This window comes from Inhella crocodyli (assembly GCF_004004565.1).
GTDB lineage: Bacteria > Pseudomonadota > Gammaproteobacteria > Burkholderiales > Burkholderiaceae_C > Inhella > Inhella crocodyli.
The window spans coordinates 167,911-281,091 of record NZ_SACM01000001.1; the positions used below are offsets into that span (position 1 = coordinate 167,911).

General features: G+C 68.7%; 95 protein-coding genes, 2 tRNA genes and 2 pseudogenes (2 of these 99 cut by a window edge). 52 read left to right on the top strand and 47 right to left on the bottom strand.

Translation table 11 applies throughout. The features are described from left to right. On the bottom strand, positions 1 to 995 hold the 5' portion of the coding sequence (gene ocd, locus EOD73_RS00780; protein ID WP_127679919.1) for an ornithine cyclodeaminase. It extends 115 nt beyond the left edge of the window; only the first 995 of its 1,110 coding nucleotides appear in the window; its start codon is at positions 993 to 995; its stop codon lies off the left edge, out of view. A 196-nt stretch (positions 996 to 1,191) separates the two neighbouring features. On the opposite strand from ocd, the gene apbC reads away from it, so the two are divergent. Continuing rightward, positions 1,192 to 2,289: an iron-sulfur cluster carrier protein ApbC gene (apbC, locus tag EOD73_RS00785; RefSeq protein WP_127679921.1), complete on the top strand. Its 1,098-nt coding sequence runs from the start codon at positions 1,192 to 1,194 to the stop codon at positions 2,287 to 2,289. Between the two features lie 10 nt (positions 2,290 to 2,299). On the opposite strand, the gene EOD73_RS00790 is transcribed toward apbC, so the two are convergent. Further along, on the bottom strand, positions 2,300 to 2,647 hold the full coding sequence (locus EOD73_RS00790) for an Mpo1-like protein (RefSeq protein WP_127679923.1): 348 nt from the start codon (positions 2,645 to 2,647) through the stop codon (positions 2,300 to 2,302). 81 nt (positions 2,648 to 2,728) lie between these two features. Here EOD73_RS00790 and EOD73_RS00795 point away from each other — a divergent pair, with 81 nt between their 5' ends. The 3 genes from EOD73_RS00795 (at position 2,729) to clpB (ending at position 6,220) form a co-directional block, all read left to right on the top strand. Further along, on the top strand, positions 2,729 to 3,199 hold the full coding sequence (locus EOD73_RS00795) for a molybdenum cofactor biosynthesis protein MoaE (protein WP_127679925.1): 471 nt from the start codon (positions 2,729 to 2,731) through the stop codon (positions 3,197 to 3,199). Continuing rightward, on the top strand, positions 3,196 to 3,558 hold the full coding sequence (gene crcB, locus EOD73_RS00800) for a fluoride efflux transporter CrcB (protein WP_127679927.1): 363 nt from the start codon (positions 3,196 to 3,198) through the stop codon (positions 3,556 to 3,558). Before EOD73_RS00795 ends, crcB begins: the two co-directional genes overlap by 4 nt. Positions 3,559 to 3,631: 73 nt before the next feature. Continuing rightward, positions 3,632 to 6,220, top strand: a complete 2,589-nt coding sequence (gene clpB / locus EOD73_RS00805; protein WP_127679929.1) for an ATP-dependent chaperone ClpB — start codon at positions 3,632 to 3,634, stop codon at positions 6,218 to 6,220. 72 nt (positions 6,221 to 6,292) lie between these two features. Here clpB and EOD73_RS00810 read toward each other — a convergent pair whose 3' ends face one another. The 9 genes from EOD73_RS00810 to mltB form a co-directional block, all read right to left on the bottom strand. Beyond that, the gene (locus EOD73_RS00810; protein WP_127679931.1) at positions 6,293 to 7,681 is read right to left on the bottom strand and encodes a YfcC family protein; all 1,389 of its coding nucleotides are present in this window, start codon (positions 7,679 to 7,681) and stop codon (positions 6,293 to 6,295) included. Positions 7,682 to 7,848: 167 nt separating this feature from the next. Further along, complete coding sequence (locus tag EOD73_RS00815) at positions 7,849 to 8,541, bottom strand: ABC transporter permease (RefSeq protein WP_127679933.1); 693 nt, start codon at positions 8,539 to 8,541, stop codon at positions 7,849 to 7,851. After that, the gene (locus tag EOD73_RS00820; RefSeq protein WP_127679935.1) at positions 8,538 to 9,227 is read right to left on the bottom strand and encodes an ABC transporter permease; all 690 of its coding nucleotides are present in this window, start codon (positions 9,225 to 9,227) and stop codon (positions 8,538 to 8,540) included. Before EOD73_RS00820 ends, EOD73_RS00815 begins: the two co-directional genes overlap by 4 nt. A 21-nt stretch (positions 9,228 to 9,248) precedes the next feature. Then, positions 9,249 to 10,031: a lysine/arginine/ornithine ABC transporter substrate-binding protein gene (locus tag EOD73_RS00825; RefSeq protein WP_127679937.1), complete on the bottom strand. Its 783-nt coding sequence runs from the start codon at positions 10,029 to 10,031 to the stop codon at positions 9,249 to 9,251. Between the two features lie 74 nt (positions 10,032 to 10,105). Continuing rightward, complete coding sequence (locus EOD73_RS00830; protein WP_127679939.1) at positions 10,106 to 10,888, bottom strand: transporter substrate-binding domain-containing protein; 783 nt, start codon at positions 10,886 to 10,888, stop codon at positions 10,106 to 10,108. Beyond that, complete coding sequence (locus EOD73_RS00835) at positions 10,885 to 11,643, bottom strand: sulfurtransferase (protein ID WP_127679941.1); 759 nt, start codon at positions 11,641 to 11,643, stop codon at positions 10,885 to 10,887. Before EOD73_RS00835 ends, EOD73_RS00830 begins: the two co-directional genes overlap by 4 nt. 10 nt (positions 11,644 to 11,653) lie before the next feature. After that, on the bottom strand, positions 11,654 to 12,664 hold the full coding sequence (locus tag EOD73_RS00840; protein WP_127679943.1) for an alpha/beta fold hydrolase: 1,011 nt from the start codon (positions 12,662 to 12,664) through the stop codon (positions 11,654 to 11,656). After that, positions 12,661 to 13,842: a peptidylprolyl isomerase gene (locus tag EOD73_RS00845; RefSeq protein ID WP_205702391.1), complete on the bottom strand. Its 1,182-nt coding sequence runs from the start codon at positions 13,840 to 13,842 to the stop codon at positions 12,661 to 12,663. The genes EOD73_RS00840 and EOD73_RS00845 overlap by 4 nt, the downstream gene beginning before the upstream one ends. A 63-nt stretch (positions 13,843 to 13,905) precedes the next feature. Then, positions 13,906 to 15,060: a lytic murein transglycosylase B gene (gene mltB, locus EOD73_RS00850; RefSeq protein ID WP_127679946.1), complete on the bottom strand. Its 1,155-nt coding sequence runs from the start codon at positions 15,058 to 15,060 to the stop codon at positions 13,906 to 13,908. 89 nt (positions 15,061 to 15,149) lie between these two features. On the opposite strand from mltB, the gene ppk2 reads away from it, so the two are divergent. Further along, the gene (ppk2, locus tag EOD73_RS00855) at positions 15,150 to 16,307 is read left to right on the top strand and encodes a polyphosphate kinase 2 (RefSeq protein WP_127679948.1); all 1,158 of its coding nucleotides are present in this window, start codon (positions 15,150 to 15,152) and stop codon (positions 16,305 to 16,307) included. After that, positions 16,304 to 16,663 carry a hypothetical protein gene (locus EOD73_RS00860; protein WP_127679950.1) on the top strand — a complete coding sequence of 120 codons (360 nt, stop codon included), beginning with the start codon at positions 16,304 to 16,306 and terminating at the stop codon, positions 16,661 to 16,663. Before ppk2 ends, EOD73_RS00860 begins: the two co-directional genes overlap by 4 nt. Here the strand turns inward: EOD73_RS00860 and EOD73_RS00865 are convergent. Genes EOD73_RS00865 through EOD73_RS00875 form a run of 3 tightly spaced genes read right to left on the bottom strand, consistent with a single transcriptional unit; the run spans position 16,660 to position 20,625 of the window. Continuing rightward, complete coding sequence (locus tag EOD73_RS00865) at positions 16,660 to 18,672, bottom strand: transglutaminase TgpA family protein (protein WP_127679952.1); 2,013 nt, start codon at positions 18,670 to 18,672, stop codon at positions 16,660 to 16,662. The genes EOD73_RS00860 and EOD73_RS00865 overlap by 4 nt on opposite strands. Beyond that, complete coding sequence (locus tag EOD73_RS00870; RefSeq protein ID WP_127679954.1) at positions 18,669 to 19,658, bottom strand: DUF58 domain-containing protein; 990 nt, start codon at positions 19,656 to 19,658, stop codon at positions 18,669 to 18,671. The genes EOD73_RS00865 and EOD73_RS00870 overlap by 4 nt, the downstream gene beginning before the upstream one ends. Positions 19,659 to 19,671: 13 nt before the next feature. Next, a complete protein-coding gene (locus tag EOD73_RS00875; protein ID WP_127679955.1) occupies positions 19,672 to 20,625 on the bottom strand; it encodes an AAA family ATPase in 954 nt (317 codons plus the stop codon). 33 nt (positions 20,626 to 20,658) lie between these two features. Between EOD73_RS00875 and EOD73_RS00880 the strand changes: the two genes are divergently transcribed. From EOD73_RS00880 to EOD73_RS00890, 3 genes are all read left to right on the top strand, one after another. Beyond that, a complete protein-coding gene (locus tag EOD73_RS00880) occupies positions 20,659 to 21,585 on the top strand; it encodes a histone deacetylase family protein (RefSeq protein WP_127679957.1) in 927 nt (308 codons plus the stop codon). 217 nt (positions 21,586 to 21,802) lie between these two features. Next, entirely contained in the window at positions 21,803 to 23,413 is a 1,611-nt protein-coding gene (locus EOD73_RS00885; RefSeq protein ID WP_127679959.1) for a methyl-accepting chemotaxis protein, read from the top strand. Between the two features lie 40 nt (positions 23,414 to 23,453). Further along, on the top strand, positions 23,454 to 24,710 hold the full coding sequence (locus EOD73_RS00890) for a mechanosensitive ion channel family protein (protein ID WP_127679961.1): 1,257 nt from the start codon (positions 23,454 to 23,456) through the stop codon (positions 24,708 to 24,710). Between the two features lie 67 nt (positions 24,711 to 24,777). Here EOD73_RS00890 and EOD73_RS00895 read toward each other — a convergent pair whose 3' ends face one another. Genes EOD73_RS00895 through EOD73_RS00915 form a run of 5 tightly spaced genes read right to left on the bottom strand, consistent with a single transcriptional unit; the run spans position 24,778 to position 32,215 of the window. Continuing rightward, a complete protein-coding gene (locus EOD73_RS00895) occupies positions 24,778 to 26,304 on the bottom strand; it encodes a fumarate hydratase (protein WP_127679963.1) in 1,527 nt (508 codons plus the stop codon). A 32-nt stretch (positions 26,305 to 26,336) separates the two neighbouring features. After that, the gene (locus EOD73_RS00900) at positions 26,337 to 27,917 is read right to left on the bottom strand and encodes a sensor histidine kinase (RefSeq protein WP_127679965.1); all 1,581 of its coding nucleotides are present in this window, start codon (positions 27,915 to 27,917) and stop codon (positions 26,337 to 26,339) included. 4 nt (positions 27,918 to 27,921) lie between these two features. Then, on the bottom strand, positions 27,922 to 28,842 hold the full coding sequence (locus EOD73_RS00905) for a DMT family transporter (RefSeq protein WP_127679968.1): 921 nt from the start codon (positions 28,840 to 28,842) through the stop codon (positions 27,922 to 27,924). A gap of 35 nt (positions 28,843 to 28,877) precedes the next feature. Further along, complete coding sequence (locus tag EOD73_RS00910; RefSeq protein WP_127679970.1) at positions 28,878 to 30,518, bottom strand: alpha-amylase family glycosyl hydrolase; 1,641 nt, start codon at positions 30,516 to 30,518, stop codon at positions 28,878 to 28,880. After that, positions 30,515 to 32,215: an alpha-amylase family glycosyl hydrolase gene (locus tag EOD73_RS00915; RefSeq protein ID WP_164845909.1), complete on the bottom strand. Its 1,701-nt coding sequence runs from the start codon at positions 32,213 to 32,215 to the stop codon at positions 30,515 to 30,517. The genes EOD73_RS00910 and EOD73_RS00915 overlap by 4 nt, the downstream gene beginning before the upstream one ends. A gap of 142 nt (positions 32,216 to 32,357) precedes the next feature. Here EOD73_RS00915 and EOD73_RS00925 point away from each other — a divergent pair, with 142 nt between their 5' ends. Continuing rightward, positions 32,358 to 35,051 (top strand): alpha-1,6-glucosidase domain-containing protein, encoded by a 2,694-nt coding sequence (locus EOD73_RS00925; RefSeq protein ID WP_127679976.1) that lies wholly within the window; start codon positions 32,358 to 32,360, stop codon positions 35,049 to 35,051. 27 nt (positions 35,052 to 35,078) lie between these two features. Here EOD73_RS00925 and EOD73_RS00930 read toward each other — a convergent pair whose 3' ends face one another. Both EOD73_RS00930 and EOD73_RS00935 read right to left on the bottom strand, forming a co-directional pair. Further along, positions 35,079 to 35,273 (bottom strand): hypothetical protein, encoded by a 195-nt coding sequence (locus EOD73_RS00930; protein ID WP_127679978.1) that lies wholly within the window; start codon positions 35,271 to 35,273, stop codon positions 35,079 to 35,081. Between the two features lie 157 nt (positions 35,274 to 35,430). Then, positions 35,431 to 36,624, bottom strand: a complete 1,194-nt coding sequence (locus EOD73_RS00935) for a BaiN/RdsA family NAD(P)/FAD-dependent oxidoreductase (protein ID WP_127679980.1) — start codon at positions 36,622 to 36,624, stop codon at positions 35,431 to 35,433. Positions 36,625 to 36,722: 98 nt separating this feature from the next. Between EOD73_RS00935 and EOD73_RS00940 the strand changes: the two genes are divergently transcribed. Beyond that, positions 36,723 to 37,874, top strand: a complete 1,152-nt coding sequence (locus EOD73_RS00940) for a tetratricopeptide repeat protein (RefSeq protein WP_127679982.1) — start codon at positions 36,723 to 36,725, stop codon at positions 37,872 to 37,874. Between the two features lie 12 nt (positions 37,875 to 37,886). Here the strand turns inward: EOD73_RS00940 and EOD73_RS00945 are convergent, their stop codons facing one another. The 5 genes from EOD73_RS00945 to EOD73_RS00965 form a co-directional block, all read right to left on the bottom strand. Continuing rightward, positions 37,887 to 38,957 (bottom strand): HD domain-containing phosphohydrolase, encoded by a 1,071-nt coding sequence (locus EOD73_RS00945; RefSeq protein WP_127679984.1) that lies wholly within the window; start codon positions 38,955 to 38,957, stop codon positions 37,887 to 37,889. A 5-nt stretch (positions 38,958 to 38,962) separates the two neighbouring features. Then, entirely contained in the window at positions 38,963 to 42,478 is a 3,516-nt protein-coding gene (locus EOD73_RS00950) for a response regulator (protein ID WP_127679986.1), read from the bottom strand. A gap of 29 nt (positions 42,479 to 42,507) precedes the next feature. Further along, positions 42,508 to 43,656 (bottom strand): FIST signal transduction protein, encoded by a 1,149-nt coding sequence (locus tag EOD73_RS00955; RefSeq protein WP_127679988.1) that lies wholly within the window; start codon positions 43,654 to 43,656, stop codon positions 42,508 to 42,510. Positions 43,657 to 43,819: 163 nt separating this feature from the next. Beyond that, a complete protein-coding gene (gene argF / locus EOD73_RS00960) occupies positions 43,820 to 44,773 on the bottom strand; it encodes an ornithine carbamoyltransferase (RefSeq protein ID WP_127679990.1) in 954 nt (317 codons plus the stop codon). Continuing rightward, the gene (locus EOD73_RS00965; RefSeq protein WP_240660544.1) at positions 44,770 to 45,966 is read right to left on the bottom strand and encodes an aspartate aminotransferase family protein; all 1,197 of its coding nucleotides are present in this window, start codon (positions 45,964 to 45,966) and stop codon (positions 44,770 to 44,772) included. The genes argF and EOD73_RS00965 overlap by 4 nt, the downstream gene beginning before the upstream one ends. A gap of 97 nt (positions 45,967 to 46,063) precedes the next feature. Between EOD73_RS00965 and EOD73_RS00970 the strand changes: the two genes are divergently transcribed. Further along, entirely contained in the window at positions 46,064 to 46,393 is a 330-nt protein-coding gene (locus EOD73_RS00970) for a DUF3579 domain-containing protein (RefSeq protein WP_127679992.1), read from the top strand. Continuing rightward, complete coding sequence (locus EOD73_RS00975; RefSeq protein ID WP_127679994.1) at positions 46,393 to 47,160, top strand: alpha/beta fold hydrolase; 768 nt, start codon at positions 46,393 to 46,395, stop codon at positions 47,158 to 47,160. The genes EOD73_RS00970 and EOD73_RS00975 overlap by 1 nt, the downstream gene beginning before the upstream one ends. A gap of 79 nt (positions 47,161 to 47,239) precedes the next feature. On the opposite strand, the gene rpsT is transcribed toward EOD73_RS00975, so the two are convergent. Next, entirely contained in the window at positions 47,240 to 47,542 is a 303-nt protein-coding gene (gene rpsT, locus EOD73_RS00980; RefSeq protein WP_127679996.1) for a 30S ribosomal protein S20, read from the bottom strand. A 127-nt stretch (positions 47,543 to 47,669) separates the two neighbouring features. On the opposite strand from rpsT, the gene murJ reads away from it, so the two are divergent. Genes murJ through folK form a run of 6 tightly spaced genes read left to right on the top strand, consistent with a single transcriptional unit; the run spans position 47,670 to position 53,671 of the window. Then, positions 47,670 to 49,211: a murein biosynthesis integral membrane protein MurJ gene (gene murJ, locus EOD73_RS00985; RefSeq protein WP_127679998.1), complete on the top strand. Its 1,542-nt coding sequence runs from the start codon at positions 47,670 to 47,672 to the stop codon at positions 49,209 to 49,211. A gap of 16 nt (positions 49,212 to 49,227) precedes the next feature. Beyond that, positions 49,228 to 50,286 carry an AI-2E family transporter gene (locus EOD73_RS00990; RefSeq protein WP_127680000.1) on the top strand — a complete coding sequence of 353 codons (1,059 nt, stop codon included), beginning with the start codon at positions 49,228 to 49,230 and terminating at the stop codon, positions 50,284 to 50,286. A 5-nt stretch (positions 50,287 to 50,291) separates the two neighbouring features. Continuing rightward, positions 50,292 to 50,969, top strand: a complete 678-nt coding sequence (locus tag EOD73_RS00995) for an HdaA/DnaA family protein (RefSeq protein ID WP_127680002.1) — start codon at positions 50,292 to 50,294, stop codon at positions 50,967 to 50,969. Continuing rightward, positions 50,950 to 51,618 carry an HAD family hydrolase gene (locus EOD73_RS01000; protein ID WP_127680004.1) on the top strand — a complete coding sequence of 223 codons (669 nt, stop codon included), beginning with the start codon at positions 50,950 to 50,952 and terminating at the stop codon, positions 51,616 to 51,618. Before EOD73_RS00995 ends, EOD73_RS01000 begins: the two co-directional genes overlap by 20 nt. Then, positions 51,615 to 53,162: a polynucleotide adenylyltransferase PcnB gene (gene pcnB, locus EOD73_RS01005; RefSeq protein ID WP_127680006.1), complete on the top strand. Its 1,548-nt coding sequence runs from the start codon at positions 51,615 to 51,617 to the stop codon at positions 53,160 to 53,162. Before EOD73_RS01000 ends, pcnB begins: the two co-directional genes overlap by 4 nt. Further along, positions 53,159 to 53,671: a 2-amino-4-hydroxy-6-hydroxymethyldihydropteridine diphosphokinase gene (folK, locus tag EOD73_RS01010; RefSeq protein WP_127680008.1), complete on the top strand. Its 513-nt coding sequence runs from the start codon at positions 53,159 to 53,161 to the stop codon at positions 53,669 to 53,671. The genes pcnB and folK overlap by 4 nt, the downstream gene beginning before the upstream one ends. Here the strand turns inward: folK and EOD73_RS01015 are convergent. After that, positions 53,655 to 54,071: a hypothetical protein gene (locus EOD73_RS01015; RefSeq protein WP_127680010.1), complete on the bottom strand. Its 417-nt coding sequence runs from the start codon at positions 54,069 to 54,071 to the stop codon at positions 53,655 to 53,657. The genes folK and EOD73_RS01015 overlap by 17 nt on opposite strands. Then, the gene (locus tag EOD73_RS01020) at positions 54,068 to 54,628 is read right to left on the bottom strand and encodes a GNAT family N-acetyltransferase (RefSeq protein ID WP_127680012.1); all 561 of its coding nucleotides are present in this window, start codon (positions 54,626 to 54,628) and stop codon (positions 54,068 to 54,070) included. The genes EOD73_RS01015 and EOD73_RS01020 overlap by 4 nt, the downstream gene beginning before the upstream one ends. Before the next feature lie 178 nt (positions 54,629 to 54,806). On the opposite strand from EOD73_RS01020, the gene rpsP reads away from it, so the two are divergent. The 6 genes from rpsP to EOD73_RS01050 all read left to right on the top strand — a co-directional run bounded on the left by rpsP (position 54,807) and on the right by EOD73_RS01050 (position 58,616). After that, a complete protein-coding gene (rpsP, locus tag EOD73_RS01025) occupies positions 54,807 to 55,058 on the top strand; it encodes a 30S ribosomal protein S16 (RefSeq protein WP_127680014.1) in 252 nt (83 codons plus the stop codon). 10 nt (positions 55,059 to 55,068) lie between these two features. Beyond that, entirely contained in the window at positions 55,069 to 55,632 is a 564-nt protein-coding gene (gene rimM / locus EOD73_RS01030) for a ribosome maturation factor RimM (protein ID WP_127680016.1), read from the top strand. A 4-nt stretch (positions 55,633 to 55,636) separates the two neighbouring features. Next, positions 55,637 to 56,380: a tRNA (guanosine(37)-N1)-methyltransferase TrmD gene (gene trmD / locus EOD73_RS01035; protein ID WP_127680018.1), complete on the top strand. Its 744-nt coding sequence runs from the start codon at positions 55,637 to 55,639 to the stop codon at positions 56,378 to 56,380. 78 nt (positions 56,381 to 56,458) lie between these two features. Beyond that, positions 56,459 to 56,812 carry a 50S ribosomal protein L19 gene (rplS, locus tag EOD73_RS01040; protein WP_127680020.1) on the top strand — a complete coding sequence of 118 codons (354 nt, stop codon included), beginning with the start codon at positions 56,459 to 56,461 and terminating at the stop codon, positions 56,810 to 56,812. Positions 56,813 to 56,910: 98 nt separating this feature from the next. Beyond that, positions 56,911 to 57,630: a CoA pyrophosphatase gene (locus EOD73_RS01045; RefSeq protein WP_240660545.1), complete on the top strand. Its 720-nt coding sequence runs from the start codon at positions 56,911 to 56,913 to the stop codon at positions 57,628 to 57,630. After that, on the top strand, positions 57,627 to 58,616 hold the full coding sequence (locus tag EOD73_RS01050) for a CobD/CbiB family protein (protein ID WP_127680024.1): 990 nt from the start codon (positions 57,627 to 57,629) through the stop codon (positions 58,614 to 58,616). Before EOD73_RS01045 ends, EOD73_RS01050 begins: the two co-directional genes overlap by 4 nt. A gap of 66 nt (positions 58,617 to 58,682) precedes the next feature. Here EOD73_RS01050 and EOD73_RS01055 read toward each other — a convergent pair whose 3' ends face one another. The 3 genes from EOD73_RS01055 to EOD73_RS01065 all read right to left on the bottom strand — a co-directional run bounded on the left by EOD73_RS01055 (position 58,683) and on the right by EOD73_RS01065 (position 61,841). Next, entirely contained in the window at positions 58,683 to 60,695 is a 2,013-nt protein-coding gene (locus EOD73_RS01055; protein ID WP_127680026.1) for a S9 family peptidase, read from the bottom strand. A 65-nt stretch (positions 60,696 to 60,760) separates the two neighbouring features. Then, positions 60,761 to 61,375, bottom strand: a complete 615-nt coding sequence (locus EOD73_RS01060) for an RluA family pseudouridine synthase (protein ID WP_127680028.1) — start codon at positions 61,373 to 61,375, stop codon at positions 60,761 to 60,763. Next, a complete protein-coding gene (locus tag EOD73_RS01065) occupies positions 61,365 to 61,841 on the bottom strand; it encodes a protein-tyrosine phosphatase family protein (protein WP_127680030.1) in 477 nt (158 codons plus the stop codon). Before EOD73_RS01065 ends, EOD73_RS01060 begins: the two co-directional genes overlap by 11 nt. A 33-nt stretch (positions 61,842 to 61,874) precedes the next feature. Between EOD73_RS01065 and EOD73_RS01070 the strand changes: the two genes are divergently transcribed. From EOD73_RS01070 to EOD73_RS01085, 4 genes are read left to right on the top strand one after another with little or no spacing between them, the layout of a single operon-like run. Continuing rightward, on the top strand, positions 61,875 to 62,372 hold the full coding sequence (locus tag EOD73_RS01070; protein ID WP_127680032.1) for a YbaK/EbsC family protein: 498 nt from the start codon (positions 61,875 to 61,877) through the stop codon (positions 62,370 to 62,372). After that, positions 62,359 to 62,577, top strand: a complete 219-nt coding sequence (locus EOD73_RS01075; protein ID WP_127680034.1) for a DUF1289 domain-containing protein — start codon at positions 62,359 to 62,361, stop codon at positions 62,575 to 62,577. The genes EOD73_RS01070 and EOD73_RS01075 overlap by 14 nt, the downstream gene beginning before the upstream one ends. Continuing rightward, positions 62,574 to 63,230 carry a 2-hydroxychromene-2-carboxylate isomerase gene (locus EOD73_RS01080; RefSeq protein ID WP_127680036.1) on the top strand — a complete coding sequence of 219 codons (657 nt, stop codon included), beginning with the start codon at positions 62,574 to 62,576 and terminating at the stop codon, positions 63,228 to 63,230. The genes EOD73_RS01075 and EOD73_RS01080 overlap by 4 nt, the downstream gene beginning before the upstream one ends. After that, positions 63,227 to 65,239, top strand: coding sequence for a S9 family peptidase (locus EOD73_RS01085; protein WP_127680038.1), 2,013 nt, complete (start codon positions 63,227 to 63,229; stop codon positions 65,237 to 65,239). The genes EOD73_RS01080 and EOD73_RS01085 overlap by 4 nt, the downstream gene beginning before the upstream one ends. Before the next feature lie 61 nt (positions 65,240 to 65,300). Here EOD73_RS01085 and EOD73_RS01090 read toward each other — a convergent pair whose 3' ends face one another. Both EOD73_RS01090 and EOD73_RS01095 read right to left on the bottom strand, forming a co-directional pair. Continuing rightward, positions 65,301 to 67,031: a cation acetate symporter gene (locus EOD73_RS01090; protein ID WP_127680040.1), complete on the bottom strand. Its 1,731-nt coding sequence runs from the start codon at positions 67,029 to 67,031 to the stop codon at positions 65,301 to 65,303. Beyond that, complete coding sequence (locus tag EOD73_RS01095; RefSeq protein ID WP_127680056.1) at positions 67,028 to 67,336, bottom strand: DUF485 domain-containing protein; 309 nt, start codon at positions 67,334 to 67,336, stop codon at positions 67,028 to 67,030. The genes EOD73_RS01090 and EOD73_RS01095 overlap by 4 nt, the downstream gene beginning before the upstream one ends. A 252-nt stretch (positions 67,337 to 67,588) precedes the next feature. On the opposite strand from EOD73_RS01095, the gene EOD73_RS01100 reads away from it, so the two are divergent. Beyond that, positions 67,589 to 69,145: a HAMP domain-containing methyl-accepting chemotaxis protein gene (locus EOD73_RS01100; protein WP_164845910.1), complete on the top strand. Its 1,557-nt coding sequence runs from the start codon at positions 67,589 to 67,591 to the stop codon at positions 69,143 to 69,145. Here EOD73_RS01100 and EOD73_RS01105 read toward each other — a convergent pair whose 3' ends face one another. After that, entirely contained in the window at positions 69,146 to 69,751 is a 606-nt protein-coding gene (locus EOD73_RS01105) for a TIGR00645 family protein (RefSeq protein WP_127680060.1), read from the bottom strand. 141 nt (positions 69,752 to 69,892) lie between these two features. Here EOD73_RS01105 and acs point away from each other — a divergent pair, with 141 nt between their 5' ends. Then, positions 69,893 to 71,839 carry an acetate--CoA ligase gene (acs, locus tag EOD73_RS01110; protein ID WP_127680062.1) on the top strand — a complete coding sequence of 649 codons (1,947 nt, stop codon included), beginning with the start codon at positions 69,893 to 69,895 and terminating at the stop codon, positions 71,837 to 71,839. 81 nt (positions 71,840 to 71,920) lie between these two features. Here the strand turns inward: acs and EOD73_RS01115 are convergent, their stop codons facing one another. After that, the gene (locus EOD73_RS01115) at positions 71,921 to 72,235 is read right to left on the bottom strand and encodes a c-type cytochrome (protein ID WP_127680064.1); all 315 of its coding nucleotides are present in this window, start codon (positions 72,233 to 72,235) and stop codon (positions 71,921 to 71,923) included. 95 nt (positions 72,236 to 72,330) lie between these two features. Between EOD73_RS01115 and EOD73_RS01120 the strand changes: the two genes are divergently transcribed. After that, complete coding sequence (locus EOD73_RS01120; protein WP_164845911.1) at positions 72,331 to 72,570, top strand: TIGR04438 family Trp-rich protein; 240 nt, start codon at positions 72,331 to 72,333, stop codon at positions 72,568 to 72,570. Between the two features lie 13 nt (positions 72,571 to 72,583). Here the strand turns inward: EOD73_RS01120 and ilvD are convergent, their stop codons facing one another. After that, positions 72,584 to 74,263 carry a dihydroxy-acid dehydratase gene (gene ilvD / locus EOD73_RS01125; protein ID WP_127680068.1) on the bottom strand — a complete coding sequence of 560 codons (1,680 nt, stop codon included), beginning with the start codon at positions 74,261 to 74,263 and terminating at the stop codon, positions 72,584 to 72,586. A gap of 102 nt (positions 74,264 to 74,365) precedes the next feature. Here ilvD and EOD73_RS01130 point away from each other — a divergent pair, with 102 nt between their 5' ends. The 6 genes from EOD73_RS01130 to EOD73_RS01155 all read left to right on the top strand — a co-directional run bounded on the left by EOD73_RS01130 (position 74,366) and on the right by EOD73_RS01155 (position 78,076). Beyond that, a complete protein-coding gene (locus EOD73_RS01130; RefSeq protein ID WP_127680070.1) occupies positions 74,366 to 75,256 on the top strand; it encodes a LysR family transcriptional regulator in 891 nt (296 codons plus the stop codon). A gap of 26 nt (positions 75,257 to 75,282) precedes the next feature. Then, positions 75,283 to 76,263, top strand: coding sequence for a tetratricopeptide repeat protein (locus EOD73_RS01135; RefSeq protein ID WP_164845912.1), 981 nt, complete (start codon positions 75,283 to 75,285; stop codon positions 76,261 to 76,263). A gap of 65 nt (positions 76,264 to 76,328) precedes the next feature. After that, a complete protein-coding gene (gene lgt, locus EOD73_RS01140) occupies positions 76,329 to 77,135 on the top strand; it encodes a prolipoprotein diacylglyceryl transferase (RefSeq protein ID WP_164845913.1) in 807 nt (268 codons plus the stop codon). Beyond that, positions 77,132 to 77,860 (top strand): DNA polymerase III subunit epsilon, encoded by a 729-nt coding sequence (gene dnaQ, locus EOD73_RS01145; protein ID WP_127680076.1) that lies wholly within the window; start codon positions 77,132 to 77,134, stop codon positions 77,858 to 77,860. Before lgt ends, dnaQ begins: the two co-directional genes overlap by 4 nt. A gap of 25 nt (positions 77,861 to 77,885) precedes the next feature. Then, positions 77,886 to 77,960 (top strand) — tRNA-Val (locus EOD73_RS01150). A 41-nt stretch (positions 77,961 to 78,001) separates the two neighbouring features. Beyond that, positions 78,002 to 78,076, top strand: a tRNA-Val gene (locus tag EOD73_RS01155). Positions 78,077 to 78,128: 52 nt separating this feature from the next. Here EOD73_RS01155 and EOD73_RS01160 read toward each other — a convergent pair. The 3 genes from EOD73_RS01160 to aat are packed head-to-tail and all read right to left on the bottom strand — an operon-like array spanning position 78,129 to position 81,651. After that, positions 78,129 to 78,848 carry an arginyltransferase gene (locus EOD73_RS01160; RefSeq protein ID WP_127682356.1) on the bottom strand — a complete coding sequence of 240 codons (720 nt, stop codon included), beginning with the start codon at positions 78,846 to 78,848 and terminating at the stop codon, positions 78,129 to 78,131. A gap of 32 nt (positions 78,849 to 78,880) precedes the next feature. Beyond that, the gene (gene glgX, locus EOD73_RS01165; RefSeq protein WP_127680078.1) at positions 78,881 to 80,917 is read right to left on the bottom strand and encodes a glycogen debranching protein GlgX; all 2,037 of its coding nucleotides are present in this window, start codon (positions 80,915 to 80,917) and stop codon (positions 78,881 to 78,883) included. Next, positions 80,914 to 81,651 (bottom strand): leucyl/phenylalanyl-tRNA--protein transferase, encoded by a 738-nt coding sequence (gene aat / locus EOD73_RS01170; RefSeq protein WP_127680080.1) that lies wholly within the window; start codon positions 81,649 to 81,651, stop codon positions 80,914 to 80,916. Before aat ends, glgX begins: the two co-directional genes overlap by 4 nt. A 32-nt stretch (positions 81,652 to 81,683) precedes the next feature. On the opposite strand from aat, the gene EOD73_RS01175 reads away from it, so the two are divergent. Genes EOD73_RS01175 through EOD73_RS01185 form a run of 3 tightly spaced genes read left to right on the top strand, consistent with a single transcriptional unit; the run spans position 81,684 to position 84,235 of the window. Next, complete coding sequence (locus EOD73_RS01175; RefSeq protein ID WP_127680082.1) at positions 81,684 to 82,052, top strand: Spx/MgsR family RNA polymerase-binding regulatory protein; 369 nt, start codon at positions 81,684 to 81,686, stop codon at positions 82,050 to 82,052. Further along, on the top strand, positions 82,052 to 82,750 hold the full coding sequence (locus EOD73_RS01180; protein WP_127680083.1) for a riboflavin synthase subunit alpha: 699 nt from the start codon (positions 82,052 to 82,054) through the stop codon (positions 82,748 to 82,750). Before EOD73_RS01175 ends, EOD73_RS01180 begins: the two co-directional genes overlap by 1 nt. 42 nt (positions 82,751 to 82,792) lie before the next feature. Continuing rightward, positions 82,793 to 84,235: a glycoside hydrolase family 30 protein gene (locus EOD73_RS01185; RefSeq protein ID WP_240660546.1), complete on the top strand. Its 1,443-nt coding sequence runs from the start codon at positions 82,793 to 82,795 to the stop codon at positions 84,233 to 84,235. A 33-nt stretch (positions 84,236 to 84,268) separates the two neighbouring features. On the opposite strand, the gene EOD73_RS01190 is transcribed toward EOD73_RS01185, so the two are convergent. After that, complete coding sequence (locus EOD73_RS01190) at positions 84,269 to 85,744, bottom strand: NADP-dependent isocitrate dehydrogenase (RefSeq protein ID WP_127680085.1); 1,476 nt, start codon at positions 85,742 to 85,744, stop codon at positions 84,269 to 84,271. Between the two features lie 100 nt (positions 85,745 to 85,844). Between EOD73_RS01190 and EOD73_RS01195 the strand changes: the two genes are divergently transcribed. Further along, positions 85,845 to 86,741 carry a LysR family transcriptional regulator gene (locus tag EOD73_RS01195; RefSeq protein ID WP_127680087.1) on the top strand — a complete coding sequence of 299 codons (897 nt, stop codon included), beginning with the start codon at positions 85,845 to 85,847 and terminating at the stop codon, positions 86,739 to 86,741. Positions 86,742 to 86,754: 13 nt separating this feature from the next. Here EOD73_RS01195 and EOD73_RS01200 read toward each other — a convergent pair whose 3' ends face one another. The 6 genes from EOD73_RS01200 to EOD73_RS01225 all read right to left on the bottom strand — a co-directional run bounded on the left by EOD73_RS01200 (position 86,755) and on the right by EOD73_RS01225 (position 95,954). Next, positions 86,755 to 88,746 (bottom strand): hypothetical protein, encoded by a 1,992-nt coding sequence (locus EOD73_RS01200; RefSeq protein WP_127680089.1) that lies wholly within the window; start codon positions 88,744 to 88,746, stop codon positions 86,755 to 86,757. A gap of 123 nt (positions 88,747 to 88,869) precedes the next feature. Beyond that, positions 88,870 to 89,859 (bottom strand): CBASS cGAMP-activated phospholipase, encoded by a 990-nt coding sequence (locus tag EOD73_RS01205; protein WP_127680091.1) that lies wholly within the window; start codon positions 89,857 to 89,859, stop codon positions 88,870 to 88,872. 4 nt (positions 89,860 to 89,863) lie between these two features. Next, positions 89,864 to 92,602 (bottom strand): aconitate hydratase AcnA, encoded by a 2,739-nt coding sequence (gene acnA, locus EOD73_RS01210; RefSeq protein ID WP_205702392.1) that lies wholly within the window; start codon positions 92,600 to 92,602, stop codon positions 89,864 to 89,866. A 70-nt stretch (positions 92,603 to 92,672) separates the two neighbouring features. Then, complete coding sequence (gene acnB, locus EOD73_RS01215) at positions 92,673 to 95,264, bottom strand: bifunctional aconitate hydratase 2/2-methylisocitrate dehydratase (RefSeq protein ID WP_127680095.1); 2,592 nt, start codon at positions 95,262 to 95,264, stop codon at positions 92,673 to 92,675. Between the two features lie 34 nt (positions 95,265 to 95,298). Continuing rightward, positions 95,299 to 95,703, bottom strand: coding sequence for a type II toxin-antitoxin system VapC family toxin (locus EOD73_RS01220; protein ID WP_127680097.1), 405 nt, complete (start codon positions 95,701 to 95,703; stop codon positions 95,299 to 95,301). Next, on the bottom strand, positions 95,700 to 95,954 hold the full coding sequence (locus EOD73_RS01225; protein WP_127680099.1) for an AbrB/MazE/SpoVT family DNA-binding domain-containing protein: 255 nt from the start codon (positions 95,952 to 95,954) through the stop codon (positions 95,700 to 95,702). The genes EOD73_RS01220 and EOD73_RS01225 overlap by 4 nt, the downstream gene beginning before the upstream one ends. A 249-nt stretch (positions 95,955 to 96,203) precedes the next feature. Here EOD73_RS01225 and EOD73_RS01230 point away from each other — a divergent pair, with 249 nt between their 5' ends. The 10 genes and pseudogenes from EOD73_RS01230 to EOD73_RS01270 all read left to right on the top strand — a co-directional run. Further along, entirely contained in the window at positions 96,204 to 96,956 is a 753-nt protein-coding gene (locus EOD73_RS01230; RefSeq protein WP_240660547.1) for an ABC transporter substrate-binding protein, read from the top strand. A 7-nt stretch (positions 96,957 to 96,963) separates the two neighbouring features. Next, entirely contained in the window at positions 96,964 to 99,081 is a 2,118-nt protein-coding gene (locus EOD73_RS01235; protein WP_127680103.1) for an ATP-binding protein, read from the top strand. Further along, positions 99,074 to 104,434 (top strand): PAS-domain containing protein, encoded by a 5,361-nt coding sequence (locus EOD73_RS01240; protein ID WP_127680104.1) that lies wholly within the window; start codon positions 99,074 to 99,076, stop codon positions 104,432 to 104,434. The genes EOD73_RS01235 and EOD73_RS01240 overlap by 8 nt, the downstream gene beginning before the upstream one ends. Before the next feature lie 220 nt (positions 104,435 to 104,654). After that, positions 104,655 to 105,125, top strand: coding sequence for a hypothetical protein (locus EOD73_RS01245; protein WP_127680106.1), 471 nt, complete (start codon positions 104,655 to 104,657; stop codon positions 105,123 to 105,125). Between the two features lie 52 nt (positions 105,126 to 105,177). Continuing rightward, on the top strand, positions 105,178 to 105,543 hold the full coding sequence (locus EOD73_RS01250) for a response regulator (protein ID WP_127680108.1): 366 nt from the start codon (positions 105,178 to 105,180) through the stop codon (positions 105,541 to 105,543). Between the two features lie 11 nt (positions 105,544 to 105,554). Further along, complete coding sequence (locus tag EOD73_RS01255) at positions 105,555 to 105,842, top strand: STAS domain-containing protein (protein ID WP_127680111.1); 288 nt, start codon at positions 105,555 to 105,557, stop codon at positions 105,840 to 105,842. Continuing rightward, a complete protein-coding gene (locus tag EOD73_RS01260; RefSeq protein WP_127680113.1) occupies positions 105,839 to 108,079 on the top strand; it encodes a chemotaxis protein CheA in 2,241 nt (746 codons plus the stop codon). The genes EOD73_RS01255 and EOD73_RS01260 overlap by 4 nt, the downstream gene beginning before the upstream one ends. A 1,015-nt stretch (positions 108,080 to 109,094) precedes the next feature. Beyond that, positions 109,095 to 109,280, top strand: a pseudogene (locus tag EOD73_RS18025) (HAMP domain-containing protein); the annotation flags it as partial. Between the two features lie 423 nt (positions 109,281 to 109,703). After that, positions 109,704 to 110,927: pseudogene (locus EOD73_RS18030) on the top strand (methyl-accepting chemotaxis protein); the annotation flags it as partial. Positions 110,928 to 111,006: 79 nt separating this feature from the next. Continuing rightward, on the top strand, positions 111,007 to 113,181 hold the 5' portion of the coding sequence (locus EOD73_RS01270) for a methyl-accepting chemotaxis protein (protein WP_441316916.1). Its footprint extends 423 nt past the window's final position; only the first 2,175 of its 2,598 coding nucleotides appear in the window; its start codon is at positions 111,007 to 111,009; its stop codon lies off the right edge, out of view.

Consider the following 113,181-nt stretch of genomic DNA (forward strand, 5'->3'; position numbering starts at 1 on the left):
ATGCCCAGTTCGCGGGCGGCGTCCTGCATGAAGGCCAGGGCGGCGAAGTCTTCCAGCGCAAAGCCCACCGAGTCGAACACCGTCACCTGGGTGTCGCTCACGCGGCCAGCGGCTTGGCCGGCCAGCACGCGCCAGAACTCGGTCACGGGGAAGTCGGCCGGCATTTGCTGCATGTCGCCTTCGATGCGCGACTGCGGCTCGAACTCGCAGAACACGGCGCCCAGTTCCAGCACGCCACGGTGCAACTCGGTCTTGCCGGGGCAGTCGCCGCCCACGCCGTTGACGTGCATGCCGGGCTCGATCATCTCGGGCGTGATGATGGTGGCGTTGGTTTTGTCGGCCGTCACCGTGGTGATGATGTCCACGCCCTTCACCGCTTCGGCGGTGCTGGCGAAGACCTTCAGCGTCAGGCCTTGGCCTTGCAGGTTGCTCACCAATTTGGCGGTGGCGGCGGGGTCCACGTCGAACAGGTGCAAGGTGTCGATGCCGACGATGTCGCGGAAGGCCAGGGCCTGAAACTCGCTTTGCGCGCCATTGCCGATCAAGGCCATGGTGCGGCTGGCCGGGCGGGCCAACTTCTTGGCGGCCAGGGCCGACATGGCGGCGGTGCGGATGGCGGTGGTCAGCGTCAGTTCGCTCAGGAAGCGGGGCGCGCCGGTGTCCACGTCGGCGATCAGGCCGAAGGCCATCACCGTGGGCAGGCCGAAGCGGGTGTTCTTCGGGTGGCCGTTGACGTACTTGAAGCTGAACTGGCGGTCGTCGGCGATGGGCATCAGTTCCACCACGCCGTCGGTCGAATGGAAGGCCAGGCGGGCGCTCTTGTCGAAAGCCTCCCAGCGCAAGAACTCTTGCTCGATGCGATCGGCCACGCCCACCAAGCACGCCGTCAGGCCCTTGCGTTGAACGATCTGGACCATGTCGTCGACGTTGACGAAGGTCGTGGTCAGGGCGTTTTGAACGGTTTGGGCGGCGGTGGTGGGGGTGCGGTTCGTCATGGGCAACTCAAGGCTTGCTGCGATGGAAGGCAGTGTCGCGAGGCGTCGTGTCAATCGGAAGCGCAACAAATGAAGCAAAGGGCGATGCCAATGAATCAAAACGGCAGAACAAAATGACTAAATGATCAAAATAGGGGTTTGCACTGGGGCCTGGGCTCGGCTTCTACACTGCCGCCCCTTGCCGAAAGTGACCCCCATGAGCAGCGCCCGCCTCGACGCCATCCACCACGCCCTGACGGGCTTGCAAGACCCCATCGCGGCCCAAAGCTGGTCCGCCAGCAAGCAGGTCAAGGCCGTGACCTTGGCCGCCGACGGCGCCGTGGAACTGGCCATCGAGTTGAGCTACCCCGCGCTGAGCCAGCATGGCGCTTTGGCGGCCGGATTGACCGAAGCGCTGAACGCCCAAGGCCTGGGGCCGGTGCGCGTGACCGTGACCCAGAAGATCGTGGCGCACGCCGTGCAGCGCGGCCTGCAGCCCCTGCCGGGCGTGAAGAACCTGATCGCCGTGGCTTCGGGCAAGGGCGGCGTTGGCAAGAGCACCACCGCCGCCAACCTGGCCCTGGCCCTGCAGGCCGAAGGCGCCCGTGTGGGCCTGCTGGACGCCGACATCTACGGCCCCAGTGTGCCCCTGATGATGGGCGTGCCCGGCCAGCGGCCCGAGAGCGCCGATGGCAAGACCATGGAGCCCCTGATCGCCCACGGCGTGCAGGTGATGAGCATCGGCTTCTTGGTGCCGGAGGACCAGGCCATGATCTGGCGCGGCCCCATGGCCACCGGCGCGCTGGAGCAGTTGCTGCGCCAAACCCACTGGCAGGACCTGGACTACCTCGTGGTGGACCTGCCGCCGGGCACCGGCGACATCCAATTGACCCTGGCCCAGCGCGTGCCGGTGACGGGCGCGCTCATCGTCACCACGCCGCAAGACATTGCGCTGATCGACGCCAAGAAGGCCATCAAGATGTTCGAGAAGGTGGGCGTGCCCATCCTCGGCTTGGTGGAAAACATGGCCATCTACTGCTGCCCGAACTGCGGCCACAGCGAGGCCATCTTCGGCGCCGACGGGGGCAAAACCATGGCCGCCGAGTTGGGCCTGGCTTACCTGGGCGCGCTGCCCCTGCAGCGCGTCATCCGCGAGCAAAGCGACGCCGGCACGCCGCCCGTGGTGGCCGAGCCCGAGGGCACGGCGGCGCTGCTGTACAAAGCCCTGGCGCGCCAAAGCGCCGTGGCCGTGGGCCGCTTGGCCAAGGACTACGCGGCCAAGTTCCCGACGATCACGATTTCCAAAGCGACCTGAGCGCGCGCGCTCACAGCGCCAGGTCGCGCATGCGGCGCGGGCCCGCTTGCAACTCCAGCGCGGCCCAGCGGCCGTGGCCCCAGCCCAGCCCGTTGAGGCCTTGCAGGCCCACGAACAGGGGCGCCATCAGCCAGCCGGCCAGGCCTTGCGTGGGCCGGCGGCCTTCGTACACGTGGCCCAAGGCCTGCAGCAGGCTGCCGGTGAGCAGCAGCGCCCAGGGCATGGGGTTCATGCGTTCGACCAAGATCCAGGCCAGGCCCATCCAGACCATGGGCACGCCCCAGCAGTGCAGCGCGATGTTGCGCGGGTCGCGGTGTTCGCGGGCGTACTGGATGAGGGCGGGGGAGGGCTGAGACATCTTGGTTTCCTTCACAGGGACTTCCGAAGGGTTCGGTCCATTTTGCGCTTGCCGCGCGAGGGCGGGTGCCACAATTTCTGCATGACCCCCCCCAATGTCGTGATTCAGGCCACGCCGCTGGACCTGCGTGCAGCCTTCGGCCTCGATGCCGGGCCGGCCGTGGGCGCTGTCGCCAGCTTTTTGGGGATCGTTCGCGACGCGCCTGGCGGCGGCCTGCAGGCGCTGGAGTTGGAGCACTACCCCGGCATGACCGAGGCTGCGATCGAGGCCATGGTGGCCGAGGCTTGCGCCCGCTTCGGCCTGGCCCAAGCCCGGGTGTGGCACCGCGTGGGCCGCCTGGCCGTGGGAGAGCCCATCGTGCTGGTGCTGACGCACAGCGCCCACCGCCAAGCCGCCTTGGACGGCTGCGCCTTCCTGATCGACTACCTGAAGACCCAAGCCCCGTTCTGGAAGAAGGAGCACGGCCTGGACGGCGCCCAGTGGGTGGACGCCCGCGAGGCCGACGACGCGGCCTTGGCCCGCTGGGGCGTTGCGGCCAGGAACGCCGCATGAACGCGCTGGCCGTGGCCGTCGGCGCCGCCGCGGGCGCCCTGGTGCGTTGGCAGGTGGGCCTGCTGTGGAACGCACGCTGGAGCGGCTTTCCGCTGGGCACGTTGGCGGTGAACCTGATTGGTGGCTTCTTGATCGGACTGGCCCTGGTGGGCTTGGCGCGGCCCGACCAGTCCCTGTGGCGCCTGTTGCTGGTGACCGGCTTCTTGGGCGGCCTCACCACCTTCTCGGCCTTTTCGGCCGAAAGCCTGCAACTGCTGCAGCGCGGGGCCTGGGGCCTGGCCCTGGCGCACAGCCTCGTGCACGTGCTGGGGGCGCTGGGGGCCGCCGGCCTGGGCGTTTGGGTGGCGCGCAGCCTTTGACGCGGGTCAAGACCCCGGGCGCTTGAAATGCCAAGCTGGAGGCCCATGTACGAGGGCATCCAAGGAGGCACCCATGCGCCCTGACAAGTTCACGACCCGTTTGCAAGAAGCCCTGGCCGACGGCCAGAGCCTGGCCGTCACCCGCGGCAACCCCTACCTGGAGCCGGCCCACCTGCTGGCGGCCATGCTCGCCCAGCCCGATGGGCCCAAGGCCTTGCTGGAGCGCGCCGGCGTGCGCACCGGCCCGCTGAAGTCGGCGGTGGAGGCGCAGGTGGACGCCCTGCCCGAGGTGCAGGGCAGCGACCAAACCGTGCAGCCGGGGCGCGACTTCATCGCCCTGCTGCAGGCGGCCGAGCGCGAGGCCGCCAAGCAAGGCGACCAGTACATAGCCAGCGAGATGGTGCTGCTGGCCCTGGCCGACGCCAAGACCGACCTGGCCGGCGTGGCCCGCCAGCACGGTCTGAAGCGCCCGGCGCTGGAGGCCGCGCTCAAGGCCGTGCGCGGCAGCGACAAGGTCGACAACCCCGAGGCCGAAGGCCAGCGCGAGGCGCTGAAGAAGTACACCCTGGACCTGACCGAACGCGCCGCCGAAGGCAAGCTCGACCCGGTGATCGGCCGCGACGACGAGATCCGCCGCACGATCCAGGTGCTGCAGCGCCGCAGCAAGAACAACCCGGTGCTGATCGGCGAGCCCGGCGTGGGCAAGACGGCCATCGTCGAAGGCCTGGCCCAGCGCATCGTCGCCGGCGAGGTGCCCGACAGCCTGAAGGACAAGCGCGTGCTGGTGCTGGACATGGCCGGCCTGCTGGCCGGGGCCAAATTCCGCGGCGACTTCGAAGAGCGGCTCAAGGGCGTGCTCAAGGAAGTGACGGCCGAGGCCGGCCGCGTGATCCTCTTCATCGACGAGCTGCACACCATGGTGGGCGCCGGCAAGGCCGAGGGCTCGATCGACGCCGGCAACATGCTCAAACCGGCGCTGGCGCGCGGCGAGTTGCACTGCATCGGCGCCACCACGCTGGACGAGTACCGCAAGTACGTCGAGAAAGACGCCGCGCTCGAGCGCCGCTTCCAAAAAGTGCTGGTGGACGAGCCGACGGTGGAGGCCACCGTGGCCATCCTGCGCGGCTTGCAAGAGAAGTACGAGGTGCACCACGGCGTGGAGATCACCGACCCGGCCATCGTGGCCGCGGCCGAGCTGAGCCACCGCTACATCACCGACCGCTTTCTGCCCGACAAGGCCATCGACCTCATCGACGAGGCGGCGGCCAAGATCAAGATCGAGATCGACTCCAAGCCGGAGGCGATGGACAAGCTCGACCGCCGGCTCATCCAGCTCAAGATCGAGCGCGAGGCCGTCAAGAAGGAGAAAGACGAGGCCTCCATCAAGCGCCTGGGCCTGATCGAGGAAGAGATCGCCAAGCTCGAGCGCGAAGCCGCCGACCTGGACGAACTGTGGAAGTCAGAAAAAGCCCAGGCCCAGGGCTCGGCCCATGTCAAGGAAGAGATCGACCGCGTTCGCACGCAGATCGAAGAACTCAAGCGCAAGGGCGACCTGGCGAAGGTCGCTGAGCTGCAGTACGGCAAGCTGCCTGAATTGGAAAAGCGCCTGACCGAGGCCCAGGCCAAGGAGGCCAACAAGACCGGCGGCAAGCCCCGCTTGCTGCGCACCATGGTGGGTGCCGAAGAGATCGCCGAGGTCGTGGCGCGTGCCACCGGCATCCCTGTCGCCAAGCTCATGCAGGGCGAGCGCGACAAGCTGCTGGCCATGGAGGGCAAGTTGCACGAGGCCGTGGTGGGCCAGGACGAGGCCATCGTGGCGGTGGCCGACGCCATCCGCCGCAGCCGCGCCGGTCTGAGCGACCCGAACCGCCCCTTGGGCTCCTTCCTGTTCCTCGGCCCCACGGGCGTGGGCAAGACCGAGCTGTGCAAGGCCCTGGCCGAATTCCTGTTCGACAGCCGCGACCACCTCGTGCGCATCGACATGAGCGAGTTCATGGAGAAGCACTCGGTCAGCCGCCTCATCGGCGCCCCCCCGGGCTACGTGGGCTACGAAGAAGGCGGCACGCTCACCGAGGCCGTGCGACGCAAGCCCTACAGCGTGCTGCTCTTGGACGAGGTGGAGAAGGCCCACCCCGACGTGTTCAACGTGCTCTTGCAGGTGCTGGACGACGGCCGCCTGACCGACGGCCAAGGCCGCACCGTGGACTTCAAGAACACCGTCATCGTGATGACCAGCAACCTGGGCTCCCAGCACATCATGGGGCTGGCCGGCGAGCCCGAGGAGGTCATCCGCGACGCCGTGATGAAGGAGGTCAAGGGCCATTTCCGCCCCGAGTTCCTGAACCGCATCGACGAAACCGTGGTGTTCCACGCGCTGGGCCGCGATCACATCCGCGCCATCGCCCGCATTCAACTGCGGGGCCTGGAGCAACGCCTGGCGGCGCAGGAGATGCTGCTCACCGTCAGCGAGGCCGCGTTGGACGAGCTGGCCAAGGTCGGCTTCGACCCGGTATTCGGCGCCCGTCCGCTCAAGCGCGCCATCCAGCAGCGCATCGAGAACCCGGTGGCCAAGCTGATCCTGCAAGGCCAGTTCGGCCCGAAGGACACGGTGCCCGTGGAAGTGGAGGACGGCGAGTTCCGCTTCGCGCGCACGGTGCACTGACCCGCGCCGCACCATGAAAAAGGCCCCAGCGCGCGAGCGCTGGGGCCTGTTCTTTTCAAGCCGTCACGGCGCTCAGGCCCAGCCGATCGAGGCCCCCACGCCCAGCAGGATCAAGGCGATGACGAAGTAGGCCAGCTGCATCTTGAGCATGGCCCGCACCCAGGTCGTGTAGGGGATGCCGGCCAGGGCCAGCACGCCGACGGTGATGCCCGAGGTGGGGATGATCGGCGTGCTCAGCTCGCCGAACTGGAAGGCCAAGATGGCCAGCTGGCGGGTGACGCCCACCAAGTCCGCCAGCGGCGCCATGATGGGCATGGTCAGCGCGGCCTGGCCGGTGCCGCTGTGGATGAAGAAGTTGATCACCGACTGGATGACGAACATCTTCTGCGCCGAGAAGATGGCGCTGCTGGACTCGACCCAGGGGGCCAGGTGGTGCAACAGGGTGTCGATGATGTGCCCGTCGCGCAGCAGCACGACCGTGGCCTTGGCCAGGGCGATGACCAGCGCGGTGCTGACCATGTCCTTGGCGCCGCCCACAAAGGCGGCCACCCAATCGTCGGCCTTGAGGCGGGTCACCAGGCCCACGGCGATGGCCATGACCAGGAAGAGCGCGCCGATCTCGTGGATGTACCACTCGTACTTCACCACGCCGACGATCATGCCGCCCAGCGTGGCGGCAAACAGCCACAGCACGAGCTTGTGCCGCAGGGTCATGCCGGTGAAGCGCTCGAAGGCGCTCAGGTCCAGGGACTTGCGCTTTTCCTCGTCCAGCGCAAAGGTGTAGCTGCGGCGGGGGTCGGCCTTGATGCGCGCGGCGTAGACCATCAAGAACGCGATGGTCACGGCCGTGAACACCAGCCAGCAAACGAAGCGAAAACCCAGGCCCGAGAACATGGGCACGCCGGCGATTTGCTGCGCGATGCCCACGTTGAAGGGGTTCAGGAAGGCGGTGGCGAAGCCGATTTGCGAGCCCACGAAGGGGATGGCCACGCCCACCACCGAGTCGTAGCGCAAGGCCAGCGCCAGCGGGATGAAGATCAGCACGAAGGGGATGGCCTCCTCGGCCATGCCGAAGGTGGCGCCGCCGATGGAGAACAGGGTCACGAACAGCGGGATCAGGCCCACGCGCACCAGTTGGGAGCGGCTGTGCGCCTTGGCCACCGACTTGATCATGGCGTCGATGGCCTCGGTCTTGTGCAGCACGTTGAAGGCGCCGCCCACCAAGAGCACGAAGCCGATGATCAGCGCCGCCTCGACGAAGCCCTTGATCGGGGCCGTGAGCAGGGCCACCAGGCCCTGGGGATTGGCGGGCACGTGGCGGAAGGTGTCGGGGTCGACGACCTTTTTGCCGTTGACCAGCACCGTGTCGTACTGGCCGCCGGGCACGAACCAGGTGGACAGCGCGATCAGTGCCAGCAGCGCGAACAGCAGCACGAAGGTGTTGGGGAGCTTGAACTTCATGGGAGACCGACCGGTAGCAAGGTCGGGCCAGTCTGCCCAGGCCCCCCGGGGCCGCCCATCGGGTTTCGGAGGGGGTCCTGCCCCCAAGCGGCGGCAGCGCAAAAGCGCGTCGCATTGGCGCAAGGCCTGCGGCGCCGCGGCAACGGGGGAAGGGGCTGGGACGCCGCTCAGCGCGGCATCAAGGGCTTGAGAAAGCGGTTCTCGGCCCAGCGGAACACGGCCACCATGGCCAGGGTCAGCGTCAGGTAGAACACCCCGGCCGTGATGTAGGCCTCGAAAGGGATGTAGTGCACGGCGTACACGCGCTTGGCAGCGCCCGTGATGTCCACGATGGTGACCAGCATGGCCAGCGAGGTGCCGTGCAGCATGAAGATGGCCTCGTTGCCGTAGGCCGGCAGCGCGCGGCGCAGGGCCGAGGGCAGCACGATGCGGCGCATCAGGGTCAGGCGGTCCATGCCGTAGGCCTTGGCCGCCTCGATCTCGCCGTGGGGCAGCGCGCGGATGGCACCGGCCACGATCTCGGTGGTGTAGGCCGCGGTGTTGAGCACGAAGGCCAGGCAGGCGCAGAACCAGGCGTTCTGCAGCCACTCCCACGCGAAGCTGTTGCGCACCCACTCGAACTGGCCCAGCCCGTAGTAAATGAGGAAGAGCTGCACCAGCATGGGCGTGCCGCGGAACACGTAGGTGTAGGCCCAGATGGGGCGCCACACCCAGGGGTTGGGCAGGGCGCGCAGCACGCCCAGTGGGATGGCGATGAGCAGGCCCAGGGCGAGCGAAATGGCCAGCAGCTGCAGCGTGACGCCCACGCCGCTCAGGTACAGCGGCAGGTTGTTGGCGATGGTTTGCCAGTTTTCCGTCACAGCACGCCCTGGCGCACGCCGATGGCGAGCTTCTTCTGTGCCCAGGCGAAGAAAAGCTCGCTCAGGCTGGTGAACACGAGGTAAATCAGGCCCACCGCCAGGAAGAACACGAAGGGCTCTTTGGTGGCGCCGGCGGCGTCACCGCCCCGCTTCATGAGGTCGTCCAGGCCGATGACCGAGACGATGGCCGTGCTCTTGATCAGCACCAGCCAGTTGTTGCTGACGCCGGGCAAGGCGTGGCGCAGCATCTGCGGCAGTTGCACCCGCCACGCGGCCTGCCAGGGGCTCATGCCGTAGGCCAACGCGGCCTCGCGCTGCCCCGGCGGCACGGCCAAGTAGGCGCCCCGGAAGGCCTCGGCCAGGTAGGCGCCGAAGATGAAGCCGATGGTGAGCACGCCGGCCACGTAGGGGTCGACGTCGATGTAGTCCTCGTGGCCCAAGGCCAGCGCGAGGTCGTTGACCAGCACCTGCCCGCCGTAGAACACCAGCAGCACCAGCACGAGGTCGGGGATGCCGCGCACCACCGTCGTGTACCACTGGGCCGGCCAGCGGGCCAGGCGGTTGCGGCTGATCTTGGCGAAGCAGGCCACCAGCCCCAGGACCATGGCCACGCCCAGCGACGCCAGGGCCAAGCTCAGGGTGAGCAGGGCGCCTTGCAGCAGGCTGGGCAGGAAGCCATGGAGCATGGGGCGTGGGGCCTTGGGGCCTTACTTCTTCTTCGGGGCGACGTCGTAGGCGAAGTACTTGCTCGAGAGCTTCTTGTACTCGCCACTGGCGTTGACGGCGTCGATCGCGGCGTTCAGCGCGGCGCCCAGGGTCTTCTCGTCGGCCTTGCGCAAGCCGACGCCGATGCCGATGCCGAAGTACTTCTCGTCGTCGATGTCCGGGCCCACGAAGGCCATGCCCTTGCCGGCGTCGCTCTTGAGGAAGCTGTCGACGGCGTACTTGTCCACCAGGGTGTAGTCGACGCGGCCGGCCTTCAGCTCCAGGTAGATCTGGTCCTGGGTTTGGTAGCGCACGATGTTGGCGTCTTTGTAGATGGCGGCGGCGTAGGTCTCGAAGGTGGTGGCCGACTGCACGCCGATCTTCTTGCCCTTGAGCGCGGCGGGCGAGATGTCGCCCTTGGTGCCCGACTTGGCCACGAAGATGGCCGGCGAGGCCAGGTAAGCCTTGCTGAAGGCGATGGCCTTCTTGCGCTCGTCGGTGATGGACATCGAGGCCACGATGGCGTCGATCTTGCGGGCTTGCAGCGCGGGGATCAGGCCGTCGAAGTCGGTCTTGACCAACTCGCACTCGCGCTTCATCTGCGCGCACCAGGCGCGGGCCAGGTCGATCTCAAAGCCCTTGAGTTCGCCCTTGGCGTCCACCTCGCTGAAGGGAGGGTAGGCGCCTTCGACGCCGATGCGGAGCTTCTTGCCTTGGGCCAGGGCGGGGGTGACGGACACGGCCAGGGCGGCGGCGGCCAGGGCCACCAGGGTGCGACGGATCATGAAAACTCCTCGAAATGGGTTGCTGGGAGGGGCAAGGGCCGAACCTTAACGCCTGGGGGCGGGCTCGGGCCGACTCAGGGGGGCGCGATGTCGTAGGGAAAGTACTTGCGCGACAGGCGCTCGAAGCTGCCATCGGCCCGCCCGGCCGCGATGGCGGCGTTGAAGGCGGCGCCCAAGGCGGCGGCGTCGGCCTTGCGCAGCCCCACGCCCACGCCCTGGCCGAAGTACTTGGGGTCGCGCAGCGCCGGGCCCACCGTGGCCACGCCCTGGCCGCTGGGCGATTGCACGAAGGTCTCGGCGGCCACCTTGTCCACCAAGGTGTAGTCGATGCGGCCGCTCTTGAGGTCGAGGTAGACCTGGTCCTGCGTGGCGTAACGGGTGATTTGGCTCTGGCCGTAAAGCGCTGTCACATACGCCTCGTTGATGGTGGCCGACTGCACGCCGATGCGCTTGCCCGCCAGGGCCTTGGGGCTGATGTCGGGGCCGGTGCCGGCGCGGGCCATGAAGGTTTGCGGCGTCGAGTAGTAGGGCCGGCTGAAGGCGATGGCCTTCAGGCGGGCCTCGGTGATGGACAGCGAGGCCACGATGGCGTCGATCTTGCGCGCCTGCAGCGCGGGGATCAGGCCGTCGAAATCCAGCTTGACCAGTTCGCACTCGCGCTTCATGCGGGCGCACCAGGCGCGGGCCAGGTCGATCTCGAAGCCCTTGAGCTCGCCCTTGGCGTCCACCTCGCTGAAGGGCGGGTAGGCGCCCTCGACGCCGATGCGCAACTTGGCCCCTTGGGCCTGGGTGAGCGTCGAGGCCGCGAGGGCCAGCGCCAACAACAAGGGGGTGAATGCGCGGCGGTCGAGGGTCATGGCAGCGGCTCGGGGTGGGGCTGACGGAGGGGATGCAAGTCGGGGTCCAGGGTCTCGCGCTCGTCGAACACGAAGCAGGTGCCGTGGTAGTGCGCGCCGCCCACTTCTTCGAAGTACTTCAAGATGCCGCCTTCGAGTTGGTAGACGGGCGTGCCTGGCGGCAGGGTTTGCTGCATCAGCAGGGCGGCCTTTTCGCAGCGGATGCCCCCGGTGCAGTAGCTGACGACGGTGTGCCCTTCGAACTCGGCCGCGTGCGCGCGCAGCGCCGGCGGGAAGTCGGTGAATTTCCGCAGGCGCCAGTCGACGGCGTGGTCGAAGGCGCCGGCGTCCACCTCGAAGCCATTGCGGGTGTCGAGCATCGTCACCGGCCGGCCGGCGTCGTCGTGGCCTTGGTCCAGCCAGCGCTTGAGCGTCGCGGGCGGCAGCGCCGGCGCGCGGCCCTGGGCGGGCTGGATGGTCGGGTGGTCCATGCGGATGATTTCGCGCTTGGCCTTGACCTTCAGGCGTTGGAAGGGCTGGGTGTCGCTCCAGCTTTCCTTGGCCGGCAGGCCGGCAAAGCGCGGGTCTTGGCGCAGCGCGTCCAACCAGGCGTTGACGGCCTCGGCGGGGCCGGCCAGGAACAGGTTGATGCCTTCTTCGGCCAGCAGCACGGTGCCTTTGAGGTCCAGCGCCAGCGCGCGTGCCTTCAGCGGCGCCACCAGGTCGGCGGCGTCGGGCAGGGGCACGAAGCGGTAGGTGCTGACGTTGAGGATCACGGGCGGGGGCTCACTTCAAGCCGTCCAAGAAGGGGCGCACCGCGGCCAGGGAGGCGGCCGGGTCCTCCAACTGGGGCACGTGGCCCAGGCCGGGCAGCACGCGCAGTTCGGCCGGCGGGGCCTGGGGCGCGCGGGCCTTCAGGTAGGACTCGGCCGTGCGCGGGGGAATCAGGCGGTCCTTCTCCCCCCAGACCAGCAGCGTGGGCGCTAGCACCTTGGGCCATTCCGGCACCTGCAGGCCTTGGGCCCGCTCGGCCATCAGGGCTTGCAGGCGCAGGTGCAGGGCCTCGCGGTTGCCGGCGCGCACGGCCATCTCGAAGAAGCGGTCTACTTCAGCCTGGGGCACCCGCTCGGGGCGGCCGAACACGGCCTCCACGCTGTTGCGCACCATGGGGCGGGGCAGCAGGTAGCGCCCCATCCAGCTTCCCACCGAGGTGGCGCTCATCTGGAAGCCCAGGGGCAGGGCCTCGGGCTCGAAGGGCAGGCCCGCCGGGTCGAGCAGCACGAGGCCGGCCACCCGCTCGGGGTGGGCGGCGGCCGTCATCCAGGCCACCTCGCCGCCCAAAGAGTTGCCCGCGATGACCACGCGCCCCAGCTGCTGCTGCTCGAGCAGGGCGTGCACGAACTCGACGTAGCGGCGGATGCCGTAGTCGCCGTGGGCCGCCGGCCCGGTGAGCCCGAAGCCCGGCAGGTCGACGCGCAACACGCGGCGGGTTTTGCTCAGTTCGCGCACCCAGCCGTCCCAGGTGTGCAGGCTGTCGGAGGTGCCGTGCAGCAGGAGGATGGGCAGGGGATCGGTGCGCGGGCCCTCGTCGCGCAGGTGGGTCAGCTGCGGCCCACCGGGCACGGGCAGTTCGATGAACTGCGAGGGCGGTGGCGCCCAGCGGGCGACCAGGCTTTCCAGCGGGCGGTCGGGGGCCTTGAAGGCCGCCACGCTGACGGCCATGGCCAGGATCAGCACGCCCAGGGCGCGCAGCGCCCAATTGCCCCAGCTGGCGCCCGCGCGGCGCTCCCCGCTCATGGGTTGACAGGGGCGGTGGGGGGCGTCACGCGCACCGGCACCGTGCTGCTGCACAGGTCCACGCGGCCGCTGCTGGCGACGTACCAGCCGCCGCGGTAGCGGCGGGTGTGCAGCAGGTTGGCCCAGGTCAGGGTGTCGGTGCGCAGCACCTGCACCTTCGGGCGCTCGGCGGCCGGCAGGTCGGCCAGCAGCTTGGCGCTCATCAAGGGCGGGCGCGCTTCCTCGGGCTTGTAGAAGCCCATGTTGCCGCCGCCGCGGGGCAGGGCGGCCAGGTGCTCAATGCCCTTGAGGATGCGGCCCACGACGGTGATGTTCAGGTCCAGCGGCCGGGGGCTGTGGCCGATGACGGCGTACAGGGAGGCGCCGTTGCTGCTGTCGATCTCGTTGCCGCGGCCGGCGCCCACCACGCCGTAGCAGTGCGCCAGCCAGGCGCGGCCCTGCGGCGTCTTGGCCGGATCGGCGGCCACCGGGAAGCCGTCGACGAAACCGTTCAACGGCGCCCAGCCGTCGGTTTCCACCAGCGCGTGCAGCGGCAGACCGGCCAGCGCGGTGTCGAACTCGGCCGGCAGCTTGGGCTTGGCGGCCTCGGGCAGCGGGCGGGTCTTGGCGTTGTCGGCGCCGACGGGGTCGCCCGGGTCGCCCCACTGCGTGACGAAGTTGTCCTGCACGCGCAGCACGGCCAGGCCGTCGAAGTAGCCGCCGCGCACCAGCGCGCGGATGTTGGCCGCGTGCTCGGGCGCGAAGCGTGGCGCCAACTCCATCCACACCTGCTGCGGCGCGGCGGTGGCGCTGGGGCGGATCTCCATCAGCACGACGTTCTGCGGGTCGGGCTCGCGCCAGTCGTCCGGCGTGGTGGCGTTCATGACCTCGCCGGTGTTCAAGGCGGGCGAGCCGGCGGCCTTGCGCGCGGCGGCGGCCTGCACGGCCTGGGCGTCCAGGGCCTGGGCCTGGGCCAGCGCGGCGTCGCCGGCCAGCATGCCTGGGCTGTTGGCGCTGCCGGCGGCCTTGGCCGTTCCCTTGGCACTGGGCGCGGGCTTGCGCGCGGCCGGCTTGGCCTTGGCCTTGCTGGTCTTGGCCGTCTTCTTGGTCTGGGCCTGCGCCTCGTGCACGGGCAGGGTGGCCAACACGGCGCCGCCCAGGCTGAGGGCGATCAGGGAGGATAGGAGGGACTTGACCATGGCAGCAGGGGCGGCGTCGGTTTCGAAGGGGCGGCGAGCATAAATCGCGCCGCCGGCGGGGGCTCAGGGGGCGTTGCGCAGCGCGGCCAGGCGCTCGCCCAGGCTGATGACGGCCAGGGCGTAGTACGAGGAGCGGTTGTAGCGGGTCACGACCCAAAAGTTGCGGCTGGCCAGGAAGTGCGTGCGCGGGGCGTCGGCCCCGTTCTCCAGGGCTTGCAGCGCCCAGGGGACGTCGGGCAGGCCCTCGGTGGCCAAACCCGCGGCCTGCAAGTCGGCCAAGCGCCAGGCGCCGTCCAGGTCGGGCGCCAGCAGGCGATCGCGCTGCGCGGGGTCGCTCGGCGCGTCCACCATGCGGTGGGTGGGCAGGCCCGGCTGCCAGCCGTGCTGGACCAGGAAGTGGGCCACCGAGCCGATGGCGTCGGTCGGGTTGCCGATGAGGTCGATGTGACCGTCGCCGTCGAAATCCACCGCGTGGGCGCGCCAACTGCCGGGCATGAACTGGCCGAAGCCCATGGCACCGGCGAAGCTGCCCTTGAACTCGGTCGGGTCGCGCCCTTCGGCCTGGGCTAGTTGCAGGAACTCGCCCAGTTGCTCGCGGAAGAAGGGGCTGCGGTCGCTGCGCTGACCGGGGAAGTCGAAAGCCAGCGTGGCCAGGGCGTCCAGCACGCGGTAGTTGCCCATGATTTGGCCGTAGTTCGTTTCCACGCCCAGGATGCCCATGATCAGCGGAGCCGGCACGCCGTACTGCGCCTCCGCCCGCGCGAGGGTATCGGCGTACTGGGCCCAAAACCGCAGGCCGGCTTGCAGGCGCACCGGCTCGACGAAGCGGTCGCGGTAGGCGCCCCAATCCTTCGCCGCCCCCGCGGGCGCCGGCATCATCAGCTGGGCCGCCCGCTTTTGGTAGCGCGCCTGGGCCAGCACGGCCATCACCGATTCGGCCGGAGCGCCTTGGGCGCTGGCCCACTCGCGCGCCCAGGCGGCCACGTCCTCGCGCTGGGCGTAATCGCCCGGGCTTCGGCCGTGGGCGGGGTCGCCGAAGCCGGGGGTTTGGGCGGGGGTGCGCAGCGACGGGCGCGGCTTCTTGGCCTTGGCGTTCTTCTTCTTGGCGCTGACGGCCGCTGTGGCGGCTTGGGCTGGCGGGGCGGGCCAAGAACTGGCCGTCAGGGCGAGGGCGGCCGCCAGGGCCCAGGGGTGCAGGCGGAGAGAAAACAGGGGCATCGGGAAGGGGACAACAGGGAGCGGGGGCGATTTGATCGCGCGCAAGGGCCCCGAAGGGCACCGGTGACATCATCGACGAAGGAGGCCCCATGACCCGACGCAGCACCCGCACCCCCACCGACATCGCCCCCGCGGCCACCGCCCCCACCCCGCCCGAGGCCAAGCCCCGCCGCCCCCGCACGCCCAGCCCGCAGGCCGACCGGGTCGCGCGCGGCACCGCGCGCACCCAGACCCGCCAGCACGAGGCGGTGCGCGAGGTGCTGCACCAGGGTCGGCAGGGCTTGCTCAGCGACCACGAGGCCGTGCAGCAACTGCGGGCCTTGATCGCCGGGGCCTCGCCCGACGAGGCCAAGGCCCTGCGCAAGGCCTTGTTCCAGCGCGAGACCGACAACCCGCCCACGCCCGGCGTCGACCCCGACACCGAGCTGCACCCCAAGTGGCGCGACGGCCGCTACCCCTACAAGAACCTGCTGAGCCGCAAGCGCTACGAGCGCGAGAAGTACCGGCTGCAGGTGGAGCTGCTGAAGCTGCAGGCCTGGGTGAAGGAAACCGGCCAACGCGTCGTCATCCTCTTTGAAGGCCGCGACGCGGCCGGCAAGGGCGGCACCATCAAACGCATGATGGAGCACCTCAACCCGCGCGGCGCGCGGGTCGTGGCCCTGGAGAAGCCCAGCGACGTCGAACGCGGCCAGTGGTACTTCCAGCGCTACATCCAGCACCTGCCCACGAAGGGCGAAATCGTGCTCTTCGACCGCAGTTGGTACAACCGCGCTGGCGTTGAACGCGTGATGGGCTTTTGCAGCGACGCCGAGTACGACGAGTTCATGCGCCAAGCGCCCGAGTTCGAGCGCCACCTGGTGCGCAGCGGCGTGCACCTGGTGAAGTTCTGGTTTTCGGTGAGCCGCGCGGAACAGCGTCGCCGCTTCAAGGAGCGCGAGGCGCACCCCCTCAAGCAGTGGAAGCTCAGCCCGGTGGACGTGGCCTCGCTCGACAAGTGGGACGACTACACCCGCGCCAAAGAGGCCATGTTCTTGCACTGCGACACCTCCGACGCCCCGTGGACGGTGGTCAAAAGCGACTGCAAAAAGCGCGCGCGCCTGAACGCCATGCGTTACCTGCTCCACCGCCTGCCCTACGCCAACAAGGACCTGCCCACCGTCGGGGCCGTGGACCCCCTGGTGGTGGGCCGCCCGGCCCTGGTGTCGGTGCACGGCGACGACCTGCTGGCCTCGGCCGGCGCCGGATGAGCCGACCCGACACGGCCCCGCCAGGCCGGGAGCGCTGGTTGTGGCGCCGCCTGCCCCGCGCCTGGGCCTGGGCCTGCGGGCTGCCCTGGCTGGCGGTGCTGCTGCGGCACTGGGCGGCCTCGGCCGGTTTTTGGCCGGGCGATGAAGCAGTCTTGGGCCTGTGGACCTACACCAGCGCCGGTTGGTCGGTGCTCATGACCGTGCTGGCCGTCACCGTGGGCGTGGGCTGCATGGTGGTGCGCGTGATGAAGGGGCCGGCCTACGACGCCGACAGCTACCCGCCGGCACCGCGCAGCAGCCCGCTGCGACAGGCCCAAGACACGCCCCCGCGCCACGACGACGCGGAACGGATTTAGGCGCTGCCCTTCAAGGCCTGGCGCCAGCGGCGCCACCAGGCGCGCCAGCGCGCCGCCTCGCGCCGCCGCTCGCGCCAGCCTTCGGCCGGTGTGGCTTCGGGGCCGTAGCGCCAGGCCTCGAGCTCGACCAGCGCCTGGGCCGCCGCCGGTGGCCCCCCGGCCTCGCGCACCGCCTGGGCCCAGCGCAGCGGCGCTTCGTTCGGCCGGGCGGGCCAGCCGCGCTCAAGAAGGCTGGCATGCACGCGGGCCAGGCGCTGCGGCCAGGCGTCGCGGCGGCGCGCCTGCCAGCGCTGCCAGGCCAGGGTCATCGTCGCCAGCAGCGCGATCGTCCCGGCCGCGACCTGGCCCAGGGCGGTCCAGTCGGGCGCGTCGAAGCCGAGGTCGTCGAGCAGCTTGAACTGCTGGTCGCGCTTGTAGTCCAAGACCCAGGCTTGCCAGCGCAGGTCCAGGCCTTCCGCCAGCCGCCGCACGCCGGCCCAGAGCGTGGGGTTGACCGCGTCGATGGCGCCGCGCAGCACGCCGGTGGGCGCGATCAGGGCCAGACCGCGCTCCACGCGCTCGGGAGCGACCGCGCCCGTCGGGTCGGCCCGGAGCCAGCCTTGGCCCGGCAGCCAGTACTCGGCCCAGGCGTGGGCGTTGGCATTGCGCACCACCGTCCAGCCGTCTTGGGGCTCGGGGTCGTGCCCCTGGTAACCAGTGACCACCCGTGCCGGCACCCCGGCATTGCGCAAGGCCACGACGAAGGCGCTGGCGTAGTGCTCGCAAAAGCCCAGGCGCCGGTCGAACCAGAACTCGTCGATGCCGTGCGGCGTGAACTCGCCGTAGACGCCGGGGTTCAGCGTGTACGCGAAGGGGGATTGGCGGATGTGCGAGAGCACGGCCTGGACGAAGGCGGCGTCGCTGCCGGCGCGCGCGCGCAAGGCCTGCGACCAGTCGCGCATCCGCGGGTTCAGACCCGGCGGCAGGACGCGGGCGGCGCGCAGGCTGGGGTGCTCGTCGAAGGGGCCCCGCTGCACGCCGCTGGGCGGCACGGCCACGGCCTCGACCCGCAAGGTTTCGGTCATGGGGCGGGGCGCCACCCAGCTGAGGTCGGGGCTGCGTTGCAGGGTCAGGCCCTCGAGCTGCCAGGTCTCGCCCGGCTGGCCAGGGCTGTGCTCCAGCACGGGCAGCACGCTGGCGCGCAGCGGCTCCAGCATCATTTCGTAGCGCAGCACGCCGCCACTGAGCACCAGCGCTTCGGGCGGCGCGGCAACGGCGTTGGCTGGCTTCCAGGCCTGGCCGTCGAACACGGTCAGCACCCGACCGCGCAGGTAAAACTGGCCGGGCGGCGGCAGGCGGCCCTCGATGGGGCGCAGGCGCAGCGCGATGCGCTCGTCCAGGGCCAAGGTGGAGACGTCGCCGAAGCTCATCTCGTCCGACAGGCCCGCGCTGCCGGTGTGGCTGGGCACGCCCCACAGGGGGCCGATGCGCGGGAACAGCAGGAACAGCAGCACCATCACGGGCAGGCCATAGGCGGTCGTGCGGGCCGCCTCGCGCGCGGCGATCTTCAGGCTGGGCTGCCCCAGGGGCATCTGGGCCAGCACCAGCGCGGTCAGCAGGCCCCAGACGCTGAGCAGGGTCCACGCCGCCACCCACAGCGCCTGGCTGTACAGGAACTGCGTGAGCACCAAGAAGAAGCCGAGGAAGAACACGACGAAGGCGTCCCGGCGGCCGTGCATCTCCAAGAGCTTCAGCGCCAGCAGGATGCTGACCAGGGTCAGCCCGCTGGCCCGGCCCACCAGCACCCCGTGGCTCAGCTTGGCCCCGACGGCGGCGGCGACGGCGATGAGCAGCAGGACCCAGCGCGCCGGCAGCGCCTTCGTGCGCCAAGCCAGGGCCGCTCGCCAGGCCAGCAGCGCCAGCGCCAGGGCTGCCGCCCACAGGGGCACGCGCCACAGGTGCGGCCCGATGGCCAGGGCCACCACGCCGATGAGGAAGCCGGTGTCGCGCTGCTCGCGGCTCAGGGTCATGGCGCCATCCCCACCAAGGCAAGTCGCTCCAGCGCTTGCCGCTTTTGCTTCGGTCCCTGGCCCAGGGGCAGTTCCTGGCCGGGCAGGCGCAGGCCCCAGTCCAGGGCGCGGCGGTCGGCGGCCAACACCCAGGCCGTCAAGCGCTGCCAGCGCTGCTCGTCGGGCAAGCCCAGGGTGTCGTCCGCGTCCAGCCAGCAGTCTTGTCCCTGTGGCGGCGCGCTCCATTCCCGCACCCACAGCGGCGCGTTGGGATCGGACTGCTGGGCGGCCTTGTTCCACAGCACGTGGCGCAGTCCGTCGCCCTCGCGCCAGGGGCGCACCCCGTGCAGCTCATCGCCCCCACCGGCGCGCATCGCGTGGGGCTGGGGCGGCGCCTCGTGGCCCACGGCCCGGCCCGGGGGCAGGGGCGGGCAGGGCTGCTCGGCCGCGGGGTAGACCCACTGGCGGCTGGCGGCGCGCCAGTAGCTCCAGGCGACGAACAACCCCAGCGGGTAGCGCGTTTCCACCCGCAGCACGGGCAGCTCGTGCAGGCCTCGGCCCGGGGCCTTCCAGTGCAGGGTCAACTCGGCCAGGCTTTGGGCGGGCACGTCCACCCAGGCCAGGCTGCCAGCCGGGGCATCGGCCAGGCGCAGGCCGATGCCAAAGCGCGCCCGCCCGGGGTTGTGCAGGCGCACGGTGATGGCTTGGTCGGCGTCGGCATGGCCGGCGGGGGGAGGCAACAGGCTGAGCGTGAGGCCACGCAGGTTGCCGTGCGTGGTGTGCATGGAGGCCAGGCCGGCCCCGCACAGCAGGAAGGTCAGCGCGTAGCCCAGGCTGAGCTGGTCGTTGATGGAGGCGACCAGCAGCAAGAGCTGGGTCAGCACGAAGGCCGCCCCGACGGCCGTGGGCACGATGTACAGGTTGCGCTGGGTCAGGGTTTGCGTGTCGCGTGCCGGGTGGCGCGACTTCCACCAGGCCTGCCAGCGTCGCCGGGCGGCGTTCCACATGGCCGGCAACCGCTCAGGGCAGGGGAACGCCGTCGATCAGGGCCCGCACCTGCTCCACGCTGCCGCGGCCGCTGCCCGCGCGGGCGTGCAGCCGGTGCGCCAGCACCTGCACCGCCACGGCCTGCACGTCGTCGGGCGACACGTGCGCGCGCCCGGCCAGCAAGGCCTTGGCGCGGGCGGCCCGCAGCCAGGCCAGGCCGGCGCGCGGGCTCAGGCCCTCGGTGAACCACTGGCCCCCGCGCGTGGCCTCGAGCAGCGCTTGCAGGTAATCGAGCAGTGCCGGGCTCGCGGCGATCTGCCGCGCCGCGGCCTGGGCCTGTTGCAGCTGGGCCGGGCTCATCACCGGGCGCAGGGCGGCCAACTGCTCGCGGCTGTCGCCCCCCGCCAGCAACTCGCGCTCGGCGGCGCGGTCGGGGTAGCCCAGGCGGATGGTCATCAAAAAGCGGTCGAGCTGCGACTCCGGCAGCGGGTAGGTGCCCAGCTGCTCGGTGGGGTTCTGCGTGGCGATGACGAAGAAGGGCTGGGGCAGGGCGTGGCTGAGGCCCTCCACCGTGACCTGGCGCTCTTCCATGGCCTCGAGCAGGGCCGACTGGGTTTTGGGGCCCGCCCGGTTGATTTCGTCGGCCAGCAGCACCTGCGCGAACACCGGGCCGGGCTTGAACACGAACTGGCCGGCCTGCCGGTCGAAAACGTTGACCCCCGTGAGGTCGCTGGGCAGCAGGTCGGCGGTGAACTGGGTGCGGGAGAACTGCAGGCCCAGGGTCAGGGCCAGGGCCTGGGCCAGCGTGGTCTTGCCCACGCCCGGCAGGTCCTCGATCAGCAGGTGCCCCCCGGCGACCAAGCAGGCCAAGCAGTCGGCCACTTGCGTGGCCTTGCCCTTGATCACCGTGCTAATCTGGTTTTGCACCTGGGCCAAGAGGGCCGGCAGGGCGTCGCCACCGGGCGAGTGCAAGGGGTCTGGTTTCATGGGCCGACCTTAGCGCAAAGCCAACAACCTTCGATGCGGACCGCGTTTTTCACCCACCCCAGCTTCTGGCAACACGCCATGGGGGCCGGGCACCCCGAGTGCCCCGAGCGCCTGGACGCCATCGACGAGGCCCTGTGCAGCACCGGCCTGATCGAGCACCTGGACGTGGTGCAGGCCCGGGCCGCCACCTGGGAAGAACTGCGCTTGGCGCACAGCCCCGGCTACTTGAGCGCCCTGCGCCAGCGCCTGGGCGCGGTGACCCAGGTGGTGCAGCTCGACCCCGACACCGCCGCCAACCCGCACACCCTGACCGCGGCTCTGCATGCCGCCGGTGCGGCCTTGCAGGCCACCGAGCAGGTCTTGGCGGGGCGGGTGCGCAACGCTTTCTGTGCCGTGCGCCCGCCGGGCCACCATGCCACGCGCGACAAGGCGATGGGCTTTTGCTTCCTCAACAACGTGGCCCTGGCCGCGCGCTACGCCTTGGTGCACGGGGGCCTGCAGCGGGTGGCGGTGGTGGACTTTGACGTGCACCACGGCAATGGCACCGAGGACATCCTGGCGGGCGACCCGCGGGCGCTGATGGTGGGCCTGTTCGAGCACCCGCTCTACCCCTTCAGCGGCGTGCCGCCCAAGGGCGACAACATGCTGAACCTGCCCCTGCCCGCGCACACGGGCAGCCAAGAGATCCGCGAGCACATCCGCGCCCAATGGATCCCGGCGCTGGAGGCCTTTCGCCCGCAAATGCTCTTCGTCAGTGCGGGCTTCGACGCCCACCAACTCGACCCCCTGGGCCTGCTGCGCTTGACCGAGGTGGACTACGCCTGGATCACCCAGCAACTGGCCGACGTGGCCGCCAAGCACGCCCAAGGGCGCATCGTCAGCTGCCTCGAAGGCGGCTACCACGTGTGGGCCCTGGCCCGCAGCGTGTGCGCGCACCTGCGGGTGTTGGCGGCGGTGTGAGCCGCGTCGGCGTGTGATGCAAGTCATGGGCATCACCAGTTGGATCCGTTTGACAAGCCCAGGATTGCGCTGAGTCAAGGGGCCGACTGCGGCGTCGATGTCCCAATAGGATGGTCCGATGTAACAAGTGTGCAACTCCTCATGCAACGGCAGTGCAACTAGGCCGCTTGAGGGGGGGCTGAGTCGGTGAACGTGGTGAGTCAACCAGGGGGAGTTCATGAGACAAAGCGGTCCCGTTACCCAACGTGAGTTCACGTTTCCGCCCGAGGTCACGCTCGTGTCGGTCACGGACCCCAAGGGGCGCATCACCTACTGCAACGACGCCTTCGTGGCCGTCAGCGGCTACGGCAGAGAGGAACTGCTGGGCCAGCCTCACAACCTGGTGCGGCACCTGGACATGCCCGAGGAGGCCTTTCGCGACCTCTGGGCCACGATCGAGCTGGGCCTGCCTTGGACGGGCATGGTCAAGAATCGGCGCAAGGACGGCGACCACTATTGGGTGGAGGCCAACGTGACGCCGCTGCGCGCGGGCGATCGCACGATGGGCTACGTGTCGGTGCGAACCTCCCCCAGCCGGAGCCAGGTGCAGCAGGCAGAGACCTTGTACGCCCAGATGCGCGACGAAGTGCGCGGCGGTGCTTTGCGCACGGTGCTGTCGGCGGGGCAGATTTCTTTGCGCGACCCGGTGAGTCGCGCCCGCAGCTTCTTGCGCGGGTGGGGTCACCGCATTGGGTCCGTGGGGGCCACGGCCGGCGTCGGCGCCGTGCTCACGGGCTGGTCGGCCCCGTGGGGTCCTTTGGTGTGGCTGCCCGTGGCCGCGGCCACCCTGGCCGCCACGGCCTGGGCCAAGCACGTGTCGGTCGAGAAGCGCTTGGAACGCGTGACGCGCCATGCGCTGCAGGTGGCCGCGGGCGACCTGTGTGCCGAGCCCCTGGAGGTCTCGCGGGGCCCGTGGATGAACCTGGAGCGCAGCCTCAACCAGGTGGCGGTCAACCTGCGCACCGTGGTGCTGGACTGCCGCAACGCCATCGAGGGCCTGCGCACGGCGGTGCAAGAGATCGCCGCGGGCAACCAAGACCTGTCGTCGCGCACCGAGTCCCAGGCCTCGAGCCTGGAGCAGACCGCGGCGACGATGGACCAGATCAACGGCACCGTGCAGCAAAGCGCGGGCTCGGCGCAGCAGGGCGCTTCCATGTCGGCCGAGGCGGCCAGCCTGGCCGCCGAGACCAACGCCAGCGTGCGCGACGCGGCCCAGGCCATGGTCCAGATCCAGTCGGCCTCGGACCGGATTGCCGACTTCATCCAAGTCATCGAAGGCGTGGCCTTCCAGACCAACATCCTGGCGCTGAACGCGGCCGTGGAGGCGGCGCGGGCGGGCGACAGCGGGCGCGGTTTTGCCGTGGTGGCCGCCGAGGTGCGCGCCCTGGCGCAGCGCACCACCGAGGCCGCCAAGGAGGTGCGCAAGCTGATCACCGATGCCTCCGAGCGGGTGCGCACGGGCAACGCCCACACGCAAACGGCGCAGTCGCAAATGGACGCGGCCGTGGCCTCCGTGGCGCGGGTGTCGCAGGTGCTGCAAGAAATCAGCCACGCCACCGCCGAGCAACAGTCGGGCATCGCGCAGATCAACGAGGCGGTGACGCACATCGACGGCATCACCCAGCAAAACGCCGCGATGGTGGAAGAACTGGCCTCGGCGGCGATGAGTGTGTCCAGCCAGGTGGAGGCCGTGGCCGACACCATGAGCCTGTTCCGCCTCAAGGCCAGCGACCGCAGCATCGCCGAGGTCGACGCCGTGGAACTGCGCCGCCAAGCCCGCAGCGCCTGAGCGGCCGGCCGGGACCGCGCCGGCCCTGGACAATGGCCGGATGAACACTTGGACGCAATGGGAGGGCCTGCTGGCCCAGCCCGGCATCGCCTGGGAGGGCGTGCTGCTTCTCGCCGTGCTGGGCGCTGCCGCGGCATTGGCCTGGTTTCTCGCCCGCCGACGCGAGCGCGATGCGGCCGAGGTGGCCGCCTCGGTCATGCTGGGCGACCACGGCATCGACGGGGCCCTGTTCCCGGCCCTGGCCTTGGCCCTGGCCTGGGGCCTGAAGTGGCTGCTGCCGCTGTGGGGCCTGCAGCCCGGCTTGGTGCGCCTCGCCCTGCCGCTGCTGGTGTCGCTGCTGTTGATCCGGGTGGTGGCGCGCGTGCTGCGCGCGGCCTGGCCCGATTCGCGCTGGGCGGCGATGGTCGAGCGCTCGGTGTCCTGGTTGGCCTGGGGGGGCTCGGTGCTTTGGGTCACGGGCCTGTGGCCCTTGGTCTGGGGCGAGTTGGAGTCGCACCAGTGGAAGCTGGGCGGCAAGTACATCAGCTTGGCCACGATGCTCGAGGCGAGCTTCTCGGTGGTGCTGGTCATGGTGGTGGCCCTGTGGCTGTCGGCCGCCATCGAGAGCCGACTGCTGCGCGGCGCCACGGGCGACGACATCTCCTCGCGCAAGATCGTGGCCAACCTGGCCAAGGCCCTGCTGCTCTTCGTGGGCTTGCTCGTGGCCCTGACCAGCGCCGGCATCGACCTCACGGCCCTTTCGGTGCTGGGTGGCGCCCTGGGCGTGGGCATCGGCTTTGGCCTGCAGAAGCTGGCCAGCAACTACGTCAGCGGCTTCGTCATCCTGGCCGAGCGCTCGCTGCGCATCGGCGACATGGTGCGGGTCGACGGTTTTGAAGGCCGCATCACCGACATCAAGACGCGCTACACGGTGATCCGCGCGCTCAACGGCCGCGAGAGCATCGTGCCCAACGAGCTGCTGATCACGCAGCGCGTGGAAAACAGCAGCCTGGCCGACCCGAAGGTGGCCTTGAGTGCCACCGTCAGCGTGCCCTACGACGCCGACTTGGCCACCCTGATGCCCGCCTTGCAGGCGGCCGTTCAGGCCGTGCCGCGCATCCAGACCGACCCGCCGCCGAGCGTGCAACTCAGCCAGTTCGGGGCCGATGGGCTGGAGCTGACGGTCGTCTATTGGATCGCCGACCCCGAGAACGGGGCTGGCAGCGTGCGCAGCGACGTCAACCTGGCCGTGCTGGCCCTGCTGCGCGAGCGGGGCGTGGACATCCCTTACCCGCAGCGGGTGCTGCACCAGCGCTGAGCGCCGCCGCCCCGGGCGCGAAAAAAAAAGGCCGCTTGCGCGGCCTGGTGAACGGGCTGGGCCGGGTTCAGGCCACGGCCACCGGGATCTTGCCGATCTTGGCCGACCACTCGGCCGGGCCAGTGTTGTGGGCGCTCGTGCCGCCCGCGTCCACGGCCACGGTGACGGGCATGTCGACGACGTCGAATTCGTAGATCGCCTCCATGCCGAGGTCTTCGAAACCGACCACCTTGGCGGCCTTGATGGCCTTGGACACGAGGTAGGCGGCGCCGCCCACGGCCATCAGGTAGGCGCTCTTGTGCTGCTTGATGGCTTCGATGGCAAGCGGGCCGCGCTCGGCCTTGCCCACCATCGAGATCAGGCCGGTTTGCGACAGCATCATTTCGGTGAACTTGTCCATGCGCGTGGCGGTGGTCGGGCCGGCGGGGCCCACCACCTCGTCGCGCACCGGGTCCACCGGGCCCACGTAGTAAATGACGCGGTTGGTGAAGTCCACGGGCAGCTTCTCGCCCTTGGCCAGCATGTCCTGGATGCGCTTGTGCGCGGCGTCGCGCCCCGTCAGCATCTTGCCGTTGAGCAGCAGGGTTTGGCCCGGCTTCCAGCTGGCGACTTGCTCTTTGGTCAGGGTGTTCAGGTCGACGCGGGTGCTCTTGTTGTAGTCGGGGGCCCAGTGCACGTCGGGCCACAGGCTCAAGGATGGCGGCTCGATGTAGCTCGGGCCGCTGCCGTCGAGCACGAAGTGCGCGTGGCGGGTGGCCGCGCAGTTGGGGATCATGGCGATGGGCTTGCTGGCCGCGTGCGTTGGGTAGGTCTTGATCTTGACGTCCAGGACGGTGGTCAGGCCGCCCAAGCCCTGGGCCCCAATGCCCAAGGCGTTGACCTTTTCGTACAGCTCGATGCGCAGCTCTTCCAGCTTGTTCTGCGGACCGCGCTGCAGCAACTCGTACATGTCGATGTCGTCCATCAGGGCCTCTTTGGCCAGCAGCGCCGCCTTCTCGGCCGTGCCGCCCACGCCGATGCCCAACATGCCCGGCGGGCACCAGCCGGCGCCCATGGTGGGCACGGTCTTGAGCACCCAGTCGACGATGTTGTCGCTGGGGTTGAGCATGTAGACCTTGCTCTTGTTTTCGGAGCCACCGCCCTTGGCGGCGACGATCACGTCGACGGTGTTGCCGGGCACCACCTCCATGAAGACCACGGCCGGCGTGTTGTCCTTGGTGTTCTTGCGCTCGAAGATGGGGTCGGCCAGCACCGAGGCGCGCAATTTGTTGTCCGGGTGGTTGTAGGCGCGGCGCACGCCCTCGTTCACGGCGTCTTGGATGGAGCCCGGGAAGCCGGCCCAGCTCACGTCCATGCCGATCTTCAGGAACACGTTGACGATGCCGGTGTCCTGGCAGATCGGACGCTTGCCTTCGGCGCACATGCGGCTGTTCGTCAGGATCTGCGCGATGGCGTCCTTGGCCGCGGGGCTTTGCTCGCGCTCGTAGGCGCGGGCCAGGTGCTGGATGTAGTCGGCCGGGTGGTAGTAGCTGATGTACTGCAGCGCGGCGGCGACGGATTCCACGAGGTCGTCGTGGCGGATCACGGTGGGCATGAAAACTCCGGGACGGGGGCGATCCCCGGAGTTTAGGAGTCCAGGCTGTCGTCTTCCTTGCGCTCGGGCGCCAGGCAGGGCAGGCGCAGGGTCATCGTCGAGCCTTTGCCTGGCACGCTGCTGACGTCGATTTGGCCGCCCAGCATCTGCGTGACGATGTTGTGCACGATGTGCATGCCCAGGCCCGTGCCGCCGCGGCCGAGCTTGGTGGTGAAGAAGGGGTCGAAGATGCGCTTGCGCACGGCCTCGTCCATGCCCCAGCCGTCGTCGCGCACGCTGAGTTCCACCCAGCCCGGCGTTTCAGGCAGCTCGCGGGCGCTGACGGCCACGCTGCCGCTGGGGCGGTCGTGCAGGCCGTGCACCAGGGCGTTGATGAGCAGGTTGGTCAGCACCTGGCCCAGCGAACCCGGGAAGCTGTTCATCTTCAGGTTGGGCGCCAGGTCGGTGACGATTTGGTAGGGCGTGTTCTTGTAGCGCGGCTCGACCATCACCAGCACGTCGGTGACCACCTGCGCGAGGTCGAAATCGCGGCGCGCGTCGCTGGTTTGGTCGACGGCCACCTGCTTGAAGTCGCGCACCAACTCGGCCGCGCGGCCGACGTTGCGCTGCAGGATGTCCAGGCCGCGGCGGGTGTCCACCAAGAGGGCGTCCAGCACGCTGCGGCGCAGCCCTTGGCCGGCGCTGAGCATCTGCGACAACTCCGCCCAGCGGTCTTCGAGCGAAGTGACCACGGTCATGGCATTGCCCAGGGGCGTGTTCAGTTCGTGGGCCACGCCGGCCACCAGGCGACCCAGGGAGGCCAGCTTCTCACTCTCGACCAGCTCGCGCTGCGCGGCCTGCAGCTGCACCAGGGCCTGCTTGAGCTCGCCGTTGGCGCTGGTGAGTTCGACGGTGCGCTGGGCCACCGTGTCTTCCAGCGTGCTGGCGTGCAGGCGCAAGCGGTCGAAGGCTTCGAGCAGGGCCTGCCGCATCTGCTCCATGGCCTGGCTGACCTTGCTGATCTCGTCCTCGCCCTCGGTGTTCAGCGGGCGGTTGAGGTGCCCCGCCCCCAGGGCCGCCGCGGCGCTGGCCAGGCGCTCCATGGGCGACAGCACCCGGCGGCGCAGCACCCACAGGATCAGGCCCATGGACACGGCCGCCAACAGGGCCGTGCGCAGGGCCTGGAACAGCAAGGCGCGTTGGGCCGCGGCCAGCTGTTTCTCGGCGCTCATCCACAGGTGCAGCTTGCCGATGACGCGGCCCTCGCGCTTGATCTCGCGCTGCGTGTCCAGGGTCAGGTCCGGGTCGGGGCCGGCGGCATCGGCCTTCTTCTCCGGGTAGTCGACCATCGGTCCGTTGCTGCTGACGTCGTTGACGATCACGCGCACGAAGCGGCTGTCTTCGAACTGGGCGCTGATCAGCGGCAGGGCCAGTTCCGGGGACACCTGCCACAGCGGTTCGACCATCGACAGCGACATCACCGTGGCGCTTCGGTCGAGCTCTTCTTTCAGCTCGGCCAGCACCCGCGCGCGGGTGGTTTGCTGTTCGATCAGCAGCAAACCCATGCCCGGCGCCAGCAGGCCGAGGATCAGCGTCAAGCTGACGGCCCAGCGCAGGGAGGTGGTGATTTGCATGGGGTCAAGGTTTACCAGCCGCCGGCCTGCGCGCTGACAAGGAAATACCCGCAGCGATCAGCCCAAAGGCCAGGGCGTGGTGCGCCTGTGGCGCCTCGCCCAGCAGTGCGGACGACATGAGGGCGGCGAACAGCGGGGTCAGGTTGGCGAAAAAGGCGGCCAAGGCCGGGCCGCCCTGCGCCACGCCCAAGCCCCAGCAGCGGTAGGCCAACAAACTCGGGCCCAGGGCGATGAACAGCACCCCGGCGCCCAAGGCCCAGCTCGGTTGCAGGGCCACCCCCGTCCAACCCTGCTCGGCGGCGCTCAAGGGCCAGGCGAACAGCAGGCCGACAATGGCCTGCAAGGCCAGGGTGTTGGTCCAGGGCCAGTCGGGGCCCAGCGTGGCCGGGGGGCGGGTCAGCAACCAGCTGTAGCCGGCCCAGGCGAGGGTGGCCGCCAACATCAAGGCGTCGCCCTGCACCCAGTGCACCTGGGCCAGACGCTGCCAGCTGCCTTGGCTCACCACCACCAGCACGCCAGCCATGCACAGCAGTGCGCCTTGGGCCTGGCCGGCCGTCGGGTGGTGGTGAAAAAACAGGGCACCAACGACGAGCATGGCCACCGGCAAGCTCGCGGCGATGAGGGTGACGTTGACCGGGCTGGAGGTGTGCAGCGCTTGGTAGAGCAGGGCGTTGTAGGCCGCCATGCCCAGCACCCCGCTGAGCAGCCACCAGCGCCAGCCCTGCCACCAGGTGCACCGCCGCGCCCACAGGCCTTGGGTCAGCGGCAGCAGCAAGGCCAGCACCACGGTCCAGCGCAAGGCGTTCAGCAGGATGGGCGGCACGCTGTCGCTCAGCGCCCGCCCCAAGACCGCGTTGCTGGCCCAGGCCAGGGGCGGCAGGGTCAGCAGCAGGACGAGGCGAGGGGTCAGGCGGGCGGCGGGCATGGGCCCGCCGACTGTAGGTCAGGGCCGTTCCGCGCTCAGCGTGCCAGTTGCTCCACGCGCACGCCCCAGGCGGGCAGCCATTGGGCGCTGGCCGGGGCCGTGCGCGGGGCCGCCCACAGCGCCTCGCCCTGGGTCGACCAGGGCAGGGCCTGCCCGCTGTAGTTCAGGGATATGCGAAGGGCCTGGCCCTCGGCCCGGCGCACGAAGCTCAGCACGGGGCCGCTGACCGTCACCTGCTCGTAGCTGCCGCGCTTCAGGGCCGGGTGGGCCTTGCGCAGGGCGATGAGTTGGCGGTAGTGGTGGAACAGCGAATTCGGGTCGGCGCGCTGGGCGGCGGCGTTGTTGGTGCTGGCATTGGGGCTGCGGCCGCGCACCAGGGCCTGGCCCGTGCTGCTGAAGCCCGCCAGCGGGGCCGAGGCGTCCCAGCTCATGGGGCCGCGAATGGGGCCGTCGCCGGGCAGCTCGAGCTGCCCGCCCATGCCGATCTCTTCGCCGTAGTAGACGAAGGGCACGCCGGGCTGCAGCAGGTAGCTGGCCGCGGCCAACTTGTATTTGGCCTCGTCGCCCTTCAGTTGGTCCCAGATGCGCTGGCCGGCAAAGATGTCGTGGTTGGCCAGCATGGTGGCCATGCGGTGGGGGCGGGTCTTGAAGAAGTCGGCAATCTTTTGCACGTTCTGTTGCACCGCGTCGGGCTTTTCGCCCTTGAGCGCGTCCATGATGGCCCGCTCCAGCCCGAAGGCGAAGGCACTGCCGCAGACCGACTCGCTGCTGTAGGCCGCCGGCTCCGCCGTGGCCTCGCACACGGTGTAGCGCTGGGGGTAGCTGCTGATCAGGTCGTAGAAGCGCTTCGTCAGCTGCCGGCTCTCGGGCTGGTCGTTCCAATCCTTGGCGTTGTGCTCCACCAAGTGCGGCACGGCGTCCAGGCGGAAGCCGTCGAGCCCTCGGTTGAGCCAGAAGCGCAGGTTGTCCGCGTGCCAGCGCACCACGGCCGGGTTCTTCAGGTTGAAGTCCGGCATGTGCGGCCCGAAGGTGCCGAAGTAAAACTCGCGCGACCCGGCCGGGGCCAGGGGCATGTCTTTGACCTCGCCCGTCCAGGTCCAGGGCTGCTGGCCCGTCCAGTACCAGGGGAACTTGCCCCAAATGTCCCAGCCGGCTGGAGCGGTGTCGGCCCACACGAACCAGTCGCGGTAGGCATTGCCGGGGCCGGACTTGGCCTGCTGGAACAGCGGGTGCGCGTGGCTGCCGTGGTTCACCACGTAGTCAATGATCACGCCGATGCCGCGCTGGTGGGCCTCGCGCAGCAGTTCGTCGAAGTCGGCCAGGCTGCCGTAGTCCCGCTCGATGGCGCGGAAGTCGGTGGTGGCGTAGCCGTGGTCGCGGTCGGCGCTTTGCGTGACCGGCATCAGCCACAGGCCGGTCACGCCCAGCGCCTGCAGGTGGTCCAGGCGCTGGATGAGGCCGCGCAGGTCGCCCTGGCCGTCGCCGTCGCTGTCTTGGTAGCTGCGAACGAAGACCTCCATGAACACGCCCTGGTGCCAGTCGGCCGGCAGCGTGCTGGCGCTCGGTCGGGCGGGCACGGCGCCCAGGTCTTGCGGCGTGGGCAGCGCGGGGGACTGGGGCGCGCTGCCACAGGCCACCAAGGCGGCGGCGGCCAGCAGGGCGAGGGCGGTCTTCATGGTTGGACCTTGTAAACCAGGGTGCTTTGCGCGGCCAGGCTGAGGCTCAGCTGGCCGCTGGCGTTGGCCGTCAGGGCGGAGCCTGCGCCAAACAGAGGCTGCAGGTTGGCGTTGGCCGGGGCGCCGGTCACGGTCAGGGCGCCGCTGGCGCCTCGGCCGGTGTTCACCACCACCAGCACGCGCTCGCTGCCCAGCACCCGCCAGTACGCGAGCGTGCTGCCCAACACCTGGCCGTTCTCCAGCGTGCCCTTGGCCAACGCCGGTTGGGCGTTGCGCAGGGCCAGCACGGCCTTGTAGTGGTTCAGCAGCGAGTTCGGGTCGGCCTCTTGTGCGGCCACGTTGTTCGTGGTGCTGTTGCTGGCCAGCGCGCGGTAGGGCGTCCCAGTCGTGAAGCCGGCGTTGCTGGCGTTGGCCGTCCAGCTCATCGGGGAGCGCAGGCGGGGGTCGCCACTCAGGCCTGCGCCGCCGGCCATGCCCACTTCCTCCCCGTAGTAAATGAAGGGCGTGCCGGGGCGCAGCAGCGACAGGCTGGCGGCCACCTTCAAGGCCGCGGTGTCGCCGCCCAGTTGGTTGAAAGGCCGCTGGCCGGCGAACTCATCGTGGTTGGAGAGGAAGGGGCTCAAGCCCGCCGCCGGCGCCTGCGCCAAGCGACCCAGCGCCGCGGAGTTGGACGAGCCGGCCGCGGCGATCAAATCGCTTTGCGTGCCGAAGGCAAAGGCGCGCCCGCAGGCTGGGGCGTAGGTGGTGGCGGCGCTGGGCGCCTCGCAAACCGTGAAGCGCTTGCTGTAGGTGGCGATCAGGCTGGCGATGTCGCGCATCAGCGCCACGCTCTCGGGCTGGTTCTCGAAGGCGCTGGCGCCGTTCTCGATCAGCACGCCCACGGCGTCGAAGCGGAAGCCGTCCACGCCCCGGTTGAGCCAAAAGCGCAGGTTGTTCTGGTGGAAGGCCAGCACGTCGGCGTTGCGCAGGTTCCAGTCGGGCATCTGGTCCCAGAACGGCGCGTAGTAGGCGCCATTGCTGCTGGTGCGCCAGGGGTTGCCACCGAACACGTTCCAGCCGGCGGGGGCGCTGGCCTGCCAGACGTACCAGTTTCGGAAGCTGTTGGTGGTGTCGGCCTTCGACGCGCCGAACAGCGGGTGCTGCGCCGCGCTGTGGTTGAGCACGTAGTCCATCACCACGCCGATGCCGCGGGCGTGTGCCTGGCGCAGCAGTTCGTCCATGTCGGCCAGGCTGCCGTAGGCGGCTTCGATGCCCCGGTAGTCGGTGACCGCGTAGCCGTGGTCGCCGTCTTGGCTGCGGTTCACGGGCATCAGCCACAGGCCGCGCACGCCCAGGTTCTTCAGGTAGTCCAGCTGCTGGGTCAGGCCGCGCAGGTCGCCCACGCCGTCGCCGTCGCTGTCCTTGTAGCTGCGCACGAAGATCTGGGCGAAGGCCCCGTGCTGCCAGTCGGCATCCAAGGGGCTTCCCGGGTCGGCGGCGGGCACCGTGCTCAGATCGACCCCCGCCGGTGTGGGCGTGGGGGCCGGTGCGGGCGGGGGAGGGGGCGGCGGCGAAGGCGGCGGGGGCGCGGGCGTGGGGGGCACGGGCGCCGGCGGCGGGGCCGAACCGCCGCCACCGCCGCAGGCTTGCAGCAACGACAAGCCCAAGAGGGCCAACAGGGTGTACGCCACCCGCGCGCGCAGTCGCCAAGTCGTCATAGGGAAATGTAGGAAAGTTACGTCGAACGTTGGGCAGTATCCCTAGGGTTGTCCCGCAACGCGATGCGTGTTTGCCAGGGGTTATTCGCTGTAACCCTGAGGCATCATGTAGTTTTATTTCACTATCTTTTGTGGGGTTGTCATGAAGGCCAAGGCACGTTGGGCGTGGGCGACTTGGGGCGCTTTGTGGGTGCTGCCGGCGTGGGCCCAGGGGGACCTCGCGGCGTGCGACGAGGCCCGCACCCCCTTCGCGCAGTCGCTGCCCCACGCGGGCGCGGCCGTGCTGCCCGCGCAAGCCCATTGGTTCGGTGCCGAACAACTGCGCTGGCCCGGCCAGCCTGCCGACGGCCGCTACCGGTTGCTGCACAGCGCGCAGGGCGGCCTCCAAGTTGCCGTGGGCGAGCCCGCCAGCGGCTTCGCGCAAGCCCTGCCGTTGAGCGCCAGCAGCGCGCCGGTGCCCGCGGCCTTTGCCTGGGTCGGGGCGGGTGCCACGCTGCAGTTCGCGCAGCCCCTGGACCGCGCGGCCCGCCTGGCCTTGCTGCAAGGCCAATCCGTCTTGGTCCGCGAGGACGAGCAAGGCCGCGTGCTGGCCGCCACCCGCCTGCAAGCCGCGGGCGCCTTGGATGCGCTGTTTGCCGATGCCGCCGAGCCCTTGGCCTTCGGCATCGCCCGCCGCCCTGGCGCCACCGAGGGCCGCCTGTGGGCGCCCACCGCCCGCGCGGTGGAGGTGTGCGTCTACCCGGGCGCCCAGGCCGCGCCCAGCCAGCGCTTCGCCGCCCGCTGGGACGCCGCCAGCGGCAGTTGGCACTGGCAGCAACCGGTGGACCTGCAGGGCCAGTTCGTCAACTACCTCGTGGAGGTGTGGGTGGACGGCCAAGGCTGGGTGCGCCAGCGCGTGACCGACCCCTACGCCGTCTCGCTCAATGCCAACTCGCGCCGCACCGCGGTGCTGGACCTGGCCGACCCCCGCACCCAGCCGCCGGGCTGGCGCGCGCCCGCCGGCGTGCGCGAAATCAAGCGCTTGAACGAGATGGTGGTGTACGAGCTGCACGTGCGCGACTTCTCGCGCGACGACCCCAGCGTGCGTGCCGCTTGGCGTGGCAAGTACCCCGCCTTCATGGAAGCCCGCAGCCAAGGCATGCGCCACCTGCGCGACCTGGCCCGCGTGGGCGTGACCGACGTGCACCTGCTGCCCGTGTTCGACCTGGCCACGGTGCCCGAGAAGGGCTGCATCGAACCCCAGCTGCCCAAGGCCCCGCCCAACAGCCCGCTGCCGCAGGCGGCCGTCATGGCCGTGGCCGGCCAAGACTGCTTCAACTGGGGTTACGACCCCTTCCACTTCAACGCCCCCGAGGGCAGCTACGCCACCGACGCCGACGACCCCGCGGTGCGCGTGCGCGAGTTCCGCCAGATGGTGCTGGCCCTGCACCGCGCCGGCCTGCGCGTGGGCATGGACATGGTCTACAACCACACGACGGCCGCCGGCCAGAGCGAGCGCTCGGTGCTGGACCGCGTGGTGCCTGGCTATTACCAGCGCCTGAACGCCAACGGCGAGGTGGAAAAGAGCACCTGCTGCGACAACACCGCCACCGAGCACCGCATGATGGCCAAGCTCATGAGCGACAGCCTGCTGCTGTGGAGCCGTGAGTACAAGCTCGACAGCTACCGCTTCGACCTCATGGGCCACCAGCCCCGCGCCGCCATGCTGGCCATGCGCGAACGCCTGCGACGCGAGCTGGGCCGCGAAATCCTGTTCATCGGCGAGGGCTGGAACTTCGGCGAGGTCGCCAACGGCGCGCGCTTCGTGCAGGCCAGCCAGCTCAGCCTGAAGGGCGACGGCATCGGCACCTTCAGCGACCGCGGCCGCGACGCCGCGCGCGGCGGCAGCTTCGGCAGCGTCAAAGAGCTGATGGGCTCCAAAGGCTGGCTCAACGGCCTGCTGGACGACCCCGCCAAGCGCGCCGACGCGCTCAAAGCCGCCGACCTGCTGCGCCTTCAACTGGCCGGCACCTTGGCCGAGTTCCGCTTCACCACGCACACCGGCGCGACCCAACGCGGCGCCGAGATCGACTACGCCGGGCAGCCCGCCGGCTACGCGGCCCAGCCGGGTGAGGCGGTGCACTACGTCGAAAACCACGACAACCACACCCTGTTCGACGCCAACGTGCTCAAGCTGCCGGCCACGGCCAGCATGGCCGAGCGCCTGCACCGCCAAACCCTGGGCAACGCCTTGGTGGCTTGGAGCCAAGGCACCGTCTACGTCCACGCCGGCCAAGAGCTGCTGCGCAGCAAGAGCCTGGACCGCAACAGCTACGACAGCGGCGATGCCTTCAACCGCCTCGACTACGGCCTGCGCGACAACGGCTTCGGCCACGGCCTGCCGCCCGCGCCCGACAACGGCCGCGACTGGGACACCATCGCCCCGCTGCTGGGCGACCCCAAGCTGCAACCCACGCCCGCGCAACTGCGCCAAGCCGTGGCCGCCTTCCACGACGTGATGCGCATCCGCGCCAGCTCCAGCCTGTTCTCGCTGCCTTCGGCCGACGAGGTGCAAAAGCGCCTGCGCTTCCACGCCGCCGGCCCGGGCCAAGACCCGGCGCTGATCGTGGCCGAACTCGACGGCGCCGGCTGGCCCGGCGCGCGCTTCGGCGGCCTGCTGCTGGTGTTCAACGGGGCGTCGCAGGCGCGGGAGTTCAGCGTGCCGGGCGCGTGGCGCCTGCACCCGGTGCATACCGCCCCGCAAGCGGCCGACCGACGCGTGCGCTTGGAGGCCCAAAACGCCCACGCCGGCGCGCTGCGCGTGCCGGCGTGGGGGGCCGTGGCCTTCGTGCGTTGAGCTCACGGGGCCCAGGGCCCCGGTCGTTCACTGGCAGCTGAAGCTCTTGGCGCTGACCTCTTTGACCTTGCCTTCGCCACAGGTTTTCACGGCTTGCTCGCTCATGCGGGCCAACTCGGCGGCTTGGGAGGCCGGGCTCTTGACCTCGGGGCTGATGGAGATGCAAGCGGTGCAGAAGAAGGCAGCGGCGAGGGCGGTGGTCCAGGCGAGGGGGCGGGTCATGAAAAGGCTCCAGAGGAAAAGGCGCGCAGCCTAAGGGCGTCGATGGCTGCCGCCCAGCGGCGGCCGACCAAGTGCCGTTTCCGGGGCTTGTTCTGCGATTCGCACGGACCGACGCGAAGCCCGCGGGGCGACCTGGGGCGGTGCTGAGCCCCTGGGCTCAGAGGCCCTGGGCGCAGGCGGCCGCGCTGGCCCAGGCCCAGTGGAAGTTGTAGCCCCCCAGCCAGCCGGTGACGTCCACCACCTCGCCGATGAAGTGCAAGCCGGGCACCAACTTGCTGCCCATGCTTTGCGAATCCAGGTCTCGCGTGTCCACGCCACCGGCCATCACTTCGGCCTTGCGCCAGCCCTCGGTGCCGGTGGGCACCAGGGCCCAGCGGGCGAGGCTGTCGACGAGCTTGGCGATGTCCTTGTCCCGCACGTCGGGCATGGGCTTGGAGGCGGGCAGGTCCTGCAAGGCCAGCCAGGTCTGGGCCAGGCGCTCGGGCAGGTGCAGGGCCAGCTCGTTGCCCAGCTGGCGCTGGGTGCGGCCCTTGGCTTGGCGCAGGGTGTCGGCCAGGTTGGCATGGGCCAAGGCGACGCGGATCTCGGTGCCCGGCTGCCAGTAGCTGGAGATTTGCAGCACGCCCGGGCCACTGAGGCCGCGGTGGGTGAACAGCAGGTCTTCGACGAAGCGGGTGGTGTTCTTTTTGCCCTCGCCGGTTTCGATGGCCACTTCCAGCGACAGGCCCGCCAGGGCGGCGAAAGGCGCCCAGGCCTGGGGGTCGAAGGTCAGGGGCACGAGGGCAGGGCGGGGCGCCACCACGCGGTGGCCGAACTGCTGGGCCAGGCGCAGGCCCCAGTCGGTGGCACCGATCTTGGGCACGGGCAGGCCGCCGGTGGCCACCACCACGCGCGCGGCCTGCACGGGGCCGCGGGAGGTGTCCAGCTCGAAGCCGCTGCCGGCCTGGCGCACGGCGGCCACGCTGCAGGGCTGCCAGCGCTCCACGCCGCCCGCGCCGCACTCGGCCAGCAGCATGCGGATGATCTGTTCGGCCGAGTCGTCGCAAAACAGCTGGCCCCGGTGCTTTTCGTGGAAGGCGATGCCGTGGCGCTGCACCAACTCGATGAAGTGCGCCGGCATGTAGCGCGCCAGGGCCGAGCGGCAGTAGTGCGGGTTGCCGGAGATGAAGTTGGCTGGCGTGACCTCGCGGTTGGTGAAGTTGCAGCGCCCACCCCCGGAGATGCGGATCTTCTCGGCCAGCTTGTCGGCGTGATCGATCAGCAAGACCTTGAGGCCCCGCTGGCCGGCGATGCCTGCGCAAAACAAGCCGGCGGCGCCGGCCCCCACCACCACCACGTCGAAGGAATGCATCGGCCGGATTATCGGCAGCGGGCGACGGCGGTGGACCGCGCGAGCTGTTGCGTCTAACCTGGGCGGTGGCCGGGTCTTCGCCCGGCGAGGAGCGCGGCATGGACACGCGATGGGGCTGGCGCCTGGCGGGCGCTTGGGGATTGGCGCTGGGCCTGCTGCTGACCGGCTGCAGCAGCACGCCGCAGGTCGATGCCGGTGTGTGGGACGACGGGCGCTTTGCGCCGTCCGCGGCCGACACGCGACCCGAGCAGGTCTGGTCCCTGAGCCCGGCGATGCAGCACTTCGTCGACACGCAGGTGCGTCCCCTGCAGCGCCGGCACGGCACGCGAGACGGCCTGTACCTGGCCTTGCGCGACCACGCCGCCTTGCGCTTGGAGTACGACGCCGAACGCACCCGCAACGCGGCCGAGGCCTTCGAGGCGCGCGCGGGCAACTGCCTGTCGCTGGTGGCGATGACGGCGGCCATCGCCCGCCACCTGGGCGTGCCCTACGAGGTGAACGAGGTGCACATCGCCCCCATTTGGAGCCGCAGCGAGCACCTGGTGCTGCTCAACGGGCACGTGAACGTGAGCCTGGGCGGCGGGCGCGAGACCCTGCGCCGCGACCGACTGACGCTGGATTTCGTGCCGATCGAACCCGGGGTGAGCTTTCGCAGCGCACCGATCGACGACGCCCGGGTGGCGGCGCTGTTTCTGAACAACCGTGCCGTGGAGGCCATGGAGCAGTGGCAGTGGGACGACGCCTATGCCTACTTGCGCAGCGCGGCGCGGGCCGACCCCGGCTACCTCAACGTGCTGAACACGCTGGGTGTGCTCTACCGGCGGCAGGGGGCGCCGGTGCTGGCCGAGCGGGCATGGCAGCGCTTGATCGACCTGGACCCGAGCCACGTGCATGCCATGGCCAACCTGGAGCGCCTGCTGCGCGAGAGCGGTCGGGTGGGCGAGGCCAGTGCTTTGGCGCTGAAGCGCGAGCAGCGTCACGACCGCACGCCCTTTGCCGCCTACGCCCTGGGGCTGGCCGCCGCCGAACGGGGCGACTGGGCCGCGGCGCGCCGTCACTTCGAGCGCGAACTGGCCCTGGCGCCGCAGTTTCACGAGCTGCGCTGGTGGTTGGCCCGCACCTACTTGGCCCTGGGCGAGCGCCAGCGCGCCGACGCCGAACTGGCCAAGGCCCAGGCCTTGGCGCCCACGGTGGAGGGGCGGCGGCGCTACCAAGCCAAGCTGGACGCGCTGCGCGCGCTCAGCTCCTGAGGCGCGCCCGGCTCAGCCGCCCAGCATGGAGGGCCATTGGCCCTCCTCGTCGCGGAAGCGCTGGCGAATGGCCAGCACTTCGTCCCAGTGCTGGAAGAAGGTGTCCACGCAGCGGGGGTCGAAGTGTTGACCGGCCTCTTGGTGGATGAACTTGGCGGCATCGTCCAAGGACCATGCCTTTTTGTAGGGACGCTCGGAGGTGAGCGCGTCGAACACGTCGGCCACGGCCACGATGCGGCTGAAGGTGGGGATGTCCTCACCGGCCAGGCCATGCGGGTAGCCCTTGCCGTTGAACTTCTCGTGGTGGCCCAGGGCGATGGTGGCCCCGGCCTGGAGGATGTCCGAGCTGCTGTCCTTGAGGATCTCGTAGCCGTACACGGCGTGCATCTTCATGAGCTCGAACTCCTCTACCGTGAGCTTGCCAGGCTTGAGCAGAATGGCATCGGCGATCCCCACCTTGCCGATGTCGTGCAGCGGGGCGGCCCGCAAGATCAGTTCTTGGTCGGTCTCGCTCAGGCCCAAACCGCGCGCGATGAGTTTGGAGTAGTGCGCCATGCGCAGGATGTGGGCGCCGGTTTCGGGGTCGCGGTACTCGGCGGCACGCGACAGGCGCACGACGGTTTCCACCTCGCGTTGCACCACCTTCTCCGTGGCCTTGGCCACCTCCTCGGCCAGCCACTCGGCGCGCCGCGAGAGCTGGCGCTGGGCGTCGCCTAAGGCCAGGAGGTTGGCCACGCGGACCGAGAACTCGACCTGGTCCACCGGCTTGGTCAGGAAGTCCGAGGCGCCGGCCTGCAGGGCGCGGTAGCGAATTTCCTTCTGGTCGTTGGCCGTGATCATCAAGATCGGCACCATCTCGCGGCCCGGCGTGGCCCGCAGCCGCTCGATGAACTCCAGGCCGTTGAGCGTGGGCATCATGTAGTCGACGATGACGAGGTCGGCCTCGTTCGCCTGGGCCCAGGCCAGGCCCTCGGGGGCATCGCTGAAGCTGTGCGACTCCGCGTTGCCTTGCTTCTTCACAAGGGCGTTGAACAGCACCAGGTTGATGGCGTTGTCGTCGACGATCAGGACTTGGTGGGCCATGGGGCTCAAGCCTTCCGGCGCTTGAGCGCCTCAATCAAGTGGGAGACGCCCTCGCACAGGGTGTCGATGGCCGAGGACTGACCCGCCGCGCGGCCGGTCTCGGCCTGCGCTTCGATGCGAGCGGCCAGTTCGGCCAGGGGCTCGGCCCCGAACATGCGCAGGGTGGACTTGGCCGAGTGCGCCACGTGCAGCACCGAGGCCCAATCGCCCTGCGCCAGCGCCGTCTGCAGCTTGGCCTCGTCGAGCGGCCATTGCTCAAGGAACACGCCGGTGATGATGTCCACCACCTGCTGGTCCACCGAGCCCAGGCCCCGCTCGGCCTCGGCCTGGTCCCAGCGCGAGGCGCTGGGAACGGCGGGCGCATCGCCCGCCGGCGGTGGCAAGGCGCTGGCCTGCGGCACGTAGCGCTGCACCAGGCGTTGAAACTCGGCGATGTCGATCGGCTTGGAGATGTAGTCGTCCATGCCGGCGGCCAGGCACTGCTCGCGGTCTTCCTGCATGGCCTTGGCGGTCATCGCAATGACCGGCGTGCGGGGCCCCTGCTCCATGGCCCGAAAGCGCTGCGTGGCCTGCAGGCCGCCCATGACGGGCATCATGATGTCCATCAGCACCAGGTCGAAGCGGCGCTGGGCCAGCAGGTCGAGCGCCACCTGGCCGTTGTCGGCCACGGTCACCTGGTGGCCCCAGCGCGTGAGCAGCTTGGTGGCCAACTGCTGGTTGACTGGGTGGTCTTCGACCAGCAGCACCTGCAGGGACATCGACTCGTCGTGCACCAGGTGGCGGGTCACCAACTCTTGGCGCTCCGACTCGCCCGGTTGCAGCACGCGCAGCAGCACCTTGTGCAAGTCGTCGCGGGTGAAGGGCTTGGTCAGGTAGGCGTGGATGCCGCTTTGTTGCGAGCGCGCGCCTTCGCCCCGGATGGCCGCCGACGACAGCATGACCACCGGCGTTTGCCCGTGCTCGGTGACGGTGGCGATGGCTTCCGCGGTGCTGAAACCGTCGAGCCCCGGCATCTGCGCGTCCAGCAGGATGAGGGCGAAGGACTGCGAATGCAGGCGCTCCAGCGCCGCCAGGCCCGAGTCGACCGCGGTGACGGTGGCGCCAAAGCCTTCCAGCATGCCCACCAGCACCTGCCGGTTGACGGGATGGTCGTCGGCCAAGAGCACGGGCAGCCCCTCCAGGCTGCGCAGGCTGGGCGCCGCTGGGGCCGGCCGGTCGTCCAGGACCAAGGGCAGGTCGAAATAGAAGGTGCTGCCGCGCCCGGGTTCGCTCCGAACCCCGATGTGGCCGCCCATGGCATCGACCAATCGGGCCGAGATGGTCAGGCCCAAGCCGGTGCCGCCGTAGCGCCGCGTGATCGAGCCGTCTTCTTGCGAGAAGGCTTCGAAGATCGTGTCTAGCTTGTGGGCCGGGATGCCGATGCCGGTGTCGATCACGCAGAAGCGAAGCCGATCGCCCTCGGCCCGCACCTGCAGTTGCACCTGGCCCTTTTGCGTGAACTTGATGGCATTGCCCACCAGGTTGATCAGGATCTGGCGCAGACGGCCCGGGTCGCCCTTGACCAGCATGGGCACCTCGGCGTCGATGTCGACGATCAGTTCGAGCCCTTGCTCAGTGGCCCGCGGCGCCAGGGGCTTCAGGGCCTCGCCCACGGTGCGGCCCAGGTGGTAGGGGATGCGCTCGATGAGAAGCTTGCCCGCCTCGATCTTCGAGAAGTCCAGGATGTCGTTGATGATCCGCAGCAGCGACTCCGACGAGGACTTGACGATGCCCAGGTGTTCGCGCTGTTCCTCGTTGAGCTCGCCCTGCAGGGCCAACTCGGTCATGCCGATGATGCCGTTCATGGGCGTGCGGATCTCGTGGCTCATGTTGGCCAGGAAGTCCGACTTGGCCCGGCTGGCGGCCTCGGCGCCTTCTTTGGCGCGCATCAACTCTTCGGACACGGCGCGCGATTCGGTGATGTCGGCCAGGTAGCCGTTCCACAGCAGGCCGCCCTCGTCGGCCCGCTTGATGCGCGCTTCCCCATGCACCCAGACCACGGCCTGCGTCTCGCGGTGCAGCAGGCGGAAGTCGTGGACCCAGCCTTGCAGGCCATCGACCGAGTCGCGCAGGGAGTCCCGCAGGCCGGGCAGGTCCTGCGGGTGGACTTGGGCCAGCAGCACCTCGAAATCACCCAAGACCTCGTCGGGCAACAGGCCGGTCATGCGGCGCAAGGCGGCGCTGCTGAATCGCAACGACTGGCGGTGGCCCGAATCGCTGTGCAGTTGGAAGACCACCACGGGGAGGCTTTCGGTGATCTCGTGCAAGCGCGCACTGGCCTCCTTCAACGCGGTCACGTCCTGCCACAGCCCGGTGTAAACCACGGCGCCTTCGGGCGCCAACTCGGGCGAGGGCCGGGCCTCGCCGCGCAGCCAGCGCAGGGCCCCGTCAGGCCGCTCGATTTGGAACTCGTCTTGCCAAGGGCCGCGTTGGCGAGCGGCCAACAGCACGCCTTGGACGCACCGGTCGCGGTCCTCGGGCACGATCTGCTGGCCCGACAGGCTGCCGTCGGCCATCAAGGCGGTGGGGTCGAGGCCACGCACCTCGCGCAAGCGCTCGCTGACGAAGGTGTAGCGGGCTTGGGCGGTGTGCGGGTTGACCTCGCACTCGAATAGCACCCCCGGTACCGTGTTCGTGATATGGCGCATGCGCACTTCGGCGGCTTTCATCGCCGCCTCCATCAGCTTGCGCTCGGTGATTTCGGTGCGGATGGCGATGAACTGCTCGATCTCGCCGGACGCGCTCTTCAAGGGCACGATGGTGGCCTGAACCCAGTACAGGTTGCCACCTCGGGCGCGGTTGCAGATTTCACCGTGCCAGACCCGGCCCTCGCCGATGGTGCGCCACAGGTGGGTGAAGAACTCGGGCGGGTGCACGCCGGAGTTGATCATCCGGTGGTTCTGGCCGAGCAGTTCGTCCTGCGTGTAGCCGCTGATTTGAACGAACTTGTCGTTGACGTACTGGATGCTGCCGTCCAGGTCGGTGATGCTGACGATGCCGTGCTGGTCGAGCGCAAACTTTTGGTTGGCCAGGTCGGCCAGGGCCACTTGCAGGTGGCGCTGGCTCTCTTGGCGCTGCCGAACCAAATCGGACATCAGTTGGGACAGGGACTCCAGGTTGTCGTTCGCGAGCTTGGGCAGGCCGCTGTCCATCGACTGCATCAAGGCCTGCGCCGTTTCGCGCAAGGAATCGATCGCCCGCGTGCGGCTGGCCAGCTCGGTGCGGATGCGTTCGTTGCTGGCGCTCAACTCCGAGGAGCTGAGCTCCAGGCTGCGGGTCTTGAGGTCGAGGTCGCGCTCGCTTTGCTCGTAGGCCTCGCCAACGCGGTTGAAGAACTCGCCCAGGCCGCGCAGGGCGGCCGCCGCGGCCGGCGACAGGCCGTTTGACTGGGCCGCGGCGTCCAGTTCGGCCAGCACGGCCGGCAACTGTGCCGCCTCCACCCCCAGTAGACGTTTGATTTGGCGCGCAAGCAGCTTGTGCATGGCGAGGTGGGCGCGAGGGGGTGCGGGGCTCAGGCCTCGGTCAGGTAGGTGATGGTCATGGTCTGGTTGTGCAGCTTGCACGCCAGGTTGCCGGTGAATGGACTGATCTCGCCGTTGGAGTAGAAGCCGGTGATCACCGCGCCCTGGCCGAACACGTCGGCCACGGCCTCGACCTCTTCGTCCACGCGGCCACCCATCACGAGCTTGCGGCCCACGCAACTGACCAGCAGGGCCAAGCCTGTTTGGCTGCCGGCGCCGCCTTGGCGGTGCATTTCCAGCGCCGCCTGCGCGGCCGCCTCGGCCCCGCTGACCAGGGCGTTGGTGTTGGCGTGCATGAGTTTGAGGTAGCCGTCGGGGTCGATTTCACCGGCCAAGGTCAGGCTGCCGGCGGCCTCGTCCACGCCCAGGATGGTGCGGATCAACCCGATGTCGTTGTGGTCGCTGCCCAGCATCGCGAACGGGAAGAGCAAGCCCGAGGCGGGCAGGTCCTTGGCGTGCTCGCCCAGGTAGCGCTTGTAGACCTCCAGCGCCGGCTCGCCGTCCAGTTCGAACAGCACGTTGTTCTCGCTGCGTGTCACCCGGCGGGCGGGGCCGAAGGGCGACCAGCCGCCGAACGAGCCGTGCGAGAAGCGCAGCGACTCCCCGTAGAGGCCGACGCAGACGAGGCGGTCGTTGTGCACACCTTCGCTGCTCAGCACCCAGGTCTCGGAAAAGGCCGCAGCGTCTCCGGCCAGGCCTCCGGTGATGGGCACCTCAGGGCCCAAGGATTCGGCCATCCCCTGGATCAAGGCGCTGCCATTGACCGCAACCCCTTGGCCCAGCACCCAGACGGCGCGCAGGCCCTCGCGGGGCAACTGGGCGCCCAGGCGCACGCCGGCCGCGTGGGAATCGTCCATGCCCTGCAGCACGGTGGAGGCTTCGACGGCGCGCGTGCCTTCCCAGCGGATGGCAGTCACCACGCAACTGCCGTCGCTGACGCCGTCGTTGGAGATTTCACCGGCCGTGGAGCAGCCCGTGCGCAACGCGTTGGGGAAGGCCTCCTTCAGCGGACCGTCCAGGGCTCGCAGGGGCGCGATGGCGCCGAACACCAGCACCCAATCGGCCGGCCGCTGGGCCAGGGCCTGCAGGGCCGAGGCCGCCGAGGCGGTATCGCGCAAAACCACTTGTTCGACGTGCATGGCGTCTCCCACTCGAGTTGCAGGGGCGGCCCAGCGCTGGGCCGTGCTGCTGCTCATTCTGTGGGGCCGTCCCGTGCTACGGCGAGGCCGGCTGGCGGGGTATTCCCTGAAAGCTGCGCAGGTTTTCCCGCTTCCGCGGTTTCCGTGACGGCGGGGTCAGCGCTCAGCCTATGCGGCCGAGCAGGAGCCACTCCATGAGGGCCTTTTGCACGTGCATGCGGTTCTCGGCCTCGTCCCAGACCACGGATTGCGGTCCGTCGATCACGTCGGCGTCCACCTCTTCACCGCGGTGGGCGGGCAAGCAGTGCATGAACAGGGCGTCGGGCTGGGCCACGGCCATCATCTCGGCGCTGACGCGCCAGCGCGCGAACGCGGCACGGCGGGCGTCGTTCTCGGCCTCGAAGCCCATGCTGGTCCAGACGTCGGTGGTCACCAGGTCGGCACCGCGGCAGGCTTCGAGCGGGTCGGCGAAGACCTTGTAGCAGCCGGAGCCCTTCAGCCCCGCCACGCTGGGGTTCACCTCGTAGCCGCTGGGGGTGCTCAGGTGCACCGTGAAGCCCAAAAGCTCTGCGGCTTGCAGCCAGGTGTTGGCCATGTTGTTGCCGTCGCCCACCCAAGCCACGACACGACCTTGGAGCGCGGCCATGTCGATGCGGTCGTGCCCGTCCATGGCCCGGGCTTCGAGCCACGTGAACAGGTCGGCCATGATCTGGCAGGGGTGGAACTCGTTGGTCAGGCCGTTGATGACGGGCACCCGCGAGTGCGCCGCGAAGCGCTCGATCTTGCTTTGCTCGAAGGTGCGAATCATGACCAAGTCGGTCATGCGGCTGATGACGCGCGCGCTGTCTTCGATGGGCTCGGCCCGTCCGAGTTGGCTGTCGCCGGTGGTGAGGTGCACCACCGAGCCGCCCATTTGGTACATGCCGGCTTCGAAGCTCACGCGCGTGCGCGTGCTGGCCTTTTCGAAGATCAGCGCCAGCGTGCGATCGACCAGGGGCTGGTAGCGCTCGTAGTTCTTGAAGCGGCGCTTGATCAGCGCGGTGCGCTGGAACAGGTAGCCGTAGTCGTCGGCCGTCAGGTCCTTGAACTGCAGGTAGTGACGCAGCGGGGCCTTCATGCCTGAGGCTCCGCCAAGAAGGCCATGATGAGCGGCAGCAAGCGGGCGGCGATCTCGTCGACCTCGGCCTCGGTCGCCACGAGCGCGGGCAAGAGGCGGACCACGCGGTCGGCGGTCACGCTGAACAGCAGGCCGGCGTCCACGCCGCGCTGGAGCAACACGCCACACGGCCGCGCGAGTTCGATGCCGATCATCAGGCCCTGACCGCGGACTTCCACGAAGCCGGGCACGCCTTGCAAGCCAGCGCGCAGGGCGGCCATCAGGCGGTCGCCCATGCGGCCGGCGTGGGCGACCAGGCCGTCGGCCTCCATCGTGGCGAGGGTTTCCACCCCAGCCCGCATCGCCAGTGGGTTGCCGCCGAAGGTCGTGCCGTGGTTGCCCGCGGTGAGCACCCCGGATGCCTTGGGGCCGCAAACGATGGCGCCCACCGGCACGCCCGAGCCGAGGCCCTTGGCCAGGGGCATGACGTCGGGCTGAATGCCCGCCCACTGGTGCGCAAACCACTTGCCCGTGCGGCCGATGCCGCACTGCACCTCGTCCAGCATCAGCAGCAGCTTGCGCGCGTCGCAGACACGACGCAGCCCCTGCAGGAACTCGACGCGGGCGGGGTTGATGCCGCCTTCGCCTTGGATGGTTTCCAGGAAGATGGCGCTGACGTTCGGATTCGCGTCGAGCAGCGCCTCAACCGCCGCCAGGTCGTTCAGCGGGGCGCGCACGAAACCGGGCACCAGCGGCGCAAAGCCGGCTTGGACCTTGGGGTTTGCGGTGGCGCTCAAGGTGGCCAGAGAGCGTCCGTGGAAGGCCCCTTCGAACACCAGGGTCTGCGGCTCGGCCAAGCCCAGCACGTCGTGCCCGTACTTGCGGGCGATCTTCAATGCGCCTTCGTTGGCCTCCAAGCCCGAGTTGCAAAAGAAGACGTTGGTCAGGCCCGACAAGGCCACCAGCTTGGCGGCCAATTGCTCTTGCAGCGGCACCAGGTAGTAATTGCTGGTGTGGATGAGCTTGCCGACTTGGTCCTGCAGCGCGGCGACGAGTCGCGGGTGGGCGTGACCCAAGGTGTTCACCGCGATGCCCGATAGCGCGTCCAGGTACTCCCGGCCCTCGGTGTCCCACACGCGCAAGCCTCGGCCATGGCTCAAGGCGATGGGCAGGCGCCCATAGGTGGGCATGACGTGGGGCAGGGGATCGGCCATCGAGGGACTCCGAGAACAAAGTGGAAAAAACGGAGCGCCGATTATGGGTGTTGCACCGCAGCAAGACGCCGCCAGCAGGCACAATCCGGCGCTTCCCATGAGCCCCAAACCGCGCGAAATCTTCATCCAAGGCGTCACCTCCGACGGTCGCCAATTCCGCCCTAGCGATTGGGCGGAGCGACTGGCCGGCGTGATGGCCTGTTTCCAGCCGCCTGGGGTCAAGGTGGGCTTGGGCAGCCACATTCGGTACTCGCCGTACTGTGTGCCCCGCGTCATCAATGGGGTGAAGTGCGTGATCGTCAACGAGGCCCTGCGGGACGTGGAGCCCAAGGCCCTGGACTTCGTGTTGAGCTTCGCGCGCGACAACGACCTGCAGGTGGTGGACGCCTGCTTGCTGCCCGACGAGGGCTACGGTTCGGCCCGCTGATGCCGCGCGAGGTCGTGCTGCCGCCGGCCGAGCCGAGCCCGGCGCGGGCGCCGCAGGCGCCCGCGATGTGGGTGTTGATCGGCCCGATGGCCCGGGGGGCGGCTCACTGGGGGCTGTCGCCGCAAGCCTTGCTGACCGAGTTGCGCCGGGTGCAACCCTCGGCGCGCTTGTTCACCATGGACGTGCCCGGAACCGGCCATTGCCGCGAACAGGCCATTCCGGGACAGGTGGACGCCCTGGCGGCGCAACTGCGCCAGCGTTTGCAAGCGGCCGGGGCCTGGCATCCCGGCCAGCGCCTGGGCTTGATCGGGCATTCCCTGGGGGGGCTGATGGCCATCGAATGGGCACGCCGCGCGCCCGACGAGATCGGGGCTTTGGTGCTGCTGAGCCCGGCGGTTCGCCCGTTCACGCCCATCCTGCGCGGGACGCCCTGGCGCTTGTGGTCCCGCGCTTTGCGGCAGTGGTGGGGCGGCGAGGCGTCGCCCGAGGTCGGTCGTGCGCCTTGGCGCTCGGCCATGGCGCTGGGCATGGCGCGGTGGCGCTATGCCACGAGCCGCCGCCGCCCAGCGGCGCCCGTGCTGCTCTTGGCGGGCGAGCGGGATGCCTGGCGAGACTGGCGTGTGGCCCAGCGCATCAGCCGTGCTTGGGGGGCGGCCCTGCGCCTGCACCCCAAAGCGGGGCACGACTTGTTGTTGGACGACGCGCCGTGGGTGGCGCGCTCGATCGCCGAGTGGCTGTTGCCCGTTGGTTCGGCCCCGTTGCCCTGAGCGCCCAAAGACAAAACCCGCCGGGCTTTCGCCAGGCGGGTCTTGCATTCTTTGCACCCGTGGGTGCTGGGGCGGGCGCTTAAGCGCCCAGGCCCAGCGCCTTGATCTTGGCCGACAGGCGGCTCTTGTGGCGAGCGGCCTTGTTCTTGTGGAAGATGCCCTTGTCGGCGATCGAGTCGATCACCGATTGAGCGGCCTTGAACAGCTCGGCAGCCTTGGGCTTGTCGCCGGCAACCACAGCCTTGGCGACGTTCTTGATGACGGTGCGGAAGTGCGAACGCAGCGCGGTGTTTTCAGCGTTGCGCTTGACGTCCTGGCGGGCGCGCTTGCGGCCCGATGCCAGGCGAACGGTCTTCTTTTTGGCTTTGGACGAGGTGGCCATTGCTTTTATCCGGTGGGTGCAAAGCTCGCGAGTATAGCAGGCAACTCCGTAGAAACCATCAATCTGTGCACGCGGCGGACATAATGCGCGGCTTTGTCGGGTTGGCCCGACGCACCGACCCCACTGCATGAACCTGTTGCGCGCTGCCGGCACCGTGTCGGCCCTGACCCTGATCTCCCGCGTGACGGGCTTGGTGCGCGAGCAGATGGTGGCGGCGCTGTTTGGCGCCAACGCGATGACCGACGCCTTCCAGGTGGCGTTCCGCATCCCCAACATGTTGCGGCGCCTGTTTGCCGAAGGCGCGTTTTCCCAGGCCTTCGTGCCGACGCTGGCCGCCGAACGCGCGGCGCACGGGGATGAGGCCACCCGTGGCCTGGTCAACGCCACCGCCACCGTGCTGTTCTGGGCCTTGCTGGCGGTGTGCTTGTTGGGCATCGCCGGCGCGCCCCTGCTGGTGCTCATGATCGGCGGCGGCCTGGGGCCCGAGGCGCACGAGGCGGCAAGCACCATGGCGCGCTGGATGTTCCCCTACATCGGCTGCATGTCCCTGGTGGCCCTGTCGGCCGGTGTGCTGAACACCTGGCAGCGCTTCGCCGTGCCGGCCATCACGCCGGTGCTGCTCAACCTCAGCGTCATCGCCATCGGCTGGGCGTTGCACGAGTGCTTGGGCATCTTGGCGATGGCCGTGGGTGTCATGGTGGGCGGCGTGCTCCAGTTGGCGGTGCAGGGACCGGCCTTGGCCCGCCTGGGCATGTTGCCGCGCATCGGATTTCGGGCCTCGTCGGTGCGCGCGGCTTGGCGCCACGAGGGGGTGCGGCGCATCCTGCGCAACATGGCGCCGGCCCTGCTGGGCGTGGGGGTGGCGCAGCTGTCCTTGATCATCAACACGCAGATCGCCACGCACATCGGCCCCGGCGCGGCCACCTGGGTGACCTTGGCCGACCGCTTGATGGAGTTCCCCACCGCTCTGGCCGGCGTCGCGTTGGGGGTGGTGCTGACGCCGCTGCTCAGCGCGGCCAAGGCCAAAGCCTCCGACGCCGATTTTTCGGCCTTGCTCGATTGGGGCCTGCGTTTGGTGCTGTTGCTGGCGCTGCCCTGTGCCGTGGCCCTCCTGGTGTTTGCCCAGCCCTTGGTGGCGGTGCTGTACCACTACGGCGCCTTTCAAGCCGCCGACGTGGCGCAAACGGCGCGCGCCGTGCAAGGCTACGGCGTGGGCTTGATGGGCATCGTGGCCATCAAGGTGTTGGCCCCTGGCTTCTACGCCCGCCAGGACACCCGCACGCCAGTGAAGATCGCCTTGGTCGTGCTGGTCGTGACGCAGCTGCTGAACCTGGCCTTGGTGCCTCGGTTGGGGGCCGCAGGTCTTGCCGCGTCCATTGGCCTGGGTGCCCTGATCAATGCCGCATGGCTCTGGTGGGGCTTGCGGCGCTGCGGGGCCTACCAAGCGGGGGCCGGTTGGTGGGGCTTTGCGCTGCGCGTGGTGCTGGCGGTGACGGCGATGGGCGCCTTGCTCTATGTGGCCCAACAGCAACTGCCGTGGCTGGGGCTGCACAAGGGCGAGCGGGCTGCTTGGATGGCCGGCGTGTTGTCCGCCGCCGCGCTGGTCTACGGCGTGGCCCTGACCCTCTTGGGGGTGAACCTGCGCGCGCTGATGCGCCAACGGGCTTGATGGCCGGAGGAACGTTGTGAACTTGACCCCTTCTCAATGGCGCGCCTTGACCTGGCTGACTTTGGCAGGGGGGCTGCTGGCCCTGCTGTGGTTGCTGGCGCCGGTGCTGTCGCCGTTTGTGGCGGCGACCGTGCTGGCCTACGCCCTGGCGCCATTGGTCGAGCGCTTGTCGACCCGCATGCCCCGGTTGCTCGCGGTGACCTTGGTCGAGGCGGGCGTCATCGCCCTGCTGTTGCTCTTGGTGCTGATGGTGGTGCCCATCCTGGCCAAGGAGCTGCCTTTGCTGCGCGAGCAGATCCCGGTCATTGCCACGCGCCTGAACGAGAGCCTGGCACCCAAGCTGGCCTCCTTCGGCATCACCCTGGCCTTGGACGTCGCGTCCATCAAGGAGTTCGTGCTCAAGCATTTGGGCGCCAACAGCGAGGACCTCATGGCGGCCGTGCTGGGTTCGGTGAAGTTGGGCGGCAGCGTGCTCTTGGCCTTGATCGGCAACCTGGTGCTGATCCCGGTGGTGCTGTTCTACCTGCTGCTCGATTGGCCGCGACTGTTGGCGCGAATCTGGACCTTGGTCCCGCCTCGCTTTCGGCCCACGGTGGGCGATTTCTTGCGCGAAACCGACGATCTCTTGGGGCACTACCTGCGCGGCCAGCTGATGGTGATGGGCGCCTTGGCGCTCTTCTACACGGTGGCCTTGGCGCTGGCGGGTTTCGAGTTGGCCGTGCCGCTGGGCGTGCTGACTGGCTTGCTGATCTTCATCCCCTACGTGGGCTTCGGCCTGGGCCTCGTGCTGAGCCTGCTGGCCGGGGTGCTGCAGTTCGCCAGCCTCTACGGGGTGTTGGCGGTGGCGGTCATTTATGGGCTCGGCCAACTGGTGGAGAGCCTGTGGCTCACGCCGCGCCTGGTGGGCGAACGCATTGGCCTGTCCCCATTGATGGTGATCTTCGTGCTCTTGGCCTTCGGTCACTTGCTGGGCTTCGTGGGGGTGCTGGTGGCCTTGCCCTTGTCGGCCATCGGCTTGGTGGCCTTGGCGCGTGCGCGCCGCCGCTACTTGGCCAGTGACCTGTACCTGAAGTGAGCCCCATGCCGCAGCAAGTGCCGCTGGACCTGGGGCCGGCCCCCGATCCGAGCTTCGAGCGATTCGTGGCCGCAGGCAACGAATTGCTGCTGGCGCACCTGCAGGCCCTGACCCCGGGCGAGGCGCCCACCTTGATTTGGGGCCCCTCGGGTGCTGGCAAAACGCACCTGCTGCACGCGGTGGCGCAACGCCAGCAGGCACTCGGCGCGGTGGTTGCCGCCTTCGGGGCGAGCACGCCGGCGCCCTGGGAGGTGCCGGCCAACGCCCAATGGGTGCTCATCGACGATGCCCACCGGCTGGACGGCGACCAACAGCACGCGGCCTTCGCCGCCTTCATCGAGGCGGTGGGGCAGGGCGCGACTGTGGTGGCCACCAGCGAGTTGCCTCCGGTGGACCTGCCGCTGCGCGACGACCTGCGCACCCGCTTGGCCTGGGGCAGCACCTTTGCGCTGGCGCCCCTGGCGGACGAGGCATTGCGCCACTTGCTGCTGCAAGAGGCTCGCCACCGCGGCTTGCGCCTGCCCGCGGAGCTTTTGGACTACGTGCTGCTGCGCTTCGAGCGCCACCCCGGGGCCTTGGTCCAGTTGTTGGAACGACTCGATGTTTACGCGCTGCGTCTGCAGCGCGCCCCCACGGTGCCGCTGCTGCGGCAGATGCTGAACGATGAACCTCACCCTGTTTGACCTGGACGGCACGCTGCTGCCCTTCGACTCCGACCACGCCTTTGGCCAGTTCTTGGTCGATCACGGCTGGGCCGACGGCGCCGATTGGGCGGCGCGGAACGACCAGTTCTACGCCGACTACTGCGCCGGGCAGTTGGACCAAGCGGCCTACATCGATTTCGCCACCAGTGCGTGGCGGCATCGACCCCTGCCCGAGGCGGAGGCGATGCGCGAGCGATTCATGGCCGAGGTGGTCCGCCCGGGCCTGCACGACAATGCGCGCTCGCTGGTGCGGCGCCACCAAGCGGCGGGCGACCTGGTCGCCCTGGTGACGGCGACCAATGAGTTCGTGACGGCGCCCATCGCCGCGGCCTTCGGGATCGAGCACCTGATCGCCGTGGAACTGGAGCGGGAAGCCGATGGACGATTCAGTGGGCGCATCCAAGGGGTGCCGTCGTTCCAGGCCGGGAAAATCACGCGGGTTCGCGCGTGGCTGTCGGGCCTGGGGCATCGATGGGAAGACTTCGCGGAGACCCGCTGTTACAGCGACTCCCCCAATGACCTGCCGTTGCTGGAAGCCGTGAGCCACCCGGTGGCCACGAACCCCAGCCCGGCGTTGGAAGCCACGGCGCTGTCGCGCGGCTGGCCTGTCCTGAGACTCTTTGCATGATCAAGAAGTTCATCAACCGCCTGCTGGGCAAAGACGCCGCCAAGCCGGTCACGGTCCTGGGCACGCGCACCGAGGTGGGCGTGGCCGAGCACGGCATCGACCCCAGCCTCCTGGACGAGCGCGCCACCCGCGTCGTGAAGACCTTGCAAGAAGCCGGCTTCGAGGCCTACATCGTGGGCGGGGCGGTTCGTGACTTGCTGTTGGGGCGGCGGCCCAAAGACTTCGACGTGGCCACCAACGCCACGCCGGAACAGGTCAAGAGCCTGTTCAAACGCGCCTTCATCATCGGCCGCCGTTTCCGCATCGTGCACGTCGTGTACGGGCGCGGACGCGAGCACGAGGTCATCGAGGTGTCGACCTTCCGCGCTTTGCTCACCGAGTCCAGCGCCCAGCGCGTCACGGGCAACGAGAAAACCAGCAAGAGCGAGTTGGCCGGCAAAAGCCATGTGGTGGATGAAAGCGGGCGGGTGCTGCGCGACAACGTGTGGGGCCCTCAGGTCGAAGACGCCGCCCGGCGGGACTTCACCATCAACGCGATGTACTACGACCCGGCGCGCCAGATGGTGGTCGACTACCACGGCGGCTTGAAGGACATCCGCGCCAAGCTGCTGCGCATGATCGGCGACCCCGAAACGCGCTACCGCGAGGATCCGGTGCGCATCCTGCGAGTCGTGCGATTCGCCGCCAAGCTGGGCTTCGCCATCGAGCCGGCCACCCGTGCGCCCATCGTGGCCTGCGCCAAGCAACTGCCTGAGGTGCCGATCTCGCGCCTGTTCGACGAGATGGTGAAGCTGCTGCAGACCGGGCATGGCCTGGCCAGCTTGGAAACCTTGAAGGCCCAAGGGTTGGGGCGCGGGCTCTTCCCGGTGCTCGACGCCGTGCTGCAGGCCGACGGCAGCCTGCCCGAGGGGCCCCGGGGCGCCTTCGTGCGCCAGGCCTTGCAGGACACGGACGCCCGCGTGGCCGACGGTCGCTCGGTGGCGCCCAGCTTCTTGCTGGCCTGCTTGCTGTGGCACGAGGTCAAGTCGCGGTGGCAGGCGCTGCGTGCCAAGGGCGAGCCGCCCGTGCCGGCGCTCCAGCAAGCCATCGACCAGGTGTTCGATGCCCGCGTGGGCGACATCTCCGGCCGTGGGAAGTTGGCCGCCGACATGCGAGAGATCTGGCTCATGCAGCCCCGTTTCGAGCGTCGTGGCGGGTCGGGGCCCTATGGGTTGGTGGAGCAGCCGCGCTACCGGGCCGGCTTCGACTTCTTGCGCCTGCGGGCCGATGTCGGTGACGCCGATCCGGCCTTGGCCGACTGGTGGGAAGACTTCGCGCTGGGCAGCGACGACGACCGTGCCGCCCTGATCGAAGACGCCAAGGCGGCCGAACGCCAGGTGCGCCAGCACCGTGCCACCGCGCCTTCGGGCCCCGAGGGCGACGAAGCGGCCGGTCCCGAGCCCCTGGCCGGCCCCGCCAAGAAGCGGCGCCGTCGGCGTCGGCCCAGCAAGGGGCGGGGCGACGGTGGCGCGGGTGAGCCCGGCGCAGCGGCTGGCGGCGCGTGAGCGTTTGGGCTTACGTCGGCCTCGGGGCCAACTTGGGCGACGCCGAAGCCAACGTTCGGCAAGCCGCGCAGCACTTGGCGGCCGTGGCCAGCGTGCGCCAAGTCATTCTGTCTCCGCTCTACCGCAGCGCGCCGGTGGACGCCAGCGGGCCTGACTTCGTCAACGCCGTGGCCGCCGTGTGGACCGACCTCGAGCCCGAGGCACTGTTGGATGCCCTGCAGGCCATCGAAACACGGCAGGGCCGCGAGCGCCCGTACCGCAACGCCCCCCGGACCCTGGACCTGGACCTGCTGTTGCACGGGGACGCGGTGCGGTCGACGCCTCGCCTGACCTTGCCGCACCCGCGCCTGCACGAGCGGGCGTTCGTCTTGCGGCCCTTGCTGGACCTGGCGCCCGACATGGCGACGCCGGCCCTGGGGCCGCTGGAAGCGCACCTGCCTGGCGTGGCCGGTCAGGCCTTGTCGCGGCTGGACGACACGCCGGCTGCGGGGCTCACTTTCCGAGGCTGAGCTCGAAGTAGCGCTGCGCGGCGAACACGATCGCCGACATCAGGCTGGCGCCCCCGCACAGCAAGCCGGCAATGGCCGCCAAGATGGGGGCCCAGCGCGCGTCGGGAGCCGCTTGCCCCGGGTTGTGGCGGGCGTTCCAACGCTCGTCGGACGTCAGCGCGAAGACGATGGCGGTCAAGCCGCCTTGGGCCAGCATCAAACCCAAGACGGGCAAGCCCCAGGTCGCCCAGGCGTCGTCGGGGCCCACGGCCTCGAAGCGGCGCAGGGCCACCAAGCCAAACAGGGTCGGCCAGGGGTAGAACCACAGCCAACGGTCGCGCAAACCGTACAGGTAGGCGCGGTGCAAGCCCAGGCTGCCAAAGAGCAGGGCGGACCAAGCGGCAATTCCTTTGGTCTTCATGCGGCCGGCTCCGAGTCGCCCACGCCCAAGGCACGCTGCATGAACACCACGTCGAGCCAACGCTCGAACTTCCACCCCGCCGCCTGCATGGTGCCCATGTCCCGGAAGCCCAGCGCACGGTGCACGCCGATGGAGCCCGCGTTGGCGCTGTCGCCGATCACCGCCACCATTTGGCGAGCGCCGGCGGCTTCGCAGCGCGCGATCAACTCGGCCAGCAGCAATCGGCCCACGCCTTGGCCTTGCGCAGCCGGGGCCAAGTAGATGGAGTCTTCCAGGCAAAAGCGGTAGGCCATGCGAGGACGGAAGTAGTTGGCGTAGGCGTAGCCCAGAACCTGGCCGTCGCGTTCGGCCACCAGGTAAGGCAGTTGGCGCCCCAGCACTTCGGCACGGCGGCGGGCCATCTCGTCGACGTCGGGGGCGTCCAGTTCGAAGGTGCCGGTGCCGTGCAGGACGGCGTGGGCGTAAATCGCGGCAATCGCCGGCAGGTCGTTGTCGACGCTGTTGCGGATCAAGAGAGGGGCGTGATCGGTGTCACGCAGGGGGGAGGGGGCACTCATGTGGGCTTCTGTCTATAATCGGCGGCTTTGCGCACTGGCCACTTTGTGAACAAGGTGGCGTATCTACGGCGCGCATCCTAGGCGCTTGGCGAAAGCCGAGTCCTGCTGTTTGGTTCTGCTTGCCCCTGAAGTGTCCCTGGTGCGGGTGAACTGCCTTGTTTTTTGAAAGACATCAATCATGGTCGTGATCCGTCTCGCACGCGGTGGCTCGAAGAAGCGCCCGTTCTACAGCATCGTGGTGGCCCCCAAGCAAGAGCGCCGCGATGGCCGCTTCATCGAGCGCGTGGGCTTCTACAACCCCGTGGCTTCCGGCAACGCCGAGTCCCTGCGCGTTGCGCTGGACCGCGTCGCCCACTGGACCGGCGTTGGCGCTCAACTGAGCCCCACCGTCGAGCGCCTGGTCAAGCAAGCGCAAAAGGCTGCTGCCTAAGCAGACGCCCATGACGACGCCGATGCCGGCCGACGCGATTGCCGTCGGTCGTATCGCTGGCGCGTTCGGGATCAAAGGCTGGATCAAGGTCCAGCCTTTTTCTTTGGACGCGTCCGCTTTGTTCGCCAGCAAGACCTGGTGGTTGAGCAGCGACACCCCTCGGCCGCAAGCACTGCCGTCCGCCTTCCAGGTGTTGGCACTTCGCGAGCAGGGCGACCTGTTGGTGGCCCAAGTCGAAGGGGTGCTGGACCGCAACGCCGCCGAGGCGCTGCGCGGGGTCAACCTGCACGTGCCCCGCTCCGCGTTTCCGAAGACGCCGGACGGCGAGTTCTACTGGATCGACCTGATCGGATTGAGCGTGCTCAACCGCGAAGGGCAACCGGTTGGGACCGTGATCGGCTTGATCGACACCGGCCCCCATGCCGTGTTGCGCATCGCCCCGCCGGGCCTGGCTGCGCCCACGCCAGCGCAAGAGGTGCTGATTCCTTTCGTCTCGCGCTACGGCTGCGATGTGGACCTGGCCGCGGGCCGCATCACCGTCGATTGGCAGTTGGACTGGCAAGACGCGGAGTGACGCGGTGCGCTTCGACCTGCTGACGCTGTTCCCGGAGTTGATCGCCCCGCACTTGGTGCACGGCATCAACCGCCGGGCCTTTGCCAGCGGTCAGGTCGACGTGAGGTGTTGGAACCCGCGGGACTATGCCGAGGACAACTACCGCCGGGTCGACGACCGGCCCTTTGGAGGCGGGCCCGGCATGGTGATGCTGGTCGAGCCTTTGGAGCGCGCGCTACGAGCGGCGCAAGCCGATCGAGGGGCGCCGGCGCCGGTGGTTCATTTCAGCCCGGCCGGGCAGCGCATGACCCAGGCCGAGGTGCGGGAATGGGCGGCCTCTGACGGCGCCATATTGGTGTGCGGTCGCTACGAGGGCATCGATCAGCGCTTCATCGACCGCCACGTCACGCACGAAATCAGCCTGGGCGACTTCGTGCTCAGCGGGGGCGAGTTGCCCGCCTTGGCGCTGCTCGACGCCGTCGCGCGCTTGCAGCCTGGGGTGCTGGGCGACGCTGCCTCGCACCAACAGGACAGTTTCTCGGCGGGCTTGCTGGATTGCCCGCATTACAGCCGTCCCGAACGCCTGGGCGACGCCGCCGTCCCGGACGTGCTGCTCAGTGGCCACCACGCCCACATCGAGCGTTGGCGGCGAGAGCAGTCGCTGCGGCTCAGCGCGGAGCGCCGGCCGGACCTGATCGAGGCCGCTCGCGCGGCGGGCCTGCTCAGCCGACAGGACGAGGCGTACCTCGGTCGCTTGCTGCAGGACTGACCTCGGGTATACTCGAAGGCTTTTCGATCCTCTACTGGGCCACTTTGAGAGCGCCAGCACGATCACACGGAGAAACCCATGGACTTGATCCAAACCCTCGAACAAGAAGAAATCGCCCGTCTGAACAAGACCATCCCGGCCTTCGCCCCCGGCGACACCGTGATCGTCAGCGTCAACGTGGTGGAAGGCACCCGCAAGCGCGTGCAGGCCTTTGAAGGCGTCGTGATCGCCAAGCGCAACCGCGGCCTGAACAGCAGCTTCATCGTGCGCAAGATCTCCAGCGGCGAAGGCGTGGAGCGCACGTTCCAGCTGTACAGCCCGCTGATCGCCTCGATCGAAGTCAAGCGCCGCGGCGATGTGCGCCGTGCCAAGCTGTACTACCTGCGCAGCCGCTCGGGCAAGAGCGCCCGCATCAAGGAAAAGCTGGCCTGATTCGCCGTCCGGCGATCGTGCCCCAGCACCTGCAAAGCCGCCCTCGGGCGGCTTTGTCGTTTTCACGCCCCTGGTGGGTGGGCCCTATGCTGCGCGCCGTGACCGGAGCCCGACCCATCTTGAACCCCCGCGAGGTGCCGGTGTCCGGCATCGACGCGCACTTGCCCGCCTTGCCTGCCGAGCGTTTGGCCCCCGAGGCGCTGCGGCGCCACTGGGCGACCGTCCCCTTGGCCGCGCCCGAGCGGCCCGGCGATGGCAATCGCTTCCCCGGCCGCGCACCGCGCGCGGCGGCGGTTTTGGTGCCCTTGGTGCAGCGGGCGGAGGGGCTGTCGGTCCTGTTGACCCGCCGCACCGAGGCCTTGCGGGACCACGCCGGCCAGATCAGCTTTCCAGGTGGCAGCGTGGACCCGACCGATGCGAATGCCTGGGCCGCGGCCTTGCGCGAGGCCGAGGAAGAGATCGGGCTGGCCCGGCAATTCGTGGAGCCGCTGGGCCAACTGCCGGTGTACTCCACCGTGACAGCCTTCGAGGTCACCCCGTGTGTCGGGTTGGTGGCGCCCGGGTTCGAGCTGCGTTTGCAATCCGGCGAGGTGGACGAGGCCTTTGAGGTGCCGCTGCCCTACTTGATGAATCCGGCGCACCACCGCCGGCATCGCATGCAGTTCCTCGGCGTGGAGCGCGAGTTCTTGTCGATGCCCTGGCCCGACGAGTCGGGCTACTTCATCTGGGGGGCCACCGCGGCCATGCTTCGCAACCTTTACCACCAGTTGTCGCAGGACCGAGCCGGGTTGGAGCCCGCCTCTATGATTTCTCCATGAACTTCTTTGCGGTGCTGTTTGCCTTGATGCTGGAGCAGCTCAAGCCGCTGCCGCACGGCAACGCCGTGCACCGTGGCGTGGTGGCTTGGTCCAAGTGGTGTGGGCGCAATTTCGACGCTGGGGCGCCGCACCACGCGACGGTCGTGTGGCTGGTCACCGTCATGGTGCCCACCGTGCTGGTCGCCGCGATTTACTGGTTGCTCGCGACGTATTCGGTGCTGGCGGCCTTGGCCTGGGACGTGGCGGTGCTCTACCTGACGCTGGGCTTCCGCCAGTTCAGCCACTACTTCACCGACATCCGTGACGCGTTGGAGCGCGGCGACGAACAGGCGGCGCGGCAGCACTTGGCGCAATGGCAGCATGTCGATGTGAGCGAGTTGCCGCGCACCGAGCTGTTGCGCCATGCGATCGAGCACTCCTTGCTGGCGGCACATCGGCACGTGTTCGGTGTGTTCTTCTGGTTCGTGGTCCTGTCCACGCTGGGCTGCGGGCCTGCTGGGGCCGTGTTGTTCCGCTTGGCCGAGTTCGCGAGCCGGTACTGGGCGTTTCGCAGCACGACTTTGGACACGCCCATCCACGAGCGCCTGAATCGCTGGGCCGAGCAGGCCTTCGCTTGGATCGACCACGTGCCGGCGCGGCTCACGGCCACGGGCTTTGCCATCGTGGGGAACTTCGAGGAGGCGGTGAACGGCTGGCGCCGGGACGCGCACCTGTGGGCGCACGAGAACGAGGGCGTGATCCTGGCCGCGGCGGCGGGTGCCGTCGGGGTCCAACTGGGGGGCGCAGCCGCCCCGGGCATGACGCCCGACCGCAGCAAGACGCTCAACGCCGGCGCGCCATCGGGTGCGAATGCGGCCGTGGGCTCGACGCCCGGTGACGCGCCGCACAACGGTCATTTGGTGTCGGTGGTGCGGCTGGTGTGGCGTTCGGTGGTGCTGTGGATGCTCCTGCTCGCGCTGTTGACGCTGGCCAAGCTCATCGGCTGAGCCCCCAGCACGCACCCAAGAAAAAGGCCCCGCTGTGCGGGGCCTTGTCGTTTCAGCCTTCGAGCGTCACTTCAGGATGGTCTGTTGCATGAACAAGATCATCGCCAGCTGCTGGTAGTCGTTGTTCTCTTTGCGGGCGAAGCCATGGCCTTCGTTCTCGGCCCGCAGGTACCAGACGGGCGTGCCGAGTTCGCGCACCTTGGCCACGATCTGCTCGGCTTCGGTGTACGGCACGCGCGGGTCGTTCTTGCCTTGGATGACGAACAAGGGCTTCTTGATCTTGCTGGCGTTGGTCAGGGGCGAGATGCGTTCTTGGAACTCGCGCATGGCCGGATCGCGCTCGTCGCCGTACTCGACGCGGCGCAGGTCCCGCCGGTAGCTTTCGGTGTTGTTCAAGAAGGTGACGAAGTGGCTGATGCCCACGATGTCGATCGCCCCGGCGATGCGGTCGCTGTAGTGCGTGGCGACGGCCAGGCTCATGTAGCCGCCGTAACTGCCACCGGCCACGATCACGCGGTCGGCGTCCAGGTCGGGCTGGGTCTTGATCCAGTCGAGCAGGGCGCCGATGTCCTTGACCGAGTCCTCGCGCTTGAAGCCGTTGTCCAAAGTCACGAAGGTCTTGCCGAAGCCGGTCGAGCCGCGCACGTTGGGCTGGATGACGGCGATGCCCAGTTCCTGGATGAAGTACTGCCAGCGGCCCATGAAGCCGACCGTGGCTTGCGCCTCGGGGCCGCCGTGGATGCTGATGAGCACCGGGCGCTTGCCGGTGAAGCTGGCGGGCGGGCGGCTCAGCAGGCCGCTGATGCTCAGACCGTCAAAGCTCTTCCAGCGCACGATCTCGTGGTCGCGGTAGGTGCTGGGGTCCAGGCCGGCCGGCACCACCGCCTTCGTCCATTGCGCGTTCTCGCCCTTCGCGTTGAGCACGTGGATCTGGCTCGGGCCCTGGGCGCTGTTGACGCTGTAGGCCATCAGCGGCAGCTTGGGGTGGAAGGCCGTGGTGCCGACCGAGCCGGCCGCCACCGTTTTTGGCACCGGGACCTCTTTCCAGGTCTTGGTGTTCAGGAAGCGGATCTCGTCGCGGCCGTCCACGTTGGCTTGCAAGGCCATGGTTTTGCCGTCGGCGCTCATCGATCCACCGCTGATGTCCCAGGCAATGTGCGAGGTCAAGCGCTTCAGGGATTGGGTCTTCAAATCGAACAGGGCCAGTTCGCGGAACTCGCCGAACTTGTCGGTGGAGACGAAGAGCGAGCGACCGTCCTTGCTGAAACTGCCACCGAAGTAAACCGCCTTCGCCTCGCTGCTGCCCGGCTGGGGCAGCAACTGCACGGGTTTGCCGGCGTTGGGGCCGTCGAGGTCCATCAGCCACAGCTGGGACTCGTTGACGCTGATGTAGCGGGTCAGCGTCATGCGCTTGCCGTCGTCGCTGATGTCGCCACCGAACCAACCGCCACCTTCCAGTTCGACCAACTTGCGGCGCTCGACCACCGGGTCCTTGGCCTCGGGGTTCACGGCCCAGAAGGTGGTCATGACCTTGGCCCGCGTGCCGCCTTGGGCGGTGCGGTCGATGGGCACGCTGCCGTACACGATCTCGCCCTGCGGCTTGCGCCAGCCATTGAGGGCGTGGCGCTCGTCCGTCGGGGTCAGTTGCACCGCGGCGCCGCCGTCAAAGCCTTGGCGGTAAATCTGCGTCACTTCGTTGCCGCCGCTGGCCCGGCTGAACACGATGAAGCGGCCGGCCTTGGGTTCGTAGCTGCCGCCACCGGCGGGCTCAGGCCCCTGCGTGACGGGGGTCAGGGTGCCCAGTGCGGTGTCGAGTCGGAACAGCTGGGCGGTGCTGGCGCCGGCATCGCGGTGGCTGACCAGCATTTCGGCCCGGGTGGGGTGCCAATCGGAGAAGGCATGACCGCGGAACTCGGTGTAAGCCGCCACGCGCCGTGCCAGCGCCTGGGTGACGGGCGGAATGCCCTCGATGTGCAGGGCCGCCGGCGGCGTCACGAGCTCGGTCGATGGGGCTTGCGCGAATGCGGCACCGCTGGCCAAGAACAGGGCCAGCACCAGGGGGCGAATCAGAGGCTTCATGGGTCTTCACCGGGTTGGGAAAAGCAAGATTGTGGGCAGCGCCGCCCGCCGTGCCAAAAGTCCGCCTAGAACGGGCAAGGGCATTCCAGGTGCAGTTGCTGCCCCTGGGGGTGGGGCAGCGACAGCGCCTGCGCGTGCAGCAGCAAGCGTGGGGCGGGTCGCTCGGGGTCGTACAGCGCATCGCCCACGATGGGGTGCCCGATCGCCAGCAGGTGCACCCGCAGTTGGTGAGCCCGCCCGGTGAGGGGGGCCAAGGCAAGCCGGCTTTGCACGCCATCGAAGGCCAGGCGTTGCCAGGCGGTTTGGCTGGGTCGCCCGTGCACGGGGTCCACGAGCTGCCGGGGGCGGTTGGGCCAGTCGGCGGCCAGCGGCAGATCGATCAGGCCAGAGGCCCCCGGGTCGCCCCAAACGACGGCGACGTAGTGCTTCTGCACCTGCCGTTGTTCGAACGCGCGCGACAAGGCCTGCTGCGCCGCCAAGTGCCGGGCGAACACCAGCAAGCCGGAGGTGGCCTGGTCCAAGCGGTGCACGACCAAGGCCCCTGGGTGCCGGGCCTGCACGCGCCCACTTGCGCAGTCTTGCTTGTCGGGCCCGCGGCCGGGCACCGAGAGCAAGCCGGCGGGCTTGTCGATCGCGATCAGGTCCTCGTCCAGGTGGACGATGGTGACCTCAGAAGGCATCCACCCAGCCCGATTGCAGGGCGCTTTGAGGGTTGGAGCCGGCCCGTTGCACGGTGTGCAGCGCGTCCTCGGTGGCCAGCCCAAGGCTCTTCAGAACACAGGCGGCGACGGTGCCGGTGCGGCCGATGCCGTGGGCGCAGTGCAGCAGCACCGACTCGCCGGCGCGCAGCGCCTGCGCCAGCTCGCGCACCCCGTCGGCAAACGCTTGGGCATCGGCGTGGAGGCCGAAGTCGGCCATGGGCAGGGCCTGCCAAGGGCAGGGCAACTGCTGATGCTGGATGGCGTGGGCGTAGGCGGGCGAGCCGGCTTCGACCTCGCGCCAGGGTGTGAGGCAGACGATGCGCGTCAGCGCGGCCGCACGTGCCAGGGTGACGAAGTCCGACCAGGCTTCACGGCGACCGGGCATGGCGTGCAGCCACACGCGGCCGGGCACGCCGGCAGGCAAGGGCAGGGGGCGAAAACTCATGCGGGCATTGTCTCGGTGATCCAATGCGCCGTCATGAACGAACACGATCACCCGGCCGTGGCCCGCGTGGCCGCGGCCTTGCACGCGGCCGGGCACCCGCACGGGCCCCATTGGCTGCCCACCGGGGCCCACACCGCGGCCGAGGCCGCTGCCCAGCTCGGCGTGCCCTTGGGCGCCATCGCCAAGAGCGTGCTGATGCGCGCCGGCGACGGCGCGGTGTTGTGCATCACCGCGGGCGACCGCCGCGTGGCGGCCGACCGACTGCCGTCGACCCTGGGCCCGGTCCGCCGCGCCGATGCCGACACGGTGCGCCGTCACACCGGTTTTGCCATCGGGGGGGTGTCTCCGCTGGGCTTTGCGCCGGCCGAGGGCGCCAGCGCCCCCGTGCTGGTGATGGACGACAGCCTGTGGCGCTTCGAGCGCGTGTGGGCGGCCGCCGGGCACCCCCACGCGGTGTTTCCGGCCGCGCCGGACGAGTTGCTGCGCCTGAGCAGCGCCCAACGGGGCGACTTCAGCGATGCCGCGGGTTGAGTCGCCCTGCATCAACGTGTGCCGCATCGAGGCACGCAGCGGCCTGTGCGAAGGCTGCGCCCGCACCTTGGACGAGATTGCAGCCTGGGCCCAAGCCAGCGACGCCGAGCGGCAGCGGGTGATCGACCAGTTGCCCCTGCGGCGCCGGCAGGCGGGCTGGCCCGCCACGGGCCTGCTTCTCGGGCCCCCAGGGGGAACGGTGTGAAGACCATTCGCTTTTACTTCGACCCGATTTCGCCCTACGCGGCGTTGGCGTTCTGGCGCCTGCCCGAGGCCTTGGTCGGCCGCAGCTACACCGTGGACTACGTGCCCATCTTGTTCGCGGCCTCGCTGAAGGCCCACGGGCACAAGGGTCCGGCGGAGATCGCCCCCAAACGCGCCTGGACCTACCGTCAGGTCGCGTGGCTGGCGCGGGAGCAGGGCGTGCCGCTGCGCATGCCCGCGGCCCACCCGTTCAACCCCTTGCCGTTGCTTCGCTTGGCCTGGGCCTGCGCGCCCGAGGGCCTGACGCCTTCGCGGCGGGTCGTGGCGCGTTTGATGGCCCATGTGTGGCTGGCCGATGGCGCCGCGGTGGACGACGCCACGCGATGGGCTGCCTTGACGGCGGAACTGGCGCCGGCGCAGGCGCCCGACGGCGAGGTGGTGAAGCAACGCCTGCGGGCCGCCACCGACGAGGCCTTGGCGCGAGGCGTGTTCGGGGTGCCCACCTTCGAATTCGAGGGTCGCCTGTTCTGGGGCCAAGACAGCCTGCCGATGTTGGCGGCGGCGATGGACGGCGACGCGTGGTTCGACGGTCCGGCGTGGTCCGAGGCGGAAGCGCTACCGGTGGGGATTCAACGCAACAGGGAGCAGGGATGAGCAACAAGGTGTTCGACGTCGAGGCCCTGTGGGCCCTGGCCCGGTTGGGCGAGCCCAGCTTGAGCCCGGATGGCAGCGAGGTGGTGGCCAGCGTGACGCGCTACGACATGGAGAGCAACCAGTCGCGCAGCAGCCTTTACCGCTTCTCCACGCTGGGCCAAGAGCCGAAGCGCTTGACCGAGTGCGGCGACAAGGACGGCGCTCCCCAGTGGAGCCCCGACGGGGAGCACATCGCCTTCATCGCGCGGCGTGAGCAAGGCGGGATGAAGGACGACGAGCCCCAGCTTTACCTGCTGCCCACCGACGGAGGCGAGGCGCGGCGGGCCGGCCATGTGCCCACCGGGGTGGTGGCCTTTCGCTGGCTGCCTGACAGTCGGCGCATCGTGCTCGTGTCCTGGGTGTGGCCAGAGCACAAGACCATGGACGCTCAGGCGAAGGCCTTGAAATCGTTCAAGGAGCGCAAGGAAACGGCGTACGTCACCAGCGACACCCTGTACCGGCACTGGGACCACCATGTGCCCATGGGACGCGTACCGCACCTGCTGCTGCTGGACACGCGCAGCGGCAAGGTGAGCGACCTGTTCGCGGGCACGGGCTATGAACTGACGCGCACCGACCCCGGGCTGTCGCACTTCGCGGTCTCTCCCAGCGGCCGCAAGCTGGCCTTTGTTTTCGATCCGGCCCAGGAGAAGCGGGTGGAGAACTGCCACGCGCTGGCCGAGTTGGACTTGAAGTCCCAGGACATCCAAGTGCTCCTGCAAGACGAGGACTGGGACTTCGGCGCGCCGGCCTACAGCCACGCAGGCCAGCACCTGGCGTTCTTGGCGGCCCACCGGGGTTTGAAGCACACCATGCCCGAGCAACTGGCCGTGCTGGACACGCAGGGCCAGTGGGCCGTGCTCAGTGGCGAATGGGACCGCAGCGTGACCGCACCCCTGCGCTGGGCCGACGACGACCTGTCCATCCGCTTCACGGCCGAGGACCAAGGCCGTCGCCACCTCTGGCGCTTCGACCTGAACAGCCGCCAGGCGCAGCGCGAGTTCGAGGGTGGCAACGCCACGGCCTTCGACGCCAAAGGCGGCGCCGTGGTGGTGCTGCACGACAGCGTGCAGTTCCCGGCGCGCCTGAGCGTGCTGACCACGGGCACGCCGCGGCGCATCGAGTCGATCAACGACCCCATCCTGGCGTCCCATGCCTTCGGCCGCCATCAAGAGGTGACGCTGAAGGGCGCCCAAGGCGACCCGGTGCAGATGTGGCTGATTTACCCGCCGGGCTTCAACCCGCGCAAGAAGCACCCGGTGATGCACGTCATCCACGGCGGACCTCACACGGCCTTTGGCGACAGCTGGCACTGGCGCTGGAACCACCAGGTCTTTGCCAACCAAGGCCACGTGGTGGCCTGCGTGAACTACCACGGCTCGTCGAGCTTCGGCCACGCCTTCCTCGACAGCATCACGCACCGCTGGGGCCAGTTGGAATTGCAAGACGTGGAGGCCGGCACCGACTGGTTGCTCCAGCAGCCCTGGGTGGATGCCAAGCGCATCACCGCCACGGGCGGCAGCTACGGCGGCTACATGGTCGCGTGGATGAACGGGCACGTGAAGCCTGGGCGCTACCAGACCTACGTCTGCCACGCCGGCTGCTACGACTGGCAGGCCATGTTCGCCACCGATGGCTACACCTGGTTCCCGAAGGAGTTGGGGGCCAGCTACTGGGACGACCCCAAGCACGTGGCCTCGCAAAGCCCGCACACCTTTGCCAAGCACTTCCGCACGCCCACCTTGGTCATCCATGGGGCCATGGACTACCGCGTCCCCGACGCGCAAGGGCTGGCCTACTACAACACCCTCAAGGCACAGGGGGTGGATGCACGCTTGGTGTGGTTTCCCGACGAGAACCACTGGATCCTGAAGCCCCGCAACAGCCGACTTTGGTACGGCGAGTTCTTTGCGTGGCTGACGCGGCACGTCGGTCCGACGGCGTCGGGCAGAAAAAAAGCCAAGCCCTAGCGAACTGGGCTTGGCTTGCAAGGGAGGGCTGCCAAGCCCTCCCGATCCTGCCGGAAATCGATCAGTGCCCGCTGGCCCCAGCGGCACCCAGGCCGGTTTCCGAGCGCACCTGTTGGGCGGCAAAGGCGTCACGCTCCTTGCGAGCTTGTTGGCTGCGGTCCAAGACCGAAACCAGCCAGATGGTGACGAAGGCCAAGGTCATCGAGAACAGCGCGGGCGACTGGTAGGGGAACAGCGCCGAGCCCTTGGGGTTGCCCAGCGTGGCTTCCCACACCGAGGGGCTGACCACGGTCAGGCCCACCGAGCTGATCAAGCCCAGGAAGCCGCCCACGACCGCCCCTTTGGTGGTGCAGTCCTTCCACAGCACGCTCATGAAGAGCACGGGGAAGTTGGCGCTCGCGGCCACGGCGAAGGCCAGGCTCACCATGAAGGCGATGTTCTGCTTCTCGAAGGCGATGCCCAGCACGACGGCCACGACGCCCAGGGCCAAGGTGGTGATGCGCGAGACCTTCAGCTCCGAGGCGCTGTCGGCTTTGCCGTGCTTGATCAGGGTGGCGTAGATGTCGTGCGACACCGCCGAGGCGCCCGACAGGGTCAGGCCCGCCACCACGGCCAAGATGGTTGCGAAGGCCACGGCAGAGATGAAGCCGTAGAACACGTTGCCGCCCACCGTCTTGGCCACCAGCACCGCGGCCATGTTGGCCGTGCCGGCGCCGCCGCTGATCACGCCCTTGGTCGTGTCGGCCATGTCGGGGTTGGTCAGCACCAAGGTGATGGCGCCGAAGCCAATGATGAAGATCAGCACGTAGAAGTAGCCGATCCAGGTGGTGGCCCACAGCACACTCTTGCGGGCTTCCTTGGCATCGGGCACCGTGAAGAAGCGCATCAGGATGTGGGGCAAGCCGGCGGTGCCGAACATCAGGGCCATGCCGAAGCTGATGGCCGAGATCGGGTCCTTGATGAAGCCGCCAGGGCCCATGATGGACAGGCCGGCTTTGCCGGCCTCTTCCGCCGTTTTGCCGCCGTGGGTGGCGATGTCGGTCTTGACCGACACGGCCTTGGCGAACAGGGCTTCGGGGCTGAAGCCGTACTGGGCCAGCACCATGACGGCCATGAAGGTCACGCCCGACAGCAGCAGCACGGCCTTGATGATCTGCACCCAGGTGGTGGCCGTCATGCCACCAAAGAGCACGTAGACCATCATCAAGGCGCCCACCAACACCACAGCGACCCAGTAGTCCAGGCCGAAGAGCAGCTTGATCAGCGAGCCAGCGCCCACCATCTGGGCGATCAGGTAGAACGCGACGACCACGAGCGTGCCGCTGGCGGCGAAGGCCCGGATGGGGCCCGCTTTGAAGCGGTAGCCGGCCACGTCGGCGAAGGTGAACTTGCCCAGGTTGCGCAGGCGCTCGGCCATCAAGAAGGTGATGATGGGCCAGCCCACCAAGAAGCCGATCGAATAAATCAGCCCGTCAAAGCCCGAGGCCATCACGGCCGCCGAGATGCCCAGGAACGAAGCGGCTGACATGTAGTCGCCCGCAATGGCCAGGCCGTTCTGAAAGCCCGTGATGCCGCCGCCGGCGGTGTAGAAGTCGGCGGCCGAGCGGGTGCGCGCAGCGGCCCATTTGGTGATCCACAGCGTGCCCACCACGAAGACGGCGAACATCGAGATCGCGGTCCAGTTGGTGGCTTGCTTGGCCGTCGTGCCCAGGTCGGCACCCGCGGCGACGGCGGCCCCGGCGCATGCCAAGCCGAGGAGGGTGGCAGCGATTGGTTTGGTCAGGGAGTTCATCGCGCAGCGTCCTTCAAGATGTCGTGCGTGAGGGCATCGAACTCGCGGTTGGCCTTGCGCACGTAAATCCCGGTGACCACGACCGTGAACACGATGACGCCCATGCCGATGGGCACGCCCAGCGAGGTCACGCCCGCGCCGAGGGGCTGGGCCAGGAAGGGCTTGTCGAAGGCGATCAGGGCGATGAAGCCGTAGTACACGGCGAGCATCAGGGCCGTGAGGGCGAAGCCCAGCGCATTGCGCTTGCGTTTGAGCTCAAGGTACTTCGGGTGGCGCTGAACGCGCTCAACGATGGGGTCTCTCACGGCGGTCTCCTGCATGGGTGGGGTGGTTGCGGGAAGACGTGGCCAGCGCCTCACCCTGCCTGGGCATTGTTTGGAGACGCCCTGACACGCAACTTACGCAGGCCCCGCTTTTGCGTGGCTGTCACCTTGGGATTTGCCCGGGGGTGCAAATGGCACGGCGGTGGGCCGCCTGGGGCATTCCCACCCCCAGGGGGACCTCGGTGCGTGCCTACGATGGACGTCGTCCTCAGCCACTGCCGAGAGGGGTTCACCATGGATTGGTTTTTCAACCTTGTGCCCACGCTGCGCGCCCGGCTCTACGCCATCAGCACCGTCATGGGCGTGTTGATGGTGGTCCTGGTCCTCGTGATGCTCGATGGCATGAGCCGTCAGCTCGATGCCTTGCAGTCGGTCTACGCCGATCGGGTGGTGCCCCTGCGGCAACTGAAGGTGGTGGGCGATTCCTACGCGGTCAGCATCGTCGACACCTGCCACAAGGTCCGCAACGGCGTGGTGGGCTGGGAAGAGGGCAGCAAGGCGGTCACGGGCGCGCGCGACTTGCTCAACCGGGAATGGAAGCAGTTCGTGGGCCGCGAGTTGGCCCCGGACGAGCAAAAGCTCCTCCAGGAAATCGGACCCCTGCGCGAATCGGCCGACCGGGTCGTCGACGAGATCCTGAAGGTGTTCGGGGAGCAAGACGAACCGGCCCTGGTCAGCTTGATTTCTCGCCGCCTCTACCAAAAGATCGATCCGGTGTCCGACAAGGTTTCGGCGCTGGTGAACGTGCAATTGGAGGTGGCGAAGGCCGAGTACGAGGCCGGGCTGGCGCGCTACCGGCGCAACCAACTCATCGCCGTGGCGGGGCTGGGGGTGGCCCTGGCGTTCGGGCTGGGACTGTCCCTGCTGGTGTCCAACCGCATCTTGATGTCCTTGGGCACGGAACCGCGTGCCTTGCGCGAGGCCGTGGGGGCCATCGGTGAGCAGGACCTGACCCAGGCCTTGCGCGTGGCGCCTGGCGACGAGACGAGCGTGGCCGCGAACGTCAACCGGATGCAGGGTGCCCTTCGGGACATGGTGGGCTTGATTCGCGATGGCTCTCAGGAACTGCGCCAGTCGGCCGAAGAAATCAGTTCCGGCAACATGGACCTGTCCAACCGCACGGAGCAGACGGCTTCGTCGATGGCCGATGCCGCCAGCCGGCTTCGCGAGGTGATCGACCGGGTGCGCGAACGGGCCTCGAACTTGGGTCACGCCCGTAGCATGGTGAGCAACACCCGCGTGGTGGCCGAGCAGGCGGGCGTGCAAATGGGCGAAGTCACCGAGACCATGCGCGGCATCAACGAGAGTGCCCGTCGGATCGGGGACATCATCGGCACCATCGATGGCATCGCCTTCCAGACCAACATCCTGGCCTTGAACGCCGCGGTGGAGGCCGCCCGGGCCGGTGAGCAAGGGCGTGGCTTTGCCGTGGTGGCGGGCGAGGTGCGTGCCTTGGCCCAGCGCAGCGCCGAGGCGGCCAAAGAAATCAAGACCCTGATCGGGGCCAGCGTGGAAAGGGTGGACGCGGGGGCTCGCCAAGTGGATGGCACCGGCGGGACCCTGCAAAGCATGGTCAGCGACATCCAGAAGCTGGCCGAAATGGTCGGTCAGATCGCCGGCGAGGCCCAGCAGGACGACCAAGACATGGGCCAGGTGCTCGAGCGGCTCAACGCCGTTGACCAAGCCGTGCAGCAAAACGCCGCGCTGGTGGAGGAGATGGCCGCCTCCAGCCAGAGCCTCAACGACCAATCCGAGAAGCTGGCCCGCACCTGCGCGGGCTTCAAAACCTGATCAGTGCTTGCCGCCCGGCGGCATCAGCAGCCGGTCGGTGAAGGCGATGGCCATGGCCGACAGCAGGAAGGCGATGTGGATCAGCGTTTGCCACATCAGCACGTGCGGCTCGTAGTTGGCGGCGTTGATGAAGGTCTTCAGCAAGTGGATCGAGCTGATGCCGATGATGGCCGTGGCCAGCTTCACCTTCAGCACCGAGGCGTTCACGTGGCTCAGCCATTCCGGCTGGTCGGGGTGGCCGTCGAGGTTCAGGCGCGAGACGAAGGTTTCGTAGCCACCCACGATGACCATGATGAGCAGGTTGCTGATCATGACCACGTCGATCAGGCCCAGCACCACCAGCATCAAGATGGTTTCGTTCAGCTTGGTCAGCGGCTCGTAACTCACGATCACGCCCATGGCGTCCTTGATGGGCACCGCCTTGTAGCCAATGCTCTTGACCAGGGTCGCCAGGGCATCCTTGTTGCCCATCGCTGCCTCGATCAGGTGGACGAGCTCCGTCCAGAACTGGAAGACGTACACGGCTTGCGCCAGGATCAGGCCCAGGTACAGCGGGACTTGCAGCCAGCGGCTGGCGAAGATCAGGTTCGGGAGTTGCGGGCGCATGGTGGGGAAGCGAAGGGCAAGGCGGCGGATTCTAGGTAGTCACCCGGGGTTTTCGGGTAAGGCGACCGTCAGGCACGCTGACCACAATGCGCCGCAAAGCGGCAGCGCCGCCCCGCCCATCCACAGCTTGGAGATCCCCGCATGAACCACGCCGTCTATCCGCCCGCCGCCCAAGGCCGCATCCAAGGCATGGCCGCTTACGAGGCCCTGTGCCAAGAAGCGGCGACGGACTATGCGGGGTACTGGGCCCGCCTGGCCCGCGAACTGCTGACCTGGCACAAGCCTTTCACGCAGGCCCTGAACGAGTCGCAGGCGCCGTTCTACAAGTGGTTCGAAGACGGGCAACTGAACGTCTCGTACAACTGCCTGGACCGCCATGTCAACGCCGGCAAGGGCGGCCGCACCGCCATCATTTTCGAAACCGACGACGGGCAGACCCGCCACGTCAGTTACGCCGAGCTGCTGGCCATCACCTGCCGCATGGCCAACGCGCTGAAGGCGCGCGGCGTGAAAAAGGGCGACCGCGTCGTCATCTACATGCCCATGTCGGTCGAGGGCATCGCTGCCATGCAGGCCTGCGCCCGCATTGGCGCCACGCACTCGGTGGTGTTCGGGGGCTTCTCGGCTCAAAGCCTGCGCGACCGCGTGCAAGACGCTGGCGCGGTGGCGCTGATCACCGCCGACGAGCAAATGCGCGGCGGCAAGGCCCTGCCCTTGAAAGCCATCGTTGACGAGGCCTTGGACGGCGGCAGCTGCCCCAGCCTGAAGGACGTGATCGTGTGGCGACGCACCGGCGGCAAGGTGGGCTGGGTGGAGGGTCGGGACCAATGGCTGCACGACCTGTTGCCGACCGTGGCCGACACCTGCGATCCGGAATGGGTGGACGCCGAGCACCCCTTGTTCTTGCTCTACACCTCGGGCTCCACCGGCAAGCCCAAGGGCGTGCAGCACAGCAGCGGCGGCTACCTGCTGCACGCCGCGCTCACCACCAGCTGGACCTTCGACCTGCAAGACAGCGACATCTTCTGGTGCACGGCCGACATCGGCTGGGTCACCGGCCACAGCTACATCGCCTACGGCCCGCTGGCCCTGGGCGGCACGCAGGTGGTGTTCGAAGGGGTGCCCACTTACCCGGACGCCAGCCGCTTCTGGCAAATGATCGCCAAGCACAAGGTCAGCATCTTCTACACGGCGCCCACGGCCATTCGCTCGTTGATCAAGGCGGCCGAAACCAACGACGCCGTGCACCCCAAGCACCACGACCTGAGCAGCCTGCGCATCTTGGGCAGTGTGGGCGAGCCCATCAACCCCGCGGCCTGGGAGTGGTACTTCCAGAACGTGGGGGGCGGGCGTTGCCCGATCGTCGACACCTTCTGGCAAACCGAAACCGGTGGCCACATGATCACGCCCCTGCCGGCCGTCACGCCCATGGTGCCCGGCAGCTGCACGCTGCCGTTCCCGGGCATCCAAGCCGCGATCGTGGACGAAATGGGCAACGACGTGCCCAACGGCACGGGCGGCATCTTGGTGGTCAAGAAGCCCTGGCCGAGCATGATCCGCACGATTTGGGGCGATCCCGAGCGCTTCAAGAAGAGCTACTACCCCGAGGAGCTCAAGGGCTACTACCTTGCCGGCGATGGCGCCATCCGCAGTGCCGACCGCGGTTACTTCACCATCACCGGGCGGATCGACGACGTGCTCAACGTCAGCGGCCACCGCTTGGGCACGATGGAGGTCGAATCGGCCTTGGTGGCCCACACCGAGTTGGTGGCCGAGGCGGCCGTGGTCGGACGTCCCGACGACCTGACGGGTGAGGCCATCTGTGCCTTCGTGGTGCTCAAGCGCGCGCGGCCCACGGGCGAAGAGGCCAAGGCCATTGCGAACGAACTGCGCAACTGGGTGGGCAAGGAGATCGGACCGATCGCCAAACCCAAGGAGATCCGCTTTGGCGACAACCTGCCCAAAACGCGCAGCGGCAAGATCATGCGCCGCCTGCTGCGCTCCCTGGCCAAGGGCGAGGCGGTGACGCAAGACACCAGCACGCTCGAGAACCCGGCCATCCTCGAGCAGCTCGCCCAACCCATCTGAGCGGCGCGGGCCGTCCAACAAAGGCAAGGGGCCCGAAGGGGCCCCTTTCTTTTGCCACTTAGGCCGGTGTCGTGCCTGGGCTCACTTCGTGGCCAGTACCCACTTGGCCAAGGTCTTGGCTTCGTCGGCGTTCACTTGGGCGTTGGGCGGCATGGCCATTTCGCCCCACACGCCCTTGCCGCCCTTGACGATCTTCTCGGCCAGCATGGCCTCCGCCTTCTTGTCCTTCGCGTACTTGGCGGCAACTTCTTTGAAGGATGGGCCGACGATCTTGCGGTCCACCGCATGGCAGGCCATGCAGTTCTTTTTCTGGGCCAGGGTCATGTCGGCGCGGGCGGCGGGCGAGAGGCTGGCGATGGCCGCGGCCACGAGGGCGGTGCGAGTGAGAAAGCGCATGGTGTGAGAGGGTGAGTGGAAGGGTGGCGTGATTGTGAGCGAGGCTGGGGCCGACTGGGACTAAAGTCGGTGCACCTCGATTTGGAGACGCCGCCGTGCTGTTCGTGTTGCTTGCGCTGCTGTACCTGCTGCTGAAGTTCCTGGACGTGCCCTGGCTGGCGGCTTACAGCACGTGGTGGGTGTGTTTGCCCCTGGGCCTCGCCGCCGTGTGGTGGAGCTTGGCCGACAAGTACGGCTACACGCAGCGCAAGGCCATGGAACGCATGGACGCCAAGAAGGAGGCCCGCCGCTTGCGCCAGATGGAGGCCATGGGCCGCGGACCCAAGCGCAAGTGATCGGGCTGGTCCTTCACTCGAAGCGATCGAGCACCGCGCCTGAGCTGGCGCTGCTGGCGTTGAACGCAAATTTGGCGAGCACGCCGCGGGTGTAACGGGGCGCGGGGCGCACCCAGGCCGCGCGGCGACTTGCCAGCTCGGCGTCGCTCACGTGCAACTGGAGCAGCAGTTGGTGGGCGTCGATGGTGATGGTGTCGCCTTCGTTGACCAGCGCAATCGTGCCGCCCTCGAAGGCCTCGGGGGCCACGTGCCCCACCACCATGCCCCAGGTGCCGCCGCTGAAGCGGCCATCGGTGATCAGGCCCACGCTTTCGCCCAAGCCCTGCCCGATGAGCGCGCCCGTCGGCGCCAGCATTTCGGGCATGCCCGGGCCGCCTTTGGGACCCAGGTAGCGCAGCACCATCACGTCGCCGGCCTTGATGCGGCCACCCATGATGGCCGCCAGGGCCGACTGCTCGTCGTCGAACACGCGGGCCGGTCCGGTGATGACGGGGTTCTTCAGGCCGGTGATCTTGGCCACGCAGCCCTCTGGGCTGAGGTTGCCCTTGAGGATGGCGAGGTGGCCTTCGGCGTAGATCGGGTTGCTCACCGGGCGGATCACGTCCTGGTCGGCCCGCAAGGGGGGCACGTCGGCCAGCACTTCGGCCACGGTCTGCCCGGTGATGGTCACCGCGTCGCCGTGCAGCAGACCGGCGTTCAGCAGTTCCTTCATCACCGCCGGGATGCCGCCGGCACGGTGCAAGTCGATGGCCAGGTACTTGCCACTGGGCTTGAGGTCGCACAGCACCGGGGTGCGGCGGCGCACGCGCTCGTAGTCGTCGATCGTCCATTCGACGCCGGCCGCGTGGGCGATGGCCAGGTAGTGCAGCACGGCATTGGTACTGCCGCCGGTGGCCATGATGACGGCCACGGCGTTCTCGATGGCCTGTTTGGTGACGATGTCCTTGGGCTTGCGGTCGGCCTTGACGGCGTCCACCAGCACCTCGGCGGCCTTCTTGACGTTGGCCAGCACCTCGTCCTCGACGTTGGCCATGGTCGACGAGTAGGGCAGGCTGATGCCCAAGGCCTCGAACGACGAGCTCATGGTGTTGGCCGTGTACATGCCGCCGCAGGAGCCACTGCCGGGGATGGCGCGCTTCTCGATCTGGCAGAAGTCCTCTTCGCTCATCTTGCCGGCGCTGAACTGGCCCACGGCCTCGAACACGCTGACGATGTTCAGGTCCTGTCCCTTGTACTTGCCCGGCAGGATGGTGCCGCCGTAGATGTACAGCGAAGGCACGTTGGCGCGCAGCATGCCCATCAGGCCGCCGGGCATGTTCTTGTCGCAGCCGCCGATGACCATGACACCGTCCATCCACTGGCCGCCGACGCAGGTTTCCACGCAGTCGGCGATGACCTCGCGGCTGACCAGGCTGTACTTCATGCCCTCGGTGCCCATGGCCATGCCGTCGCTGATGGTCGGCGTGCCGAACACCTGCGGGTTGGCGCCAGCCTCTTTCAGGCCGATCACCGCCGCGTCGGCCAACTTCTGCAGGCCGGAGTTGCAGGGCGTGATGGTGCTGTGGCCGTTGGCCACGCCGATCATGGGCTTGCCGAAGTCGCTCTCTTGGTAGCCCATGCCGTAGTACATGGAGCGGTTGGGGGCGCGGGCGACGCCTTCGGTGATGTTCTTGCTGCGGCGGTTGGCGGACATGGCGTGAACGAGGGCTGTTGGGAACTGGGGGAAGAGGGCGCCAGTATCTCGACCCAGATTGATGCGATCAAGATCAATTCAGTGGCATGATTGATTTCGAAAATGGAATCGATCAATCCCGAGCTGGCCCGCCTGTTCCTGACCCTGGCGGAGGAGCTGCATTTCGGACGCACCGCCGAACGCCTGGGGCTGCGGCAACCCCAGGTGAGCAAGGGCCTGCGACAGCTGGAGGCCGACGTGGGCGTGCCGTTGCTCGCGCGCACCAGCCGGCGCGTGCAGCTCACACCCGCCGGGCAGGCTTTGCGCGAGCCCCTGCAAGACTGGCTGCAGCAGGGCCAAGGCCTGGCCCCGCTGGCACGGGCGGCCGCCCAGGGCCAGCGCGGGCGTTTGCGCGTCGGGCTGGTGTCACCGGCCGGCTTTGGGCCCTTGCCCCTGTGGCTGCACGCGTTCCAGACGGCGCACCCGGGGGTGGCCTTGGAGTTGCGAGAGGCCACCCTGGACCTGCAGCTCGACGGCCTGCAACGCGGCACGCTCGACTTGGGCTGGGTGTTGCAGCCCACCGGCAGCCCAGCGCCCCCGTTGGGTTGGCGGGCCCTGCAGGACGAGCCCTTTGTCCTGGCGGTGTCCGAGCGCACCGCCCAGCGGCTGGGTCCGAGGCCCGGGGTGGCGGCTTTGCTGGCCGAGCCCCTGGTGCTGTTTCCGCGGGACATCGCGCCGGCGTTGCACGATGCCGTGGTCGACTACTACCGCGCTCACGGTGTGCTGGGGCAGCCCCGGCAGCGGGCGGTGCAAATGGCCACGCTGATTCACCTGGCCTCGGCCGACTTCGGGCTGGCCTGGGTGCCCGCCGCCATGCAGGCGGTGCAGCGCCCTGGCGTGGTGTACCTGCCGGCGCCGCGGGGCGCGCCGCGTTGCCAGACCTGGGTGCTGGCGGCCCAACCCTTGGGGCCCGTCGCCCGTGCGTTCCTGCAGGGATTGCCGTCTGCCGGATGATGCGGGCCTGCGTTATGCCTCGACCCATGACCCGAACCCTTCGCCCCCTGTTGTTGGCCTTGTCCCTTGGCCTGTTGGGCCCCGCCCAGGCGGCGTGGCTGCGCGACGAGCAGCTCCAGCGCCTGTGGGAGTTGGGCAAGCGCGACGACCTGGCCTTGGTGACGCAATCGCTGCGTTCGGCCGACGCCTACGCCGCCCAGGCCATGCTGGCCAACGACTTGAACGACAGGGCCGCGATCGACCGGGCCCTGGGCCTGGCCGAGGCCTGCGTGAAGCAACACCCTGAAGCCGCCAATTGCCAGTTCGTGCTAGGCACGGTGCTCAGCGCCAAGGCCATCAATGGCGGGGTGCTCCAGGCCATGCGCCTGAGCGGCAAGGTGTTTGACGCGTGGGAGAGCGCGCTTCGCCTGGACCCCTACCTCTTCGAGGCGCGCATCGTGCTGCAGCAAACCTACCTGCTGCTGCCATCCATGGCCGGCGGCAGCGTGCCCAAGGCCGAGGCCTTGGAGCTGGCCGTGCGCAGCAGCCAGCCCGAGGTGGCCAAGCTCTTGCGGGCCAACCTCGCGGCCAAAAAGGAGCGCTGGGACGAGGTCGAGCGCGAGCTGCTGGCCGTGAAGTGGGGCGACGATCACAGCTTCCACGGCCAGGCGATGGGCGTTTGGCAAGGGCTGCTGCGCCATTGGTTGAAGACCAACGAGCACGCCCGGGCCCGCCAGCGCATGGAGCAGTTGATGCAGCAACAGCCGCAATCGGCCGTGCCCGCCTTTTCCTTGGGCCGCGTCGCCGCCGACGAGGGCAAGCACGACGAGGCCATCCGCTGGTACGAGCGGGCACGGGGCCTGATTGGGGCCCACACCCTGCCCATCGACTACCGCCAAGGGCTGGCCTACCTCGACCTGGGCGACAAAGAAAAGGGCCGCGCGTTGCTGCAGCGCTTCGTGCAAACGCCGCGGGTGCCGCCCAACAACCTCAGCGACGCCAAGAAGCGCCTTAAAGAGCTGGGTTGACGCCGGGCGGGGCGCTCGAGGCCGGCTCGTAAACTCCGCCGCCTTCCCGGAACCGAGCCCTGCCCATGTGGGTCCACCCCCAATTCGATCCCGTGGCCCTGCAACTGGGCCCCTTGTCCATCCACTGGTACGGGCTGATGTACCTGCTGGCCTTCGGGATGTTTTTCTTCCTGATGCGCCGACGCATGGCCCTGCCGTTCGCACCCTTGCCGGCGTGGACCGCCAAGGACTTGGACGACCTGTTGTTCTTTGGCGTGCTCGGGGTGGTGCTGGGAGGCCGCCTGGGCCAGGTGCTGTTCTACGAGCCCTTGCGCTACCTCGCCAACCCGCTGGAGATCTTCATGGTCTGGAAGGGCGGCATGTCGTTCCACGGCGGACTGCTGGGCGTGATCGTCGCGCTGGCCCTGTGGGCCCGTTCGCGCGGTCGGCGCTTTTTTGATGTGATGGACATGGTGGCCCCCTGCGTGCCCACGGGGCTCATGGTGGGCCGCATCGGCAACTTCATCAACGGCGAGCTTTGGGGCCGCGTGGCCCCGTCGGACCTGCCCTGGGCCATGGTGTTTCCGCAGGTGGGCGACGGTCTGCCGCGCCACCCTTCGCAGATTTACCAATCCTTGACCGAGGGCCTGCTGCTCTTTGTGCTGCTATGGTGGTTCGCCAGCAAGTCGCGTGCGCGCGGCCAGGTCAGCGGCATGTTCCTGATCGGCTACGGAGGATTCCGCTTCTGCACGGAGTTCTTCCGCGAGCCCGACCATTTCGACATCGGCCTGCACAGCTTGCCGCTGAGCCAAGGCCAGGTGCTGTGCCTGCTGATGGTGGCCGCCGGTCTGGCCATCGTGGCCTGGAGCCGCCGCCAAGGGAAGCCTGAATGAGACAAGTCTTCTTCGACACCGAAACCACCGGCCTGGACCCCGACAAGGGCGACCGCGTGGTCGAAATCGGCTGCGTGGAGATGGTCGACCGCCAACTCACCGGCCGCCACCTGCACCTGTACCTCAACCCCGAGCGGGACATGCCCGAGGAGGCCTTCCGCGTCCACGGCCTGTCGGCGGAGTTCTTGTCGGACAAGCCGAAGTTCGCCGAGGTGGCCGACCAGGTCACCGCGTTCTTGGCTGGCGCTCAGGTGGTGATCCACAACGCTGCGTTCGACATCGGCTTCATGAATGCCGAGCTGGCCCGCATCGGGGCGGCGCCGATGGCGCAGACCGTGGCCAGCGTGCTCGACACCTGGCAGCTCGCCAAGGAACTGTTCCCGGGCAAAGCGAACTCGCTCGACGCCCTGTGCCGGCGCTTGGAGGTGGACAACAGCGGTCGCAGCTTCCACGGCGCTTTGTTGGACGCGGAATTGCTGGCCGAGGTTTACGTGCGCCTCACCCGGGGCCAGCACAGCCTGCTCGGGGAGGAAGCGCAGGCCGAGGGCGAACAGGGCGACGACGAGGACCTGGGGCCCTTCGACTTCACCGCGTTGGGCTTGCCGGTCACCGCCCTGAGCGACGAAGAACAGGCGGCCCACGAGGGCGTGCTCAAGGGCCTGGACAAGGATGCCGGTGGCGCTTGTTTGTGGCGCAAGTTGGAATCCCCCCAAGCCGTGGCATAATGTCAGGCTTTCCCGGACACAGACCGGGCGGTTAGCTCAGCGGTAGAGCACTGCCTTCACACGGCAGGGGTCGCAGGTTCGAACCCTGCACCGCCCACCAAGCCCTCCAAGGCTTGGCCTCCAAAGCGGTCTGTTGCTCCCGGGCGGTTAGCTCAGCGGTAGAGCACTGCCTTCACACGGCAGGGGTCGCAGGTTCGAACCCTGCACCGCCCACCAAAAACGCAAAGGCCACGTCGATCGACGTGGCCTTTTTCATTCCTGGCGCAGATCAGCCCGGCTGCCAGCGTCCTTCGCGCAGGACTTCGTGCGGCTGGAACTTGGCCTTGTAGGCCATCTTGGGGCTTTGCGCGATCCAGTAGCCCAGGTAGAGGTGCGACAGCTTGAGCTGGCGCGCCTGCTCGATCTGCCACATCACGCTGTAGGTGCCGTAGCTCTTCCCCGGCTCGGGGTCGTAGAAGGTGTACACGGCAGAGAGGCCGTCGGACAGCATGTCCAGGATGCTGACGATCTTGAGGTGGCCCTCGGCGTCGCGGAACTCGACCAAGCGCGAGTTCACGCGGCTTTGCAGCAAGAACTGCGAGTACTGGTCGACGCTGTCGTGGTCCATGCCGCCACCGCTGTGGCGGGCCGACTGGTAGCGCAGGTACAGGTCGTAGTGCTCGGCGCTGTAGCCCAGGCGCATGACGCGGGCCTTCAAGTCGGCGTGTTGGGCCAGGGCGCGTCGCTGACTGCGCGTGGGCTTGAACGGGGCCACGGGCACGCGCAGGGGCACGCAGGCTTGGCAGCCTTCGCACTGCGGGCGGTAGGTGAACAGGCCGGACCGGCGAAAGCCTTGGGTGACCAGGTGCGAGTAGGCGTCCGCGTGGATCAGGTGGCTGGGCGTGGCCACTTGGCTGCGGGCCTGGCGCTCGGCCAGGTAGCTGCACGGGTAGGCGGCAGTCACGTAAAACTGCACCTGGGTGAACGGCAGGTCCTTGAGTTGGGTCACGGCGCCCATGATAGGAGCCCGCCCACGGCCGCTCAGCCGGGACTTGCCCGGGCGAACAGGGCCACCACCGAGCGCGGGGCCACGGTATGGCTGGCGCCCGCCACCGGTTCGGCCGCTTCGAAGTCGACCAGATCCTGCGGGCTGGGGCGGCTGGTGTCCAGGACCCGGCGCCAGGCCAGGCCTGGGGGCAGCTCGAAGGACAGGGGTTCCCAGTAGGCATTGAGGGCGAAGTGCATGCGCAGGTCGCCCGACAGGCTGCTGGCCGTCACGGCCAGGCTGTGCGAGGTGTTGTGCAGGTCGGGCTGGCGCAGGTGCACGCCGTGCAACTGCACACGCACCTGGGTCATCAGTTGCTCCAAGGACAGCGGCGGCGCGTCGCGCACCGACTCGCGCTGGGCGCGCAGGGCGATCAGGCCTCGGACGAAGCGGTGCAGCTCGGCGTGCGTGTGCAGGCCGCGCCAGTCCAGCCAGCTGATGTCGTTGTCTTGGCAGTAGGCGTTGTTGTTGCCTTGCTGGCTGCGGCCCATCTCGTCGCCCATCAGCAGCATGGGGGTGCCCAGGCTCAGCACGGTGATGGCGAGCAGGTTCTTTATCTGCCGCAAGCGCAGCGCGTTCACGGCGGGGTCGTCGGTGGGGCCTTCCGTGCCGCAGTTCCAGCTGCGGTGGTCGTCGCTGCCGTCGCGGTTGTCTTCGCCGTTGGCCTCGTTGTGCTTGGTGTTGAAGCTGACCAAATCGTGCAGCGTGAAGCCGTCGTGGCTGGTGACGAAGTTGATGCTTTGCGCCGGCTCGCGCGCCCCGCCGGCGTACAGGCGTGGGCTGCCCAGCAGGCGCTCGGCCAGGGCGGGCACCTTGCCGGGCTCGCCGCGCACGAAGCTGCGCACGTCGTCGCGGAAGTGACCGTTCCACTCCTTCCAGTGGTCGCCGCCGAACCCGCCCACTTGGTAAAGCCCAGCCGCGTCCCAGGCCTCGGCGATGAGCTTGGTGCCGGCCAGCGCGGGGTCGGAGTCGATGTCCCAAAGCACCGGGGCGCGGGGCATGGGCCGGCCTTGCTCGTCGCGCGACAGGATGGCCGCCAGGTCGAAGCGAAAGCCGTCCACGTGCATGACCTGCACCCAATAACGCAGGCTGTCCAGGATGAGCCGGCGCACCACCGCGTGGTTGGCGTTGAGCGTGTTGCCGCAGCCGCTGTGGTTGGCGTAGCGGCCGCCGCTCTCCAGCATGTAGTAGGTCGCGTTGTCCAGGCCACGCAGGCTGTGCGTGGGGCCGCGATCGTCGCCTTCGGCCGTGTGGTTGTAGACCACGTCGAGGATGACTTCGAGGCCGGCGCGGTGCAGGGCTTTGACGAGGTCGCGGAACTCGTTGAGGGGTGCCAGTGGGTCGGTGCCGACGGCGTAGGCCGCGTGCGGGGCGAAGAAGCTCAGCGGGCTGTAGCCCCAGTAGTTGGTCAGGCCGGGCGGGGCATCGTGGGGGTCGAACTGAAAGACCGGCATCAATTCGACGGCGGTGATGCCCAGGTCGACGAGGTAGGGGATCCGGTCGATCAGCCCAGCGTAGCGGCCGCGGTGGGCCTCGGGCACGCCGCTGCTGGGGTGGGCGGTGAAGCCGCGCACATGGGTTTCGTAAACGACGGTTTGGGCGAAGGGGCGGCAGGGCAGGCGATCGCCCTCCCAGTCGTAGGCTTGGTCGTCGGCCACCACGCTGCGCAGCGCCGTGGCCGCCGCGTTGTCGCCGCGGCAGTGGCCGGGGGGCGTGGCCAGGGCGCGGCCGTAGGGGTCCAGCAGCAGGCGCTCGCCGTCGAAGCGGTGGCCTTGCTCGGGCGCCCATGGGCCGTCCATCTGCCAGGCGTAGGCCGTGCCCACGGGCAGGTCGGGCACGAAGGCGTGCCAGTAGTGCCAAGTGCGGTGGCGGCGCGGGTCCAGGGCGAGCGTGTGGCTGGGGCGGGCGTCGTGGGGGTGCGCGAACAGGAGCAGGCGGCAGGCCGTGGCGTGGCGGGAGTAGACGGAGAAATTGACGCCGTGCGCCGACGGGCGGGCCCCCAGGGGGTAGGGGCTGCCGGGCTGGGGCGTCATGGCGCCAGCACCCAGCGCCAGGCCGTGGGGTCGTCCTCCCACGCCGTCAAGGGCGGCGCGTGGACGGTGGCGGCCAGGTGGGCGCGAAAGGCCGCACCGCTGACCTCGGCCGCGCCCAGGCTGGCCAGGTGCCGGGTGTTTTGCTGGCAGTCGATCCAGGCAATGCCATCGCGCCGGCACAGTGCCACGAGGTACGTCAGGGCGATCTTGGAGGCGTCGGTCGCGTGCGCGAACATCGACTCGCCGAAGAACATGCGCCCCAGGCGTACGCCGTACAGGCCGCCGATGCACACCCCGTCGCGCCAAGTCTCCACGCTCTGCACCACGCCGCGGCGGGCCAGTTCGGCGTAGGCGGCCTGCATGTCGGGCACGATCCAAGTGCCGCCCTGGCCTTCGCGCGGGGTGCTGGCGCAGGCGCGGATCACGGCCTCGGTGTCGCGGTTGACGTGCACGGCGCAGCCGGGGGTGCGCAAGAAACGGCGCAGGGTTTTGCGCAGCGAGGGATGCAGCTTGAAATCGGCGACCTGCAGCACCATGCGCGGATCCGGGCTCCACCACAGGGGCGGCTGCCCCTCGCTGAACCAGGGAAAAATGCCCTGCTGGTAGGCCGCCACGATGCGCTCGGGGCGCAAATCACCGCCCACCGCCAGCAGGCCCGGGGCGTCGCTGTCGGGGCCCAAAGCCGAGGCCGGGTCGGGGAAGGCGAGGGCGGTCGGATGGAGTCGGACAATCACGCATCGATGCTAGCGCTGACCCTCTGAATCCCATGCCTTCTTTGACCCTCTACGGCATTCCCAACTGCGACACCGTGAAGCGCGCGCGCGCCTGGCTGACCGAGGCGGGTGCCACCGTGGCCTTCGTCGATTTCAAGAAGGCCCCGCCCACCGTGCCTCAACTGCGCACCTGGGCCCAGGCGGTGGGGTGGCAGACCTTGCTGAACCGCCAGGGCACCACCTGGCGCAAGCTGGACGAGGCTACGCAGGCCTTGGCCTGCGACGAGGCCGGCGCCGTGGCCCTGCTGGCCACACAGCCCAGCGCCATCAAGCGCCCGGTGGTGGACTGGGGCGACGGTCGCGTGACCGTGGGCTTTGGCGAAGAGCGCTTTGCCAAGCTGCTGGCCGGGGAGCGCGCCTGATGTTCACCGGCATTGTGCAAGGCGTGGCCCGCGTGGCCGCCATCGAGGCCCGCGAGGGCCTGCACACCCTGCGCTTGCAGTTCCCCGAAGGCTTCGATGGCGAACTGGCCATCGGCGCCAGCGTGGCCTGCGACGGCGTGTGCCTGACCGTGACCGAACGCCCCGCGCCGAATGAGGCCCTGTTCGACGTGATGGCCCAGACCCTGCGCCTGACCACGCTGGGCGGATTGCAAGTGGGCTCGGGCCTCAACGTGGAGCGCGCCGCCAAGGAGGGCGCCGAGGTGGGCGGGCACCCGCTTTCGGGCCACGTGGACGTGAGCGCCACCATCGCCGAGATCCGCCGGCCCGACAACAACCACGTCATCCGCTTCGCGCTGCCGGCGCCCTGGATGCGCTACGTGTTCGCCAAGGGCTACGTCGGCGTGAACGGCTGCAGCCTGACCGTGGCCGAGGCCCATCGCGAGCGCGACGGCTCGGGCTGGTTCGAGGTCTGGCTGATCCCCGAAACCCTGCGCATGACGACCTTCGGGGACAAGGGCGTGGGCGACGCCGTGCACATCGAGATCGAGCGCAGCACGCAGGTGATGGTGGACACCGTGCGCGATGCGCTGGACGAGAAGCTGGGCCCGCTGATGCCGCTGCTGGAGCAGCTGGCGGCCGAGCGCGGCATCGCGCTGGGGGCGCTGACCGGGCGCTGATCGACCTCCGATCGGGCGCCGGTTGGCGCCAGAATGGCGGCCATGAAAGCCCTTTCAAGCCTGCTGCTGGCGCCCCTGTTGGCCGCGGGTGGGGGCTGCTCTTCGCCCTTGAACGCCGCCATGCCCTTGACCCTCCGCATCCACACCACCGCCCAGGGCGCCCCCGAGCGACTGGCCCTCACCGGCACGGTGTCGTTCCAAGCCCGCCAACAGGCGCCCGAGGGCGATGTGTCGGTCTTCGTCAACCCCGCGCAGCGTTTTCAAACGGTGCTGGGGATCGGTGGCGCCATCACCGACGCCAGCGCCGAGGTCTTCGCGGGGCTGAGCCCCAACGCGCAGGCGGACTTGCTCACCGCCTACTTCGACCCGCAGCAGGGGATCGGCTACACCCTGTTGCGCACCACCATCCACAGCAGCGATTTCAGCAGCGCCAGCTACACCTACGTGCAGGACGGCGACGCCAGCCTGGCCAGCTTCGACGTGGCGCCCGACCGCGTGCACCGCTTGCCCATGATTCGCGGTGCCTTGAAAGCCGCGGGCGGCCGGCTCACCACCTACGTCAGCCCCTGGAGCGCGCCGGCCTGGATGAAGGACAACGGCAGCATGTTGCAAGGGGGCGCGCTGCTGCCGGAGCACGCCGGTACCTGGGCCCGCTACATCGCCAAGGCCGTGAAGGCCTATGAGCAAGAAGGCGTGCCGGTCTGGGGCCTGACCGTGCAAAACGAGCCCATGGCGCGGCAGCGCTGGGAGTCCATGATCTACACGGCCGAGCAAGAGCGCGACTTCGTGCGCGACCACCTGGGGCCCACCTTGGCGCGCGAGGGCCTGGGCGACCGCAAGTTGATCGTCTGGGACCACAACCGCGACCTGATCAAGCAGCGGGCCGACGTCATCCTGAGCGACCCCGAGGCGGCGAAGTACGTGTGGGGCGTGGGCTTCCATTGGTACGAAACCTGGGCCGGCGGGGCGCCCATGCACGGCAACGTGGCGGCCACGCAGCAAGCCTGGCCGGCCACGAACCTGCTGCTGACCGAGGCCACCGTCGAGCGCTTCGACCCCAGCCAGCTGCAATCTTGGGCCAACGCCGAGCGCTACGGCCAGCAAATGATCGGCGACTTCAACGCCGGGGCGGTGGGCTGGACCGACTGGAACCTGCTGCTGGACGAGACGGGCGGCCCCAACCACGTGGGCAACTTCTGCTTCGCGCCGGTGCACGCCGACCGGGCGACCGGTCGCGTGACCTTCACGCCCAGCTTTGCCTACCTTGGGCACTTCTCGAAGTTCGTCCGGCCGGGGGCGCAGCGCGTCAGCGCCGTCAGCAGTCGGAGCAGCTTGCACACCACGGCCTTCGTTCACCCTGACGGGCGCCTCGCGGTCGTGGTGCTGAACCTGGGCGACGCGCCGTTGGACTACCGCTTGCAGGTGGGCGAGGAGGAAGCTTGGGTGCGCATCCCGGCTCGCGCCATCCAGACCCTGAGCCCCTGATCCCCTGCGCGCCCGCGGCTCGCCCGGGCGGGTTCACTGGCCCTGGCCGAGCGCGAAGCCGGGCTGGCCGTCGAATTCGCACAGGTGCTCGGTCTTGATGAAGTCCAGGCCGTCGCTGACCAGGTTGTCCAGCAGGTGCACGATGTCTTGGTGGCTCACCTCGCGGGAGGCGCCGCTGCCGTCCGTGCCCATGAAGCGGCAGCGCCAGTGGTCGGTGCAGAAGGTTTCCGCAAAGCCGCCGGGCCAAACCTTGACGCCCCGGTTGGTGATCATCTGCAGCACGAACCCAGCGGGCTTGGGCTGGTGCGTGAGCGTGGCCAGCCGCCCCGCCAGGTAGTCGGCCGTGGTGCCCGCGGCATGGACGAAGACGTCCACGCCCACGATGCGCTTGCGGGCCGGCGGCGCGGGCACGTAGAGCGGCTTGGGCGTGGCGCGTGCTTGTGGGGCGTCGATGTAGTGCACGGGCTTGAACTGGCGCGGCGCTTGGCCCAGGCGGGCGATCACGGCATCGGCGAAGGCCTCGGTCCCGACGACCCGCCCGTCGGCGGAGGGCGTGAGGTCGGCCGTCACCCAACCGTCTTCGAGGGTGCGCAGCCAGGCGTTGTGCACCCGTGTGGCCACCTCGCTTTGGCGGATGTGCACCAGCATCATGACGGCCGAGAGCAGCAGGCCCGAGGGGTTGGCGATGCCTTGTCCGGCGATGTCGGGGGCGCTGCCGTGGATGGCCTCGAACATGGCGACGTGCTCGCCGATGTTGGCGCTGGGCGCGAGACCGACCGAACCCGTCAACTCGGCCGCCACGTCGGAAATGATGTCGCCGTAGAGGTTGGGCGTCACGATCACGTCGTAGCGCTCGGGTTGGGTGGCCAGGCGGGCCGTGCCAATGTCGATGATTTGGTGCTCGGTCGCGATCTCGGGGTACTCCGCCTTGATCTCGTCAAAGACCTTGTGGAACAGCCCGTCGGTCATCTTCATGATGTTGTCTTTGGTCATGCAGGTGACCTTCTTGCGGCCGTTGGCGCGGGCGTACTCGAAGGCGTGGCGCACGATCTTTTCGCAGCCAGGGCGGGTGATGAGCTTGAGGCACTGGAAGACCTCGTCGGTTTGCCGGTGCTCGATGCCGGCGTACAGGTCCTCCTCGTTTTCGCGCACGATGACCACGTCCATCGTCGGGTGGCGGGTGGCCACGGCGGGGGCGTAGGCCACGCAGGGGCGGACGTTGGCAAAGAGCCCCAAGGTCTTGCGAATGGTCACGTTCAGACTCTTGTAGCCGCCGCCTTGGGGCGTGGTGATCGGCCCCTTCAGAAAGACCTTGGTCCGCCGCAAGCTGGCCCAGCTTTCGGCGGCGATGCCGCTCGTGTTGCCGCCCAGGTAAACCTTTTCGCCCACCTCGATGACCTCGGGTGCGATTTGAGCCTCAGCGGCTTCCAGGATCCGCAAGGTGGCGGCCATGATTTCCGGGCCGATGCCGTCGCCGTGCGCCACGGTGATGGGGGTCTTGTTGGGCATGAGACTGTCATTGAGAGGTTGCCATGAGCGTCAGTTTCCCGAGAGTCTCTGATGATGAAAGTTGATTTTTATGGATCAAAAACATCGTTAAAGCCAATGCATGAAACCAACCCTGCCGGCCATACGGGCCACGCTCACCCAACTGAGAACCCTGGACGCCGTCGCCCGCCTGGGCGGTGTGGGCAAGGCGGCGGCGGCCTTGCACCTGGCGCAGCCCACGGTGTCCACCCAGTTGCGCGAGTTGGCAGCGGCGACGGACCTTCAACTCTTCGAGCCTGAAGGGCGGGGGTTGCGCATCACGGCAGACGGCGAGCGGCTGTGGGCCGCGGCGCGAGAGATGTTCGACGTGTGGCGCCGCTTCGAAGAAGACCAAGCCGATGTGCGCGGCCTGCGCGCCGGCCGCTTACAAGTGGCGGCCGTCACCACCACCGAGTACTTCTTGCCCGAGTTGCTCGGCCCCTTTGCACAGGCCTACCCGGGCATCGACATCGAGCTCACGGTGGAAAACCGAGATGCCGTCGTGCGTCGCCTGCGCGAGGGCGTGGCGGAGCTGGCGGTGATGATGCTGCCGCCCACCGACCTGCCCCTGAACCGCTGGCCGCTGATGGCGAACCCCTTGGTCTTGGTCGCCCCTGCGGGTCACCCGCTGGCCGGGCGGCGCAGCGTGCCGTGGTCGCGCCTGATCGCCGAGCCTCGGTTGGCCCGGGAGCCAGGCTCGGGCACTCGGCTGGCCACCGACCAGTTCCTGGCGCACCAAGGCATCGACTGGCAGCCGCGCATGGCCCTGGGCTCCAACGAAGCCCTGAAGCACGCCGTGGCCGCCGGCCTGGGCCTGGCGGTGCTGAGCCGCCACACCTTGGGTGGCGACGCCACCGGCTTGGTGGAGCTGAAGGCCAGCGGCTTGCCGATTCGGCGGCACTGGCAGGTGGTGTGGCGCCAAGACCGCCGGCTCAGCCGCGCCGCCCAGGCCCTGTTGGCGGCCTGGCGCGAGCGCTGACGGAACCCTTGGGTCAGTCCTGGGCTGCCACCACCCCGAACCGCCCCGCCGATTTCTCGTACAGCGTGCGTCCGGTGGCGGTCTCCTGAACCTTGAGGCTCAGCAGCAAGGTTTCGTGGATGTTTTGCGCCTTCAGCGCGAAGTTCGCCCGCAGGGGAATCACCACCCCCTCGCTGGTGTTGCGACCCGCTTGGCCAACTTCCCAAGCCTGGTACATCTTGTACTGTGAGCCATTGCGCAACTCCAACTGCGTCTTGGTGTGTTGCCCACTGAAGCAGGCCACCAGGTTCATGTGCCGTCCGCCCATGCCGCAGCTCAAGGTGGCGGTGTAGGGGAACTCGCGCGCGTGGTCGGCCTGGCGTTTGCGCTCCTCGGCTTTTTGCTGCTCCTCTGCCGCACGGGCCTGACGCTCTCGATCTTGTTTGACCGACAACGCGGTCTGCCCCTTGGGGGCGGCCTGCTTGTCATTGAGGTAGGCCAGCACCTCGCCCGCGCTGTTGCCCGTGCCGTACTTGCTGCTCTTCATTTCGGCCACAGCCTGATCGAACTGCGACTTGCTGCTGACCCCGAGTCCGGCGAGGGCCTTCACTTGATCGCCCGAGGCGTCGATGCTGCTGGCGAACTCGCTGGCCGCCCAGTCGGCATGGCCGCTGCGCTGTGCCCAGGCGTCGCGCAAGCCGGCCACGGGGAGGATCTCGTTCAGCTCGTACCGGCGCTTGCCCTGGTCGCGTTCGATGGCCTTCATCACCATGCGGAGCTGCTTCGGGAAATCCACGTAGACGGCGCAGTTTTCTGGGTTCTTTTGCAGGTCCAAGTACAGCTCCTCAACCGAGCCGTAAGCCTTGTGGAACGGTCTACTGCCCACCGTCGCCGAGATGCGTTGCTCCTTCAGGTGCGCCCGGAAGCTGTTGGACAGGACGTCGGCGCCCTTGAAGGCATAGCCCAGCACGGCCGCTCCGGTGGCGTCCTTGTAGGACAAGGTGCAGTAGCGCAGGCCCTCATTGCCCGGCAAACGCAGCGACAGCGATCCCACGTGTTCGCGAGAGTCGGCCGTGGCCAGTTCCTCCAGCTGGCCAGCGCGCTGGCGTTCGTTGTCGGCGGCCTGTTGCTGCCGGGCTTGATCGGCGGCGACGATCCGCTCGAGGGTCTCAACCTTGATGGTCTGGAAGCTCTCGTAGCGCTCCAAGGTTTTGGGATTTCGGGCCAAGACGGGTAGCGCTTGACGCTGGACCAACAGGAAGTCGGGGCGTTGCTGCAGAAAGACTTCGTTGCCCCGTGATTGAACGCAATCCATGGCGCGCGCCGGGCCGGGCTTGCTGCCCGCCAAGGTGCTGACGATGCGATCCAAGGGCCGTTGCACCAGCGTTTGGAACGGCATGCTGGCCGAGTTCAAGGCCGCGTACGACTGGGGGTACATCACGATGCAGTAGCTGTAGCCGCGCTGCAGGGCCTCCGGACTGGCGAGGCGCTTGGTGCCGTCCAGCGCCGACACCATGCGCAAGCCGCTGGCGTCTTGGTGGTACAGCACCAACAGGTCTCGCGTCTCGTCGGCAGCGGGCGGGTTGGCGGGAGCCTGAGTGCCGGCCGGGACTGGGGCGGCCGCAGCGGCTGGGCTTGCGGAGGGCGCTGCCGCCAAGCTGGCGGTGTTGCCCTGCACGGCCACCGTGGTGGAAGCATCCAGCTTGCAGCCTCCAGCCGTTTTCAAACCTCGAACCACCAGCGTCCCCACAGCCTTCACCGTGAATTGACCATCGGTCGAGTAGGTGTGGGGCACGGTCCAGGCTTCACCCGGTTCCAGCCTTCGCTTTTCAGCCCGTCCATCGCCAAACTGCAGTTCCACGCCACAGGGGTTCGATTCCGAGTGGCGCACCACGGCGACCACGGATTTGGGCTCGGTGCCTGCCTGCAGGGTCAGCGCTTCTCCGCTTTGGGACCAAGCGCTCAAAGGCAGCATCAACAGGGCTTGCACGGTTCGTTGGAGGGCGTGGGGCAGGACCAAACGCATGGACGACTCCGGTTGAATGGACGTGCCTTGACGCTAACGCGCCGTTTTCGGTTGCACCACGGTGGCTGCACCCCAACCACGAAGACTTCGTGGCGGAGGTCACGAGGCCACCGCTCCAGCGCGTCAGGCGCGCCGCGGCGGCTCGGTGCCCAACCAGGGGTCGAATGCGCGTCGCGGCGTCACGGCCATGGTGCGGTGCGCGAGTTCGCGCAGCACCTTGGCCGCTGCCGGGGTGGCCACGTCGATGCCCAGCCCTGCGTCGGCCGGCCAGTCGGCGTCCAGGCGCAGGTAGCGATCGCCCAGTCGGTCTTCCACCATGGCTTGCACGTGCTGCTGCTGGGCGGAGATGAGGGTCAGGATGAGTCGGCCGTCCGACAGCCAACCCACGGCACCGGCGTCCTCGTCCACGCCGTCGCGGGGGCGGTAATGCGCGGTGGCGGTGCCGACCGACAGCATGGACACCGAGGCCAGATCCACGCCCATGAAGTGCTCGGCCTCGTGCAGGGCCACCTGGTCGGGGGCCACCGCTACCAGGCCCCCATCGGCGTACAGGCGACCGCCGACCGACACCGACGGGAAGTAGGCCGGTGCGGCGCAGGACGCCAGCGCCACGTCGGACGCCCGCAGGGGCCCGTCGCCTTTGGAGGCGGCGGCGTGCGGCGTTTTGAAGACCTTGGTGCCGCAGGTGTGCACGTCCACGGCGGTGACGAGGGTGGGGTGGCGTGCATCCTTCAGGCAGGCGTCGCCCAACTCGTCCTCGAGGGCCTGCCGCAAGGCCACGCCGCTGTACTTGGGGCCCATGACGGAGCGGGTCAAGTCCATGAGTCGGCTCACCGTGCCGCCTGGCAGGCGGCGGTCGGAAAACACCTCGGTGCCGCGCCGCACGAACAGGTCGACCATGCGCTGCATCGGCACCTCGAAGGCCAGGCCCAGGGCCAACAGGCCGCCAATGGAGGTGCCCGCCAGCAGGTCGAAGCAGCGGCCCAAGGGCTGTCCCGCCTCCTCCTCCAACAGCGCCAGAACCTGGGCGGTGTACAGACCCAAGAAGCCCCCCCCACTGAGGGCCAAGACGCGAAAGCCGGCGCCTTCGGGCGGAAGTGGGCGGGGCCCCATGGTTTCAGGCCGCCAACAGTTGCCGCAGCACGAAGGGGAGGATCCCCCCGTGGCGGTAATAGTCGACCTCGATGGCGGTGTCGATGCGCAGCGTCAGCGTGACACGACGCTGCGTGCCGTCGGCACCGGTGATCCTCATCACCGCGTCACCCTGGGGCTTGATCGGGTCGGCCAGTTCGATGTCGATGGTTTCCGCGCCGGTCAGGCCCAGGGACTCCCAGCTGTCGCCGGCCTTGAACTGCAAGGGCAGCACGCCCATGCCAATGAGGTTGGCGCGGTGGATGCGCTCGAAGCTCTTGGCCACCACGGCTTTGATCCCCAACAGCTGTGTGCCCTTGGCCGCCCAGTCGCGGCTGGAACCGGTGCCGTACTCTTCGCCAGCGAACACCACGGTGGGCGTGCCCTCGGCCATGTACTGCATGGCGGCGTCGTAGATGGCCATTTTCTGGCCGCCCTTGAGGGTGTAGCCGCCTTCCTCGCGCGAGCCGTCGGCCTTGGGCGGCAGCATCAGGTTCTTGACGCGCACGTTGGCGAAGGTGCCGCGCACCATCACGTCGTGGTTGCCGCGCCGCGCGCCGTAGCTGTTGAAGTCGGCCTTCTGCACGCCCTGGGCCACCAGGAACTGGCCGGCGGGCGTCGTCTCTTTGAACGAACCGGCGGGGCTGATGTGGTCGGTGGTGATGGAGTCGCCGAACAGCGCCATGACCTTGGCCTTCTGCACGCCGGCCACCACGGCCTTGGGCGCCAGGGTGAAGCCGTCGAAGAAGGGCGGTTGCGCGATGTACGTGCTCTTGGGCCAGTCATAGACCTGGCCCTGAACGCCCTTGATCGCCTCCCACAGCTTGCCGGGCTTTTTGCCGACCTTGCCGTAGTTCTCCTTGAAGGCCTTGGGCGACATGGCGTGCTTCATCAGCTTGTCGATCTCGTCGCTGGTGGGCCAGATGTCGCCCAGGTACACGTCCTGGCCCTTCTTGCCCTGGCCCACGGGTTGGGTCATCAGGTCGACGGTGACGTTGCCGGCGATGGCGTAGGCCACCACCAAGGGCGGGCTGGCCAGGAAGTTGGCCTTGAGGTTGGGGTGGATGCGGGCTTCGAAGTTGCGGTTGCCCGACAGCACCGCGGCGCACACCAGGTCTTGCTCTTGGATGAGCTTGTTGAGCTCGGGCGTGAGGTCGCCCGCGTTGCCGATGCAGGTGGTGCAGCCGTAGGCGGCCACGTTGAAGCCAAGCTTTTCCAGGTAGGGCAGCAGCTTGGCCTTCTCCAGGTACTCGGTGACGATGCGGGAGCCGGGTGCCAGCGAGGTCTTGATGTGCGGCGCCACCTTCAGGCCGGCTTCGACGGCCTTCTTGGCCAACAGGCCCGCGGCCAGCAGCACGCCGGGGTTGCTGGTGTTGGTGCAGCTGGTGATGGCGGCGATCAGCACGTCGCCGTTTTTCACGGCCAGGCCGCTGTCGGTCTTGAACACCTGCTTGAGCTTTTCGGCCGGCTGGTTGAAGCCGTTGTTCGCCGTGGGTTGGCTGAACAGTTCGCTGAACGTCGAGGCCAGGTGGGTGATTTCGATGCGGTCTTGCGGGCGCTTGGGGCCGGCCAAGCTGGGCGTCACGGTGCCCAGATCCAGCGTGACGACGCTGGTGTAGTCGATGTCGCCCTTCTTGGGCACGCCGAACATCTTCTGCGCCTTCCAGTAGGCCTCGAAGGCCTCGATCTCGGCCTTGCTGCGGCCCGTGCCTTGGAAGTACGCGACCGTCTTCTCGTCCACCGGGAAGAAGCCCATGGTGGCGCCGTACTCGGGCGCCATGTTGGCGATGGTGGCGCGGTCGGGCAGGGCCAGGGTGCGCGTGCCTTCGCCGAAAAACTCGACAAACTTGCCCACCACCTTGTGCTGGCGCAGGATCTCGGTGACGGTGAGCACCAGGTCGGTGGCCGTCACGCCTTCGCGCAGGCGCCCGGTCAGTTCGAAGCCCACCACGTCGGGCGTCAGGAAGTACACCGGCTGGCCCAGCATGCCGGCCTCGGCCTCGATGCCGCCCACGCCCCAGCCCACCACGCCGATGCCGTTGATCATGGTGGTGTGGCTGTCGGTGCCCACCAGGCTGTCGGGGTAGTACACCTTGTCCTTGGTCTTGTGCACGCCGCGGGCCAGGTACTCCAGGTTGACCTGGTGCACGATGCCAAAGCCTGGAGGCACGACGCCAAAGGTGTCGAAGGCCTGCATGCCCCACTTCATGAACTCGTAGCGCTCGCGGTTGCGCTCGAACTCGAGCTTCATGTTCAGGTCGAGCGACTTCTTGCTGCCGTAGTGGTCGATCATGACGCTGTGGTCCACCACCAGGTCCACGGGCACCAGCGGCTCGATGCGCTTGGGATCATTGCCCATGGCCGCGGCCACGTTGCGCATGGCGGCCAGGTCGGCCAGCAGGGGCACGCCGGTGAAGTCTTGCAGCACCACGCGCGCCACCACGAAGGGGATCTCGTCGCTGCGCTCGGCCGTGGGCTGCCAGTTCGCCAACTGCGCCACGTGCTCGGGAGTGACCTTCTGGCCGTCGCAGTTGCGCAGCACGCTCTCCAGCACGATGCGCATCGAGATGGGCATGCGGTTCACGTTGGGGAACTGCTTGGCCAGCTGCGGCAGCGAGTAGAACCGCCCGGACTTGCCGGAGGCGGTCTCGAAGGTCTTCAGCGTCTTGGCAAAAGCGTGCGTGGCGGCCATGGGTGCTCTCGGTGGGCGAGGGGATCGACCCATTATGCGGAGCATGAAAAAGCCCGCAAGCCGGGGCGGCTTGCGGGCTTTTGGGTGGGGCTTGATGCGGGTTTTAGACCGTCACGCCCTTGGCCGTTTCTGCGTACTCCTCGATCTGGTCGAAGTTCATGTACTTGTAGATGCTGCCGGCGTCCTTGTTCACGATGCCCACGGCCTCGTGGTACTCGGCCACGGTCGGGATGCGGCCCAGCTTCGAGCACACGGCGGCCAGTTCGGCCGAGCCCAAGAACACGTTGGTGTTCTTGCCCAAGCGGTTGGGGAAGTTGCGGGTCGAGGTCGACATGACCGTGGCGCCTTCCTTGACCTGGGCCTGGTTGCCCATGCACAGCGAGCAGCCGGGCATTTCGGTGCGTGCACCGGCAGTGCCGAAGGTGGCGTAGTGCCCTTCCTTGATCAGCTCGTTCTGGTCCATCTTGGTCGGCGGGGCAACCCAGAGCTTGACGGGGATGTCACGGGCACCGCCCAGGACCTTGGCGGCCGCGCGGAAGTGGCCGATGTTGGTCATGCACGACCCGATGAAGGCCTCGTCGATCTTCGTGCCGGCGACTTCGGACATGAACTTGGCGTCGTCCGGGTCGTTCGGGCAGCAAACGATGGGCTCCTTGATGTCGGCCAGGTCGATCTCGATCACGGCGGCGTACTCGGCGTCCTGGTCGGCTTCCAGCAGGTTGGGCTGGGCCAGCCAGGCCTCGACGGCCTTGATGCGGCGCTCCAGCGTGCGCTTGTCTTGGTAGCCGTCGGCGATCATGTTCTTCATCAGCACGATGTTGGAGGTCAGGTACTCCTTGATCGGCTCGGGGTTCAGCTTGATCGTGCAGCCGGCGGCCGAGCGCTCGGCCGAGGCGTCGGACAACTCGAAGGCCTGTTCCACCTTCAGGTCGGGAAGGCCCTCGATTTCGAGGATGCGGCCCGAGAAGATGTTCTTCTTGCCCTTCTTCTCGACGGTTAGCAGGCCGGCCTTGATGGCGTACAGCGGGATGGCGTGCACCAGGTCGCGCAGGGTCACGCCCGGTTGCATCTGGCCCTTGAAGCGCACCAGCACCGATTCCGGCATGTCCAGCGGCATCACGCCCGTGGCGGCGCCGAAGGCCACCAGGCCCGAGCCGGCCGGGAAGGAGATGCCGATGGGGAAGCGCGTGTGGCTGTCGCCGCCCGTGCCCACGGTGTCGGGCAGCAGCAGGCGGTTGAGCCAGCTGTGGATGACGCCGTCGCCCGGGCGCAGGGCCACACCGCCGCGGTTGCTGATGAAGGTCGGCAGTTCACGGTGCATCTTCACGTCCACGGCCTTGGGGTAGGCGGCGGTGTGGCAGAAGCTCTGCATGACGAGGTCGGCCGAGAAGCCGAGGCAGGCCAGGTCCTTCAGCTCGTCGCGGGTCATTGGGCCGGTGGTGTCCTGGCTGCCGACGGTGGTCATCTTGGGCTCGCAGTAGGTGCCCGGGCGGATGCCCTGGCCTTCCGGCATGCCGCAAGCGCGACCGACCATCTTCTGCGCCAGGGTGAAGCCCTTGCCGGTGTCCACCGGCGCCTTGGGCAGGCGGAACAGCGTGGAGGCCGGCAGGCCAAGGAACTCGCGGGCCTTGCCCGTGAGCGAGCGTCCGATGATCAGGTTGATGCGACCACCGGCGCGCACTTCGTCCAGCAGCACCTCGCTCTTGAGCGCGAAGCGTTCGATGACCTCGCCGTTTTTGCGGATCTCGCCGGCGTAGGGCAGCACGTCGATGACGTCGCCCATCTCCAGCTTGCTGACGTCCACCTCGATGGGCAGCGAGCCCGAGTCTTCTTGGGTGTTGAAGAAGATGGGGGCGATCTTGCCGCCCAGGGTCACGCCGCCGAAGCGCTTGTTGGGCACGAAGGGGATGTCTTCGCCGGTGGCCCAAATCACGCTGTTGGTGGCCGACTTGCGACTGGAGCCGGTGCCCACCACGTCGCCGACGTAGGCAACCAGGTGGCCCTTCTTCTTCAGCTCGTCGATGAAGGCGATGGGACCGCGCTTGCCGTCTTCCTCGGGCTTGAAGGCCGCGTCGGGACGGGTGTTCTTCAGCATCGCCAAGTAGTGCAGCGGGATGTCCGGGCGGCTCCAGGCGTCCGGGGCGGGCGACAGGTCGTCGGTGTTGGTCTCGCCCGGCACCTTGAACACGGTGACGGTGATCTTCTGGGCCACTTCGGGGCGGGTGGTGAACCACTCGGCCTCGGCCCAGCTCTTCATCACGGCCTGGGCCTGCGCGTTGCCGGCCTTGACCTTTTCGGCGACGTCGTGGAAGGCGTCGAACATCAGCAGGGTCTTCTTCAGGCCCTCGGCGGCCACGTTGGCCACTTCGGCGTCGTCCAGCAGGTCGATCAGGGGCTTGACGTTGTAGCCGCCGACCATGGTGCCCAGCAGTTCGGTGGCCTTGGCCTTGCTCAGCAGGGCCACCTTCAGGTCCCCGTGCGCCACGGCCGACAGGAAGCTGGCCTTGACCTTGGCGGCGTCGTCCACGCCCGGGGGCACCCGGTGGGTCAGCAGGTCCAGCAAGAAGGCGTCTTCGCCGGCCGGCGGGTTCTTGATCAGCTCGATCAGCTCGGCCACTTGCTTGGCGTCCAGCGGCAGGGGCGGGATGCCCAAGGCGGCGCGTTCGGCGGCGTGTTGTCGGTAGGCTTGCAGCATGGATGGCTCCAGGGTGGGTGAGGGGACGGCCGGCTCAGTCTTTGGGGACGATGAGTTTCAGGCCTTTGAAGTAATCGCGAAAGAAGACCGCGTCGCGGGTGATCAGGCCCTGGCATTGCAGCAGGGCGTGCGCGCCGATCAGAAAGTCGGCCACCACCCGCTCGCGCCGGCCACCGCGCTCGCGAAAGCGGCGCTGCATGTGGCCCGCGCGCACGGCGGCGTGCTCTTGGGTGGGTTCAAAGCGGATGCCGAACTCGGCCAGCGCTTCCATGGCGGTGTCGCGGGTGTCGAGCATGGCCTGCACCTCGGTCACGACGGCGTCGCACACCACCACCTCGCCTTGCGCCAAGGCTTGGGCCAGGGCGCGGGCGGACGAGTCGCCATGCCGCGGGTCGTCGGTCAAGACGTCCAGCAGCACCGAGGCGTCCACGGCGATCATGCCTGCGGGTCCAGGGGCTCGCCCGGTGCGCGACCGCGGGTGGCCCGCAGCGCGTCGTCGGTGCTTTGGAACCCGTCGGCCAGCTTGAAGCGGCCCTTGAGGCGGCTCAGCGCGTCGTCCACGTTCTTGCGCAGCACGATGCGGCCGCCTTCGAGTTCGACCTTGAGCACCGTGCCCTTGGTCAGGCCCAGTGCGTCACGCACGGCCTTGGGCAGCGTGATTTGGCCGCGTTCGGCCACGGTGGCTTCCATGGTGGGGCTCCGGTGGAGGAGGGTGGTATGCGCCGAAAAGTATGCACGAATCATACATACCTTGCGCGCCTGGTGTTGACCGCTGGCCCGCCACTTGGAAGGACGCGAACGATTGCACAGGCAGCGGCCTCCGACGGGACCGGACTTGCGTTGGGTCAACGGGGCCACGGTTCCATGGGCTAAGCTGGCCCCACACGAAGGAGGACGGCGATGCGGCGGATGTCTTGGTGTTGGGCGGGTTGGGCCGCTATGGCGGTCGCGGGTGCGGTGCAAGCCGGTCCGGTGCTGCAGAAGGTGCAAGCGCAAAAGCTGATGCGGGTTTGCATCTGGCCCGATTACTACGGCGTCAGCTACCGCAACCCCAAAACCGACGCGCTGTCGGGCATCGACATCGACCTGTCGGCCGAATTGGCCAAAGACCTGGGCGTCAAGCTGGAGCGCGTCGACAGTTCCTTCCCCAAGCTGATCGAGGACCTGACGCAGGACCGCTGCGACGTGGCGATGTTCGCCGTGGGCGTGCTGCCGCAGCGCGCCCAACACCTGCGCTTCACCGAGCCGTATTTGCAGAGCGACATGTACGGCGTGACCACGCGAAGCAACCGCCAGGTCAAGACCTGGGACGACATCGACCAGGCGGGCGTGATGGTGGGCGTGCAGGCGGCGACCTTCATGGAGCCGGTGATGCGCGAACGCCTGAAGAAGGCGGAGATGGTGGTGATCAAGCCGCCGCAGACGCGCGAGCAGGAGCTGGAGGCGGGCCGCATTGACGTGTTCATGACGGACTACCCCTACAGCCGACGCCTGCTGGACAGTGCCGATTGGGCCCGCCTGGTGGCCCCGGAAAAGCCATTCTTCGTGCTGCCCTACGCCTACGCGGTGAAGCCGGGCGACGACGAATGGCTGAAAACGGTGAACGCCTTCGTGCAGCGCATCAAGAAGGACGGCCGCTTGCAGGCGGCGGCGCAGAAGGCAGGGCTGTCGGCCATCGTCATCTCGCGCTGAGCGACGCTTGAGCCCGATCCCGCCCCCGGCCCTTAGGGCCGACGACGACGACCTGGCGCCTTGGCTGGCGCCGCGTTGGATCGTGGGCGCGGGCGCGCTGGCGGCCCTGGCCGTCTCGGCCTTCGCGCTGTGGTTTCTGCATTACGAGCGGCAGGAGCAGCGCAGCCAAGCCCTGCAGCGGGCGGCCTTGTACGCCCGCGTGCTCACCGACCAGGTGGACCGCAGTTTCGACGCGGTGCAGGTCACCCTGCGCACCATCGCCGATTCCTTGGAGTCGGGGGAATCGGCGCAGAACGCTGCGCAGCGCCTGAACCAGGCCTTGATGGGGGTGTCGTTCCTGCGCAGCCTGCACGTGGTGGATTCTGACGGTTTGGTCTTGGCGAGCACGCAGGCCAGCGCCACCGGCTGGTCGGTGCCGCCGGGCCTGCTCGGCAGCGCGCCATCGGTGGGGCGTTGGCGCGCGGCGGGATTGCTGGCCGGCCGCGATCTCAAGGACGCCCATGCAGTGGGCGCCGAACCGCCCAAGCGGGGCGTGCTGCCGGTGGTGTTCACGATGCGGGGCGGCGACGAGTTTGGCGGCAGCCATCGCTTGGTCGCCCTGGTCAACCCCGATCACTTCTCGACCCACTTCGACCTCTTGCTGAAGGACACAGGCTTGCAAGCGGCGATGTTGCAGTTGGACCTGCGCGTGCTGGCGGGCTCGGAGGCCATGGGCGTTCCCATGGGCGTGGTGCCCGCCGACGCCGCGGGCTTGGCCCCCTTGCTCAAAGGACAGGCCTTCGACCAAGGCGTGGGCCTGGGTCTGGCGGGGGCGCCTGCGGTGCGTGCCCACCGCCACGCCCGGCAGGCACCCTGGTTGGTGGTGGTGGAGGAGCCCTTGACCGAGGCCGAGGCCGCGTTCCAGGCCTTGGCCCTGGAGACCTTGGCCGCTTGGGCCCTGGCCCTGGGTGTGGTGGTGGGGGCTTGCGCCTTGGCCCTGCAAAGCGCCCGGTCTCACCGGGCGGAGGCGGCCGAACGGGCCGCGGCGCGGCGGGAGTTGGCGCGCCAAGACGTGCTGACCGCCAACCTGATCGACGCCAGCGCCACGGCGCTGTACGCCATGGACGCCAACGGCCGCCTGCTGCTGGCCAACCAGGCCTGGGGACGCCTGGTGAACGCGGCGCCGGCCCAATGGATCGGCCAGGCCTTGCCATCCACGCTGCATTGGGCCGACCCGACCAGCCCCGAAGCGAGCGATGCCGAGCGCTTGGCGCGGGGCGACCTGGTCACCTTCGAGGTGAGCCTGCCCAGTGCCACCGGCCCGCGCGACATGCTGGTCAGCAAGGTGGCCGTCCACGACGAGGCGGGCGAGCCCTTGGCCGTGGTGGGCAGCCTCACCGACATCAGCGTCTACCGCGAGGCCGAGCGCCGAAGTCGCGAGGCGGCCGAGGCCGCACGACAGGCCAACGACGCCAAGTCGGAGTTCATCGCCAACATCAGCCACGAACTGCGCACGCCCTTGCAAAGCATCTTGGGCTTCTCCGAAATCGGTCAAATGCGCTGCACCGAGTCGCCCGCGGCGCAGGGCTACTTTCGTCGGGTGCACGACGCGGGCAAGCACATGCTGTCCTTGGTCGAGGACTTGCTGGACCTGGCCAAGCCCGAGCTGACGGCGGCGCAAATGACGCTGGAGGCCCTGCCCATCGGGGCCTTGGCGGCCGAGGTGCTCGACGAACTGTCGGCGCAAGCGCTGCGCAAGCAGATTCGCGTGCAGCAGCACGGGCTGGCCTTGGGCGCGCTGGCCCGGGTTGAACGCCGGGGCTTCCAGCAGGTCGTGCGCAACCTCGTGGCCAATGCCCTGCGTTTTGCCCCCCAGGGCAGTGCCGTCGAGGTGACGCTGCAGAGCACCGACGACGGCGCGGTGCGGCTGACGGTCAGCGACCGAGGTCCGGGGGTGCCGGCGGCGGAGCTGGAGGCGATCTTTGCGCCCTTTGTGCAAAGCAGCGTGACCAAGACGCACGCGGGCGGCACGGGCCTGGGGCTGGCGATCTGCCGCCGTCTGGTGCAAGCGTTTGGTGGCCGCGTGTGGGCGGAAACGCGCCCGGGCGGGGGGGCGGTGTTCGTCGTGGAGTTGCCCCATGCTTGAGCGTGGTTCGCACCGCCGCACCCGGGGCGCCGTGCCTTGGGTGCCCTTGGGGGCGCTGGCCGTGCTGGTGCTGGGCTTGTCCCTCACCGCCTGGGGGGTGGCGTCCATCCTCCGTGCCGCGGTGGCGCACGGCGAGCTGGCGTGGACGGCCTTTGCCGACAACGTGGCCACCGACATCGGCCACCGGTTGCGCGTTCCGCAGCACGCCTTGGACACGGTGGTGGCCATGTCGTCAGGCCAATCGGTCGCCGATCGCGCCGCGCTGCAGCGCTTGCAAGTGGCCCGTCCGCTGGCCAGCCATTACCCCGGCGTGCAGGCCCTGGGGCTGCTGGCCGTGCAAGGGGCCGAGGCCTGGGTTGCCACCCAGCCGGCGCGCGAAGGCCGTTCTTGGCGCGAGGCGGTCGACGACGCCTTGCGCGCCGGACGCCAGCCCTACGTGGTGCGGGAAGTCGAGCCCTTTGCCAAGCAAGGGGGCTTGTGGGGGCGCGATTGGTCGGGCGATCCGGCGGCTGCGGACACGGTCCGCCGGGCCATCGCCACCGGGGAGGCCTTGTTGGGCTATGTGCCCGCCCGAGACGCCGCGCAGCCGGACGGCGTTCCGTTGCTGTTCTTGGCGGCGCCGTTGCAGGCAACGGGCGGGACCCGGGACCTGGGCATCGCCGTGTTCACGGTGCCCGAGCTGCTTCGCGAGGTGCCGGTGACCTTGCAAGGCGCGGCGGTCCTGAGCCTCTGGGACGAAGGGGCGGAGGCGGGCGCACGGCCCCTGTACACCGCCGCCGGCGCGGAAGAGGTGGCCGGGCGCGAGCCGCTTTACCGCGCCACGCAGGCCCTGAGCTTTGGGGGGCGCATCTTGGCCCTTCGCATGCACAGCACGCCGCTGTTCGAGCAGGAGCATGCGGGCCACGACTTGGCGTTGGCCACGGGCGCGGCCGGCGTGCTGGTCAGCCTCATGCTGGCGGGTGCGGTGCTGCGCGGCGGACGGGTGCGCGAGGCGGCGCGCCTGGCCACCCGCCGCTTGGCCGCCGAGCTCGCACAGATGGAGCAGGTGGCCGAAGCCTCGCGCGAGGGCATGCTGGGCTTGGACCGCCGCGGCGTGGTGCGCTGGTGCAACGCCAGCGCCCTGGGCCTGCTGGGCTTGCCACGCGAGGCCCTGATCGGGCGGTCCAGCGGCTCCCTGCTGGCCGGCCCGGGCGGCGGGGCCGATGCCTTGGTGGCGTGGGAAACGGCGCTGCGGGAGGGGCGTTCGCTGAGCCAGGAGCAGGGCCTGCAAGGCCTGGATGGCGGCACCCGCGCCGTGCAGCGCCAGTTGGTGCCCCTGCACGGTGCCGACGGCGAGGTCGTGGGCTTTGTGGACTACCTGCACGACCTGACGGCCCTGAAAGCCACCCAGGCTTCGCTGGCCATGGCGGTGCAAGAGGTGCAAGGTCTGTGGCAGGCGGTGCAGGCGCATGCCCTGGTGACGGTCACCGACCTGACCGGGCGCATCACCGAGGTCAACGAGGCCTTCTGCCGCGTGAGCGGTTTCGACCGCGAAGAGCTGATTGGGCAACTGCACAGCGTGGTGAGCTCCGGCGTGCACCCGGTCGAGTTCTGGCGCGACATGTGGACCGTCATCCAGGCCGGGCACCCCTGGCGCGGCGATGTGTGCAACCGCACCAAGGCCGGCGGCACCTTCTGGGTGGACAGCCTGGTGGCGCCCATCGCGGGGCTGGACGGTCGGCCCCAGCGTTTCGTGTGCATCCGTTTCGTGAACACGGCGGCCAAGGCCTTGACCGCCAAGGTCGAGCAGGAGCGCCAGATGCTGGCCAACGTGCTGGCAGCCAGCGACGCCGGCACTTGGGAGATCCAGTTGCGCACGCAACAGGTCCAGATCAACGAGCGCTGGGCGGCCATGCTCGGGCAGACCGTGGACGCCTTGCAGCCCTTCTCGATGGACTCTTGGCAGGCGATGGTGCATCCGGTCGACCTGCCTGCCCTGAATGCCGCCGTGGCCGCGCACTTGCAGGGGCGAAGCGCCCACTACGAATGCGAGTTCCGCCTGCGGCACGCCGACCCGGACCGCTGGGTGTGGGTCCACGCGCGGGGCTTGGTGGTCGAGCGCGACGAGCGCGGTCAGCCCCTGGTGTTTGCCGGCGTGCACACCGACGTCACCGCCCGCCGCCACGCCGAAGAGGCGCAACGCAGCAACCAGCTGCTGCTCACGCGCATCGAGCATTTGGCGGGGGTGGGTGGTTGGGAGCTGGACTTGCGCAGTGGGCGCAGCCACTGGTCGACCGAGGCCCTGCGCTTGCTGGCGCTGGACGCCACGCGCGAGTGGCGCATCGAAGACATCCTGGCCCTGATGCCCGAGGCCGACCGGGGGCGCCAAAGCGCCGCGATCCAAGTGGCGCTGTCCTCGTCCGAGGGCTGGGACCTCGAGGTGGAGTTGGGTCTCCATGATGGTCGCCGTGTGTGGATGCGCTCGGTCGGCGAGGCGGAGTACGACGACTCCGGCCCCGTGCGCCTGGTCGGTGCCTTGGCCGACATCACCGAACGCCGGCAGCTCGAAGCCGATTCCAAGCGCACCCTGGAGCTCTTGCGCACGGTGCTGGACAGCCTGCCCTGCGGCGTCAGCGCCGTGGGCCCCGACCTGGCCATCGTGGCCTACAACCAGCAGTTGCAAAAGCTGCTCGACATCCCTCCGAGCCTGCTCCAAGGCGACAAACCGGCGAACTTCGAGGACGTGGTGCGCTTCAACGCGTACCGCGGCGAGTACGGCGAGCTGGCGGACATGGAGGCGGAGGTGGCCTTCCGCATGAACCGGGCGCGCCACCCGCAGGCCCGCCGCTACGAGCGCGTGCGTCCCACGGGCCAGGTGCTGGAGGTGCAGTCCGAGCCGATGGCCGGGGGCGGCTTCGTGACGGTCTACAACGACATCACGGCCCGTCGTCAGGCCGAGGCCAAGGTCTTGCGGGCCGAGGCCCTGTTGCGCGGGGCTATCGACACGGTCAACGAGGCCTTCGTGCTCTTCGATCCGCAGGATCGCTTGGTCATGTGCAACGACAAGTACCGCCAGCTGTACGCCTTGTCGGCCGATTTGATGGTGCCCGGTGTGCGCTTCGAGGACCTGATCCGCGGCGGCCTGGCCCGGGGGCAGTACGCCGACGCTGCCGGTCGGGAAGAAGAATGGCTGGCCCAGCGCATGGCCGCCCACCGGACCGCCAACACCGACTCGGTGCAGCACCTGAGCGACGGCCGGTGGGTCCGCATCGTCGAAAGCCGCATGCCCGACGGGCACACGGTGGGCTTCCGCGTCGACATCACCGACTTGGTCCAGGCGCGGCAAGAGGCCGAGTCGGCGGCCAAGGCCAAGGGCCTGTTCGTGGCCAACATGAGCCACGAGATCCGCACCCCGATGAACGCCATCCTGGGCATGCTCGAACTCTTGCAGCGCACGGCCCTGACGCCACAGCAGCGGGACTACGCCGACAAGACCCAGGGCGCGGCCCGCAGCCTGTTGGGGCTGCTGAACGACATCCTGGACTTTTCCAAGGTCGAGGCCGGCAAGATGGTGCTGGACCCACAGCCCTTTGCCGTCGACAGCCTGTTGCAGGACCTGTCGGTGATCTTGGCGGTCAGCGCCAGCCACAAGCCGGTCGAGCTGCTGTTCGACATCGACCCCCAGCTCCCGCCCCGTTTGGTGGCCGATGCCCCGCGCTTGCAGCAGGTGCTGATCAACCTGGCGGGCAACGCGGTGAAGTTCACCGAGCGGGGCAACGTGGTGCTGCAAATGCGGCGCTTGGGCGAGTCCGACGGGGCCGTGGACGTTGAGGTCGCGGTGCAGGATTCGGGCATCGGCATCGCGCCGGAGCACCAGGCCCAAATCTTTCAGGGCTTCACGCAGGCCGAGGCCTCGACCTCGCGCCGTTTCGGCGGCACGGGCCTGGGCTTGGCCATCAGCCAGCGCCTGGTGCAGCTCATGGGGGGGCAACTGCAGCTGCACAGCGAGCTGGGCAAGGGCTCGCGCTTCAGCTTCGTGCTTCGCTTGCCCCGGGCCGAAGGCGAGGTGAGTGCGGCGCCTGCGCTGCGCGTGCTCTTGGTGGACGACAACGCCCTGGCGCGGGAGGTTCACGGCGTGATGCTGCGCGCCATGGGGTGGCAGGTCGATGCCGTCGCCACCGGCGAAGAGGCCGTGGCGCGCGCGCTCGCCGCCGAAGGCAGTGACTCGCCCTACCAGTTGGTGCTGGTGGATTGGTTGATGCCGGGCTTGGACGGCTGGCAGGTCGTGCAGCGGCTGCGCGCCGGGCTCAAGGCGCAAGCTCGGCCGAAGATCGTCATGCTCACCGGCCAGGGCCGGGACGCCCTGCAGCAGCGAAGCGCCGACGAGCAGTCGGCGCTGGATGGCTTCTTGGTCAAGCCCATCACCGGCCCGATGGTGGCCACGCTGGCCCAGCAGCTGCTTCAAGCGCCGGCCACCGCCGGACCCGCGCCTGCGCCCCCGCCTGCGCGGGTCCAACGCCTGGAGGGCCTGCGCATCTTGCTGGCCGAGGACAACCCCATCAACCAGCGCGTGGCCTCGGAGTTGCTTGGGGCGGAAGGGGCGGAGATCACGGTGGCCGCCGACGGTCGCTTGGCGGTGGACCTTCTGCGCGCGGGCGCCGACCAGTTCGACGTCGTGCTGATGGACATGCAGATGCCCGTGATGGACGGGCTGATGGCCACGCGTTGCATCCGGCAAGAACTGCAGCTCACGCAATTGCCCATCGTCGCCATGACGGCCAACGCGGCCGCCAGCGATCGCGAGCAGTGCCTGGCCGCGGGCATGAACGCGCACGTGGGCAAGCCTTTCGACCTCACCCAACTCGTGCAATTGCTGGTCGACCTGGTGCCCCGCAGCGCGCGCTCGCCCGGCCCTCCCAGTGCCCCCGATCCCATGGCCGCCATGCGGCAGCGGCAAGCCGCGGCCGAGGCCTTGGTTGACGACGCGCGGCAGGCCGAGGCCCGGGCCCAGGGCCTGGGCTTGCGCGAGGCCCTGGGCCGCATGATGGGCAAAACCGAGTTGTTCCACCGCATGGTGCTCTCCTACGCCGCCAGCGCCGGCAGCCTGGTCGATCGCGTTCGCCGGCACCGCGAGGCCGGTGACCTGGACGAGGCGGTGCAGGCCTTTCACGGCTTCAAGGGCCTGTCCGCCACGCTGGGCGCCGTGCGCGTGGCCGAGTGGGCCGCGCAAGGCGAGGCCTGGGCGCGGGCCCGGCAGTGGCCCAGCGACGAATGGTTGGACGACTTGGGCGTCGAGATCGGTCGCACCTGCACGGCCCTGCGAAGCCACAGCGAGGCCTTGCTGAGTCCCTCACGCCCGGCTTCGGTGGACTGAAGGCGTTTGGCCAAGATCAAGCCCGTGTCATTCTTCCGAAGGAGGCAGGGTTTCACCCTGTGCTCAGGCGCCCCAGCGCATGCAATCGTGGGCTCAGGATTGAATCGATGGCGTTGCGGGGCCCACGCCCGGCACGCCCACCAGAAGCTTTCATGCCACGGTTCAGCGCTTCGACAGATTGCCGAAAGACAAGGTCAACGCCTTTGAGGGGAGGGCAGGCGTGAGCAATCCACCGACCGAGGGTGGCCTGGAATGGGCCTTGGGCGAATTGACGCAGGTCTGGAGCCGGCAGTTCGATGCCGTCCAGTCGGTGTTGCAGCACGGCAGCGCCGAGTTGCTGCACAGCTTCTCTCGCATCCATGCCTTGCAGTCGCGCTGGGAGTCGACCACGGCGAACGATGGCCAGACCCACGAGGCCCTCGCCCAGGAACTGCACGAGGCCAGCGAGCAGGCCCTGCACGGCCTGCAGTTTGCCGACCGCCTGACACAGATGCTGGGCGTGCTGCAAGGCGATGTGGATCGCCTTCGTCGGGACATCGCCAACTTGCGCGAGGCCGACCCCGACACGGTGCGGCGCTGGCTGGACGAGTTGGCCGCTCACTACACCACCGACGAGCAGCGCGAACGCCATGGGGCACCGGGTGCCGCGCTGAGCACCGACCCGGGACAGGCCGGCGTCGACTTTTTCTGATCGATCTTCATTCCCGAAGCCCCGCCTTTCTTTCTTTGACGAGGACACAGCGATGAGCAAAACAATCTTGGTGGTCGACGACTCGGCCAGCTTCCGCACCGTGGTCAAGCTGGCCTTGCAGAAAGCGGGCTACACCGTCGTCGAAGCCGGCGACGGCAAGGACGCCTTGGGCAAGCTCACCGGCGCCAAGGTCAACCTGATCGTGTGCGACGTGAACATGCCCAACATGGACGGCCTGGCCTTCTTGAAGGAGGTGAAGACCATGGCGGCCTACAAATTCACGCCGGTGATCATGCTGACCACCGAGTCGCAGGAGAGCAAGAAGGCCGAGGGCCGGGCGGCCGGCGCCAAGGCCTGGATCACCAAGCCCTTCCAGCCCTCGCAGTTGGTCGACGCCGTCAACCGCCTCTGCGTCTGAACCTTGGTGCCATGAGCGAGCCCCTGCAACTCGGCGACGACTGGACGATTCCCATGGCCAGCGAGCTGCACGGCCAGCTCTTGGCCGCGCTCATCGCCGGGGCAGAGCATGGTGAAGCCCCGAGCCTGGACCTCGGCGCCGTGCAGGGCATGGATTCCAGCGGCGTGCAACTGCTCTTGGCTTTGCGCCGCAGCCTGCACGAGCGGGGGCAGGAGTTGCAGATCGTGGCGGCCAGCGCGGCCGTGCGCGAGGCGCTCGACACCTACCGCTTGCGCGCCTTGTTGATGCCCGAATCATGAGCAGCGACTTCGACGACGACGCCGAAATTTTGGCGGCCGCACGGGCCGGCTTCCTCGAAGAGGCGCAGGACATGCTGCGCCAGTACGAGGCGGCGCTCTTGGTGCTGGAGAGCGACCCGGCCGATGCCGAACAGCTCAACGCCGCGTTCCGGGCGGCGCACACCATCAAAGGCGGGGCGGGCATGTTCGGTCTGGACGACGTGGTGCGCTTCACCCACGTGGCCGAGACTCTGCTGGACGCGCTGCGCGATGGCCGACGGACGCTGGACGGCGACTGCATGGACGCCTTGCTGGCCAGCCGGGACCAGATCGAGGCCCTGCTGCGCGAGGTCGACCACGGAGGCCCCACCGACGCCGAGGTGCTCGCGAGCTCGGCCGCCCTGGCCGATCGCCTGCGGGCCTTGATGGGCGAACCGGCGCCCGCCCCAGCGGCCCCAGCCGCGACTGGGCCCGTCACGGCGGCCGGCGGCGAGGCGCCGTCGGCGCCGACCGAAGTGACGGGGCCGGCGTGCTGGCACCTGTCGGTCAAGTTCGGGCCGGACGCCCTGCGCAACGGCCTGGACCCGCTGGCCTTCCTGCGCTACCTGGGGCAGATGGGCACGGTGCACGCCTTGCACCTGATGCACGCCGAAGTGCCGGCCTTGGATGCCCTGGACGCCGAGGCCTGCCACATCTGGGTGGAACTGCGCCTGGAGAGCGGGAAGACGCGGGAGCAAATCGCGTCGGTCTTCGAGTTCGCCCAAGACGACAGCGACGTGCAGATCCTGGCGCCAAACGCCGGTCCGGCGGAATTTGAGGCCTTGGTTGAACGCCGTTGCGGCACCGACGCCGAACAGCGGGCGCTGCTGCTGGAAATTTGGACGGGCATGGGCGTGCGCTTCCGCGTGGTGGAAACGCCTGCCGCTGCCGGGGCCGACGAGGCCGAGGCGGCCGAGCTCATCCCGCGCATCGAGCGGCGCGCCGAGGGCGCGCCCCGCGAGCGCGGCCCCGACCGTCGCAGCGGCGAAGGCGAGCGCCGGCAGGGCGGTCGCGACCGCCGCGCGGGCGACGACACCCGTTTCGTGCGCGTTCGCGCCGACAAGCTCGACACCCTGATCGACCTGATCGGGGAGCTGGTCATCGCCGGCTCGGGCGCCCAAATGACCGCGAACTTCGCGGGCGATGCTGCAGCCATCGAAGCGACGGCCCGGGTCATGAGCCTGATGCAAGACACGCGCGACGCGGCGCTGGGCCTGCGAATGGTGCCGGTGGGCGAAACCTTTGCGCGTTTCCACCGCGTGGTGCGCGACGTGGCCAAGCAACTCGGCAAGGACATCGAGCTGCTGGTCACGGGGGGCGACACGGAAATGGACAAGTCCATGGTCGACGCCATCGCCGACCCGCTGATGCACTTGGTGCGCAACAGCATGGACCACGGCCTGGAGGTGCCCGAGGACCGCGAGGCCGCCGGCAAGTCGCGCACGGGCACCATCCGCCTCAATGCCTTCCACGAGGCCGGCTCCATCGTCATCGAGGTGCGCGACGACGGCCGGGGCTTGGCGCGCGATCGCATCCTCAACAAGGCCGTCGAGCGGGGCCTCGTGGCCAGCGACGCGGTGCTGAGCGACGCGGACATCTGGCAGTTGATCTTCCAGCCGGGCTTCTCCACCGCCGAGGCGGTGACCGACTTGTCGGGCCGCGGCGTGGGCATGGACGTGGTCAAGCGCAACATCGAGGCGCTGCGCGGCCAGATCCGCCTGCACAGCGACCCGGGCCAGGGCACGCTCACGCAGATCCGCCTGCCGCTGACCCTGGCCATGATCGACGGCTTCCTCACCCAAGTGGGCGACGTGCACTACGTGCTGCCCCTGTCGGTGGTCAGCGAATGCATCGACGTGCCGCCCGAAGCGCAAAAGGCCCTGAGCCAGAACCCCGAGCAGGTCAGCGGCACCTTCAACATGCGCGGCGAGATCGTGCCCTGGCTCGACCTGGCCCGCTTCTACCGCTGCCCCGTGGACCTGCAGCGCCGCCGCAGCGTGGTGGTGGTTCGCGAGGGGCAGGGCGGGCGCGTGGGCGTCATCGTCGACCGCCTGCTGGGCGAGCACCAGACCGTGATCAAACCCCTGTCGGGGCTGTTCACCCATGTCAAGGCGCTGGCCGGCTCCACCATTTTGGGCAGCGGCGACGTGGCCCTGGTCTTGGATGTCAATGGTTTGATGGGTTCGGCGCGGCGGCACGGTGCCGCGCAGCCGTCTTGAGTTCGAAGTTTCACCTTTCCGCGAGAGGCCCCGCATGAACGCCCTGTTCCGCAAACTGCTCCTGTGGCAAAAGCTGGCCATCTTGGGGGTGCTCGCTTTGGTCGCCGCCCTGGTGCCGCTGACGCAAGTGGTCCGGCAACTGAACGCCAACATCGCGGTGGCCGTCGCCGAAGACCAAGGCTTGGACGCCGTGGAAGAGGCCGACCAGGTGTTGAATGCTTTGCAACAGCACCGGGCCCTGGCGCAGCGCCAACTGGCCGGAGACGCGAGCGCGGCGGGTGCGCGAGCCACAGCGGCGCAGGACGTGGACAAGGCGATCGCCAAGACCAAATCCATGTTGACCGACGCCATGTTCAAGAAGGCGCCGGCGGACTTCCAAGAAGTCTCAGCAGGATTTGCCGCCCTGAAGGCGGCCGTCGATGGGCAAAGCATGTCCGCGGCCGATTCGTTCGTCGCTCACACCAAGTTGATCGACCAGTACCTGTTCGCCGTCGAGACCATCGCCGACGAATCGGGCTTGTCGCTCGACCCGGTTTCCGAGAGCTACTACCTGATGACCACGGTCGTGGACTACTTGCCGCGTTTGGCGGAGTTCGTGTCCGAGGTTCGCGCCAAGAACCAAGCTTTGCTATCGCAAGCAGGGTCCAGCAAGGAGATCAGTGGCTTTGACAAGGCCCATCTTCAAAGTTTGGTCACGAGTGCAGAGTTCTACCGTCGCCGAGCCTTGGCTCAGATCGACAAGGTTGGCGGGACCGCGCCCGAGGCGGCGAAGGCCCTGGCCGCCTCCGCCCAGAAGGCCGAAGCCGCGGCCAGTGTCTACTTGAAGCAGGTACAAACCGAGATCATTGGTGCGTCCGGCAAGCCCTCGGTGAGTGCGGACGCGCTCAACGCCCTGGGCACGGCCTGTGCACAGGCGCAAGACGGGCTGCACGAAGCGGCCGTGAAGAGCCTGCAAGAGATGCTTCACGACCGCATCCACGCCGAGACCGTGTATCGCAACACGCTCGTGGGGGGCATGGTGGCCTTGCTGTTGCTGGCGGGTGGGCTCAGCTATTTGATCGTCCGCTCCATCACCGTGCCCTTGGCGCGTGCGGTGGGCGCGGCCGATGCCGTGGCCCAGGGCGACCTGGGCTCGGACGTCAGCGACGATGGCCGGGACGAACAGGGTCGGCTGCTGCGTGCCTTGGCACAGATGCAGCGCAACCTGAAGGAGCGCAACGAGCGAGATGCCCAAGTGATGATGGAGAACGCCCGTGTGCTGCAGGCGCTCGATCGTTCCAGCGCCAACATCATGTTGGCCGACACGGCCTACAACATCATCTACTGCAACGCCACAATGAAGCGCCTCTTGGTCGATGCCGAGAAGGCCATGCGCACGCGATTGCCACGCTTCGAGGCTGCTCAAGTGATCGGCAGCAACATCGACCAGTTCCATCCGAACCCGGGGCATGCCCGCGGGATGCTCGACAAGTTGACGGGCACACACCGGGCTCAGATCGTGGCCGATGGCCGAACTTTTGAATTGAGCATCGCCCCCGTCACCAACGAGGGCCAGCGCACAGGCACCATCGTCGAGTGGACGGAGCGCACGCAGGAGCTGGCCCAACTGGAGCGCGAACGCAGCATGGCCCAGGCTGGCCAGCGTTTGCAGCAGGCCCTGGACGCTGCGAGTTCGAACATGATGGTGGCCGACGCCGGTGGCCACATCATGTTCATGAACAAGACGCTCAAGGCCATGCTGGAGCGCAACGAGGCCGAGATCCGCAAGGCCCTGCCGCAATTCGATGCACGCAACCTCATCGGCCAGCACTTCGATCGCTTCCACCGCAATCCGTCCCACCAGCGCAGCCTGATCGACAACCTGCGTGCAGCCCATGCGGCCGAGATCAAGGTGGCTGGGGCGGTGTTCCGCCTCACGGCCAACCCGATCTTCGATGCCGAGGGCAAGCGCTTGGGCACGGTGGTGGAGTGGCTGGACCGCACGGCCGAGGTGGCCGCGGAGCAAGAGGTGGGTGGCATCGTCGAAGGGGCCATGCGCGGCGACTTCAGCCAGCGCATCGGGCTCGAGGGCAAGGACGCGTTCTTCCGCATGATTGGCGAGAAGTTCAACGGCCTGCTCGACACGGTCAGCGGCACCATCCGCGAGGTCAGCGCGGCGGCGGCCCAACTGTCCAGCGCGTCCAACCAGGTCTCGCAGACGTCCCAGTCGCTGTCGCACAGCGCTTCGCAGCAAGCGGCGAGCGTCGAGCAAACCACGGCCTCGCTGCAAGAGATGGCGGCCAGCGTCAAGCAAAACGCCGAGAACGCCACGGTCACCGACCGGATGGCCACGCAGGCGGCGCAGCAGGCCATGGAAGGCGGCCAGGCGGTGGGCATGACCGCCGACGCGATGAAGAGCATCGCCACCAAGATCGGCATCATCGACGACATCGCGTACCAGACGAACCTGCTGGCCCTGAACGCGGCCATCGAGGCGGCGCGGGCGGGCGAGCATGGCAAGGGCTTCGCGGTGGTGGCCGCCGAGGTGCGCAAACTGGCCGAGCGCAGTCAAGTGGCAGCGCAAGAGATCGGCGCCCTGGCCAGCACCAGCGTGGGCCTGGCGGAGAAGGCTGGGCACTTGCTGGCCGAGATGGTGCCCAGCATCCAGAAGACGAGCGAGCTGGTGCAAGAGATCGCCGCCGCGAGCGGCGAGCAGAGCCAGGGCGTGTCCCAGATCACCGCGGCAATGGGGCATGTGTCGGGCACGACCCAGCAGACGGCCAGTGCGAGCGAACAGCTGAGCGCCACCGCCGAAGAACTCAGCGCCCAGGCCGAGCAGTTGCAAGAGCTGATGGGCTACTTCCAGATCGCCGACGACCATTGAGCAGGGAGGCTCCGTGCGTACCAATTTGCCAGTGACCCAGCAGGAGTACCTGCTTCGCGAGGGCATGACCATCGTGTCGCGCACCGACACCAAGGGGCGTATCACCTACATCAACGACGACTTTCTCGAAGCCAGTGGTTTCGAAACGGCCGAGTTGATCGGGCAGCCGCACAACCTGGTCCGGCACCCCGACATGCCGGAGGAGGCCTTCGAAGACATGTGGGCCGCGCTCAAGGCCGGTCGACCCTGGAGCGGCATGGTCAAGAACCGCCGCAAGAACGGCGACCACTACTGGGTGGTGGCCAACGCCACGCCGCTTCGCGAAGGCGATGCCGTGGTGGGCTACATGTCGGTGCGCACCCGCCCAACGCGCGAGCAGGTCGACGCGGCGGCGGCGCTGTACCAGCGCTTCAAGGAAGGACGGGCGCAAGGCTGGGCGATTCGCGACGGGCAAGGGGTGCGTACCGGGATGGCAGACCGTTGGCGCCGCTTTGTGGGGGCCTGGAGCCTGGGATGGCGCTTTGCAGTGCCGGCGTTGGGCTTGGTGCTGGGGGCGGGTGTGCTGGGCTGGGCGGCTGGACGGCCCGTGCCGAGTGGCGTGGCCTTGGCCCTGTTGTTGGCCTCGGCCTGGGCCGGCATGCGGGCCGTGACACGCGTCACCCGCACGGCAGGCTTGGCCGCGGCGCGCCTGGAAGACTTCGCACAGGGGCGCTTCGATGGCATCGTGCCCTTGCACGGGCGGGACCGCTTGGCCGACCTGATGGAATCCTTGCGGCGTGTGCAGACGCGCCTGGGCTTCGAATTCGCCGACACCAAGAAGCGGGCCGAGGAGGCCGAGCGCATTCGCCAGGCCCTGGACGTGGCCGCAACCAACGTGATGGTGGCCGACCCGGGCTACAACATCATTTACGGCAACCCCTCCTTGCGGGCGATGCTCAGCGCCTGCGAATCGGACCTGCGCAAGGACCTGCCCGCCTTCCAGGCGGACGCCGTCATCGGCAGCAACATCGACCAGTTCCACAAGAACCCGGCGCACCAGCGCCAGCTCTTGGACCAGCTGACCGGCACCCACAAGACCCGCCTGACCATCGGGGGGCGGCGCTTTGACCTGATCGTGTCGCCGGTCAAGGCCAACGGCCGGCGCCTGGGCACCGTGGTCGAGTGGAAGGACATGACGGCCGAACTGGCCGCCTTGGAGCGCGAGCGCGAGGAGTCGGCCGCGAACGCCCGCGTCAAGCAGGCCCTGGACGTTTCGGGCATCCCGGTGCGGATCGCCGACGCCGACGGCCGCATCGTGTACCTCAATGGCGCGATGCAAGCGGTGCTGCGGCGCGATGCCGCGGCGTTCCGGGCCAACAACGCGGCCTTCGATGCCGATCGCATCCTGGGCGGCAGCATCGGGGTGTTTTACGCCGACCCGGCTGCGGCCATCGAACGCTTGCGCCAGCTGCGCGAGCCAGTGACCAGCTTGATGGTGCTCGGCGGGCGGCAGTACGAGGTGACGACCACGCCCATCCGCAGCACCGACGGCGAGATGTTGGGCACGGTGGGCCAGTGGGTGGACGTGACCGACCAGAAGATCGCCGAGAAGGAGTTCTCGGCCGTGACGGAGGCCGCGGTGGCCGGCAACCTGAGCTTGCGCATCCGCACCGACGACAAGCAGGGCTTCTTCCGCGACGCCGGGGCGCGCTTCAACGAACTGCTGGACAGCATCGTGCGGGTGCTGATCGACGTGAAGGCCGCAGCCGACCAACTGGCCAGCGCCTCGGACCAGGTGTCGCAGACCTCGCAGGCCCTCTCGCACAGCGCCTCGCAGCAGGCCGCCAGCGTCGAAGAAACCACGGCCGCTTTGCAAGAGATGGGCGCCAGCGTGCAGCAAAACGCCGACAACGCCGGGGTCACCGACCGCATGGCGGGCCAGGCTTCGCAGCAGGCCCAGGAGGGGGGCGAGGCGGTCTCCAGCACCTTGGCCGCGATGAAGAGCATCGCGACCAAGATCGGCATCATCGACGACATCGCCTACCAAACGAACCTCTTGGCCTTGAACGCCGCCATCGAGGCAGCGCGCGCGGGAGAGCACGGCAAGGGTTTCGCGGTGGTGGCCGCCGAGGTGCGCAAGTTGGCCGAGCGCAGCCAGGTGGCGGCGCAAGAGATCGGTGCCCTGGCCGGCAACAGCGTGGGCTTGGCCGAGCGCGCTGGCCAGCTCTTGGCCGAGATGGTGCCCAGCATCCTGAAGACC

Coding starts and splice junctions, on each gene's coding strand:
- EOD73_RS00810 (WP_127679931.1), bottom strand. CDS start 7,681: ATGAAGTTCAAGCTCCCCAACACCTTCGTGCTGCTGTTCGCGCTGCTG.
- EOD73_RS01190 (WP_127680085.1), bottom strand. CDS start 85,744: ATGCCCAACAAGACCCCCATCACCGTGGCGCACGGCGACGGCATCGGC.
- EOD73_RS01200 (WP_127680089.1), bottom strand. CDS start 88,746: ATGCGTTTGGTCCTGCCCCACGCCCTCCAACGAACCGTGCAAGCCCTG.
- EOD73_RS00910 (WP_127679970.1), bottom strand. CDS start 30,518: ATGAAGACCGCCCTCGCCCTGCTGGCCGCCGCCGCCTTGGTGGCCTGT.
- EOD73_RS00825 (WP_127679937.1), bottom strand. CDS start 10,031: ATGATCCGTCGCACCCTGGTGGCCCTGGCCGCCGCCGCCCTGGCCGTG.
- EOD73_RS01185 (WP_240660546.1), top strand. CDS start 82,793: ATGAAAGCCCTTTCAAGCCTGCTGCTGGCGCCCCTGTTGGCCGCGGGT.
- EOD73_RS01240 (WP_127680104.1), top strand. CDS start 99,074: ATGCTTGAGCGTGGTTCGCACCGCCGCACCCGGGGCGCCGTGCCTTGG.
- EOD73_RS00950 (WP_127679986.1), bottom strand. CDS start 42,478: ATGCACAAGCTGCTTGCGCGCCAAATCAAACGTCTACTGGGGGTGGAG.
- EOD73_RS00900 (WP_127679965.1), bottom strand. CDS start 27,917: ATGCAAATCACCACCTCCCTGCGCTGGGCCGTCAGCTTGACGCTGATC.
- EOD73_RS01065 (WP_127680030.1), bottom strand. CDS start 61,841: ATGAGTTTTCGCCCCCTGCCCTTGCCTGCCGGCGTGCCCGGCCGCGTG.
- EOD73_RS01130 (WP_127680070.1), top strand. CDS start 74,366: ATGGAATCGATCAATCCCGAGCTGGCCCGCCTGTTCCTGACCCTGGCG.
- EOD73_RS01255 (WP_127680111.1), top strand. CDS start 105,555: ATGAGCGAGCCCCTGCAACTCGGCGACGACTGGACGATTCCCATGGCC.
- EOD73_RS01090 (WP_127680040.1), bottom strand. CDS start 67,031: ATGAACTCCCTGACCAAACCAATCGCTGCCACCCTCCTCGGCTTGGCA.
- argF (WP_127679990.1), bottom strand. CDS start 44,773: ATGAAGGCCCCGCTGCGTCACTACCTGCAGTTCAAGGACCTGACGGCC.
- EOD73_RS00865 (WP_127679952.1), bottom strand. CDS start 18,672: ATGACCCTGAGCCGCGAGCAGCGCGACACCGGCTTCCTCATCGGCGTG.
- EOD73_RS00955 (WP_127679988.1), bottom strand. CDS start 43,656: ATGCACGTCGAACAAGTGGTTTTGCGCGATACCGCCTCGGCGGCCTCG.
- EOD73_RS00845 (WP_205702391.1), bottom strand. CDS start 13,842: ATGGTCAAGTCCCTCCTATCCTCCCTGATCGCCCTCAGCCTGGGCGGC.
- EOD73_RS00820 (WP_127679935.1), bottom strand. CDS start 9,227: ATGCTCCATGGCTTCCTGCCCAGCCTGCTGCAAGGCGCCCTGCTCACC.
- ilvD (WP_127680068.1), bottom strand. CDS start 74,263: ATGTCCGCCAACCGCCGCAGCAAGAACATCACCGAAGGCGTCGCCCGC.
- EOD73_RS00795 (WP_127679925.1), top strand. CDS start 2,729: ATGACCCCCCCCAATGTCGTGATTCAGGCCACGCCGCTGGACCTGCGT.
- rplS (WP_127680020.1), top strand. CDS start 56,459: ATGGACTTGATCCAAACCCTCGAACAAGAAGAAATCGCCCGTCTGAAC.
- EOD73_RS00840 (WP_127679943.1), bottom strand. CDS start 12,664: ATGAGCGGGGAGCGCCGCGCGGGCGCCAGCTGGGGCAATTGGGCGCTG.
- EOD73_RS01075 (WP_127680034.1), top strand. CDS start 62,359: ATGCCGCGGGTTGAGTCGCCCTGCATCAACGTGTGCCGCATCGAGGCA.
- EOD73_RS01020 (WP_127680012.1), bottom strand. CDS start 54,628: ATGAGTGCCCCCTCCCCCCTGCGTGACACCGATCACGCCCCTCTCTTG.
- EOD73_RS00970 (WP_127679992.1), top strand. CDS start 46,064: ATGAGCCCCAAACCGCGCGAAATCTTCATCCAAGGCGTCACCTCCGAC.
- pcnB (WP_127680006.1), top strand. CDS start 51,615: ATGATCAAGAAGTTCATCAACCGCCTGCTGGGCAAAGACGCCGCCAAG.
- dnaQ (WP_127680076.1), top strand. CDS start 77,132: ATGAGACAAGTCTTCTTCGACACCGAAACCACCGGCCTGGACCCCGAC.
- EOD73_RS01115 (WP_127680064.1), bottom strand. CDS start 72,235: ATGCGCTTTCTCACTCGCACCGCCCTCGTGGCCGCGGCCATCGCCAGC.
- crcB (WP_127679927.1), top strand. CDS start 3,196: ATGAACGCGCTGGCCGTGGCCGTCGGCGCCGCCGCGGGCGCCCTGGTG.
- EOD73_RS01050 (WP_127680024.1), top strand. CDS start 57,627: ATGAACTTCTTTGCGGTGCTGTTTGCCTTGATGCTGGAGCAGCTCAAG.
- EOD73_RS00875 (WP_127679955.1), bottom strand. CDS start 20,625: ATGAAACCAGACCCCTTGCACTCGCCCGGTGGCGACGCCCTGCCGGCC.
- EOD73_RS00870 (WP_127679954.1), bottom strand. CDS start 19,658: ATGTGGAACGCCGCCCGGCGACGCTGGCAGGCCTGGTGGAAGTCGCGC.
- EOD73_RS00975 (WP_127679994.1), top strand. CDS start 46,393: ATGCCGCGCGAGGTCGTGCTGCCGCCGGCCGAGCCGAGCCCGGCGCGG.
- rpsT (WP_127679996.1), bottom strand. CDS start 47,542: ATGGCCACCTCGTCCAAAGCCAAAAAGAAGACCGTTCGCCTGGCATCG.
- EOD73_RS00940 (WP_127679982.1), top strand. CDS start 36,723: ATGGACACGCGATGGGGCTGGCGCCTGGCGGGCGCTTGGGGATTGGCG.
- acs (WP_127680062.1), top strand. CDS start 69,893: ATGAACCACGCCGTCTATCCGCCCGCCGCCCAAGGCCGCATCCAAGGC.
- EOD73_RS01055 (WP_127680026.1), bottom strand. CDS start 60,695: ATGAAGCCTCTGATTCGCCCCCTGGTGCTGGCCCTGTTCTTGGCCAGC.
- apbC (WP_127679921.1), top strand. CDS start 1,192: ATGAGCAGCGCCCGCCTCGACGCCATCCACCACGCCCTGACGGGCTTG.
- EOD73_RS01260 (WP_127680113.1), top strand. CDS start 105,839: ATGAGCAGCGACTTCGACGACGACGCCGAAATTTTGGCGGCCGCACGG.
- EOD73_RS01070 (WP_127680032.1), top strand. CDS start 61,875: ATGAACGAACACGATCACCCGGCCGTGGCCCGCGTGGCCGCGGCCTTG.
- EOD73_RS01105 (WP_127680060.1), bottom strand. CDS start 69,751: ATGCGCCCGCAACTCCCGAACCTGATCTTCGCCAGCCGCTGGCTGCAA.
- glgX (WP_127680078.1), bottom strand. CDS start 80,917: ATGACGCCCCAGCCCGGCAGCCCCTACCCCCTGGGGGCCCGCCCGTCG.
- EOD73_RS01015 (WP_127680010.1), bottom strand. CDS start 54,071: ATGAAGACCAAAGGAATTGCCGCTTGGTCCGCCCTGCTCTTTGGCAGC.
- EOD73_RS01180 (WP_127680083.1), top strand. CDS start 82,052: ATGTTCACCGGCATTGTGCAAGGCGTGGCCCGCGTGGCCGCCATCGAG.
- EOD73_RS01220 (WP_127680097.1), bottom strand. CDS start 95,703: ATGATCGCCGTGGACGCCTCGGTGCTGCTGGACGTCTTGACCGACGAC.
- EOD73_RS01225 (WP_127680099.1), bottom strand. CDS start 95,954: ATGGAAGCCACCGTGGCCGAACGCGGCCAAATCACGCTGCCCAAGGCC.
- EOD73_RS00965 (WP_240660544.1), bottom strand. CDS start 45,966: ATGGCCGATCCCCTGCCCCACGTCATGCCCACCTATGGGCGCCTGCCC.
- EOD73_RS01195 (WP_127680087.1), top strand. CDS start 85,845: ATGAAACCAACCCTGCCGGCCATACGGGCCACGCTCACCCAACTGAGA.
- EOD73_RS01000 (WP_127680004.1), top strand. CDS start 50,950: ATGAACCTCACCCTGTTTGACCTGGACGGCACGCTGCTGCCCTTCGAC.
- EOD73_RS00880 (WP_127679957.1), top strand. CDS start 20,659: ATGCGGACCGCGTTTTTCACCCACCCCAGCTTCTGGCAACACGCCATG.
- EOD73_RS01060 (WP_127680028.1), bottom strand. CDS start 61,375: ATGCCTTCTGAGGTCACCATCGTCCACCTGGACGAGGACCTGATCGCG.
- EOD73_RS00830 (WP_127679939.1), bottom strand. CDS start 10,888: ATGACCCTCGACCGCCGCGCATTCACCCCCTTGTTGTTGGCGCTGGCC.
- EOD73_RS01205 (WP_127680091.1), bottom strand. CDS start 89,859: ATGGGGCCCCGCCCACTTCCGCCCGAAGGCGCCGGCTTTCGCGTCTTG.
- EOD73_RS00935 (WP_127679980.1), bottom strand. CDS start 36,624: ATGCATTCCTTCGACGTGGTGGTGGTGGGGGCCGGCGCCGCCGGCTTG.
- mltB (WP_127679946.1), bottom strand. CDS start 15,060: ATGCCCCTGTTTTCTCTCCGCCTGCACCCCTGGGCCCTGGCGGCCGCC.
- EOD73_RS01175 (WP_127680082.1), top strand. CDS start 81,684: ATGCCTTCTTTGACCCTCTACGGCATTCCCAACTGCGACACCGTGAAG.
- EOD73_RS00945 (WP_127679984.1), bottom strand. CDS start 38,957: ATGGCCCACCAAGTCCTGATCGTCGACGACAACGCCATCAACCTGGTG.
- EOD73_RS00895 (WP_127679963.1), bottom strand. CDS start 26,304: ATGCCCACCGTGATCCGCCACGACGACCTCGTGGAATCCGTCGCCGCC.
- ppk2 (WP_127679948.1), top strand. CDS start 15,150: ATGACCCGACGCAGCACCCGCACCCCCACCGACATCGCCCCCGCGGCC.
- EOD73_RS01085 (WP_127680038.1), top strand. CDS start 63,227: ATGAGCAACAAGGTGTTCGACGTCGAGGCCCTGTGGGCCCTGGCCCGG.
- murJ (WP_127679998.1), top strand. CDS start 47,670: ATGAACCTGTTGCGCGCTGCCGGCACCGTGTCGGCCCTGACCCTGATC.
- acnA (WP_205702392.1), bottom strand. CDS start 92,602: ATGGGTCGATCCCCTCGCCCACCGAGAGCACCCATGGCCGCCACGCAC.
- EOD73_RS01100 (WP_164845910.1), top strand. CDS start 67,589: ATGGATTGGTTTTTCAACCTTGTGCCCACGCTGCGCGCCCGGCTCTAC.
- acnB (WP_127680095.1), bottom strand. CDS start 95,264: ATGCTGCAAGCCTACCGACAACACGCCGCCGAACGCGCCGCCTTGGGC.
- EOD73_RS00890 (WP_127679961.1), top strand. CDS start 23,454: ATGAACACTTGGACGCAATGGGAGGGCCTGCTGGCCCAGCCCGGCATC.
- EOD73_RS00885 (WP_127679959.1), top strand. CDS start 21,803: ATGAGACAAAGCGGTCCCGTTACCCAACGTGAGTTCACGTTTCCGCCC.
- EOD73_RS01250 (WP_127680108.1), top strand. CDS start 105,178: ATGAGCAAAACAATCTTGGTGGTCGACGACTCGGCCAGCTTCCGCACC.
- rpsP (WP_127680014.1), top strand. CDS start 54,807: ATGGTCGTGATCCGTCTCGCACGCGGTGGCTCGAAGAAGCGCCCGTTC.
- EOD73_RS00930 (WP_127679978.1), bottom strand. CDS start 35,273: ATGACCCGCCCCCTCGCCTGGACCACCGCCCTCGCCGCTGCCTTCTTC.
- EOD73_RS01135 (WP_164845912.1), top strand. CDS start 75,283: ATGACCCGAACCCTTCGCCCCCTGTTGTTGGCCTTGTCCCTTGGCCTG.
- EOD73_RS00915 (WP_164845909.1), bottom strand. CDS start 32,215: ATGACGACTTGGCGACTGCGCGCGCGGGTGGCGTACACCCTGTTGGCC.
- clpB (WP_127679929.1), top strand. CDS start 3,632: ATGCGCCCTGACAAGTTCACGACCCGTTTGCAAGAAGCCCTGGCCGAC.
- EOD73_RS00790 (WP_127679923.1), bottom strand. CDS start 2,647: ATGTCTCAGCCCTCCCCCGCCCTCATCCAGTACGCCCGCGAACACCGC.
- EOD73_RS00905 (WP_127679968.1), bottom strand. CDS start 28,842: ATGCCCGCCGCCCGCCTGACCCCTCGCCTCGTCCTGCTGCTGACCCTG.
- EOD73_RS00860 (WP_127679950.1), top strand. CDS start 16,304: ATGAGCCGACCCGACACGGCCCCGCCAGGCCGGGAGCGCTGGTTGTGG.
- EOD73_RS01230 (WP_240660547.1), top strand. CDS start 96,204: ATGGCGGTCGCGGGTGCGGTGCAAGCCGGTCCGGTGCTGCAGAAGGTG.
- EOD73_RS00925 (WP_127679976.1), top strand. CDS start 32,358: ATGAAGGCCAAGGCACGTTGGGCGTGGGCGACTTGGGGCGCTTTGTGG.
- lgt (WP_164845913.1), top strand. CDS start 76,329: ATGTGGGTCCACCCCCAATTCGATCCCGTGGCCCTGCAACTGGGCCCC.
- rimM (WP_127680016.1), top strand. CDS start 55,069: ATGACGACGCCGATGCCGGCCGACGCGATTGCCGTCGGTCGTATCGCT.
- EOD73_RS00995 (WP_127680002.1), top strand. CDS start 50,292: ATGCCGCAGCAAGTGCCGCTGGACCTGGGGCCGGCCCCCGATCCGAGC.